Source organism: Limimaricola sp., assembly GCF_016125575.1.
In the GTDB taxonomy this organism is placed as follows: domain Bacteria; phylum Pseudomonadota; class Alphaproteobacteria; order Rhodobacterales; family Rhodobacteraceae; genus WGLM01.
On record NZ_WGLM01000001.1, the window covers coordinates 108408 to 220161 of the forward strand.

105 protein-coding genes and 1 tRNA gene (1 of these 106 running past the window's edge) are annotated in these 111754 nt (G+C 66.2%); 62 read left to right on the top strand and 44 right to left on the bottom strand.

Annotation, left to right across the window (positions count from 1 at the left end; all coding sequences use genetic code 11):
- The 4 genes from GC146_RS00685 to GC146_RS00700 all read left to right on the top strand — a co-directional run.
- Nucleotides 1–1052: the 3' portion of a TRAP transporter large permease gene (locus GC146_RS00685; protein ID WP_291832934.1), read on the top strand. 253 nt of this gene lie to the left of the window's left edge; the window shows 1052 of its 1305 coding nt (coding positions 254–1305); its start codon lies beyond the left edge, outside the window; the stop codon is at nt 1050–1052.
- 100 nt (nt 1053–1152) lie between these two features.
- A tRNA-Gln gene (locus GC146_RS00690) sits at nt 1153–1227 on the top strand.
- Between the two features lie 191 nt (nt 1228–1418).
- Nucleotides 1419–2285: an NAD(P)-dependent oxidoreductase gene (locus GC146_RS00695; protein WP_291832936.1), complete on the top strand. Its 867-nt coding sequence runs from the start codon at nt 1419–1421 to the stop codon at nt 2283–2285.
- Nucleotides 2282–2998, top strand: a complete 717-nt coding sequence (locus GC146_RS00700; RefSeq protein ID WP_291832938.1) for a ThuA domain-containing protein — start codon at nt 2282–2284, stop codon at nt 2996–2998. The genes GC146_RS00695 and GC146_RS00700 overlap by 4 nt, the downstream gene beginning before the upstream one ends.
- A gap of 7 nt (nt 2999–3005) precedes the next feature.
- Here GC146_RS00700 and GC146_RS00705 read toward each other — a convergent pair whose 3' ends face one another.
- Nucleotides 3006–3770, bottom strand: coding sequence for an alpha/beta fold hydrolase (locus GC146_RS00705; protein WP_291832940.1), 765 nt, complete (start codon nt 3768–3770; stop codon nt 3006–3008).
- Nucleotides 3771–3848: 78 nt separating this feature from the next.
- On the opposite strand from GC146_RS00705, the gene GC146_RS00710 reads away from it, so the two are divergent.
- Nucleotides 3849–4220: a hypothetical protein gene (locus GC146_RS00710; RefSeq protein ID WP_291832943.1), complete on the top strand. Its 372-nt coding sequence runs from the start codon at nt 3849–3851 to the stop codon at nt 4218–4220.
- Between the two features lie 4 nt (nt 4221–4224).
- Here GC146_RS00710 and glyA read toward each other — a convergent pair whose 3' ends face one another.
- Complete coding sequence (gene glyA / locus GC146_RS00715; protein WP_291832946.1) at nt 4225–5520, bottom strand: serine hydroxymethyltransferase; 1296 nt, start codon at nt 5518–5520, stop codon at nt 4225–4227.
- 202 nt (nt 5521–5722) lie between these two features.
- On the opposite strand from glyA, the gene GC146_RS00720 reads away from it, so the two are divergent.
- Nucleotides 5723–6484, top strand: a complete 762-nt coding sequence (locus GC146_RS00720) for an NAD kinase (RefSeq protein ID WP_291832948.1) — start codon at nt 5723–5725, stop codon at nt 6482–6484.
- Nucleotides 6485–6556: 72 nt separating this feature from the next.
- On the opposite strand, the gene GC146_RS00725 is transcribed toward GC146_RS00720, so the two are convergent.
- Together GC146_RS00725 and GC146_RS00730 are read right to left on the bottom strand one after the other, a co-directional pair.
- A complete protein-coding gene (locus tag GC146_RS00725; protein WP_291832951.1) occupies nt 6557–8449 on the bottom strand; it encodes a propionyl-CoA synthetase in 1893 nt (630 codons plus the stop codon).
- Between the two features lie 72 nt (nt 8450–8521).
- Nucleotides 8522–10813 carry an NADP-dependent malic enzyme gene (locus tag GC146_RS00730; RefSeq protein WP_291832954.1) on the bottom strand — a complete coding sequence of 764 codons (2292 nt, stop codon included), beginning with the start codon at nt 10811–10813 and terminating at the stop codon, nt 8522–8524.
- A gap of 127 nt (nt 10814–10940) precedes the next feature.
- On the opposite strand from GC146_RS00730, the gene GC146_RS00735 reads away from it, so the two are divergent.
- From GC146_RS00735 to GC146_RS00765, 7 genes are all read left to right on the top strand, one after another.
- The gene (locus tag GC146_RS00735; RefSeq protein ID WP_291832957.1) at nt 10941–12038 is read left to right on the top strand and encodes a cupin domain-containing protein; all 1098 of its coding nucleotides are present in this window, start codon (nt 10941–10943) and stop codon (nt 12036–12038) included.
- Between the two features lie 186 nt (nt 12039–12224).
- Nucleotides 12225–12617 carry a cytidine deaminase gene (locus GC146_RS00740; protein ID WP_291832960.1) on the top strand — a complete coding sequence of 131 codons (393 nt, stop codon included), beginning with the start codon at nt 12225–12227 and terminating at the stop codon, nt 12615–12617.
- 3 nt (nt 12618–12620) lie between these two features.
- Complete coding sequence (locus GC146_RS00745; protein WP_291832963.1) at nt 12621–13922, top strand: thymidine phosphorylase; 1302 nt, start codon at nt 12621–12623, stop codon at nt 13920–13922.
- Nucleotides 13922–15133, top strand: a complete 1212-nt coding sequence (locus GC146_RS00750) for a phosphopentomutase (protein ID WP_291832966.1) — start codon at nt 13922–13924, stop codon at nt 15131–15133. Before GC146_RS00745 ends, GC146_RS00750 begins: the two co-directional genes overlap by 1 nt.
- Complete coding sequence (locus GC146_RS00755; RefSeq protein WP_291832969.1) at nt 15130–16119, top strand: adenosine deaminase; 990 nt, start codon at nt 15130–15132, stop codon at nt 16117–16119. The genes GC146_RS00750 and GC146_RS00755 overlap by 4 nt, the downstream gene beginning before the upstream one ends.
- A complete protein-coding gene (gene upp / locus GC146_RS00760; protein WP_291832971.1) occupies nt 16116–16748 on the top strand; it encodes a uracil phosphoribosyltransferase in 633 nt (210 codons plus the stop codon). The genes GC146_RS00755 and upp overlap by 4 nt, the downstream gene beginning before the upstream one ends.
- 63 nt (nt 16749–16811) lie before the next feature.
- Entirely contained in the window at nt 16812–18071 is a 1260-nt protein-coding gene (locus GC146_RS00765) for an SPOR domain-containing protein (RefSeq protein WP_291832973.1), read from the top strand.
- Nucleotides 18072–18080: 9 nt separating this feature from the next.
- Here the strand turns inward: GC146_RS00765 and GC146_RS00770 are convergent, their stop codons facing one another.
- The gene (locus GC146_RS00770) at nt 18081–19094 is read right to left on the bottom strand and encodes a hypothetical protein (RefSeq protein ID WP_291832976.1); all 1014 of its coding nucleotides are present in this window, start codon (nt 19092–19094) and stop codon (nt 18081–18083) included.
- A 79-nt stretch (nt 19095–19173) separates the two neighbouring features.
- Nucleotides 19174–20811: an AMP-binding protein gene (locus GC146_RS00775; RefSeq protein ID WP_291832979.1), complete on the bottom strand. Its 1638-nt coding sequence runs from the start codon at nt 20809–20811 to the stop codon at nt 19174–19176.
- Nucleotides 20812–20901: 90 nt separating this feature from the next.
- On the opposite strand from GC146_RS00775, the gene GC146_RS00780 reads away from it, so the two are divergent.
- From GC146_RS00780 to GC146_RS00790, 3 genes are all read left to right on the top strand, one after another.
- Nucleotides 20902–21843, top strand: a complete 942-nt coding sequence (locus GC146_RS00780; RefSeq protein ID WP_291832981.1) for a DMT family transporter — start codon at nt 20902–20904, stop codon at nt 21841–21843.
- Nucleotides 21840–22496, top strand: a complete 657-nt coding sequence (locus tag GC146_RS00785; protein WP_291832984.1) for a sulfotransferase family 2 domain-containing protein — start codon at nt 21840–21842, stop codon at nt 22494–22496. Before GC146_RS00780 ends, GC146_RS00785 begins: the two co-directional genes overlap by 4 nt.
- 168 nt (nt 22497–22664) lie before the next feature.
- On the top strand, nt 22665–23300 hold the full coding sequence (locus tag GC146_RS00790) for a Hint domain-containing protein (protein WP_291832987.1): 636 nt from the start codon (nt 22665–22667) through the stop codon (nt 23298–23300).
- Nucleotides 23301–23328: 28 nt separating this feature from the next.
- On the opposite strand, the gene GC146_RS00795 is transcribed toward GC146_RS00790, so the two are convergent.
- The 7 genes from GC146_RS00795 to GC146_RS00825 form a co-directional block, all read right to left on the bottom strand.
- Nucleotides 23329–25524, bottom strand: a complete 2196-nt coding sequence (locus GC146_RS00795; protein WP_291832990.1) for a 3-hydroxyacyl-CoA dehydrogenase NAD-binding domain-containing protein — start codon at nt 25522–25524, stop codon at nt 23329–23331.
- A gap of 12 nt (nt 25525–25536) precedes the next feature.
- A complete protein-coding gene (locus tag GC146_RS00800) occupies nt 25537–26748 on the bottom strand; it encodes an acetyl-CoA C-acetyltransferase (RefSeq protein WP_291832994.1) in 1212 nt (403 codons plus the stop codon).
- 12 nt (nt 26749–26760) lie between these two features.
- Nucleotides 26761–27402, bottom strand: a complete 642-nt coding sequence (locus GC146_RS00805) for a glutathione S-transferase family protein (protein WP_291832997.1) — start codon at nt 27400–27402, stop codon at nt 26761–26763.
- 283 nt (nt 27403–27685) lie between these two features.
- Nucleotides 27686–27898 carry a hypothetical protein gene (locus GC146_RS00810; protein ID WP_291833000.1) on the bottom strand — a complete coding sequence of 71 codons (213 nt, stop codon included), beginning with the start codon at nt 27896–27898 and terminating at the stop codon, nt 27686–27688.
- A 47-nt stretch (nt 27899–27945) separates the two neighbouring features.
- Nucleotides 27946–29724, bottom strand: a complete 1779-nt coding sequence (locus GC146_RS00815; protein ID WP_291833003.1) for an acyl-CoA dehydrogenase C-terminal domain-containing protein — start codon at nt 29722–29724, stop codon at nt 27946–27948.
- Between the two features lie 25 nt (nt 29725–29749).
- Nucleotides 29750–30151, bottom strand: a complete 402-nt coding sequence (locus GC146_RS00820; protein WP_291833006.1) for a MerR family DNA-binding transcriptional regulator — start codon at nt 30149–30151, stop codon at nt 29750–29752.
- A 110-nt stretch (nt 30152–30261) separates the two neighbouring features.
- A complete protein-coding gene (locus tag GC146_RS00825) occupies nt 30262–30630 on the bottom strand; it encodes a MerR family DNA-binding transcriptional regulator (RefSeq protein ID WP_291833008.1) in 369 nt (122 codons plus the stop codon).
- Between the two features lie 135 nt (nt 30631–30765).
- Between GC146_RS00825 and GC146_RS00830 the strand changes: the two genes are divergently transcribed.
- The 3 genes from GC146_RS00830 to GC146_RS00840 all read left to right on the top strand — a co-directional run bounded on the left by GC146_RS00830 (nt 30766) and on the right by GC146_RS00840 (nt 33255).
- Complete coding sequence (locus GC146_RS00830; RefSeq protein WP_291833011.1) at nt 30766–31215, top strand: PaaI family thioesterase; 450 nt, start codon at nt 30766–30768, stop codon at nt 31213–31215.
- Entirely contained in the window at nt 31212–31706 is a 495-nt protein-coding gene (locus GC146_RS00835; RefSeq protein WP_291833014.1) for a PaaI family thioesterase, read from the top strand. Before GC146_RS00830 ends, GC146_RS00835 begins: the two co-directional genes overlap by 4 nt.
- A gap of 217 nt (nt 31707–31923) precedes the next feature.
- Nucleotides 31924–33255 carry an MATE family efflux transporter gene (locus GC146_RS00840; protein ID WP_291833405.1) on the top strand — a complete coding sequence of 444 codons (1332 nt, stop codon included), beginning with the start codon at nt 31924–31926 and terminating at the stop codon, nt 33253–33255.
- 4 nt (nt 33256–33259) lie between these two features.
- Here GC146_RS00840 and GC146_RS00845 read toward each other — a convergent pair whose 3' ends face one another.
- Both GC146_RS00845 and GC146_RS00850 read right to left on the bottom strand, forming a co-directional pair.
- Nucleotides 33260–34309: a quinone-dependent dihydroorotate dehydrogenase gene (locus GC146_RS00845; protein WP_291833016.1), complete on the bottom strand. Its 1050-nt coding sequence runs from the start codon at nt 34307–34309 to the stop codon at nt 33260–33262.
- Nucleotides 34306–34638 (bottom strand): DUF952 domain-containing protein, encoded by a 333-nt coding sequence (locus GC146_RS00850; protein ID WP_291833408.1) that lies wholly within the window; start codon nt 34636–34638, stop codon nt 34306–34308. The genes GC146_RS00845 and GC146_RS00850 overlap by 4 nt, the downstream gene beginning before the upstream one ends.
- 166 nt (nt 34639–34804) lie before the next feature.
- On the opposite strand from GC146_RS00850, the gene GC146_RS00855 reads away from it, so the two are divergent.
- From GC146_RS00855 to GC146_RS00865, 3 genes are all read left to right on the top strand, one after another.
- Nucleotides 34805–36325 (top strand): 5'-nucleotidase C-terminal domain-containing protein, encoded by a 1521-nt coding sequence (locus tag GC146_RS00855; RefSeq protein ID WP_291833018.1) that lies wholly within the window; start codon nt 34805–34807, stop codon nt 36323–36325.
- 110 nt (nt 36326–36435) lie between these two features.
- On the top strand, nt 36436–37617 hold the full coding sequence (locus tag GC146_RS00860) for a class I SAM-dependent methyltransferase (RefSeq protein ID WP_291833022.1): 1182 nt from the start codon (nt 36436–36438) through the stop codon (nt 37615–37617).
- 4 nt (nt 37618–37621) lie between these two features.
- Complete coding sequence (locus GC146_RS00865; protein WP_291833025.1) at nt 37622–38299, top strand: SOS response-associated peptidase; 678 nt, start codon at nt 37622–37624, stop codon at nt 38297–38299.
- Between the two features lie 112 nt (nt 38300–38411).
- On the opposite strand, the gene GC146_RS00870 is transcribed toward GC146_RS00865, so the two are convergent.
- Nucleotides 38412–39389, bottom strand: a complete 978-nt coding sequence (locus GC146_RS00870) for a CoA ester lyase (RefSeq protein WP_291833030.1) — start codon at nt 39387–39389, stop codon at nt 38412–38414.
- Nucleotides 39390–39464: 75 nt separating this feature from the next.
- Nucleotides 39465–40097 carry a response regulator transcription factor gene (locus GC146_RS00875; protein ID WP_291833032.1) on the bottom strand — a complete coding sequence of 211 codons (633 nt, stop codon included), beginning with the start codon at nt 40095–40097 and terminating at the stop codon, nt 39465–39467.
- Between the two features lie 203 nt (nt 40098–40300).
- Between GC146_RS00875 and GC146_RS00880 the strand changes: the two genes are divergently transcribed.
- From GC146_RS00880 to GC146_RS00910, 7 genes are all read left to right on the top strand, one after another.
- Nucleotides 40301–41491, top strand: coding sequence for an aminotransferase class V-fold PLP-dependent enzyme (locus GC146_RS00880; protein WP_291833035.1), 1191 nt, complete (start codon nt 40301–40303; stop codon nt 41489–41491).
- Between the two features lie 11 nt (nt 41492–41502).
- Nucleotides 41503–42702: a malate--CoA ligase subunit beta gene (locus tag GC146_RS00885; protein ID WP_291833037.1), complete on the top strand. Its 1200-nt coding sequence runs from the start codon at nt 41503–41505 to the stop codon at nt 42700–42702.
- Nucleotides 42699–43586: a succinate--CoA ligase subunit alpha gene (gene sucD / locus GC146_RS00890; RefSeq protein ID WP_291833040.1), complete on the top strand. Its 888-nt coding sequence runs from the start codon at nt 42699–42701 to the stop codon at nt 43584–43586. The genes GC146_RS00885 and sucD overlap by 4 nt, the downstream gene beginning before the upstream one ends.
- A 78-nt stretch (nt 43587–43664) precedes the next feature.
- A complete protein-coding gene (locus GC146_RS00895) occupies nt 43665–44246 on the top strand; it encodes an MOSC domain-containing protein (RefSeq protein WP_291833042.1) in 582 nt (193 codons plus the stop codon).
- Nucleotides 44247–44387: 141 nt separating this feature from the next.
- A complete protein-coding gene (locus GC146_RS00900; protein WP_291833410.1) occupies nt 44388–46061 on the top strand; it encodes a formate--tetrahydrofolate ligase in 1674 nt (557 codons plus the stop codon).
- A 103-nt stretch (nt 46062–46164) separates the two neighbouring features.
- On the top strand, nt 46165–47055 hold the full coding sequence (folD, locus tag GC146_RS00905) for a bifunctional methylenetetrahydrofolate dehydrogenase/methenyltetrahydrofolate cyclohydrolase FolD (protein WP_291833045.1): 891 nt from the start codon (nt 46165–46167) through the stop codon (nt 47053–47055).
- Nucleotides 47056–47169: 114 nt separating this feature from the next.
- The gene (locus GC146_RS00910) at nt 47170–47940 is read left to right on the top strand and encodes a LytTR family DNA-binding domain-containing protein (protein ID WP_291833048.1); all 771 of its coding nucleotides are present in this window, start codon (nt 47170–47172) and stop codon (nt 47938–47940) included.
- On the opposite strand, the gene pdeM is transcribed toward GC146_RS00910, so the two are convergent.
- Entirely contained in the window at nt 47935–48582 is a 648-nt protein-coding gene (pdeM, locus tag GC146_RS00915; protein WP_291833050.1) for a ligase-associated DNA damage response endonuclease PdeM, read from the bottom strand. The two genes, GC146_RS00910 and pdeM, sit on opposite strands and share 6 nt — an antisense overlap.
- Before the next feature lie 41 nt (nt 48583–48623).
- Nucleotides 48624–51026: a ligase-associated DNA damage response DEXH box helicase gene (locus GC146_RS00920; RefSeq protein ID WP_291833052.1), complete on the bottom strand. Its 2403-nt coding sequence runs from the start codon at nt 51024–51026 to the stop codon at nt 48624–48626.
- 234 nt (nt 51027–51260) lie between these two features.
- On the opposite strand from GC146_RS00920, the gene GC146_RS00925 reads away from it, so the two are divergent.
- The 4 genes from GC146_RS00925 to GC146_RS00940 all read left to right on the top strand — a co-directional run bounded on the left by GC146_RS00925 (nt 51261) and on the right by GC146_RS00940 (nt 54911).
- Complete coding sequence (locus GC146_RS00925) at nt 51261–52526, top strand: site-specific integrase (protein ID WP_291833054.1); 1266 nt, start codon at nt 51261–51263, stop codon at nt 52524–52526.
- The gene (locus tag GC146_RS00930) at nt 52523–53131 is read left to right on the top strand and encodes a hypothetical protein (protein WP_291833057.1); all 609 of its coding nucleotides are present in this window, start codon (nt 52523–52525) and stop codon (nt 53129–53131) included. Before GC146_RS00925 ends, GC146_RS00930 begins: the two co-directional genes overlap by 4 nt.
- Before the next feature lie 58 nt (nt 53132–53189).
- A complete protein-coding gene (locus tag GC146_RS00935; protein ID WP_291833060.1) occupies nt 53190–53447 on the top strand; it encodes a helix-turn-helix domain-containing protein in 258 nt (85 codons plus the stop codon).
- 156 nt (nt 53448–53603) lie between these two features.
- Nucleotides 53604–54911, top strand: coding sequence for a hypothetical protein (locus GC146_RS00940; RefSeq protein WP_291833063.1), 1308 nt, complete (start codon nt 53604–53606; stop codon nt 54909–54911).
- Between the two features lie 268 nt (nt 54912–55179).
- On the opposite strand, the gene GC146_RS00945 is transcribed toward GC146_RS00940, so the two are convergent.
- Together GC146_RS00945 and GC146_RS00950 are read right to left on the bottom strand one after the other, a co-directional pair.
- Complete coding sequence (locus tag GC146_RS00945; RefSeq protein ID WP_291833066.1) at nt 55180–55995, bottom strand: HAD-IIB family hydrolase; 816 nt, start codon at nt 55993–55995, stop codon at nt 55180–55182.
- Nucleotides 55988–57340 carry a TIR domain-containing protein gene (locus tag GC146_RS00950; RefSeq protein WP_291833069.1) on the bottom strand — a complete coding sequence of 451 codons (1353 nt, stop codon included), beginning with the start codon at nt 57338–57340 and terminating at the stop codon, nt 55988–55990. Before GC146_RS00950 ends, GC146_RS00945 begins: the two co-directional genes overlap by 8 nt.
- 846 nt (nt 57341–58186) lie before the next feature.
- Between GC146_RS00950 and meaB the strand changes: the two genes are divergently transcribed.
- The 4 genes from meaB to GC146_RS00970 all read left to right on the top strand — a co-directional run bounded on the left by meaB (nt 58187) and on the right by GC146_RS00970 (nt 60574).
- The gene (meaB, locus tag GC146_RS00955) at nt 58187–59206 is read left to right on the top strand and encodes a methylmalonyl Co-A mutase-associated GTPase MeaB (RefSeq protein WP_291833073.1); all 1020 of its coding nucleotides are present in this window, start codon (nt 58187–58189) and stop codon (nt 59204–59206) included.
- Nucleotides 59207–59333: 127 nt separating this feature from the next.
- Nucleotides 59334–59621, top strand: coding sequence for a 50S ribosomal protein L28 (gene rpmB, locus GC146_RS00960; protein ID WP_291833076.1), 288 nt, complete (start codon nt 59334–59336; stop codon nt 59619–59621).
- A gap of 103 nt (nt 59622–59724) precedes the next feature.
- Nucleotides 59725–60072, top strand: a complete 348-nt coding sequence (locus GC146_RS00965; protein WP_291833078.1) for a hypothetical protein — start codon at nt 59725–59727, stop codon at nt 60070–60072.
- A gap of 43 nt (nt 60073–60115) precedes the next feature.
- A complete protein-coding gene (locus GC146_RS00970) occupies nt 60116–60574 on the top strand; it encodes a copper chaperone PCu(A)C (RefSeq protein WP_291833082.1) in 459 nt (152 codons plus the stop codon).
- A 43-nt stretch (nt 60575–60617) separates the two neighbouring features.
- Here GC146_RS00970 and GC146_RS00975 read toward each other — a convergent pair whose 3' ends face one another.
- Complete coding sequence (locus GC146_RS00975; RefSeq protein WP_291833085.1) at nt 60618–60929, bottom strand: arginine transporter; 312 nt, start codon at nt 60927–60929, stop codon at nt 60618–60620.
- A 212-nt stretch (nt 60930–61141) separates the two neighbouring features.
- On the opposite strand from GC146_RS00975, the gene GC146_RS00980 reads away from it, so the two are divergent.
- From GC146_RS00980 to GC146_RS00990, 3 genes are all read left to right on the top strand, one after another.
- Entirely contained in the window at nt 61142–61804 is a 663-nt protein-coding gene (locus GC146_RS00980) for a TerC family protein (protein ID WP_291833087.1), read from the top strand.
- Between the two features lie 22 nt (nt 61805–61826).
- Nucleotides 61827–63626 (top strand): translation elongation factor 4, encoded by a 1800-nt coding sequence (lepA, locus tag GC146_RS00985; protein ID WP_291833090.1) that lies wholly within the window; start codon nt 61827–61829, stop codon nt 63624–63626.
- A gap of 295 nt (nt 63627–63921) precedes the next feature.
- Entirely contained in the window at nt 63922–64104 is a 183-nt protein-coding gene (locus GC146_RS00990) for a CTP synthetase (RefSeq protein WP_291833094.1), read from the top strand.
- Between the two features lie 180 nt (nt 64105–64284).
- On the opposite strand, the gene kdsA is transcribed toward GC146_RS00990, so the two are convergent.
- Genes kdsA through GC146_RS01005 form a run of 3 tightly spaced genes read right to left on the bottom strand, consistent with a single transcriptional unit; the run spans nt 64285 to nt 67440 of the window.
- Nucleotides 64285–65118: a 3-deoxy-8-phosphooctulonate synthase gene (gene kdsA, locus GC146_RS00995; RefSeq protein WP_291833412.1), complete on the bottom strand. Its 834-nt coding sequence runs from the start codon at nt 65116–65118 to the stop codon at nt 64285–64287.
- On the bottom strand, nt 65118–66803 hold the full coding sequence (locus GC146_RS01000) for a capsule biosynthesis protein (protein WP_291833097.1): 1686 nt from the start codon (nt 66801–66803) through the stop codon (nt 65118–65120). Before GC146_RS01000 ends, kdsA begins: the two co-directional genes overlap by 1 nt.
- On the bottom strand, nt 66787–67440 hold the full coding sequence (locus GC146_RS01005; protein ID WP_291833414.1) for an ATP-binding cassette domain-containing protein: 654 nt from the start codon (nt 67438–67440) through the stop codon (nt 66787–66789). Before GC146_RS01005 ends, GC146_RS01000 begins: the two co-directional genes overlap by 17 nt.
- 344 nt (nt 67441–67784) lie before the next feature.
- Between GC146_RS01005 and nhaD the strand changes: the two genes are divergently transcribed.
- The 3 genes from nhaD to GC146_RS01020 are packed head-to-tail and all read left to right on the top strand — an operon-like array spanning nt 67785 to nt 70642.
- Nucleotides 67785–69260: a sodium:proton antiporter NhaD gene (gene nhaD, locus GC146_RS01010; protein WP_291833100.1), complete on the top strand. Its 1476-nt coding sequence runs from the start codon at nt 67785–67787 to the stop codon at nt 69258–69260.
- Nucleotide 69261: 1 nt separating this feature from the next.
- On the top strand, nt 69262–69864 hold the full coding sequence (locus tag GC146_RS01015; protein ID WP_291833102.1) for a uracil-DNA glycosylase family protein: 603 nt from the start codon (nt 69262–69264) through the stop codon (nt 69862–69864).
- On the top strand, nt 69857–70642 hold the full coding sequence (locus tag GC146_RS01020) for an SseB family protein (protein ID WP_291833105.1): 786 nt from the start codon (nt 69857–69859) through the stop codon (nt 70640–70642). The genes GC146_RS01015 and GC146_RS01020 overlap by 8 nt, the downstream gene beginning before the upstream one ends.
- A 132-nt stretch (nt 70643–70774) precedes the next feature.
- Here the strand turns inward: GC146_RS01020 and GC146_RS01025 are convergent, their stop codons facing one another.
- The 7 genes from GC146_RS01025 to GC146_RS01055 form a co-directional block, all read right to left on the bottom strand.
- Nucleotides 70775–71704 (bottom strand): glyoxylate/hydroxypyruvate reductase A, encoded by a 930-nt coding sequence (locus GC146_RS01025; RefSeq protein WP_291833108.1) that lies wholly within the window; start codon nt 71702–71704, stop codon nt 70775–70777.
- Nucleotides 71701–72840 (bottom strand): rod shape-determining protein RodA, encoded by a 1140-nt coding sequence (rodA, locus tag GC146_RS01030; protein WP_291833110.1) that lies wholly within the window; start codon nt 72838–72840, stop codon nt 71701–71703. Before rodA ends, GC146_RS01025 begins: the two co-directional genes overlap by 4 nt.
- An 11-nt stretch (nt 72841–72851) precedes the next feature.
- On the bottom strand, nt 72852–74798 hold the full coding sequence (gene mrdA, locus GC146_RS01035; protein ID WP_291833113.1) for a penicillin-binding protein 2: 1947 nt from the start codon (nt 74796–74798) through the stop codon (nt 72852–72854).
- Nucleotides 74795–75334, bottom strand: coding sequence for a rod shape-determining protein MreD (locus GC146_RS01040; RefSeq protein ID WP_291833116.1), 540 nt, complete (start codon nt 75332–75334; stop codon nt 74795–74797). Before GC146_RS01040 ends, mrdA begins: the two co-directional genes overlap by 4 nt.
- Nucleotides 75327–76271 (bottom strand): rod shape-determining protein MreC, encoded by a 945-nt coding sequence (gene mreC, locus GC146_RS01045; RefSeq protein WP_291833118.1) that lies wholly within the window; start codon nt 76269–76271, stop codon nt 75327–75329. Before mreC ends, GC146_RS01040 begins: the two co-directional genes overlap by 8 nt.
- Nucleotides 76272–76328: 57 nt before the next feature.
- Complete coding sequence (locus GC146_RS01050) at nt 76329–77366, bottom strand: rod shape-determining protein (protein WP_291833121.1); 1038 nt, start codon at nt 77364–77366, stop codon at nt 76329–76331.
- A gap of 245 nt (nt 77367–77611) precedes the next feature.
- The gene (locus GC146_RS01055; RefSeq protein ID WP_291833124.1) at nt 77612–79174 is read right to left on the bottom strand and encodes a 2-isopropylmalate synthase; all 1563 of its coding nucleotides are present in this window, start codon (nt 79172–79174) and stop codon (nt 77612–77614) included.
- Between the two features lie 270 nt (nt 79175–79444).
- On the opposite strand from GC146_RS01055, the gene GC146_RS01060 reads away from it, so the two are divergent.
- Complete coding sequence (locus GC146_RS01060) at nt 79445–80110, top strand: SDR family NAD(P)-dependent oxidoreductase (RefSeq protein WP_291833127.1); 666 nt, start codon at nt 79445–79447, stop codon at nt 80108–80110.
- On the top strand, nt 80104–81630 hold the full coding sequence (locus GC146_RS01065) for a cryptochrome/photolyase family protein (RefSeq protein ID WP_291833130.1): 1527 nt from the start codon (nt 80104–80106) through the stop codon (nt 81628–81630). The genes GC146_RS01060 and GC146_RS01065 overlap by 7 nt, the downstream gene beginning before the upstream one ends.
- On the opposite strand, the gene GC146_RS01070 is transcribed toward GC146_RS01065, so the two are convergent.
- Nucleotides 81627–83093, bottom strand: coding sequence for a 2-isopropylmalate synthase (locus GC146_RS01070; protein ID WP_291833416.1), 1467 nt, complete (start codon nt 83091–83093; stop codon nt 81627–81629). The genes GC146_RS01065 and GC146_RS01070 overlap by 4 nt on opposite strands.
- 153 nt (nt 83094–83246) lie before the next feature.
- Here GC146_RS01070 and GC146_RS01075 point away from each other — a divergent pair, with 153 nt between their 5' ends.
- The 3 genes from GC146_RS01075 to GC146_RS01085 all read left to right on the top strand — a co-directional run bounded on the left by GC146_RS01075 (nt 83247) and on the right by GC146_RS01085 (nt 87145).
- The gene (locus GC146_RS01075) at nt 83247–84908 is read left to right on the top strand and encodes an NAD+ synthase (protein ID WP_291833133.1); all 1662 of its coding nucleotides are present in this window, start codon (nt 83247–83249) and stop codon (nt 84906–84908) included.
- Nucleotides 84909–85014: 106 nt separating this feature from the next.
- Entirely contained in the window at nt 85015–85566 is a 552-nt protein-coding gene (locus GC146_RS01080; RefSeq protein ID WP_291833135.1) for a 2OG-Fe(II) oxygenase, read from the top strand.
- 109 nt (nt 85567–85675) lie between these two features.
- Nucleotides 85676–87145 (top strand): MFS transporter, encoded by a 1470-nt coding sequence (locus tag GC146_RS01085; RefSeq protein ID WP_291833137.1) that lies wholly within the window; start codon nt 85676–85678, stop codon nt 87143–87145.
- Between the two features lie 6 nt (nt 87146–87151).
- Here the strand turns inward: GC146_RS01085 and GC146_RS01090 are convergent, their stop codons facing one another.
- The 3 genes from GC146_RS01090 to GC146_RS01100 form a co-directional block, all read right to left on the bottom strand.
- The gene (locus tag GC146_RS01090) at nt 87152–88099 is read right to left on the bottom strand and encodes a 1-phosphofructokinase family hexose kinase (protein ID WP_291833140.1); all 948 of its coding nucleotides are present in this window, start codon (nt 88097–88099) and stop codon (nt 87152–87154) included.
- Nucleotides 88100–88165: 66 nt separating this feature from the next.
- A complete protein-coding gene (locus GC146_RS01095) occupies nt 88166–89086 on the bottom strand; it encodes an MBL fold metallo-hydrolase (RefSeq protein WP_291833143.1) in 921 nt (306 codons plus the stop codon).
- A 100-nt stretch (nt 89087–89186) separates the two neighbouring features.
- Nucleotides 89187–89576, bottom strand: a complete 390-nt coding sequence (locus GC146_RS01100; RefSeq protein ID WP_291833146.1) for a metallopeptidase family protein — start codon at nt 89574–89576, stop codon at nt 89187–89189.
- Between the two features lie 61 nt (nt 89577–89637).
- Between GC146_RS01100 and gltX the strand changes: the two genes are divergently transcribed.
- Entirely contained in the window at nt 89638–90957 is a 1320-nt protein-coding gene (gltX, locus tag GC146_RS01105; protein WP_291833149.1) for a glutamate--tRNA ligase, read from the top strand.
- Nucleotides 90958–90965: 8 nt separating this feature from the next.
- Here gltX and GC146_RS01110 read toward each other — a convergent pair whose 3' ends face one another.
- The 3 genes from GC146_RS01110 to GC146_RS01120 are packed head-to-tail and all read right to left on the bottom strand — an operon-like array spanning nt 90966 to nt 94749.
- On the bottom strand, nt 90966–91529 hold the full coding sequence (locus tag GC146_RS01110; protein ID WP_291833152.1) for a gamma-glutamylcyclotransferase family protein: 564 nt from the start codon (nt 91527–91529) through the stop codon (nt 90966–90968).
- The gene (locus tag GC146_RS01115; RefSeq protein WP_291833155.1) at nt 91526–94054 is read right to left on the bottom strand and encodes an FtsX-like permease family protein; all 2529 of its coding nucleotides are present in this window, start codon (nt 94052–94054) and stop codon (nt 91526–91528) included. Before GC146_RS01115 ends, GC146_RS01110 begins: the two co-directional genes overlap by 4 nt.
- Complete coding sequence (locus tag GC146_RS01120; RefSeq protein WP_291833158.1) at nt 94051–94749, bottom strand: ATP-binding cassette domain-containing protein; 699 nt, start codon at nt 94747–94749, stop codon at nt 94051–94053. The genes GC146_RS01115 and GC146_RS01120 overlap by 4 nt, the downstream gene beginning before the upstream one ends.
- Here GC146_RS01120 and GC146_RS01125 point away from each other — a divergent pair.
- Nucleotides 94748–95446, top strand: coding sequence for an arylesterase (locus GC146_RS01125; RefSeq protein ID WP_291833161.1), 699 nt, complete (start codon nt 94748–94750; stop codon nt 95444–95446). The genes GC146_RS01120 and GC146_RS01125 overlap by 2 nt on opposite strands.
- Nucleotides 95447–95488: 42 nt before the next feature.
- On the opposite strand, the gene GC146_RS01130 is transcribed toward GC146_RS01125, so the two are convergent.
- The 3 genes from GC146_RS01130 to GC146_RS01140 form a co-directional block, all read right to left on the bottom strand.
- Nucleotides 95489–95695: a cold-shock protein gene (locus tag GC146_RS01130; RefSeq protein ID WP_291833165.1), complete on the bottom strand. Its 207-nt coding sequence runs from the start codon at nt 95693–95695 to the stop codon at nt 95489–95491.
- 213 nt (nt 95696–95908) lie between these two features.
- Nucleotides 95909–96115, bottom strand: coding sequence for a cold-shock protein (locus GC146_RS01135; protein ID WP_291833167.1), 207 nt, complete (start codon nt 96113–96115; stop codon nt 95909–95911).
- A gap of 176 nt (nt 96116–96291) precedes the next feature.
- Nucleotides 96292–96597 carry a TIGR03792 family protein gene (locus GC146_RS01140; protein ID WP_291833170.1) on the bottom strand — a complete coding sequence of 102 codons (306 nt, stop codon included), beginning with the start codon at nt 96595–96597 and terminating at the stop codon, nt 96292–96294.
- 98 nt (nt 96598–96695) lie between these two features.
- Here GC146_RS01140 and trxC point away from each other — a divergent pair, with 98 nt between their 5' ends.
- Nucleotides 96696–97121, top strand: coding sequence for a thioredoxin TrxC (gene trxC, locus GC146_RS01145; protein ID WP_291833172.1), 426 nt, complete (start codon nt 96696–96698; stop codon nt 97119–97121).
- Nucleotides 97122–97232: 111 nt separating this feature from the next.
- Here trxC and ettA read toward each other — a convergent pair whose 3' ends face one another.
- Nucleotides 97233–98888 carry an energy-dependent translational throttle protein EttA gene (gene ettA, locus GC146_RS01150; RefSeq protein ID WP_291833174.1) on the bottom strand — a complete coding sequence of 552 codons (1656 nt, stop codon included), beginning with the start codon at nt 98886–98888 and terminating at the stop codon, nt 97233–97235.
- Between the two features lie 144 nt (nt 98889–99032).
- On the opposite strand from ettA, the gene mgrA reads away from it, so the two are divergent.
- From mgrA to dacB, 6 genes are all read left to right on the top strand, one after another.
- Nucleotides 99033–100061: an L-glyceraldehyde 3-phosphate reductase gene (mgrA, locus tag GC146_RS01155; protein WP_291833176.1), complete on the top strand. Its 1029-nt coding sequence runs from the start codon at nt 99033–99035 to the stop codon at nt 100059–100061.
- 111 nt (nt 100062–100172) lie between these two features.
- Nucleotides 100173–100730 (top strand): GNAT family N-acetyltransferase, encoded by a 558-nt coding sequence (locus tag GC146_RS01160; RefSeq protein WP_291833177.1) that lies wholly within the window; start codon nt 100173–100175, stop codon nt 100728–100730.
- Nucleotides 100727–102328 (top strand): glycoside hydrolase family 43 protein, encoded by a 1602-nt coding sequence (locus GC146_RS01165; protein ID WP_291833180.1) that lies wholly within the window; start codon nt 100727–100729, stop codon nt 102326–102328. Before GC146_RS01160 ends, GC146_RS01165 begins: the two co-directional genes overlap by 4 nt.
- Entirely contained in the window at nt 102325–103143 is an 819-nt protein-coding gene (locus GC146_RS01170) for a hypothetical protein (protein WP_291833183.1), read from the top strand. Before GC146_RS01165 ends, GC146_RS01170 begins: the two co-directional genes overlap by 4 nt.
- Before the next feature lie 15 nt (nt 103144–103158).
- Nucleotides 103159–103776, top strand: coding sequence for a nicotinate-nucleotide adenylyltransferase (locus GC146_RS01175; protein WP_291833186.1), 618 nt, complete (start codon nt 103159–103161; stop codon nt 103774–103776).
- A gap of 87 nt (nt 103777–103863) precedes the next feature.
- The gene (dacB, locus tag GC146_RS01180) at nt 103864–105354 is read left to right on the top strand and encodes a D-alanyl-D-alanine carboxypeptidase/D-alanyl-D-alanine-endopeptidase (protein WP_291833189.1); all 1491 of its coding nucleotides are present in this window, start codon (nt 103864–103866) and stop codon (nt 105352–105354) included.
- On the opposite strand, the gene GC146_RS01185 is transcribed toward dacB, so the two are convergent.
- Entirely contained in the window at nt 105351–105770 is a 420-nt protein-coding gene (locus tag GC146_RS01185; protein WP_291833193.1) for a tellurite resistance TerB family protein, read from the bottom strand. The genes dacB and GC146_RS01185 overlap by 4 nt on opposite strands.
- 112 nt (nt 105771–105882) lie before the next feature.
- On the opposite strand from GC146_RS01185, the gene GC146_RS01190 reads away from it, so the two are divergent.
- From GC146_RS01190 to GC146_RS01210, 5 genes are all read left to right on the top strand, one after another.
- Nucleotides 105883–107463, top strand: coding sequence for a lysine--tRNA ligase (locus GC146_RS01190; RefSeq protein WP_291833196.1), 1581 nt, complete (start codon nt 105883–105885; stop codon nt 107461–107463).
- A gap of 66 nt (nt 107464–107529) precedes the next feature.
- The gene (locus GC146_RS01195) at nt 107530–107934 is read left to right on the top strand and encodes a DUF4864 domain-containing protein (protein WP_291833199.1); all 405 of its coding nucleotides are present in this window, start codon (nt 107530–107532) and stop codon (nt 107932–107934) included.
- 179 nt (nt 107935–108113) lie between these two features.
- Nucleotides 108114–110402: a glycosyl hydrolase family 28-related protein gene (locus GC146_RS01200; RefSeq protein WP_291833201.1), complete on the top strand. Its 2289-nt coding sequence runs from the start codon at nt 108114–108116 to the stop codon at nt 110400–110402.
- A gap of 193 nt (nt 110403–110595) precedes the next feature.
- Complete coding sequence (locus GC146_RS01205; protein ID WP_291833204.1) at nt 110596–111423, top strand: urease accessory protein UreD; 828 nt, start codon at nt 110596–110598, stop codon at nt 111421–111423.
- Between the two features lie 3 nt (nt 111424–111426).
- On the top strand, nt 111427–111729 hold the full coding sequence (locus GC146_RS01210; RefSeq protein ID WP_291833207.1) for an urease subunit gamma: 303 nt from the start codon (nt 111427–111429) through the stop codon (nt 111727–111729).
- Nucleotides 111730–111754 lie beyond the last annotated feature (25 nt).

Consider the following 111754-nt stretch of genomic DNA (forward strand, 5'->3'; position numbering starts at 1 on the left):
ACGATGCAGCCTACGCGGTGATCGGTCAGTTCCGCGGCGGGCTGGCCTCGGCCACGGTGATCGGCTGCGGCGGGTTCGCGGCGCTCTCCGGCTCGTCCGTGGCCTCGGCGTTGACGATGGGCAAGGTCGCCCTGGCCGAGATGGACCGCTTCGATTACGACCACCGCCTCTCGACGGGGGTCGTCGCCGCAGGTGGCACGCTGGGCATCCTGATCCCGCCCTCGACCGGATTTGTGATCTACGCAATCCTGACCCAGCAATCCATCGGGCGGCTGTTTCTTGCGGGCGTTCTGCCGGGCCTGCTGATGCTGATGTTATTTGTCGGCGCCGTGATCGTGATCTGTACGCTGCGCCCCGGCTTCGGCCCGGCGGGGCCGGCGACGACGCTGCGCCAGAAGCTGGGCGCGATCACCGGCGCACTGCCGATCATCGGGGTGATCCTGGTTACGATCGGCGGCATCTACGGCGGCATCTTCTCGCCCGTCGAGGCCTCGGCCGTCGGCGCGGGGCTGATCGTGCTGATCGGGGCGCTGACACGTGCGCTAAGCCTGCGCCAGTTCTGGGCGGCGACGAAGGATTCGATCACCACCACCGCCACCGTGATGCTGATCCTGATGGCGGCCTACCTGCTGAACCCCTTCCTGGCGCTCAGCCATATCCCCGACGCGGTGGGCAATATCCTGATCGGCCTGAACTTGGGCGTGACCGGCACGCTGATACTGATCCTTGCGATCTATCTGGTGCTGGGCTGCTTTCTGGAAGGTTTCGCTATGCTGGTGCTGACGCTGCCGATCTTCTTCCCGATCATCACCAACCTTGGCGTCGACCCGATCTGGTTCGGCGTGCTGGTGGTGATCGCGCTGGAGATGGGGCTGATCTCGCCGCCGGTGGGCATCAACGTCTTCATCGTAAAGTCTGTGGCGCCGAAAGTGCCGCTTGCCGACATCTTCGTCGGCGTCATCCCGTTCTGGCTGATGATGATCCTGACCGTCGGGATCCTGATCGCCTTTCCGCAGATCTCGCTTTTCCTGCCGAACTCCATGTTCAACTAGGGCGTTGAGGGGCCTTTGCGAAAGCCGCGCACGGCCCTCACTTTTCGGTCTGTCAGGGCTTGAACCGCCCAGACCTTCCAAGTATCAACCGCGTCGCTGCTGGGGCGTGGCCAAGTGGTAAGGCATCGGTTTTTGGTACCGTGTACCGTAGGTTCGAATCCTACCGCCCCAGCCAGCAAGATCGTGTGAGACGTCATCGCCGATCTGCCCACTCCTGCCATACACCGGTGTCGGCCTGATCATAATGGATCGTCAGGCGTCCAGAATGGACAAATGAGGATTTGCCGTCTTCTTGCGGCGGCCCTATCGCCAGTTGAAAGTCGGCCCGGGGAGGCGCTCGACAGCAGGCATGACAGGGGGGGTCTGATGCGGATCGGTTTCGCTGGTCTGGGACGGATGGGTGCGCCCATGGCGGGCAACCTTGCCCGTGCGGGCCACGATCTGACCTTGTGGAATCGCTCGGCCAGCAAGGCCGTTGCTTTGGCCGATGCGCTTGGATGCGCGGTTGCTGACAGTCCTCGTGCGCTTTCTGACGCGGCTGACGTCGTCATCACCATGCTGGCCGATGACCCGTCCTCCAAGGCCGTCCATGGCGGTCCGGATGGCCTGTTTGCCGGCACGGCGCGGATCTATATCGAGATGGGCACGATGAGCCCCGATCATATCGGCTGGCTGGCCGACGAGGCCCCGGCGGATGCAACAGTCATAGACGCACCGGTTTCCGGCGCGACGCAGGCCGCGGCCGATGCGCAACTGCTAATCATGGCGGGCTGCACGGCGGACGAGGCGGCGCCGCTTGCGCCGGTCTTCGATGCGCTGGGCAAGCGGACGATTTGCCTTGGCGCGCGCGGTTCCGGGGCGGTGATGAAGCTGGCTGTCAATTCCCTGATCCACGGCCTGAACCAGACCCTGGCCGAGGCGATGGCCCTTGTCGGGGCGGCGGGGATCGACAGCGCCGATGCCTTCGACGTGATCGAGGCCAGCGCCGCCGCCGCGCCGATGCTGCACTACCGCCGCCCGCTCTACCTTGACGAAGCGCGGCATGACGTGACCTTTACAGTGGCGCTGGCCCGCAAGGACATGGAGATCACCGCCGCGCTCGCCCGCAGCCTTGGCACCGCCATGCCGCAGGGCCTTGTGACGCTGGAAAAACTGAAACAGGCCGAGGCGGCGGGATATGCCGCGCGCGACATGGCCTCGATCGTGCAGTTCATGCGAAAGGACAGATCATGAAAGCAGCCCTGTTCGTCGGCGGCTGGGAAGGCCACGCCCCCACCGCCTTTGCCGACTGGTATCGCGACCTGCTGGAGGCGAACGGCTTTACGGTCGACGTGCATCACACACTGGAACCGCTGGAGCGGCCCGAGGACCTTGCCGATCTGGACCTGATCACGCCGATCTGGTCCTCGGCCCGTTCGGGCCACCGTGAGGAATTCGGTAACATGACGAAGCGGCAGGAAGACGGGCTGCTGAAACTGGTGGGTGAGGGGTGCGGCATTGCCGGCTGGCACGGCCACATGGGCGACGCGTTCCGCGACCGGCCGACCTATCACTTCCTGATCGGTGGCCAGTTCGTGGCGCACCCGCCCGGCTGGCCCGACAACCTGCAGCCGCGCGAAGACTACATCGACTACGATGTCACGATCTGCCGCCCCGACGACCCGATCGTGCAGGGCATCCGCAGCTTTCGCCTGACGTCCGAGCAATATTACATGCTAGTCGATCCCTCCAACGAGGTGCTGGCGACCACGACGTTCTCGGGCGATCACCTGTGGTGGATCGAGGGCAGCGTGATCCCCGTGGTCTGGAAGCGGCGCTGGGACAAGGGCCGGGTGTTCTATTGCTCGATCGGGCACGAGTTGGACGATCTGAAGGTGCCGCAGGTGACCGAGATCATCCGCCGCGGCGCGCTCTGGGCCGCGCAAGGCAAACGGGCGGCAGGCTAAGAGGCCCTCAGCCGGCCTCGGCCATGTCGAGAAAGGCGCGCACCGCGGCCTCGAACTCGCGCGGCTTCTCGGCATGCAGCCAGTGGCCCGCGCCGGGGATCTTGGCGAAGCGCGCCCTGGGGAACAATGCGCGGATCCTGTCGCGGGATTCGGCGCGCACATAGTCCGAGGCGGCCCCGGTCAGGAACAGCGTGGGCCCTGTGAATTGTCCCGCGACATCGGGAAAATCAAGAATCGGCCCCATGTTCGCTTCGAGCGCGTCGAGGTTCAGCCGCCACCGCCGTTCCTTCATGTCGAGGCTTTGCAGAAAGAAGGCGGCCAACCCCGGCTCCAGCGGGCCAAGCTGCGCCTCCGCTGTCGCACGGTCGGGCACATGGGCAAGGTCCACCTGCCGCATCGCGGCGATCTTGTCAGCCTGGGTATGGCTATAGGCCACCGGCGCGATGTCGGCGACGATCAGGCGCGAGACCGCCTCGGGCTGGGTGAGGGCCAGCACCATCGCCGCCTTGCCGCCCATCGAATGGCCCAGCACGTCGGCCCGGCCGCCATGCGCGGCAATCACCTCGGCCAGATCGGCGGCCATGTCGGGATAGGTATGGCTGTCTGACCAGGGGCTGGCGCCGTGGTTGCGCATGTCCACCGCGATGACCTGCCGGCTGTCGGACAGGCGCTTGGCGATGACGCCCCAGTTGCGGCCCGAGCCGAAAAGGCCGTGCGCGATCAAGAGGGGCGGGCGGTCGGTCGGGGTGCCGTGAAGGATGGTCTGCAACATGGCCGCCAACTTAACGTTCCTAGCGCCGGGTTCCAGCACCATTGATCGGGCAGGGGCGGCCCGGTTAGGTTCATCGCCATGGACGCACCGGAACTGCAAAGCCTGATCGACGAGATCCGCCGCCTGATCGCCAAGAAGCTGGGCGTTCGCGGCCGCAGCTTGGCTCAGCAGTTGCGGCGGGCCGGACGGCGGTTGCCGCGCAACCTGCGGCGCGGCGGCGAATACCTGGTGCAGGCCAAGGTGCTGGTGAACAATCCGCGGTTGGCACGGCAGCTTGACCATGCCCGTGCCCAGCGGGCCGCACGCGACCTGATTGCGCACCTGCGGCAGATCGACCCGAAGGCGCGCCGCGCCGCGCGCCTTTACGGCATCGCGACGGGCGTTGTGTTCAACCTGATGCTACTGGGCGCGGGTGTGCTGGCGCTGCTTTACTGGCGCCAGCTGATCTGACGCCTCAAAGCCCCGGATAGATCGGAAAGCGGGCGCAAAGCGCCTCGACCTTGGCTTTCACCGCGGCCTCGACCTCGGCATTGCCATCCTCGCCATTGGCGGCAAGGCCATCGACCACCTCGACGATCCAGTCGCCGATCTGGCGGAACTCGGCCTCGCCGAAGCCGCGCGTCGTCCCGGCGGGGGTGCCAAGGCGCACGCCTGAGGTAATCGTTGGTTTTTCGGTGTCGAAGGGGATGCCGTTCTTGTTGCAGGTGATATGCGCACGGCCGAGTGCCTTTTCGGTCGCGTTGCCCTTCACGCCCTTGGGCCGCAGGTCCACCAGCATCAGGTGGCAGTCGGTGCCACCGGTGACAATGTCGAGCCCGCCCTTCATCAACTGGTCGGCCAGCGCCTGGGCATTCCTGATCACCTGCGCCTGGTAGGTCTTGAATTCGGGCCGCAGCGCCTCGCCGAAAGCCACGGCCTTGGCGGCGATGACATGCATCAGCGGGCCGCCCTGGATGCCGGGGAAGATGGCCGAGTTCACCTTCTTGGCGATCTCTTCGTCATTGGTCAGGATCATGCCGCCGCGGGGGCCGCGCAGCGTCTTGTGCGTGGTGGTGGTGGCGACATGGGCGTGCGGGAAGGGCGAGGGGTAGAGGCCCGCCGCAACCAGCCCGGCAAAGTGAGCGATATCGGCGACCAGGTAGGCGCCGACGCTGTCGGCAATCTCGCGCATCGTCGCAAAGTCGATCACCCGCGGAATGGCCGAGCCGCCTGCAATGATCATTTTCGGCTGATGCTCGGCTGTCAGAGCGGCGATCTGGTCATAGTCGATCTGGCTGTCCTGCTGGCGCACGCCATACTGGATGGCGTTGAACCATTTGCCCGACTGGTTGGGCTTGGCGCCGTGGGTCAGGTGGCCGCCGGCATCAAGGCTCATCCCCAGGATCGTGTCGCCGGGCTGCAAGAGCGCAGTATAGACGCCCTGGTTGGCCTGGCTCCCCGAGTTCGGCTGCACGTTGGCGAAGCCACAGCCGAACAGCGCCTTGGCACGCTCGATGGCGAGGTTTTCGGCCACGTCGACAAATTGGCAGCCGCCGTAATAGCGCCGTCCCGGGTAACCCTCGGCGTACTTGTTGGTCATCACGCTGCCCTGCGCCTGCATGACCGCGGCCGAGACGATGTTCTCGGAGGCGATCAACTCGATCTCGTGGCGCTGACGGCCCAGCTCAGAGCCGATGGCGGCGGCAATCTCTGGGTCGCGGGTGGCGAGGGCTTCGGTGAAAAATCCGGAGTCGCGGGCAGCGTCGGTCATGAAATGTCCTCTTGCGCGGAGAAAGTGGAGGGACGTGATCGCCAAGCTACATAGAGCGACGCAGGCCGACGGGAAACCCCTCAATGCGACCGGCCCGCGTCGTTTGGCGGCAAGTCCGGCAGGGGTGCAGTTGGCTTGCGTTTCCGGTCCGGGCAGGCCAACACTCGGCCGCGGGAGACCGGGCCCAAGGGAGGCGGATGACGTGACGCGCAAGATCGCCTTCGTGGCCAGCGACGCACCGATCGCGCAGGAGGCGCTTGGCCGTCTGGCGCAGCTTTACGGGCAAGCACCGCTGTCCGAGGCCGAGATCATCGTGGCGCTGGGCGGTGACGGTTTCATGCTGCAGACGTTGCATGCCACCCAAGGTCTGCCCGCGCCGGTTTATGGAATGAACCGCGGAACCGTGGGCTTCCTGATGAACGACTACCACGAGGATGATCTGCCCCAGCGGCTGGCCGCGGCGGAAGAAGCGGTGATCAACCCGCTGACCGCGACAACGGTCTGCGTCGACGGATCTGTGCACCATGCGCTGGCCATCAACGAGGTCAGCCTGCTGCGCGCGGGTCCGCAAGCGGCCAAGTTGCGGATTTCGGTCGATGGCAAGCTGCGGCTGGAAGAGCTGGTCTGCGACGGGGTGATGGTGTCCACCCCGGCAGGTTCCACCGCCTACAACTATTCCGCCCACGGGCCGATCCTGCCAATCGGTGCCGAGGTGCTGGCACTGACGGCGGTGGCCGCCTTCCGGCCGCGGCGCTGGCGTGGTGCGCTGCTGCCGAAAACCGCGGTGGTACGTTTCGATGTGATCGAGGCCGAGCGCCGCCCGGTGATGTCGGATGCCGACGGCAAGTCGGTGCGCAACGTGGCCAGCGTCGAGATCCGGTCGGAACCGGCGGTGACCCATGCCATCCTTTTCGATCCCGGCCATGGGCTGGAAGAGAGGCTGATTCAGGAGCAGTTCTCCTGATCGGCCGCGCGGACGCGCGACCAATGCCTCCGGCGGGAGTATTTGGGGCAAGTTGAAGGGGGAGAGGCCCCTTCAGTCCTTGGCGTAGCCCATCGGCTTGAGCGCCGTGCGAATCTCGTCAAGGATCGCCGGGTCGTCGATTGTCGCGGGCATCTTGAACGGCTCGCCATTGGCGATCTTGACCATGGTGCCACGCAAGATCTTGCCTGAGCGGGTTTTCGGCAGCCGGTCGACCACGCAGGCCAGCTTGAACGCCGCAACGGGGCCGATCTGGTTGCGCACGCGGGCAACTTCCTCGCGCACGATTTCCTCGTGCGGGCGATTGCATCCCTTGTTCAGACAAAGGAAACCCAGCGGCAACTGGCCCTTCAACTCGTCCGCGACGCCGATCACCGCGCATTCGGCCACGTCTTCGTGGCCGGCCAGCACCTCTTCCATCGCGCCGGTCGACAGGCGGTGGCCGGCCACGTTGATGACGTCGTCGGTGCGGGCCATGATGTAGAGGTAACCGTCCTCGTCGATCATGCCGGCATCGCCCGTCTCGTAATAGCCGGGGAAGGTGGTGAGGTAGCTTTTCTTGAACCGCTCTTCCGCGTTCCACAGCGTCGAAAGCGTTCCGGGCGCAAGCGGCAGACGGATCGCCACGGCGCCCAGCGTGTCGGGCGGCAGTTTGTGACCGGCCTCGTCGAGGATGTCGATCTCGAAGCCCGGCAGCGCCACGGAAGGTGAGCCGATCTTGACCGGCAGTTCCTCGATCCCGAGCGGGTTGGCAACCATCGGAAAGCCGCTTTCGGTCTGCCACCAGTGGTCGATCACGGGCACCTTCAGCGCGTTCTGGGCCCATATGATGGTGTCGGGGTCGGCCCGTTCTCCGGCGAGGTAAAGCGCGCGCAGGCAGGAGATGTCATAGTTCTTGATCAGCTCCGCCTTGGGATCGTCGCGCTTGATCGCGCGGAAGGCGGTGGGCGCGGTGAAGAAGCTGCGCACCTTGTGCTCTGATATGACGCGCCAGAAGGTACCCGCGTCGGGCGTGCCCACCGGCTTGCCCTCGAAGACGATGGTGGTGTTGCCGTGGATCAGCGGGCCATAGGCGATATAGCTGTGGCCAACGACCCAGCCCACGTCGGAGGCGGCCCAGAACACCTCGCCGGGGTTGACGTTGTAGACGTTTTTCATCGTCCAGTGCAGCGCCACGAGGTGCCCGCCCGTGGGCCGCACCACGCCCTTGGGCGCGCCGGTGGTGCCGGACGTATAAAGCACGTAGGCGGGGTGATTGCCTTCGACCGGTACGCAGTCCGCCGGTTCAACGCCATACTGGAATTCGTGCCAGTCAAGGTCGCGGCCCGGGGTCAGCTTGGCCACTTCCTGTTCACGCTGAAGGATCACGCAGAAGTCGGGCTTGTGTTTTGCCTGCGCCATCGCGCCGTCGAGCAGCGGTTTGTAATGTACGACCCGGCCGGGCTCTAACCCGCAGGAGGCCGCAAGGATTGCCTTTGGCTGGGCATCGTCGATGCGCACGGCCAGTTCATGCGCGGCAAATCCGCCGAAGACGACCGAATGGATCGCCCCCAGCCGCGCACAGGCCAGCATCGCCTCGATCGCCTCCGGCACCATCGGCATATAGATGATGACGCGGTCGCCCTTGCCCACGCCGCGCGCCTTCAGCGCGCCCGCCAGTTGCGCCACGCGCACCAGCATTTCGGCATAGGTGATCTTGTGCACCGTGCCGGTCAGCGGGCTGTCATGGATAATCGCCACCTGGTTGCCGCGCCCGGCGCCGACATGCCGGTCAAGCGCGTTCCAGCAGGTGTTGACCATGCCGTCGGTGAACCATTCGTAGAAGGGCGCGCGGCTGTCGTTCAGCGCACGCGAGGGAAACACGTCCCAGTCGATGGCCTTGGCGGCCTCCATCCAGAAGCCTTCCGGATCGGCCTTCCAGCCCTCGTAAACCTCGCGGTAGCCCATCGCATTTCCTCCCTTTGCGACATGGTGTTACGCGCGGGCGTGGCGATGGGCAAGAATGTTAGCGCCTGACTGTCAGCCGTAATGTGCAACCGGCGTGCCGGCCAGTGCTGACATGTTCAGAAGGCCACGCGCCGTGATTGAGGGGGTGACGATATGGGCACGGTTGCCCATGCCCATCAGGATTGGCCCCACCTCAAGGCCGCCGCCCTTCATCTTGAGGATGTTGCGCACGCCAGAGGCGGCATCGGAATTGGCGAAGATCAGCGCGTTGGCGGTCCCTTCCAGCCGCGAGTCGGGGAAGATGCGGCTGCGCAGTTCGGCATCAAGCGCGCTGTCGGCATGCATCTCGCCCTCGTAGATGAAATCACGCGGGGCCGCGTCGAGGATGGCAAGCGCGGCGCGCATCCTGCGCCCGGTATCGCAATCAAGATTTCCAAACTGGCTGTGCGAGCACAGCGCGATCTTGGGCTGCAGGCCAAAACGGCGGACATGGCGCGCCGTCGCGATGACGGTTTCGGCAATCTGTTCCGGCGTGGGTTCGGGATGAACCTGCGTATCGGCGATGAAGAGCGGCCCGTCTTCAAGGATCATCAGGCTGAGTGCACCGACGGGGTGCAACCCGCTGCGTCCAAGGATCTGGCCTACGTAATTGAGGTGCCATAGGTATTGCCCGAAGGTGCCGCAGATCAGGCTGTCGGCCTCGTCACGATGCACCATGACAGCGCCGATGGCGGTTGTGTTGGTGCGCATGATCGCCTTGGCGATGTCCGGGGTCACACCGTGGCGCGCCATCAACTCATGATAAGTGCCCCAGTAATCGCGGTACCTCGGGTCGTCCTCTGGGTCGACGATCTGGAAATCGGTCAGCGGCCGGATCTTCAGGCCCGCGCGTTCGCAACGCGCCGCGATGACGCCGGGGCGGCCAATCAGGATTGGCGTTTCGGTGGTCTCTTCCATGATCGCCTGTGCGGCGCGCAGCACCCGTTCATCCTCGCCCTCGGCAAAGACGATGCGGCGGGTAGCGCTGCGGGCGGCTTCGAAGACGGGCCGCATGATCAGGGCGGATTTGAAGACCGACCCGTCGAGTTTCGCCTTGTAGGCCACCATGTCAGGGATCGGGCGGGTGGCGACGCCGCTGTCCATCGCGGCCTTGGCCACGGCGCAGGCGACGACGCCCATCAGCCGCGGATCGAAGGGTTTGGGGATCAGGTAATCGGCCCCGAAGGTCAGCTGTTCGCCGCGATAGGCCGCGGCCGCCTCGGCGCTGGTCGTGGCGCGGGCGAGGGCCGCGATCCCCTCGATGCAGGCGATCTTCATCTCGTCGTTGATCGTGGTCGCGCCGACGTCGAGTGCGCCGCGAAAGATGAAGGGAAAGCAGAGAACGTTGTTGACCTGGTTGGGATAGTCGCTGCGCCCGGTGGCAATGATCGCGTCGGAGGCGGCCGCGCGCGCATCCTCGGGCGTGATCTCGGGCGTGGGATTGGCCAGCGCGAAGATGATCGGGCGTTTGGCCATCTTCGCGACCATCGCGCCGGTCAGCACGCCGGGGCCCGAAAGGCCAAGGAAGAGGTCGGCGCCCTCGATCACCTCTTCGAGGGTGGCCGGCGTGGTGCCTTGCGCGTAGTCCGCCTTTTGCGGGGTCATGTCGGCCTCGCGCCCGGCGTGGACAAGCCCCTGCAGGTCGCAGAGAAAGACGTTTTCGCGCTTCACGCCAAGCTTCAGCAGCATGTTGAGGCAGGCGATGCCCGCCGCGCCGCCGCCTGTGCTGACGACCTTGATGTCCTCGAACTGCTTGCCTGCCACGCGCAGCGCGTTGGTGGCCGCGGCGCCGACCACGATGGCGGTGCCGTGCTGGTCGTCGTGGAAAACAGGGATCTTCATCCGCTGGCGGCACAATTCCTCGACGATGAAGCAGTCGGGCGCCTTGATATCCTCGAGGTTGATCGCGCCGAAGGTGGGTTCCAGCGCACAGACGATCTCGGCCAGTTTCACCGGGTCAGGTTCGTTCAGCTCGATGTCGAAACAGTCGATATTGGCGAATTTCTTGAAGAGAACCGCCTTGCCCTCCATCACCGGCTTGGAGGCGAGCGCGCCGATGTTACCAAGGCCCAGTACAGCAGTGCCGTTGGTGACGACGCCCACCATGTTGCCGCGCGCGGTATAGTCGCGGGCCGTGTCGGGCTCGCGCTTGATCTCAAGGCAGGCTTCGGCCACGCCGGGCGAATAGGCGCGGCTGAGATCGCGGCCGTTGGCCAGTGGCTTGGTGGCGCGGATCTCCAGTTTGCCGGGCTTGGGAAAGCGGTGATAGTCCAGCGCCGCCTGCCGCAGGCTTTCGCGGTTGCTGTCCTTGGTCGGTTCGGTCACACACAGCCCTCCCGGCAGATGGTTTAACGTTAAACCAATTCATGCTTCGCGCGGAAGCAGTCGTTGCGATTAAGCACTTTCGCAGCAGGCTTGCAAATCCTGCAGGCGCGTGGCCAACATCGCCGCCATGAACAAGACTGCCGATATCCGCGCCGAAGTGCGCCTGCCCACCACCGACCTGCGCGCCGATCTGCCGTTCTTCGGCAAGGTGCTGGGGATGCGGATGGACATGATCTATCCGGCCGACAACCCCTCGGTTGCGGTCTGGTCGGGCCACGGGCTGCGTGTGCGGTTGGAACAGAATGAGGACGCGCCGGGGCATCTCAACATTCTGACGGATGATGCCGATTTCGCCGGGGGTCAGTCGGAACTGACCGCGCCGGGTGGCACGAAGGTCAGCGTGCTGCCGCTGAACCCGCCACTGGTGCTGCCGCCGACCGAACATGCCTTTGTCGTACGGCGGCTGGCCGATCAGGCGCCATGGGTGATCGGGCGGGCCGGAATGCATTACCGCGACCTGGTGCCAAGCCGGCTGGGCGGCGCGATCATTGCCAGTCACATCCGCATTCCCGACGGCGGGCCGGTGCCCGACATGGTGCATTTCCACAAGGTGGGCTTCCAGCTGATCTTCTGCGTCGCGGGCTGGGTCGACGTTGTTTACGAAGACCAGGGCCTGCCGATCCGTCTGACGGCGGGCGACTGTTTTATCCAGCCGCCCGAGATCCGCCACCGCGTGCTGGAGGCCAGCGACGGTATCGAGGTGATCGAGATCGGCGTGCCGGCCGAGCATGTGACCGAGATCGACCACGTGATGACGCTGCCCACGCCGCACCTGCGGCCCGACCGGGAATGGCAGGGCCAGCGTTTCGTGCATAACGTGGCCAAGGGGGCGGCCTTTGCGCCGGCGCGCCTGCCGGGCTTTGTCGTGCGCGATACCACGATCGCCGCCAATACCCGTGACGTGGCCGGGGTGATGGTGATGAAGCGCGGGCCGGGCGCGCCGGTCTGGACGCGGCACGAGGCGGACATCCTGTTCACCTTTGTGATGGCGGGTACGATGCGGCTGGAGGGCGAGGGGAAGGACCCGTTCGACCTGACCGCGGGCGATGCCTTCGTCATCCCGCCGGGGATGCGGACACGCTATGCCGCCCCCTCCGACGATATCGAACTGCTGGAAGTCAGCTTGCCGGGGCGCTTCGCGACAGAGGTCGCAGACGCACCCTGAACCGGTGTCCCCATCGGGAAGCTCTATAAGTAACTGGCTTTGTTATTAAAGTTTCTTAAGGGTGATTGACCGGGCTCGGAGTGTTGCGGCAACTTCAGGCCGGACAGCGGCATCCCGCTGCACCACGCTTGCCTTCCCCGCACACTGCCCTTTAGATTTCACCAAATGGTCAAAACCGGAGATGTCATGACCCTTCTCGATACCGCGCGCGGCGTGCGCGAGAGGGCCTATGTGCCCTATTCCCGCTTCAAGGTTGGCGCCGCGATCCGGACCGCATCTGGCACCATCTATGCCGGCTGCAATGTCGAGAACGTGGCTTATCCCGAAGGCACCTGCGCCGAAGCGGGGGCCATCGCCGCGATGGTGGCGGGGGGCGATCTGGAGATCGTCGAGGTGGCCGTGATCGCCGACAGCCCCAGCCCGGTCAGCCCCTGCGGCGGTTGTCGCCAGAAACTGGCCGAGTTCGGCAAAGCCGACGTGAAAGTGACGCTGGCCACCACGGACGGCGCGACGCTGGAAACCACCATCGGGGCGCTGCTGCCCGGGGTCTTTTCAAACGACCACATGTCGCGGACCTGAGCGATGGATGCCCGCGCCATCATCGCAAAGTTGCGTGACAAGCGGGCGCCCGAGGCGGCCGAGTTGCGCTGGTTCGCTGCCGGTCTTGCTGATGGCACGGTCAGCGACGCACAGGCGGGCGCCTTTGCGATGGCGGTTCTGCTCAACGGGCTGGAAACCGGGGCGCGTGTGGACCTGACTTTGGCGATGCGCGATTCGGGCGATGTGCTGCGCTGGGACCTGCCGGGCCCGGTGATGGACAAGCATTCGACCGGCGGCGTGGGCGATTGCGTGTCGCTGCTCTTGGCCCCGGCGCTGGCGGCCTGCGGGGTCTTCGTGCCGATGATCTCGGGCCGCGGGCTGGGTCATACCGGCGGCACGCTGGACAAGATGGAGGCGATCCCCGGCGTCGTGGCGCAGATCCCCGAGGATCAGTTGCGCCGCGTGGTGGCCGAGGTCGGCTGCGCCGTGGTGGGCGCGACTGCACGCATCGCCCCCGCCGACCGCCGGCTTTACGCCGTGCGCGATGTCACGGCGACGGTGGAAAGCATCGATCTGATCACCGCCTCCATCCTGTCGAAGAAGCTGGCGGCGGGGTTGCAGGGGCTGGTGCTGGACGTGAAGGCGGGCAGCGGCGCGTTCATGAAGACGGACGAAGATGCGACGGCGCTGGCCCGCTCGCTGGTCGAGGCGGCCAATGGCGCTGGCTGCCCCACCGCCGCGCTGATCACCGACATGGACGAACCGCTGGCGCCCGCGCTGGGCAACGCGGTGGAGGTCGCGCTGTGCATGGAGGTGCTGGCGGGCGACCGCGCCGCCGCCCCGCGCCTTTACGACCTGACAGTGGCGCTGGGCGGGCGCCTTCTGGCGCTGGCGGGCGAGGAGGAGGCCGCGGGCGCGGCGCGGATCGCCGCGACCCTTGACGATGGCCGCGCGATGGAGCGTTTCGCGCGCATGGTCGCGGCCCTTGGCGGCCCGCCCGACATGGAGGCCGACTGGCGCACGCACCTGCCCAAGGCCCCGGTCGTGGTGCCGGTGCCGGCGCCCGGCGCTGGCCATGTCGCCGCGATTGACGGCGAGGCGCTGGGGCTGGCCGTCGTCGCCCTTGGCGGTGGCCGGCGGATCGAGACCGACCGGATCGACCCGGCGGTCGGGGTGACCGAGGTCCTGCCGATCGGTACTTCAGTGGTGACCGGCGATGCGCTGGCGTTGGTCCATGCCCGCGACGCAGGACAGGCCGCCGCGGCGGTGAAGGCAGTGCAGGCGGCAGTGCGGTTGGGTGAGGCACCCGCCAATCAGCCGCTGGTCCGCGAAAGGATCGGCTGATGGCGCGTGCTTTTCTCGTTGTGATCGATTCAGTCGGCATCGGTGGTGCGCCCGATGCCGCACAGTATTTCAATGGCACCCGGCCCGATACCGGGGCCAACACGGTCGGCCATATCGCGGCGGAATGTGCCGCGGGCCGGGCCGGGACGGGGCGCAGCGGCCCGTTGCACCTGCCCACGCTGGATGCGCTGGGCCTGGGCGCGGCGCTGCGGCTGGCCTCGGGGATGGATGCCCCCGGCCTTGGGGCCGCGCCCACCGGCGCTTGGGGTGCGGCGACGGAGGTGTCGCGCGGCAAGGACACGCCCTCGGGCCACTGGGAACTGGCCGGCGTCCCGGTGCCCTGGGACTGGGCAACTTTCCCAGACACGCAGCCCTGCTTTCCGCCCGATCTGGTGGCCGAGGTCTGCCGTCTGGCCGGGACGGACGGGATCCTGGGCAACCGCCACGCGTCGGGCACCGTCATCCTGGCCGAGGAGGGCGCGCGGCACGTCGAAACCGGCTGGCCCATCTGCTACACCTCTGCCGACAGCGTGTTCCAGATCGCCGCGCATGAAGAAGCGTTCGGGTTGGAGCGGCTGCTGACGCTCTGCACGGCCATCGCGCCACGGCTGCACGCGATGAAGATCGGCCGGGTGATCGCGCGGCCCTTCCTGGGTTCGGCCGAAGCGGGGTTCACCCGCACCGCCAACCGCCACGACTATGCCATCGCGCCGCCTGCGCCGACGCTGTGCGACTGGGTGCAGGGCGCGGGGCGCAAGGTGCAGGCGATCGGCAAGATCGGCGACATCTTCTCGATGCGGGGCATCGACGAGGTGCGCAAGGGGCGCGATGCGGCGCTGATGGGGCATCTGGGCGACCTGGTGGCGGAGGCGCCCGACGGCTCGCTGACCTTCGCCAATTTCGTCGAGTTCGACAGCGAATACGGCCACCGGCGCGATGTCGCGGGCTATGCGCGTCATCTGGAATGGTTCGACGCGGAACTGGCCGCACTGCTGCGGCGCCTGCGCGCCGATGACCTGCTGGTCGTCACCGCCGATCACGGCAACGATCCCACGTGGACCGGCACCGACCACACGCGCGAGCGGGTGCCGGTGCTGGTTCACGGGATCGGCCCCCGCACGCTGGGCCAGCTGGCCTTCACCGATGTCGCGGCCTCCGTCGCCGCCCACCTTGGGGTGCCGTCCGAGGGCCCCGGAAAGAGCTTCCTTTGACCTACCGTTCCCTGCCGAAAATCGAACTGCACCTGCACCTTGAAGGCGGCGCGCCGCCGGCCTTCATCCGCGGGCTGGCGCGCGAGAAAAAGATCGACATCGCCGGCATCTTCACGCCCGAGGGCGGCTATGCCTACCGCGATTTCGACCATTTCCTGCAGGTCTACGAGGCCGCCTGCACCACCCTGCAGGGCCCCGAGGATTTCCGCCGCCTGACGCTGGCGGTGCTGGAGGAAAGTGCCGCCAATGGCGTGGTCTATTCCGAAACCTTCCTGTCGCCCGATTTCTGCGGCGGGGGCGACGTGTTTGCCTGGCGCGACTACCTGGCCGCGATCGAGGATGCCGCCGACGAGGCCGAGCGCAAGTTGGGTATCACCCTGCGCGGGATCGTCACCTGCATCCGTCACAACGGCCCCGAACAGGCGAAATCCGCCGCGCGTTGTGCGGCCGAGACCAAGGGGCGGTTCCTGACCGGGTTCGGCATGGCGGGGGCCGAGCTGATGGGCCGTCCGGGCGACTTCGCCTACAGCTTTGACATGGCGCGCGAGGCGGGTCTGCGGATCACCTGCCACGCGGGCGAATGGGGTGGGCCGGACATGGTGGCCGACACCCTGCGCGACCTGCGGCCCGAGCGGATCGGCCACGGCATCAACGCCGCGAAGGACCCCGCGCTGGTCGCGCGTCTCGCCGAAGAGGGCGTGGTGCTGGAGGTATGCCCGGGGTCGAACGTGTTTCTGGGCGCTGTGGCCGCGTGGAAGGCGCACCCCATTGCGCGGCTGCGCGACGCGGGCGTGAAGGTGACCGTCTCGACCGATGATCCGCCATTTTTCGGCACCACCATGACGAGCGAGTTCGACATGCTGGCCGAAACCTTCGGCTGGGAAGAGGAGGAATTGCGCGCGCTGAACCGCACGGCCCTTGACGCGGCCTTCTGCGACGCCGAAACGAAAGAGCGTATCGCCAAGAAACTGGAGCCCGCCGCATGACCGAGATGGTAACCGTCGTCGACCACCCGCTGGTGCAGCACAAGCTGACGCTGATGCGCGAGAAGGATACCTCGACCGCCTCGTTCCGCCGGCTTCTGCGCGAGATCAGCCTGCTTCTGGCCTACGAGGTGACGCGCAACCTGCCGATGACGTCGACCCGGATCGAAACACCCCTGTGCGAAATGGACGCGCCGATGATCGAGGGCAAGAAGCTGGCGCTGATCTCGATCCTGCGGGCGGGCAACGGTCTGCTGGACGGGATCCTTGAATTGGTGCCGGCCGCCCGGGTGGGCTTTGTCGGCCTTTATCGCGACCCCGAGACGCTGCGGCCGGTGCAATATTACTTCAAGGTGCCCTCCCAGCTGGAGGACCGCATGACCATCGTGGTGGACCCGATGCTGGCCACTGGCAATTCCTCGGTCGCCGCGATCGACCTGCTGAAGGAGGCAGGCGCCACCAACCTGCGATTCCTGTGCCTGCTCGCCGCGCCCGAGGGCGTTGCCCGGATGCAGGAGGCCCATCCCGACGTGCCAATCGTGACGGCTGCGATCGACAGCCATCTCAATGATCATGGCTATATTGTACCGGGCCTAGGGGATGCGGGCGACCGGATGTACGGCACCAGATAGGCTAAGTATTCCTTTACATTGAGAAGTGTGTCCTCCATCCTTTCCACAATATCTGTGGGGGATATGATGACACGCTTCGGGCTGGCCGTGACGGCCACTTTTCTTGTCGCCGCCTCGGGTCAGGTGGCCTTGGCGCAATCTTCGGGGCCGGCCGAGGTGCCGCCGAACAGTTACGCCGCAAACCAGTATGTCGACAGCACCGGCTGTGCCTATATCCGTGCCGGCATCGGTGGGAACACCAACTGGGTTCCGCGACTGAAGGCGGATCGCAGCCAGATGTGCGGGCTGATGCCCTCTTTGGCGCCGCGCCCGGCCGCGCCCACCGCCGTGGCCAGTGCGGCACCGCAACAACAAACGCAGACCGGCGTCGCCGCTTCGCCGACGACCGTCATCACCCAGTCGGGCGCGACAGTTGGCGGCAGCACCGCGATGTCCGGCGCAACGCTGCCGGGAACCGAACCGGCCCGCACGATGACGGGCGGTACGATGACGGCGGTAGCCCCTTCGGCGCCGATGGCGCCGGGCGCTGCCGCGATGTCCCCCGCAGCGCCGGCCCCGGCCGGTGTCGCCTCGGCGCCCGCACAGGCGCCGGTGCCGTTGGGCCCGGCCAAGCCGACCTATGGCGCGCCCATGGGCCTTGAGGCGCCGGGCGTCGTTCTGGCTCCGACGGGGCGGGTGGTGACCTATGGCGCCTCTGGCCAGACAGTTCAGGTAAGGTCCGCTGGCGGCACGCGCCGCGTGGCCGCCGAAGTCTGTGCCGCGATCGCTGCAGGCCATGTCTTTGTCTATGCCGACACGCATGAGTGGGTGGTCTGCCCGGGACAGCGGCAGGCCAGCGCCGCGCCGGCAGGCCCGCGCTCTGCTCCGCCGACCGAGCGCTACGGGCTGTTCAACCAGTCCGTCGTACCCGCCTCGAACCCCGCGGTAACGGCAGCCGAGGCCGCGACGATCCCCACGCCTCCGCAGGGTTACCGCACGGCGTGGACAGATGACCGGCTGAACCCGCATCGCGGCCCGCAGCCCGCGGCCCTGGTTCCGGTTGCGACCGGAACATCTGGCGGCGCAGTCAGCTTGGCCGCAGCGACTGGCGCGGCGTCGGGAGGCTATGTTCAGGTGGGCACCTTCGGTCAGCCGTCCAACGCGCAAGGCACGGCAGCGCGCCTGATGGCGATGGGCTTGCCCGCCGCGACCGGCCGCGTGACGCAGGGCGGGCGCAGCCTGACCGTCGTGATGGCCGGCCCCTTCGCCAATGCCCAGACGCTGGCCACGGCGTTGCAGCTGGTGCGCGGTAGCGGTTTCAGCGACGCCTACGTGCGTCGCTGAGGCAGACGATCAGGGCTGGCAGATGCCCTGAAGCGCCACCCAGTCTGCATCCGACAGGACAGGCGGAAAATCAGCGCCCGTCGCAGGATCGCCTGCAATCAAGGCTTCGGCATTGCCGGGCTTTGCGGCGCGGGCATAAGGCGACGCGGGCACCTTGGCGGTGGCCATCGCCTGCAGCAGAGCGGAGGTGCCCGGCGCGGGCCGCGGCGCGGTCAGGACGGCGCCTGCATAATGCGTCAGTGCCCCTGACGGCAGGTCGCCGGTGCCCAGAAGTTGCAACGTCGCCGGCAGCCCTGCATCGCGGAGCACCGCACCCAAAGGATCGGCCGCACCGCGGGCGGTGACGGCGGCCAGCAGGTAACCGGCAAGGACAGCGGGGTCATCCTGCCGCTCGACAAGGTCGCGCGGCACCATCACCACCGCGCCGGGCAGGACCAGTGCGCCGGACAGCGCGGCAGGCGTCACCACGACGCGGACCGGGCTGTCGCTCCCCAGCACCCGCACGCGCAGACGCGACAGCGCGGCGGTGCCCAGCGGGTTGCGACAGGTGGGGCCGGCCTTCTGCTGGATCAGGCCCAGAAGGCTCATGCCGATCTCGGCCCGTTTGACCTGTGGCACCAGTTTCAGCGTCTGACCCACCAGCGCATCGGGCAGCCAGAAGACGGCAAGAGCAAGGCACCCGGCAATGCTGAGACCAAGCATGACCCGTCGCAGCCTTGGCGGTCGAGGCCTGCGACGCAGCACGGCGCGACGCACCGTCTCGACGGCGTCAATCATCAAGTCATCGGCGACTTCAAGCTCTTCGCCTTCATCGGGGCCGGGGGCGAAAAGGGCGGGCCGTGTCCCGGGGTTGAGGCGCCGGATCGCGGGCAGCGACCAATGCGCCAGCGGCAGACCGCTGCCATCGGCGATGACAAGGGTGGCGTCACCGAATGAAAGCACCACCTCCTGCCGGTCGTCACCGGGCGCAGCACGCCAGATGCCGACGCATTCCAGCCGCTGATATTGCGCAAGTGCGGTCATGTCCCGGTTCGGCCTGCCCTGCCATTTTGCGACATGATAACGGCAGGGCCCGCAGAAGGGTAGCGCGCAATCGCGGCGCCTAGCCGGACTGGACCATCGCCCGCGCCAGCACGCGCAATTCGAACTTCTGGATCTTGCCAGTCGAGGTTTTCGGCAATTCGCGGAACACAACGCGCTTGGGCGCCTTGTAATGCGCGATGCGGTCGCGGGCGAAGGCGATCAGGATCCCCTCGTCGGCCGCGTGCCCCTCCTTTAGTTCGACGAAGGCGCAGGGCACCTCGCCCCATTTCTCGTCGGGCATCGCCACCACGGCGCAAAGGCTGACGGCGGGATGGTGCATCAGCGCGCCCTCGACCTCGACCGAGCTGATGTTCTCGCCGCCCGAGATGATGATGTCCTTGGCCCGGTCGGAAATCTGGATGTAGCCGTCGGGGTGGATATGGGCGAGGTCCTCGGAATGGAAGGCGCCGCCCTTGAACGCCTTGGCGGTGGCCTCCGGGTTCTTGAGATAGCCCTTCATCACGCAGTTGCCGCGCATCACGATCTCGCCCTGCGTGGCGCCGTCCATGGCGACGGGCATCATCTGGGCATCGACCACGGCGACCTCTTCCATCATCGGGAAGGCCACGCCCTGGCGCGCCTTGATCGCGGCCTGTTCGGGTTCGGGCAGCGCGTCCCATTCGGCGTTCCAGACGCATTCGGTGACGTGGCCGTAGGTTTCAGTCAGGCCATAAACCTGCGTGACATTGAAGCCGAGCTTGCCGATGGCGGCCAGTGTTGCCGCGGCGGGCGGCGCGCCGGCGGTAAAGACCTCGACAACGTGGTGGAAGTGGCGCCGCGCCTCGGGCTTGGCATTGACGATCATGTTCAGCACGATCGGCGCCCCGCCGAAATGCGTGACCCCCTCGTCGGCGATCGCATCATAGATCGCCTTGGCGGTAATCTCGCGGCAGCAGACGACGGTGCCGCCCAGCAGCGGGATCATCCAGGTGTGGTTCCAGCCGTTGCAGTGGAAAAGCGGCACGATAGTCAGGTAACGCGGGTGCAGCACCATGCGCCATGACACAGGCGTGCCCATCGTCATCAGGTAGGCACCGCGATGGTGATAGACCACGCCCTTGGGCCGGCCGGTCGTGCCAGAGGTATAGTTCAGCGCAAGGCTTTCCCATTCGTCCTGAGGCATGATCCACGGAAAACCCGGATCGCCAGTGGCAAGGAATTCCTCGTAGGTCTCATGCTCGCCGCTGGCGGTCACGCCGGCCTCGGCGTCGGGTACCTCGATGATCCGGGGGGCCGGCCCCTCCATCTGGGTCACGGCGGCAAGGGTCAGGGGCAGGAACTGACTGTCGGTCAGCACCACCTTGGCGCCGCCATGATCGAAGATGTAGGCCACCGTATCGACATCGAGCCGGGTGTTGATGGTGTTCAGGACCGCGCCGCAGGCTGGCACGCCGAAGGTCGCCTCGGCCTGCGCGGGCACGTTGGGCAGCAGGGTTGCCACCACGTCGCCCGGCTGGACCCCGGCAAGGTTCAGCGCGCTGGCCAGTCGGCTGACGCGGGCGTGGTATTCGGCGTAGGTCAGGCGCGTGCTGCCATAGACCAGCGCCTCGCGATCGCGGAACACCTGCGCGGCGCGGGCCAGGTGGCTGAGCGGCGTCAGCGGCACGTGGTTGGCCACGCACTTGTCAAGGCCCGTTTCGTCTGCCAACCATCCCATCGCCTGCCCTCCCCGCAGTATCGTTGCCGGGCGAGAGTAGCGCCCAAAACCCGCGCGATACAACGTCCCAAAGACCGGAGTGGCCCGCCGATGCACAGCACCGTCAACCGTCCGGGCCTTGCCGCGGTGCTGGTCCTTGCCGCGATGGCGCTGTTCGGCCTGATCGACAACTTCATCCGGCTGGCGGCCGCCGAAGGCGGGTTGTGGCAGTTCCACATGCTGCGCTCGGCGCTGGCGCTGCTGCTGCTTGTGCCGGCCGCCTTGGCCACCGGCGCGCGGCTGCGGCCGTTGCATACGGGACGGGTCGCGCTGCGCAGCCTGCTGAACTCGATCGCGATGGTGATCTATTTCGGCTGTCTCGGCTTCATGCCGATCGCGCAGGTCGTGGCGGGGCTGTTCACCGCGCCGATCTTCGTGGTGATCTTCTCGGTCGTCCTCTTTCGCGAACGGGTGGGGCCGCGGCGCATCTTGGCGGTGCTGCTGGGGTTTGCCGGTATCGTGCTGGTGCTGCGTCCGGATGCCGGCGCGCTGACGCTTTGGTCGGGCGTTCCGGCGCTGGCCGGGGCGGCCTACGCGCTGGGCAACATCGCGACGCGCCGCTGGTGCCACGGCGAGGGCACGTTCAGCCTGCTGGCGGGTTTCTTCGGCGCGATGATGATCTGGGGCGCGCTGGGGGTGGCCGTGCTGGCGCTGCATCCGCTGCCGGTGGCGCCGGGGGGCGACGGATTTCTGACGCGGGGCTGGGTCTGGCCCGCGGGCATCTACCTTGCGATGATCGTGGTGCAGGGCGTGGGGTCAGTCGTAGGCGTGGGTCTGTCGATCCGCGCCTACCAGATGGCGGATGCGACCTTCGTCGCGGTGTTCGAGAACACGCTTCTCGTTTTCGCGACGCTTTGGGCGATCGTGCTGTGGGGCGAGGTGCCCGATGCGCTGGCAAGCCTTGGGATCGCCATGATCATGCTGGCGGGCATCATCATCGCGTTGCGCAGCGCCGACCCGGTGCCCGTGCGCGCGGCGGCCGTTGTCGAATGATCGTCTCGCGCGCACGGCGCTACATCTTCGTGCATATCCCCAAGACCGGGGGCACCGCGCTGACGCAGGCGCTGGAGGCGCGGGTGGGCCCCGACGACATCCTGATTGGCGACACGCCCAAGGCCCGGCGGCGGCGGCACCGGCTGAAGGGGCTGCAGGCGGCGGGGCGGCTGTGGAAGCATTCGACGCTGTCCGATATTGCCGGGCTGGTGACGCCCGAGGAGATGGCCGACTTCTGTATCTTCACGCTGGTGCGCAATCCTTGGGACCGGGTGGTCAGCTACTATCACTGGCTGCGGGCGCAGGACTTTGCCCATCCGGCGGTGGCGCGTGCCAAGGCGCTGGATTTCAGCGCCTTCCTGAACCATCCCGCGACGGTGGCCAGCCTGACGGCCACGCCCTATTCCAGCTACCTGACCGATGCCGCCGGAGTGGAGCGGGCCACGCTTTATCTGCGGTTGGAACGGCTGGAGGAAGACCTGCCGCGCCTCGCGGCCAAGATCGGTTTCTTGCCCGAGATGGAGCGGATCAATGTCTCCGACCGGGTGCGAGACTGGCGCGGATTCTATTCGGACGAGGACGCCGCACTGCTGGCACGAATCGCGGCCACCGACATTGCGCGATTCGGATACGCGTTCGATCCTAGGGATTGATTGTCTCCGCTGTGGGGCGCAATCGCCCCGGTTGTGCGGTTCTGGGTCCGATGCCGCGCCAATGCCGCAATCTTGCCCTGTTGCGCCCCAATTTCGGGCCCCCGCCCAGTGGTGTGGTTAACGCAGGGGAAGGGCAGCCGATACCGGCCCATCCGGGAGGACCATTCGATGATTGCCTGGGATGACACGCAATGGCGTTTCGCGCGACCAGCGGCGTTCGCCGATGCCACCACACTGGCGCTGAGTGACGAGACGGCAGGGCTTGTCGCCGGGACGCAGGTGGCCACCGCGCATGGCTGGTGCCGGGTGGTGGATATTGCGCCGGGTGACGATGTGCTGACGCTGGATAACGGGATGGTCCCGGTCAGCGGCGTCGCGCGCCGGTCGATCATGACGGCAGGGCCAAGGCCGCCCGCCCGCCTCTGGCCGCTGCTGGCCCCGCCGGGTGCGCTGAACAATCGCGAGGCGCTGCTGCTAACGTCCGACCAGCCGGTGATGCTGGAAAGCGACACCGCCGAGGCGGCGCTGGGCGAGCCCTTCTGCACCGTGCCCGCAGCCGCGCTGGACGGGTTTCGAGGCATCGCACGGGTGATGCCCCCCGCGCGGATCGACATCGTGATGCTGCGCTTTGCGCGGCCACAAGTAATCTTCGGCAATCACGGCGCGCTGTTGGCGTGCCGGGAAGGTGCCGCCGGGCTGACGCTAGCACAGGGCCGGCGACTGGTTCGCTATCTCGAACTGGAAGACGCAGGCGAAAGGTTTACCGTTCGGGCTGCCGACGTGCTGGGCGCGTCGGCCGCCTGAGGCGGCCGCCACGTCCGGACGGCCCGCCTCAGGCCGCTTTGGGCGTGGCGGCAAATCGCCCGTAGAAGCCATCTCCGTTCTCGGCCATCTCGCGCAGCAGGGCAGGTGCGGTGAACCGCGCGCCGAATGCCTCTGTCAGCGCGTCGCAACGTTCAACGGCGTAGGGCGCGCCCAGCATGTCGAGCCAGCTGAACGGCCCGCCCGACCAAGGTGCAAAGCCCCAGCCAAGGATCGCGCCCACGTCGCCCTCGCGGATGTCGGTCAGCACGCCATCTTCCAGCGCGCGCACCGCCTCCAGCACCTGCGCGAAAAGCAGGCGATGCTGCACGGTGGTCAGGTCGGGCTGATCCTTGGCCTGCGGATACTTCGCCGCGAGGCCCTCCCACAGGCCCAGCCGCGTGCCCTTCTCGTCATAGGCGTAAAAGCCCGATTTCGACTTGCGGCCCATCCGGCCCTGGTCAGCCATCCAGAACAGCACCTCGTCCACCGCGCCGTCGGGATAGGCATCGCCCATCGCGGCCTTGGTCGCCTTGGCGATCTTCACGCCAAGGTCGATCGAGGTTTCGTCCACCAGCTGCAGCGGGCCCAGCGGCATGCCCACCAGTTTCGCGGCGTTTTCGATCAGCGCGGGGGCAACCCCCTCGGCCACCATGCGGATGCCCTCGTTGATGTAGGGGATGATGCAGCGGTTGGCGTAGAAGAAGCGCGCATCGTTCACCACGATCGGCGTCTTGCGGATCTGGCGCACGAAATCGAGCGCCTTGGCCACCGCAACCTCGCCGGTCTTTTCGCCCTTGATAATCTCGACAAGGTTCATCTTGTCGACCGGACTGAAGAAGTGGATGCCGATAAAGTTGGTCGGATTAGTGCTGGCTTTCGCCAGTTCAGTGATGGGAAGAGTGGAGGTGTTGGTTGCGAAAATGCAATCTGGCCCCGTGACCGCCTGCACATTCTTCGTCACCTCGGCCTTTACGCCGACATCTTCGAACACCGCCTCGACGATCAGGTCGCAGCCTTGCAGCGCGGCGTAATCGGTGGTGGCGGTGATGCGGCCCAGCACCTGTGCCTTCTTCTCCGGCGTCACCTTCTTGCGGGCGATGCCCTTGTCGAGGATCGCCTCGGAATGGGCGCGGCCCCGCTCGGCGGCCTCTTGCGTGGCGTCGATCAACACCACCTCGATGCCCGCGTTGGCCGCGACATAGGCAATGCCCGCGCCCATCATGCCGGCCCCCAGCACGCCCAGCTTCGTGACCTTCTGATCGGGCACGGCGGGCCGGTTGGCGCCCTTCTCCAGCGCCTCCTTGTTGATGAACAGGCTGCGGATCATCGCGGAAGACGAGGGGTTCATCAGCACATGGGTGAACCAGCGCGCCTCGATCTTCAGCGCCGTGTCGAAGGGCACCAGCGCGCCTTCATAGACCGCCGAAAGCAGCGCCTTGGCCGCGGGGTAAACCCCCTGCGTCTGGCCGTTGACCATGGCCGAGGCACCGACGAAGGTCATGAACCCCGCCGGGTGATAGGGTGCGCCACCGGGCATCTTGTAGCCCTTCTCGTCCCACGGCTTGACGATGGCGGGCGACGACAGGACCCAGGCCTTGGCGGCAGACAACAGCTCGTCGGCCGGCACGACCTCGTCGATCACACCCAGCGCCTTGGCCTTCTTCGGGTCGTTCAGCTTGCCTTCCAGCAGCAGCGGCGAGGCCGCCATCGCGCCCATCTTGCGCACCAGCCGGGTGGTGCCGCCCGCGCCGGGGAAGATGCCGACAAGGATCTCGGGCAGGCCGATCCGGGCCTTGGGATTGTCGGCGGCAAAGATGCGGTGGCAGGCCAGCGGCAGTTCCAGCCCGATGCCCAGCGCCGTGCCGGGCAGGGCGGCGGCAATCGGCTTGCCGCCCTTGTTGGTCTTGGGCTCCATCCCCGCGCGCTCGATCTTGCGCAGCATCTTGTGGCCGGCCATCGTGAAATCGAAGAGGCTTTGCGCGGGATCGTCGCCGCCCTCGTCGCGGATCTTCGCCAGCGTGTTGAGGTCCATGCCGCCGGCAAAGCTGTCCTTGCCGGAGGTGATGACGATGCCCTTGACGGCGGGGTCGGCCAGGGCGGCGTCGATCAGGTCGTTCAGATGCGCCATCGACTCGCGCGACATCACGTTCATCGATTTGGTTTTCACGTCCCAGGTGATGACGGCCACGCCGTCGGCGTCGGTGACAGAGGTGAAATCGGTCATGATGTCAGGTCCTTACACGCGTTCGATGATGGTGGCCGCGCCCATGCCGGACGCGATGCAGAGGGTGGCAAGGCCGACTTCGCGGTCGCTGCGCTCCAATTCGTCCAGCAGCGTGCCGATGATGATTGCCCCGGTCGCGCCCAGCGGGTGACCCATGGCGATGGCCCCGCCGTTGACGTTGACGAGGTCAGGATCGACGTCAAAGGCCTGCATGAACCGCAGCACGACGGAGGCGAACGCCTCGTTCACTTCGAAGAGGTCGATGTCCGATATCGCCATGCCGCTGTCGCGCAGGATCTTCTCGGTCACCGGCACGGGGCCGGTCAGCATGATGGTGGGATCGGTGCCGATCTTGGCGGTGGCGCGGATGCGCGCGCGGGGTTTCAACCCATGCGCCTCGCCCCATTCCTTCGAGCCGATCAGCACCCCGGCCGATCCGTCGACGATGCCCGAGGAATTGCCGGCGTGGTGGATGTGATTGATCCGCTCCAGATGCGGGTATTTCATCAGCGCGACCTTGTCGAAGCCCGGCATCACCTCGCCCATCGCCTTGAAGCTGGGCTCCAGCGCGCCCAGCGCCTGCATATCGGTCTGGGGCCGCATGAACTCGTCATGCGACAGGATCGGCAGTCCGTTGATGTCGCGCACGGTGATGATCGACTTCGCGAAACGCTTGTCGTCCCAGGCGGCCTTGGCGCGGCGCTGCGATTCCACCGCCAGCGCATCGGCCTGGTCGCGGCTAAAACCGTATTCGGTGGCGATGATGTCGGCGCTGATGCCTTGCGGGACGAAATAGGTCTCCATCGCCACCGAGGGGTCGACGGCGATCGCGGCGCCATCGCTGCCCATCGCGACGCGGCCCATCATCTCGACCCCGCCGGCGATATAGGCCGCGCCCGCCCCGCCGCGCACCTGGTTCGCAGCAAGGTTCACCGCCTCCATACCGGACGCGCAGAAGCGGTTGATGGCCAGGCCCGGGATCGACTGGTCCAGCCCCGAGGCCAGCACCGCGGTGCGCGCAAGGCAACCGCCCTGTTCGCCCACCTGAGTGACGTTGCCCCAGATCACGTCCTCGACGGCATGGCCCTCCAGCCCGTTGCGCTCCTTCAGCGCATCGAGCACCTGCGCCGAAAGGCGCACGCTGGTCACCTCGTGCAGGCTGCCGTCGGGCCGCCCCTTGCCGCGGGGTGTGCGGACGGCGTCATAGATATAGGCTTCGGTCATCGATGATCTCCTTCAGGCGCGGGGCGCAGGCGGAAAGGCCCGCTGCATCATGTCATAGGGGTGTTTCCAGCCCGGCTGGGCGGCGATGCGGTCCAGCCAGGCGTCGATCGCGGGCCATGCGGCGCGGTCGAACGTGAAGTCCTCGGGGTAGTAGAGATAGGAACAGCAGGCGATGTCGGCGATGGTGATGTCGGCCCCGGCCAGCCAGTCGCGCCCGGTCAGCTGTGTTTCAAGGATCTTCAGTGCGGCGCCAAGGCGGCCGGCGAGAAATGCGTTCACCTCGGTGCTGCGCTTGGCCTCGGGCAGGAAGTTCATGTTGAAGCGGAGCGATCCGGCCACGCCCGAGACCTTGTGATTGTCGAAGAACATCCAGCGCAGCACCTCGCGCCGTTCGGCGGCCGAACGACCGCCCAGCTTGCCGGTCTTGGAGCTGATGTAGTCCTGGATCACGCCCGACTGGGTCAGCACGTTATCGCCGTCGATCATCACCGGCACTTCACCCATGACGTTGAGCGCCCGGAATTCCGGTGTGCGGGTTTCGCCGTTGAAGAAATCGACGAAGCGCGGCGTCCACTCCTCGCCGGCCAGCGTCAGGGTCAGCGCCGCCTTGTAGGCATTGCCGCTTTCGCCGAAGCAGTAGAGTTCCATGGCCATCGCGTCGTTCCTTCCCTCTGGTCCCGGCATCGGCGCCGGGGGTTTTCCACCCCCGGACCCCCGGAGAGTATTTCTGGCAAGATGAAGGGGCGCGTTCACGTCCCCTTAACCTTGATCGGTCATCCTTGCGGCAGGGTACAGGCTGGAGAGCCGATGGCCCTGCAAGGTGAAGCCCTGTCCCGCGTCCCGCTCCGGCCGGACCGGGACAGGCAGCCCTTGCCCTTCATCTTGCCCCAAATACTCCCCCGCCGGAGGCGTCCCGCAGCCCGCCACGGGAGCGTCGTCATTTCTTGCGCGCCTCCAGTTCCGCGTTGAAAAGCCGCAGGCGGTGGCCAAAGGTCTCGCCGTCGATCACGCTGTCGAAATTCTCGAAGAGAAAGGACAGCGCCTCGCCCTCGTCCAGACCTGCCTCGGCCGCAAATCGGCGCAGGCGACGGTAACCGTCCTCGGACATCGCCACTGGAAAGCGGCGTGTCAGGCGCAGACGTCGGGGCATCCTCTCCTCCATTCCGGTCTGGTGGGCGGGCCCGCCCTCCAGACCTTTCAGAAATTCGCAGCCTCCAGCGCCATCACGGTGTTGGCGCCGGTCATGATCCGGGCAAGGTGCATGGCCGTCGCCGGCAACTGGCGCGCCATGTAGTAGCGCCCGGTGGCGATCTTGGTTTCGTAGAAGGCGGTATCGGTCGCGCCGTTCTCGAGCGCCTCCATTGCCGCCCGGGCCATCCGCGCCCACATCAGGCCAAGGCAGACATGGCCCATCATGTGCATGAAATCATAGGACCCTGCCAGCGCGTCGTTGGGCGCCTTCATGCCCGATTGCATGAAGAACATGCCGGCGGCCTGCAGATCCTTGCTCGCCGCCTTCAGCGGGTCGAGGAAATCGGCCTTGAGCGCGGCGTTGTCCTCGTTTTCCTTGATGAAGGTCTTGACCATGTCGAAGAAGGCCATGACGTGCTTGCCGCCGTCCAGCGCCAGCTTGCGGCCCACGAGGTCGAGCGCCTGAATGCCGTTGGCGCCTTCGTAGATCATCGCGATCCGGGCGTCGCGGGCGAATTGCGACATGCCCCATTCCTCGATGTAGCCATGCCCGCCGTAGACCTGCTGGGCGGCGACCGTCATCTCGAAGCCCTTGTCAGTCAGGAAGCCCTTGATGACCGGGGTTAGCAGCGAGATCAGCCCATCTGCGGCGGCATCGTCGCATTTGTGCGCGCGGTCGATCAATGAGGCGCCCCAGAGCGTGAAGGCGCGCGCGCCTTCGACGAAGGACTTCTGGTCCATCAGGTTGCGGCGGATGTCGGGGTGCACGATGATCGGGTCAGCGGCCTTTTCGGGGTATTTGGCGCCGGTCACGTCGCGGCCCTGCAGGCGGTCCTTGGCGTAGGTCAGCGCGTTCTGGTATGCGGCCTCGGCCTGGGCATAGCCCTGCAGGCCGACGCCCAGCCGCGCCTCGTTCATCATGGTGAACATGGCGCGCATGCCCTTGTGTTCCTCGCCGACAAGATAGCCCGTCGCCTCGTCGTAGTTCATCACGCAGGTGGCGTTGCCGTGGATGCCCATCTTTTCTTCGACCTTGCCGCAGCTGACGCCGTTGCGCGCGCCAAGGCTGCCATCGGCGTTCACGAGGAATTTCGGCACGATGAAGAGCGAGACGCCCTTGATGCCCTCGGGTCCGCCGGGGATCTTGGCCAGCACGAGGTGGATGATGTTCTCGGCCATGTCGTGTTCGCCCGCCGAGATAAAGATCTTCTGGCCGGACACCTTGTAGGTGCCGTCGTCCTGCGGCACGGCCTTGGTCCGCATCAGGCCCAGGTCGGTGCCACAATGCGGCTCGGTCAGGTTCATCGTGCCGGTCCATTCGCAGCTGACAAGCTTGGGCAGGTAGGTGCGTTTCTGGTCGTCCGAGCCGTGGAAGTAGATCGCCGAATAGGCGCCGTGGGTCAGGCCCTGGTACATGTTGAAGGCCATGTTGGCGCTAACCATCGGCTCCTGCGCGGCGGTGTGCATGACGTAAGGTAGGCCCTGCCCGCCATAATCGGGGTCGCAGTCGATGGCGGTCCAGCCGCCCTCGCGCATCTGGGCGAAGGCCTCCTTGAAGCCGGTGGGGGTGCGCACGATCCCGTTTTCCAGCCGGCAGCCCTCCACATCGCCCACGGTGTTGAGCGGGGCGAGCACGTCGGCGGCCATCTTGCCGGCCTCTTCCAGCACGGCGGAGGTGAAATCGCGGTCAAGCTCGGCAAAGCCGGGGATGTCCTGCGTCTCGACCTTCAGAAGATCGTGCAGGACGAAGAGAAGGTCCTTTGTAGGCGCGGTGAAGCTGGGCATCGTGGGTCTCTCTCTTGGCGTGATCTCAGGCGGCGGCGTGGCCGGATTTGGACAGGCTGGCGAGCTTCTTCTCGCCCCAGTCCATCTGCTCTTTCAATTCAGCGATGGCCTCGTCGAGTTCGGCGCGTTGCGCCTCCATGTCGGCAAGGTGTAGTCGGGCGAGATCAAGCGTGCGTGACAACTGGGTCAACTGGCTGTCGCCCATATGATAAAGGTCGAGAAGCTGGCGAATTTCCTCGAGGCTGAAGCCAAAGCGCTTGCCGCGAAGGATCAGCTTGAGCCGGGCGCGGTCGCGTTTGGTGAAGAGGCGCTTCTGGCCCTGCCGGATCGGGAACAACAGTTCCTTGGATTCGTAGAAGCGCAGGGCGCGCGGCGTCACGCCGAAGGCGGCGCACATCTCGGAGATGGTCAAGGTATCGTCAGGCATCGGATTGGCACCGGTTTGGACTGGTCTTGTCCATCCATGTGTCGCGCCGGAGCCGGCATGGCAAGCCAAGATGACGTTAACGTCAACGTAACGCTGCGTCGCGTGTGCGTTCAGCCCAACGAGCGCGCAGTTTCGTCGCGCAAGGCCTTCAATTCGGCAATGGTTTCGTCAAGGTTGCGTTTCTGCTCGGCCAGATCCACCAGTTGCCTGTCGGCCAGCGCGACCCATTTGCGCATTTGCGCCTGGGTGCCTTCCTTTTCGTAGATCAGCAGCCACTGGCGGATATCCTCAAGGCTGAAGCCGAACTTGCGTCCGCGCAGGATCAGCGTCATCCGGGCCAGTTCGCGCGGGCCGTAATACCGCGCGCGGCCCTCGCGTTCGGGCGCCAGCAGTTCGATGTATTCATAGTAGCGCAGCGTGCGCGGGGTCACGTCGAAGCGCGCGCACATCTCCTTGAAGCTCAGGCGAGTCTCGGGCATTCAGACCTCCCTCGCGCGGCATGGTAGCGGGGCGGTCGGGGGTCGGCAACCGCGTGGCGCGGGGTGGGGCCGCCACAAACCGCTTGCCCCTGCCGCCCGAGGTGACAAGCTGGACCCAGACCGCCGGAGAGCCCGATGACCGACAGCCCCCAGGACCGCCGCGACCGCATCGCGCGCCAGTTCATCGCCGCGATTCCGCATGCTCGCGCGCTGGGGATGGAACTTCAGGAGGTGGGCGAGGGGCGTGCGGTGATCGCGATGGCCCACGCGCCGCATCTTGTGGGCGACCCCGAGACGGGGGTGATCCACGGCGGCGCGGTGTCGGCGCTGATGGATACCTGCGGCGGGGCGGCGGTGATGGCGCATCCGGCGGGCCCGATCGGCACCGCGACGCTGGATTTGCGGATTGACTACATGCGCCCCGCCACCGCCGGGCACCGGATTACCGCGACGGCGGAGGTGTACCAGATGACGCGCTCTGTCGCCTTTGTGCGGGCGGTGGCCGTCGATCAAGATGACACCCGGCCGGTGGCCACGGCGACGGGCGCCTTCACCGTGGAATGGGCGAAGGAGGCCCGCGCATGATCCGCCGGCCCGAACCCGTTCAGGTGGTCAAGCAGCGGCGCGACGGGGCGTTGCAGGCGCTGGTCAATCAGGTGCCCTATATCGGCTTTCTCGGTGTTCACTTCGACCGGCGCGGCGACGAGTTGACGGCGGTGCTGCCCTATGACGACAAGCTGATCGGCAACCCGGTGCTGCCCGCGCTGCATGGCGGGGCGACGGCCGCATTCCTTGAGGTCACCGCGATCATCGAACTGGCCTGGGCGATTCTCTGGGACGAGATGGAGAGCGGCGCGCCGCCCGAGGCCCTGCCGCCCGTCCGCCTGCCCAAGACCATCGACTTCACGGTAGATTACCTGCGCTCGGGCCTGCCGCGCGATGCCTATGCGCGGGCGCGGATCAACCGGTCGGGTCGGCGCTATGCCAGTGTTCATGTCGAGGGCTGGCAGGACAACCGCGACCGTCTGTTCGTGCAGGCGACGGGGCATTTCCTGATGCCGTCGCGCGAGGGGTAAGTACCCGGCTTGACCGACCGCGGGCCCGGGTCTACGCCTGAGCGCATGACACGGGTTTTCGATATTGCCGACCGCGCGCGCCTGCCGTGGCGTTTTTTCAGGGAGACCCGCGCGGCCCTGTCGCGGCGCTAGGGGGCTTTCGCGCGATGCGCGGCCGAATCCCCTGTCGAATTCCATGCGGAGTGGACCGATGTCCCCCAGACAAGACGATGACGTGATGCCCGCCGCGCGCGAGGCGGCCTCACATGACGTGCGCCTGACCCACGGTCGGGTGCTGAAGATCGCGCTGCCGATCGTGCTGTCCAATGCCACCGTGCCGCTGCTGGGCGTGGTCGATACCGGCGTCGTGGGCCAATTGGGGCAGGCCGCGCCGATTGGCGCGGTGGGCCTTGGCGCGGTGATCCTGACGACGCTTTACTGGGTCTTCGGTTTCCTGCGGATGGGCACCTCGGGCATGGTGGCGCAGGCGCATGGCGCGGGCGACCTGGCCGAAACCGGGGCGCTGCTGACCCGCGCGCTGATGATCGGCGGCGCGGCAGGGGCGGCCTTCATCGTGCTGCAAGTGCCGTTAATGGCGGGCGCCTTTGCGGTGGCGCCTGCGACGGCGCAGGTCGAGGGGCTGGCGCGGGAATACCTTGCCATCCGCATCTGGGGCGCGCCCGCGGCCATCGCGCTTTATGCCGTGAACGGCTGGCTGATCGCGGTGGAACGCAGCCGCGCGGTGCTGGCGTTGCAGCTGTGGATGAACGGGCTGAACGTGGTGCTGGACCTGTGGTTCGTGCTGGGGCTGGCCTGGGGCGTGCAGGGCGTGGCCGGCGCGACTCTGATTTCGGAATGGAGCGGCCTGGCCTTCGGCCTGTGGCTGGCGCGGCCGGCCTTTGCCGGGGCGCAGTGGCGCAACTGGGCGCGGGTGTTCGACCGGGGGCGGCTGAAGCGGATGCTGGCGGTCAATACCGACATCATGATCCGCTCGGTCGTGCTGCAGCTGAGCTTTACCGCCTTCACCTTCCTCGGCGCCCGGCAGGGTGACGTGACGCTGGCCGCCAACCAGGTGCTGCTGCAGTTCTTCCAGGTGACTGCCTATGGCCTTGACGGGTTTGCCTTTTCCGCCGAATCGCTGGTGGGGCAGGCGGTTGGCGCGCGCAGCGTCGGGCGGCTGCGGCGGGCGGCATGGCTGACCAGCCAGTGGGGCGCGGCGGGGGCGCTGTTGTTGGCGCTGGGCTTTTTCACCCTCGGTCCCGCGATCATCGACGCGATGACGACTGCGCCCGAGGTGCGGGCGGCGGCGAAGGGTTACCTGTTGTGGGTGGTGCTGTCGCCGGTGCTGGGCATCGCCGCGTGGATGTTCGACGGCATCTTCATCGGCGCCACCCGCACCCGCGAGATGCGCAACGCGATGGCGCTGTCGGTGGCGATCTACGCGGCCAGCCTTGCGGTGCTGATCCCCGCCTTCGGCAATCATGGCCTGTGGGCCGGGCTGATGGTGCTGTTCGTCGCGCGCGGCCTGACGCTGTGGCAGCGGTTCCCGGCGCTGCTGGCGGCGGTCTAGCGCGTCAGGTCCAGGCCGCCCGCCCGGTACCCACCGCCTGCGCGACATTGGCGTAGCCGTCGCGCTCCAGCAGGGCGTCCAGCCCCCGTGCGATCTCGGCCGCCAGCCCCGCGCCGCGATAGACCAGCGCGGTGTAAAGCTGCACCGCGCTCGCCCCGGCGCGGATCTTGGCATAGGCGTCTTCGGCGCTGCCGATCCCGCCCACGCCGATCAGCGGCAGGCGCGTCATGCCGGCCAACTGCGCCAGGACGCGCGTGGACTTTTCGAACAGCGGAGCGCCGGAAAGGCCGCCTTTCTCGTCGCGGAATGCACTTTTCAGACCATCGCGCGACAGTGTGGTGTTCGTCGCCACGATGCCGGCCAGCCCCGCCCCCTCGGCCACGGCGACGATATCGGCCAGTTCGTCCAGCCCGAGGTCCGGCGCGATCTTGAGGAAGATCGGCAGCGGGCGGGGCAGGGCGGCATTGGCCTCGGTCACGCGGGCCAGCAGCCCGGCCAGCGCGGCTTTGCCCTGCAACTCGCGCAGCCGTTCGGTGTTGGGCGAGGAGACGTTGACGGTGGCGAAATCGAGGTTTGCGCCGCAGCGCGCCAGCACTTTGGCGAAATCGCCCGCGCGGTCTTCGCTGTCCTTGTTGGCGCCAAGGTTCAGGCCGATTACGCCGGGTCGGCGTGCAGCCAGCCGCGCGGCCACGGTCTCCATCCCCTCGTTATTGAAGCCGAAACGGTTGATCGCGGCGGCATCCTCGGTCAGGCGGAATAGGCGCGGGCGGGGGTTGCCGGGCTGTGGGCGGGGCGTGACCGCGCCCACCTCAACAAAGCCGAAGCCCAGCCGCGAAATCCCGCGCAACGCCACCGCGTTCTTATCAAAGCCTGCGGCCAGCCCCACCGGGTTGGGCAGCGCCAGCCCGGCCACGCGACAGGCCAGCCGCCCGGAGGTGACAGGCCCCGGATGCGGTCCAAGGCCCATCCGAAGGGCGGCCAAGGCCAGCCCATGCGCGCGCTCGGGGTCGATCCGGCGCAGCGCGGCCAATGCAAGATCGTCGGCCAGGCTCATGCCGGGGGGAAGACGTGGCGGCCGTTTTCCAGCGGCAGCGGCCGGTGCCAGGCGACGTCGCGCATCCGCAACTCTCGGTAAAGATGCGGGAAAAGCGCGCCGCCTCGCGACTTTTCCCAGCGCAGCGCGGGGCCCAGCGTGGTGGCCTCGCAAGCGACGAGTTCCAGCCCCTCGATCCCGGCGAAATACTTGGCCGCGGTCTCGGGTGCCTGTTCGGGCGTGGAGAAATGGATATAGCCGTCGGCAAGATCGACCGGGGCGCCGCGGGTGCGCCCCTCGGCCTGAAGTGTTGCCCATTCGGGGGCGCGGAAGATCTTGTAGATCAGCATGGCGAAGGTGATGCCCGCGCCCCGCCGCAACGTCAATGCCCGCCGCGCAGGCAGTGTCACCGGGACGTCATGCGGGCATGCGACCAGCCCGCTATCGGGCTTTGACTCTCGTCCGCTTTGTCGCGACGATGCCCGCAGACATTATCCACATTGGGGAGACTGCCACATGAAACGCACAGCCACCCGCCTGATGGCGCTGGCCCTTGGCGCGACCGCGATCAGCGGCGCGTTTGCGCTGCCTGCTCTGGCCGACACGGTGAAGATCACCATCTTCGGCGTCGGCGACATCTATCAATTCCAGGAAGACCACGGTCGTGGCGGTTTTGCCCGCATGAACGCAGTGGCGCGGGCCGAGCGCGAGGCCAATCCCAACACGATCTACGTCATGGACGGCGACATGCTGTCGCCCTCGCTGCTGTCCGGCTTTGATAAAGGGCAGAACACGATCGACCTGACCAACATCGTGCCGTTCGACTACGCGGTTCCGGGTAACCACGAGTTCGACTTTGGCCCGGCCAACTTCATGGACAAGATGGCCGCCTCGAAATACCCGTGGGGTGCGGTCAACATCACCAATGCCGACGGCTCGCCCATTGCGGGCCTTGGCGGGACGATGATGAAAGAGGTCGGTGGCCTGAAGATCGCGCTGGTGCCGATCGCGCAGGATACCTCACCCGAAGTCTCGACCACGGGTGACCTGAAGTTCCTCGATTCGGTCGCTACCGGCATCGCGGCCGCCAAGGCCGCGCGCGATGCAGGCGCCGATCTGGTCGTCGGCGTGGCCCAGACGCCCGTGACGCAGGACCGCGAACTGATCGCCAGCCATGCCTTCGACGTGTTGATGTCGGGCGACGATCACCAGTACGGCACCTCTTATGACGGCATCACCGCCTACGTCGAAACCTCGATTGACGGGCGTTTCCTGTCGCCGCTCGACCTGATGGTCGACGTGACCGAGAAAGACGGCAAGCGCAGCGTGAAATGGACGCCGAACTTCCGGTTCATCGACACGGCCAACGTCACACCCGATCCCGAGACCCAGAAGATGGTCGATGCCTTCGCGCAGAAGCTGGATGACAGCCTGAACGTGGTGATCGGCAAGACGTCGACGCCGCTTGATTCGCGTCGCAACGTGGTCAGGGGCCAGGAATCGGCGATGGGTGACCTGATTGCCGACGCGATGCGTGCGGCAACCAACGCCGATATCGCCATCACCAATGGCGGCGGTATCCGTGCCGACCGGACCTATGACGCAGGCACCGAACTGACCCGCCGCGACATCCTGTCGGAACTGCCGTTCGGCAACGTGACGGTGTTGACACAGATCCCCGGGAGCCAGGTGCTGGCCGCGCTTGAAAATGGCTTCAGCCAGGTCGAACAAGGCGCCGGCCGTTTCCCGCAGGTCTCGGGTCTGCAGGTGGTATATGACCCGACCGCCCCGGCGGGCAGCCGCGTCGCTTCGGTCATGATCAATGGCGCTGCGCTGGATCCTGACAAGCTCTACAAGGTCGCAACCAACGATTACATGCTTGCCGGCGGCGATGGCTATACGGCGTTCGGCGGTGGCAAGGTCCTGATCAATAAGGGCAACGGCAACCTGATGGCCAATGACGTGATGGATTACGTCGAGGCGAAAGGCACCATCGATCCCAAGGTCGAGGGCCGGATCAAGACCGTCGGCCAATAGGCCACAGTCCATACGGAAATGACACAGGCGCGCCCCGCGGCATGATCCGCGGGGCGCGTTTTTCGTCGGGCGGCATTGGCGCGGCTTGCGGTGGCGGCTAGGGTCGCCGCATGGTCGATGTCCGCAGCCAGTATGAGGCCTACCCCTATCCCGAACGCGACCCCGCGGACGAGCGGCGGCGGCTGATCACCGGTTCGCCCTCGCCGCTGCGGGAGGTCGATCATTACCTCTTCGCCGGGCGGCGCGACTGGTCGCAGCCGTTTCGCGTGCTGGTGGCGGGCGGTGGCACAGGTGACGGTCTGATCCAGATCGCGCAGGGGGCGAAGGATGCGGGTGTGAAGGCCGAAATCACCTATGTCGACCTGTCCACCGCCGCGCGGCAGATGGCCGAGGCGCGGGCAAAGGTGAGGGGGCTGACGGGCATCACCTTTCACACCGGCAGCCTGCTGGAGGCCGCCGAGCTGGGCCGGTTCGATTACATCGACTGCTGCGGCGTGCTGCACCACCTGCCTGACCCGGCGGCAGGCTTTGCCGCGCTGCGGGCCGCGCTGGCGCCGGGCGGCGGCATGGGCTTCATGGTCTATGCGCCGCTGGGGCGGTCGGGCGTTTACCCGCTGCAGGAGGCGTTCGGAACGCTCTTTGCCGGGCTTGCACCGCAGGCCCGGCTGGAGGCCGCGCGCAAGGTGATGGCACAGGTGCCCGAGGGGCATCCGTTCCGCACCAACCCGCACCTTGGCGACCACCAGCAAAGCGATGCGGGGTTCTACGACCTGCTGCTGCACGGGCAGGACCGTGCCTTCGCGGTGGAGGAATTGCTGGAGGTGATGGGTGCGACCGGCTGGCACCTCGCCTCGTTCTGCTGGCCCGCGCTTTACGAGCTTTCGCGGCTGGTGCCGGATGCGCCGCCGCTCGACCCCGCGGTGGCCATGGCCGTGGCCGAGAAGCTACGCGGCACGTTCAAGGTGCATGTGGGCTATGCCGCGCCCGAGGCGCGCGCGCCCGCGACGATGGCCGATATCGGGCTGGTGCCGCACTTGCCCGGCACGCCGCCCGCGCGTCTGGCGCAGGCGGTGGCGCAGGGGCGGCCCCTGCCGCTGACGCTGGGCACGACGAAGGTCACGCTGCGCCTGCCGGTCGAGGCGGCGCCGCTGATCGCCGCGGTCGATGGCCGCCGGACGCTGGCCGAGATTGCCACGCTGACCGGCGCCGACCGCTTCGCCGCGCGCTGGGCTCCGGTCGAGCGGGAACTGACCGGCTGGGGCATGCTTCTTTATTCGGGGCTCGGGGGCTGAGGCGATGTGCGGGCGCATGGCCATCACCCTGCCGCATGACGCGATGGCGCAACTGTTCGAGGCTGCGCCCGCCAACGACCTGCCGCCGGTGCCGAACTACAACCTCTGCCCCACGATGCCGATCGCCGTCTGCACCTCGGATGCCGGGCTGCGGCACCTGCGGCCGATGCGCTGGGGGTTCGTGCCGACATGGTACAAGACGCCGACCGACGGCCCGCTGCTGATCAACGCGCGGGCCGAGACGGTGGCCGAAAAGCCCGCCTTTCGCGCCGCGGTGCGCGCGCGCCGCTGCCTTGTCGCCTGCGACGGGTTCTTCGAATGGAAGCGGGAAAAGGGGCAGACCCCCTTGCCGTGGTTCGTGACCCGCGCCGACGGCGCGCCGCTGGTAATGGCGGGCATCTGGCAGGACTGGGAGCGGGATGGCGAGCGGGTGACGGGCTGCGCCATCGTCACCTGTGCGGCCAATGCCGCGATGGCCCGCATCCATGACCGGATCCCGGTGATCCTTGACCCCGCCGATTGGCCGCTCTGGTTGGGCGAGGCCGGGCACGGCGCGGCTACGCTGATGCATGCGCCGGCCGAGGAGGCGCTGACCTTCGTCCGGGTCGGCACCGCGGTCAATTCCAACCGGGCCAGCGGGCCGGAGCTGATCGAACCGGTGGAGCAGGGCCGGCTCGTTTGAAGAGGAAAGGGCATCCCCCGACCGCGGGAGGGGGAGAAGCCCCGGCCCGGGGGGCGGTCGGGGGCTGCCCGGCGTGCCGCCGGGCGAAACGCCGTTTGTCGCCGCCGCCTGCTTACGCCCCGGCGATGGCCTTGGCCTTGCTCACCAGCACCTCGGCCTGCCGGATCGAGGCATAGTCGATCAGCCGCCCGTCGAGCGAAACCGCGCCCTTGCCCTCGGCGGCGGCTTGTTCCATCGCCGCGATGATGCGCTGGGCGCGGGTCACCTCGGCCTCGGACGGGCTCATCACCTCGTTGGCCAGCGCCACCTGGCTGGGGTGAATCGCCCATTTCCCCTCGCAGCCCAGCACCGCGGCGCGGCGGGCGGCGGCGCGGTAGCCGTCAGGATCGGAGAAGTCGCCGAAGGGGCCATCGACCGGGCGCAGCCCGTTGGCGCGGGCGGCCACCACCATGCGCGCCAGCGCGTAATGCCACATGTCGCCCCAGTGCACCTGCCGGCTGCCATCCTCCAGCGGGTCAGTCAGCACGGCGTAATCGGGGTTTGCGCCGCCGATGATCGTGGTGCGCGCGCGGGTCGAGGCGGCATAATCGGCCACGCCGAAATGCAGGCTTTCGTTGCGCTTCGAGGCGGCGGCAATCTCGTGGATGTTCTGCATCCCAAGTGCCGTTTCGATGATATGCTCGAAACCGATCCGGCCCTTGCGGCCGATCGCGGCCTCGATCTGCGTCACCATCATGTCGACGGCATAGACATCGGCCGCCGTGCCCACCTTGGGGATCATGATCAGGTCCAGCCGTTCGCCCGCCTGTTCCACCACGTCGACTACGTCGCGGTACATGTAATGCGTGTCCAGCCCGTTGATCCGGACCGACATCGTCTTTTTGCCCCAGTCCAACTCGTTCAGCGCCTTGATGATGTTCTTGCGCGCCTGCGGCTTGTCATCGGGCGCGACCGCATCCTCGAGATCAAGGAAGATCACGTCGGCGTCCGAGGCCGCGGCCTTGGGGAAAAGCTGGGGCTGGCTGCCGGGGACGGCCAGTTCGCTGCGGTTCAGGCGTGCGGGGGCCTGCTCGGTCACGTGAAAACTCATGGGGTCGGGTTCCTTCGGGTGTTTCGGGGCAAAACTGGGTGGAGGGGGAGGGGCCCGTCAAGCCCCGCCCGTGCGTCAGCCCGCATCCATGCGGGCGGCGTAGTATTGAGCGATGGCCTGGGCGCGGTTCTTGACGCCCAGCTTCTCGAACAGGTTGGAGAGGTGAAACTTGACCGTGTTGGCGGAAATCTGGAAATCGCGCGCCAGTTCGCGGTTGGTCAAGCCCTTTGACAGCGCCTCGAGCAGGGTACGCTCGCGCGGGGTCAGCTGGTGGATCGGATCGGCCTGCAGGGCGCGCACGTCGAGGAAGGGAAACATCATCTGTCCCGCCGCCACCGCCGCGCAGGTGTCGAGCAGTTGCGCCACCGGCGCGCCGCGCCCGACGAAACCCGCAGCACCCGCCGCCATGGCCAGCCGCGGCAACTCGCCCCGCGTGTCGTCGCCATAAACCACCAGCCGCGGCGCGCCGGCCTGATCGCGCAGGATCTCGATCAGCCGCCGCCCGCCCAGCACGGGCAGGGTCCAGTCGATCACGCCCAGCGCGACCTTGACCCGCATCACGGTGCCAAGGAACCCCTCGGCCGTGGCGGTGGTGGTGACGAGCGAGAATCGGGGATCACGCTCGAATACTTCCGACAGCGCCGACAGGACCAGCGGGTTGGCATCGCCAAGGGCGACGGGGATCGGGGTCTCTGGCAGGATTGTCATGCGCTAACACTACCCGAAACCTACCCGTTCTTCCGCTGCAATGCGGCGAAACTGGCGATTTCAACCGTTATGGGCGGGTAATTACCTACCCGGTTGGATATACCTTTGCACGACTATCTGACGTTGCGGAAATCCGGTCAAGCCCTATCCCTCATCCTTGGAGGCGTGGGTGCTGAGGCCCGCGCATGAGGAGGAGTTATCCCATGATCGGCACCCGCGGCCTGTTCGTTCCCGGCCCCACCAACGTCCCCGAATCCGTGCGCAAGGCTATCGACGTGCCGATGGAGGACCACCGCGCGCCCGATATCCCCGATTTCATCCTGCCGCTCTTTGCCGACCTCAAGAAGGTCTTCAAGACCGAGACCGGGCAGGTCTTCCTCTTTCCCGCCTCTGGCACCGGCGGCTGGGAGGCGGCGATCACCAACACGCTCTCGCCCGGCGACAGGGTGCTGGCGGCCCGCTTCGGCCAGTTCAGCCATCTCTGGATCGACCTCTGCCAGCGGCTGGGCCTGGAGGTCGAGGTGGTGGAGTGTGACTGGGGCACTGGCGTGCCGGTAGAGATCTTTGCCGAGCGTCTGGCAGCCGACAAGGAACACCAGATCAAGGCGGTGCTGACCACCCACAACGAAACCGCGACCGGCGTGCAGAGCGATATCGCGGGCGTCCGCCGCGCGCTGGATGGGGCGCGCCACCCCGCGCTTTTGTTCGTTGATGGGGTCAGCTCGATCGGGTCGGTCGATTTCCGGATGGACGAATGGGGCGTGGACCTGGCCGTCTCGGGCTCGCAGAAGGGGTTCATGCTGCCGGCGGGGCTGGCAATCATGGCGGCCAGCCGCAAGGCGGTGGATCTGTCGGCCAAGGCCGGGTTCCGCCGCTGCTACTTCGATTTCAAGGACATGATCGCGACCAACGCGACCGGTTACTTTCCCTATACCCCGCCGATGAACATGCTGCGCGGCCTGCGCGCCTCGCTCGACCGGATCGAGGCCGAGGGGCTGGAGACCATCTTTGCGCGCCACCATTTCCTTGCCGAAGGCGTGCGCCGCGCGGTCAAGGCGTGGGGCCTGACGCTCTGCGCGAAGGAACCCAAGTGGTATTCCGACACCGTCAGCGCCATCGTCGTGCCCGAGGGGCACGACGCGAAGAAGGTGATCGCGCGGGCCTATGCGCGCTACGGCCTGTCGCTGGGCGCAGGCCTGTCGGTGGTGGCGGGCAAGGTGTTCCGCATCGGCCACCTGGGCGACCTGAACGAGCTGATGCTGATGTCGGCGCTGGGCGGGGCCGAGATGGCGATGCGCGACGTGGGCATCCCCGTTGTCGCAGGCAGTGGCGTGGCGGCGGCGGGCGAATACTGGCGCAGTGCCAGCCCCGCCGTGGCAATGGCCGCGGAATAGGGGCCGGAGACATGGACATCCACGAATATCAGGCCAAGGAAATCCTGGCCCGCTTCGGCGTGACCGTGCCACCCGGTGCGCTGGCCTACAGCCCCGAACAGGCAGCTTACCGCGCGCGTGAACTGGGCGGCGACCGCTGGGTCGTGAAGGCGCAGGTCCACGCGGGCGGGCGCGGCAAGGCAGGAGGCGTGAAGCTTTGCGCGTCGGAGCACGAGATCAACGAGGCCTCGGCCGTGATGTTCGGGTCGCGGATCGTCACACACCAGACCGGGCCCGAGGGCAAGGGCATCTACCGCGTCTATGTCGAGGCGGCGGTGCCGTTTACGCGCGAGATCTACCTGGGCCTCGTCCTTGACCGCGTGTCGCAACGGGTGATGATCGTGGCCTCGTCCGAAGGCGGCATGGAGATCGAGGACATCTCGGCCAGCCGTCCCGACAGCATCGTGCGCTCGACGGTGGAGCCGGCGGTGGGCCTGCAGGAATTCCAGGCGCGCGAGATCGCCTTTTCGCTGGGCATTCCGGCGGCGATGACGCAGCAGATGGTGCGCACCTTGCAGGGCTGCTACCGCGCCTTTCGCGAGCTGGACGCGACGATGGTCGAGATCAACCCGTTGGTCATCACCGCCGACAACCGCATTCTTGCGCTGGATGCCAAGATGACATTCGACAACAACGCGCTGTTCCGCCATCCCGCCATCGCCGAGCTGCGCGACAAGAGCCAGGAAGACCCCCGGGAATCAAGCGCGGCGGATCGCGGGCTGAACTACATCGGCCTGTCGGGGAATATCGGCTGCATCGTCAACGGCGCGGGCCTTGCCATGGCGACGATGGACACGATCAAGCTGGCGGGCGGCGAGCCGGCCAACTTTCTCGACATCGGCGGCGGCGCCACGCCCGAGCGGGTGGCCAAGGCGTTTCGCCTCGTGATGTCGGACAGCAACGTGCAGGCGATCCTCGTCAACATCTTCGCGGGCATCAACCGCTGCGACTGGGTGGCCGAGGGCGTGGTGCAGGCGCTGCAGGCCAACCCGGTGGACGTGCCGGTCATCGTGCGGCTGGCAGGCACCAACGTGGAGGAGGGGCTGAAGATCCTTGCCAAGAGCGGGCTGCCAATCATCCGCGCGACCTCGCTGATGGAGGCGGCCGAGCGGGCCGTGCAGGCATGGCGCAGCGACAGGGCGCTTCTGGGAAAGGTGAGGGTGCCGGCATGAGCATCTATCTCGACAAGACCAGCCGGGTGCTGGTCCACGGCATCACCGGGCGGATGGCGCAGTTCCACACCAAGGAAATGGTTGAGTATGGCACCAACGTCGTGGCCGGCGTGGTGCCGGGCAAGGGCGGTGAGACCATCTTTGGGATCCCCGTTTTCAACACGGTGAAAGAGGCCGTGGCGCAGACCGGGGCGGATGCCAGCCTTGTCTTCGTGCCGCCGCCCTTCGCCGCCGACAGCATCATGGAGGCGGCCGATGGCGGCATCCGCTATTGCGTCTGCATCACCGATGGCATCCCGGCGCAGGACATGATCCGGGTGAAACGCTACATGATGCGCTATCCCAAGGAGCGGCGGATGGTGCTGACCGGGCCCAACTGCGCGGGCACGATCTCGCCCGGCAAGGCGCTGCTGGGGATCATGCCGGGGCATATCTACCTGCCCGGTCACGTTGGAATCGTCGGCCGGTCGGGCACGCTCGGCTACGAGGCCGCGCAGCAGTTGAAGGACCTTGGCATCGGCATTTCCACCAGCGTGGGCATCGGCGGCGACCCGATCAACGGCTCGTCCTTCCGCGACGTGCTGGCGCAGTTCGAGGCCGACCCCGACACCCATGTCGTGGCCATGATCGGCGAGATCGGCGGCCCGCAAGAGGCCGAGGCGGCGGCCTTTGTCCGCGATCACATGACCAAGCCGGTGGTGGCCTACGTTGCGGGCCTGACCGCGCCCAAGGGCCGCACCATGGGGCACGCGGGCGCGATCATCTCGGCCTTTGGCGAAAGCGCCTCGGAAAAGGTGGAAATCCTGTCGGCGGCGGGCGTGACGGTGGCCGAGAACCCCTCGGTCATGGGGGCGACGATCGCACGGGTCATGCAGGCGGCCTGAGGCGGCAGGCGGCGCGCGGGGCCGTTGCGCGCCGCCGCAAAAGGCGGCAGCTTGCGGCGCGCAGCGCACGGAGGTTTCATGCCCGCCCTTGTCCCGACCGACTACATCGGCACCATCACATGGCTGGGCCGCGTGCCGCACCGCGACGCGCCCGAGATCGCGGGCGAGCCGCTGGAGGAAATGGTGCTGGGCTTTGCCGGGATGGCGGGCGAGGTGCATGCCGGGCTGACACGGCCCTCCTGCAGCCGGGTGGTGGCGCAATACCCCAAGGGCACCGAGATCAGGAACGTGCGGCAGCTGAGCCTTGTCAGCGCGGAAGAGCTGGCCGCGATTGCCGCGGACCTCGGCCTCGACATGATCGACCCGGCCTGGCTGGGCGCCTCGGTCGTGGTGTCCGGGCTGCCCGATTTCAGCCACCTGCCGCCCTCGTCGCGGTTGCAGGGGGCGGGCGGCTGCACGCTGGTCATCGACATGCAGAACCTGCCCTGCCAGTTCCCGGCCCGCACGATCGAGGCGGCGCGACCCGGCCACGGCAAGGCCTTCAAGACGGCCGCAAAGGGCCGGCGCGGCGTCACAGCATGGGTCGAGCGGGAGGGGACGCTGCGGCTTGGCGAAGCGGTGCGCCTGCACATTCCCGATCAGCGCGGCTGGCGGCCATAGTTTCGGATCAGAAACGACAATTCCGGTCGCAGACGATTCCAGCGCCGGAAATGTCGCAATCGCGTCGCGCGCCGGGGCTGGAGCGGTTAGGACATGGCGCATCAGACGGGCGCCCGGCCCGCCGACAGGGAAGAGATGACCATGACCTTCAAGACCGACATCGAGATTGCCAGAGAAGCCAAGAAGCGCCCGATTCAGGAGATCGGCGCCAAGATTGGCATCGGCGCGGAAGATCTGCTGCCCTATGGCCATGACAAGGCGAAGGTCAGTCAGTCCTTCATCGATTCGGTGCAATCGCGCCCGAACGGCAAACTGGTGCTGGTCACCGCGATCAACCCCACCCCGGCGGGTGAAGGCAAGACGACCACCACCGTCGGTCTGGGCGACGGTCTGAACCGCATCGGTAAGAAGGCCGTCATCTGCATCCGCGAGGCCTCGCTTGGTCCGAACTTCGGTATGAAGGGCGGCGCCGCGGGTGGCGGCAAGGCGCAGGTCGTGCCGATGGAGGACATGAACCTTCACTTCACCGGTGATTTTCACGCCATCACCAGCGCCCACAACCTGCTGGCCGCGATGATCGACAACCACATTTACTGGGGCAACGAGCTGGAGATCGACATCCGCCGCGTCGTCTGGCGCCGGGTGCTGGACATGAACGACCGGGCGCTGCGCCAGATCACGGCAAGCCTGGGCGGCGTCGCCAACGGTTTCCCGCGGGAAACCGGGTTTGACATCACCGTCGCCTCGGAGGTGATGGCGATCCTCTGCCTCGCCAAGGACCTCAAGGACTTGCAGAAGCGGCTGGGCGACATGATCGTGGCCTATCGCCGTGACAAGACGCCGGTCTATTGCCGCGACATCAAGGCCGACGGCGCGATGACGGTGCTGTTGAAGGACGCGATGCAGCCCAACCTGGTGCAGACGCTGGAGAACAACCCCGCCTTCGTGCATGGCGGACCGTTTGCGAACATCGCCCACGGCTGCAATTCGGTTACCGCGACGACGACCGCGCTGAAGCTGGCCGATTACGTCGTGACCGAAGCAGGCTTTGGCGCCGACCTGGGTGCGGAAAAGTTCATGGACATCAAGTGCCGCAAGGCGGGCCTGGCCCCCGATGCGGTGGTGCTGGTTGCCACGGTCCGCGCGATGAAGATGAACGGCGGTGTCGCGAAGGCCGATCTGGGGGCCGAAAACGTCGCCGCGGTCGAGAAGGGCTGCGCCAACCTTGGCCGCCACATCGCCAACGTGAAGGGGTTCGGCGTGCCGGTCGTGGTGGGGATCAACCACTTCGTCTCGGACACCGATGCCGAGGTGCAGGCGGTGAAGGACTACGTCGCCGCGCAGGGCGCCGAGGCGATCCTGTGCAAGCATTGGGCCAAGGGTTCGGAAGGGATCGAGGACCTGGCGCGCAAGGTGGTGGAACTGGCCGAGACGCCCAGCACCTTCACCACGCTTTACCCCGACGACATGAGCCTCTTCGAGAAGGTCGAGACGATTGCCAAGCGCATCTACCACGCGGGCGAGGTGACGGCGGACAAGTCCGTGCGCGACCAGCTGAAGGCGTGGGAGGCCGCGGGTTATGGCAATCTGCCGATCTGCATGGCCAAGACGCAGTATTCCTTCACCACGGACCCCAACATGCGCGGCGCGCCTTCGGGCCACACGATCCCGGTGCGCGAAGTGCGCCTTTCGGCCGGTGCGGGCTTCGTCGTGGTGATCTGCGGCGAGATCATGACGATGCCCGGCCTGCCCAAGGTGCCCTCGGCCGAGACGATCCGGCTGAACGCGGACGGCCAGATCGAAGGGCTGTTCTGATCATCGCCACCGGGGTGCGGGCGGGGCGGGGAGGCATCGAGCCTCCCCGCCCCGCGGTCGCCTCCGGCGGGAGTATTTCTGGCAAGATGAAGGAGGCGGGCGGATGACCGCGACGGTAATCGACGGACAGGCCTTCGCGGCCACGGTGCGCGAGAAGGTGGCGGCGCATGTTGCCCGTCTGAAGGAAGAAAACGGCATCACCCCCGGGCTGGCGGTGGTGCTGGTGGGCGAGGACCCGGCGAGCCAGGTCTATGTCCGCTCCAAGCACAAGCAGACGGTCGAGGCGGGGATGGCCTCGTTCGAGTTCAAGCGCGATGCGGACCTGACGGAGGCCGAGCTGCTGGCGCTGATCGCCAAGCTGAACGCCGATCCGAAGGTGCACGGCATTCTCGTGCAGTTGCCGCTGCCGCCGCACCTCGATTCGGACCTTGTGATCAACAGTATCGATCCGGCCAAGGACGTGGACGGATTTCACATCTCGAACGTCGGCCTGCTTGGCACCGGGCAAAAGGCGATGGTGCCGTGCACGCCGCTGGGGTGCCTGATGCTGTTGCGCGCGCAGCATGGCTCGTTGTCGGGCATGAACGCGGTGGTGATCGGCCGGTCCAACATCGTGGGCAAGCCGATGGCGAACCTGCTGCTGGGTGAAAGCTGCACCGTGACCATCGCGCATAGCCGCACGCGCGACTTGCCGGGCGTCGTGCGTCAGGCCGATATCGTGGTGGCTGCGGTCGGCCGTCCCGAGATGGTGAAGGGCGACTGGATCAAGCCGGGCGCGACGGTGATCGACGTGGGCATCAACCGGGTGCCGCGCGGCGAAAAGACAGCCTTGGTGGGCGATGTCGATTTCGCCAGCGCGGCCGAGGTGGCGGGCGCGATCACCCCGGTGCCGCGCGGCGTGGGGCCGATGACCATCGCCTGCCTGCTGGCCAACACCGTGACGGCCTGTTGCCGGGCGCATGGCCTGCCCGAACCCGAGGGGCTGACAGCCTGATCCCGGTGGACCCGGCGGGGCCTGCTAGCCCCGCCATTGCACCTGAGGGTTGCAGCGGCCGACTTGCGCGCTATGGTTGCTGCGTGTCGGAAATTTGAAGATCAATATTAAAAGATGAATCGCCTTGAGGCCTTGTTCCGGGGCATAGCGCCCAGCGGCAGGGAAGGCCTGCGTTTGCTGGTGATTTGGCTGGCGATGTCGTTGGTGATGACTGCGCTCGGCCCCTTTGGCAGCTATCACGAGGTGCCGACCGTGCCGCGAGCGGCCTTCTGGTTCGGCATCGACGCGGTGGCCATCATCCTTGGCCTTGTCGTGCGGCGCGCCACACAGGGGCTGATGGCAGGGCGTTCGGAATGGGTGCGCGAAGGCGTGTCCATCGTGATCTTCACGCTGCTTTTCAGCCTTGGCCTCGATACGTTGATCGCGGTCATCGGCCACCACGCGACCCCGATCCCGCCTCTCGCAGAGATTGTCGCGCTGGTGTTCGTCATCACGCTTGCGGTGACGGCGGCCTACCGGATTGTCGGAGAGCATCTTCGCAGCGGGCGGAAGGCGCCCGAGCGGCCGCGTTTTTACGGGCGGTTGGCGGTCGGGCCGCAATCGGCCCTTCTGCGGCTTGCCGTCGACGATCATTACGTCGAGGCGCATTTCGCCGATGGCACGTCGCAGCGCGTTCTGATGCGCTTTTCCGACGCGATCGCCGAGATGGAGGGAGTTGAGGGGTTCAGCACCCATCGCTCGCACTGGGTCGCGCGCGAAGCGGTACGCGGGGCAGCCCGCCACAAGGGGCGCGACGTGCTGGTGCTGATCGATGGCAGCGAGGTGCCGGTCAGCCGCACCTTCCGGCCCGAACTGGTCGAGGCGGGGCTGATCGAGGAGTCATAGCGGCCGTGCCAGTGCCCGGCGCCCGGTCAGGATGGCCTGCCCCGGGGGCTGCATCAATGCGCGCAGCACTGCCGCATCGGACCGCAGGCCGCCAGTATAGGTGCCGTAGGCGGGCAGGATGACGCGCTGCGCATCGGCAAGAAAGGCGGGCCGCCACCCCGCGCCGGGCAGATGGGCCTTGGGGTGATAGTGGCCCGAAACCTCGGCTGCGGCGTTGGGGATGGCGATGTGACGAAAGGTCAGGCCGGCAAGCGCGAGTTCGGCCAGATGGCTGCCGCCAATATCCACCGGCCCGGGGTCATGGTTACCCTCGATCCAGATCCAGCGTCGCCCGGCCTGAAGCCCCATGAGCCTCAACCGCGCTTCTTCGGCCAGTTCAACGCCGGCAATCAGGTCATCAAAACTGTCGCCAAGGCAGATGACCTGTTCGGGCGCGGTAGCGGCGATATCCTCGGCCAGCCGGTCAAGCGTGGCGAAAGTCTCGTAGGGGGGTAACAGGGCGCCGCCACGCCGCGCCATGCGGTCCGACTTGCCTAGGTGCAGATCGGCCACGCAGAGCGCGCGCGCCTGGTCGATCCAAAGTGCGCCCGAGGGCAGGGCCGTCAGCCGCACCCCGGCCAGCGTGAAGTCATGTCCGTTCATGTTACGTTCTTGCCGCGAAGGCGCCCTCAGCGCAAGGGCCCTCAGCCCGCGTCAAGACCCGCCGCCTGCATCAGCGCCGCGGCAGCCTCGGCGGCCAATCGCTCGCGGCCCTCGCCGGCGATGGGCACGCGGCCCATCTCCAGCAGCAGCGGCGCGGCCAGCGGCGAGGGCCTGTCGAGCACGACATGGTCGATCCGGCCCTCGGTGCGCGCCAGCATGTCCTCGATCCGGCCAAAATCGACCAGCCCGCGCCGGGCCTCTTCGCGGGTGATGCGCAGCATCAGGTGGTCGGGGTCGTATTTCGTCAGCGTGTCATAGAGGATGTCGCTGGAAAACGTCGCCTGCCGTCCCGATTTGCGCTGTCCCGCGGTGTTGCGCGTGATCAGACCCGCGATGGTGGCCGCGGCGCGAAAGGTGCGCTTCATCACCGCGTTGCCGGCCAGCCATGTCTCCAGCCCCTCCCGAAGCTCCTGCGGGGTCAATAGCGGCGCGGGGTCGTCCACCTGCCGCAGCCCCCAGAGCAGCGTCGCGTAATCGGTGGCGACAAAGCCCAGCGGTTGCAGCCCTGCCGCCTCCATCCGCTTGCTGACCAGCAGGCCCAGCGTTTGCTGCGCGTTGCGCCCGGCAAAGCCGTAGATGCAGGTATGCTGCCGCCCGTCATGGGGAAAGCTTTCCACAAGGATCCCGCCAGCCTCGGGCAGGCGCGAGACGCGGGCCTGCAGGTCCAGCCATTCGGCCGTGTGCGCGGGCAGGCCCGACCAGTCGCCCTCGCGGAACATGGCGAGGATGCGCGCCGACAACTGGGTGGAGGTGGCAAATTTCGTGCCCATGAAGGTGGCGATCTTCGGGGTCTTGCTGGCCGACCGCGTGACCTCGATGGTCATTTCGCGCAGGGCGTCGAAACGCACGATCTGGCCGCCGATCAGGAAGGTGTCGCCGGGGCTGAGGGTGGCGGCGAAATCCTCTTCGATCTCGCCAAGGGCCGCCCCGCCGCGCAGCCGCACCTTGACGAGGTCGGTGTCCTGGATCGTGCCAATGTTCATGCGGATGGTGCGCGCCGCGCGCGGATCGCGCAATTCCCACATCCCGTCGGGGCGCTGGCGCAGGCGCTGCCAGCGGTCATAGGCGCGCAGCGCGTAGCCGCCCGTCGCCACGAAATCGAGGCAATCGTCGAAGGCCGCCCGCGACAGGCCGGCATAGGCGCCGACGCTGCGCACCTCGGCCAGCAGCGCGTCGGCGTCGAACGGCCCGGCGCAGGCGCGGATCAGGATATGCTGGCACAACACGTCGCGCGGCCCCGGCCCCTTGGGGTCGCCGTCGAGTTCATGCGCGCGCGCGGCCTCCAGCGCGGCCACGCATTCGACCACCTCGAAGCGGTTGGCCGGCACCAGCAGCGCCTTGGACGGCGCGTTGTAGCGGTGGTTGGCGCGCCCGATCCGCTGGATCAGCCGCTTGACGTTCTTGGGCGCGCCAACCTGGATGACAAGGTCGACATCGCCCCAGTCGATGCCCAGGTCCAGCGACCCGGTGCAGACGATCGCCCTGAGATCCCCCGCGACCATCGCCTGTTCCACCGCCGCGCGCTGCTCTCGGCTGAGGCTGCCATGGTGGATGCCGATCGGCAGGTTATCGGAATTCTGCAACCAGAGGGCATGAAAGAACAGTTCCGCCTGCGCCCTTGTGTTGTGAAAGATCAAGGTGGTCCTGTGCCGGCGCACCGCCTCCAGCACCGCCGGGATTGCGTAACGGCCACCGCCCCCCGCCCAGGGCGGGCGCTCGGGCGTCACCAGCATGGAGATGTCGGGATCCGGCCCCGGCTCGGCCAGCAGCACCGCGCAAGGGTCGGGCGCGCGGGCCAGGCTGCGGGCGATCGCGCCCGGATCCTCGACCGTGGCCGACAGGCCCACCCGGCGCAGCCCCGGCGCCAGCGCCTGCAACCGCGACAGCGCCAGCATCAGCTGGTCACCCCGCTTGCTTTCGGCCAGCGCGTGGATCTCGTCCACGATCACGCGGCTCAGCCCGGCAAAGATCCGCGGCGCATCCTCGTAGGAGGTCAGCAGCGCCAGGCTTTCCGGCGTGGTCAGCAGGATATGCGGCGGGTCGGCGCGCTGGCGGCGTTTCTGCGTGTAGGAGGTGTCCCCCGTCCGGTCCTCCACCCGAATCGGCAGCCCCATCTCGGCGATCGGCGTGCCGAGGTTGCGCCAGATGTCGGCCGCCAACGCTTTGAGCGGCGAGACGTAAAGCGTGTGCAACCCCGCGTGCCCGCCCTCGGCCAGTTCCACCAGCGTCGGCAGGAACCCCGCCAGCGTCTTGCCGCCCCCGGTCGGAGCGATCAGCAGCAGCGCGGCCTCGTCCGTCCGCGCCAGCATCTCGGCCTGGTGTGGGTGCAGGTCCCAGCCGCGCGCGGCGAACCAGCTGGCAAAACGGGGGGGCAGGGCGCTCATGCCCGCCAACCTGCCGTGCGCCGGCGGCCGGTCAAGCCCCTTCTTCTGGCTGGAAATACTCTCGGGGGGCGAGTTTCTGGGGGTTGCTGGGGAAGGCAGTGATTTCCTTCTTCATTCCATACCGTTGTTTTTGTTGACTTCCTGTCTTTCCGGTCGTTGCTTTCTGTCGCATGGGGAGGCGTCGGATTGCGTCCGGTTGCCGAACCATGGGTGTATCAGGAGGTGGAGTTCGGCATGGCGAGGATCACAAAACGGCTGCTGGATGCGGCACAGACGCCCGAAGCGCGGCAGGTCCTCTGGGACGACACGCTGAAGGGATACGGCGTGATCCTGCGGCCCTCTGGGGTGCATTCCTTCGTATTCTCGTACCGTAACGCCAGGAACCGCAAGCGCAACATCACGGTTGCCAAGGTCGGCACCATCGCCCCGGAGCTGGCGCGCAGGCGGGCCGAGGAGTTCCGGGCGATGCTGCTGCAAGGGCGCGATCCCCTGGAGGAGAAGCAGGACGCGCGCGACCGCATGTCGGTCGGCGGATTGATTGACGCCTATTGCGCCAGCCCGACCTTCAGGGCCAAGCGTGCCTCGACCCAATACGTCGATCACAAGAGGATCGATGGTCACCTGCGGCCCCTTCTGGGCGGGCTGCGGGTTGATGAAGTGACAATGCCCGCCGTCGAGAAAGCGTTCCGGTCGATCTGCGAGGGTCGCCACGCGGGCAAGGACGGCACAAACAGCCGGGTGAGGGGCGGTGAGGGAATCGCGCGGTCGTCCATCAGGCTCTTCCGGGCAATTCTGAACTGGGGCTACAAGGCCGGATCGGTCGAGTGGGACGCGGTGCGGGCGGCGCGCAATGTCGAGATCGGGCGCGACGGGCGGCGGGAGATTATCCTCGAAGACCCGGCGGCCTATGCGCGGCTTTGGCCCACGCTTGACCGGATGGTGACCCCGGATATCGACAACCCCGCGCCGCTGCTGCGCCCGTTGGTGGCCGATGCGATTCGGTTGATTGCCCTGACCGGCGCGCGGCGGGGCGAGATTGCCGGGCTCCAGTGGCGGCATGTGGACCTGGCCAAGGGACTGATCGTCCTTCCACCCGATCGGCACAAGACCGGCGGCAAGACCGGCGAGGCGCGGGTGATCGGGTTACCTGCGTTGGAGGTGGAGATTTTGCGGCGACAGCCGGGCGGCGGGCCAGATGAGCCCGTGTTCCCGCCGCTGCCGGGCCATGCGAAGCTGTACCTCGATGCGCCTTGGCGCAAGGTGCGCCTGGCCGCGGGCCTGCCCGCGGGGATCGGCCTGCATGGGTTGCGGCACACCTTCGCGTCCTACATGGCGATGCAGGGCGCACAAGCCGCGGAAATCATGGCGGCGCTGGGTCATAAGGATATGTCCACGTCGCAGCGCTATATCCATTGGGCCAATGACCGGCGGCAGGCTTTGGCCGAACGGGCAGCGGCGACGATCACGGGGGCTCTTACAGCGACGGAGAAAGCGGCATGAAGGAATTCGCGGGCGTTCTTTGCGACCCCATCCCGGAACTGACACAGCACGACGTGTTCAATGAGGAGCGCCGCGCGGAACTGCTCCGCGAGAAGGCCGCGCGGGAAGAGGCCCTGATCCGGCATTTCGGGTATCGGCCCGGTGAGCCTGATGTCTGGTACAAGGTTGCTCTGTCCTTGGCAGAGCTTGTGGTTCCGGCCTACCGGCCTCCGCGTGGTCGACCCAAGACCTCGGACCTGCGCGTCCAGGGCTGGGCCTGCCTGTGGACCACATTGCGCCAGACCGGCACCAAGACGGATACTGCCGCGTTCGAGACCATCAGCGCGGTTGTTGGCGCCGACACGAAGACTGTCCGCGCGAGACTGACCGCGTTTCGGCGGACGCGCCCTGAAGCATTTGCCGAGATCGAGCGCCACTACATGGACGAGATCGGCGTCGTGGGGGCGGAGACAGCGCTCAGGTATGCGAAGGGTCAAGTCTTGAGCGACCCCTTTGATTTCTGGTTTGAGCAAGACCTAATTCGGAAGGTTCAGGGCCGCGCTCCGTCGCCGTATTTCGCCACCATCAACGAAAGAATAGAATTTGCCGAAAGGCAAAAATATTGATTTTCGCCCTTAGAACCACCTGTGCCTAGGCTGTCCACCATCACCTGATGGAGGACCCATGACCAACTCGTTCCTGACCCGGCCTGAGGCTGCTGCGTATCTCACGGCGCGCGGGTTTCCGGTGGCCAAGGCCACTTTGCAGAAATACGCGACCGTGGGCGGCGGCCCGGTTTATCGCCGCTTCGGCAATCGCGTGCTCTACCTCGCAAGCGATCTCGACACCTGGGCGCAATCCAAATTGACGCCCGCACTCACCGCCAGTTTCGAGGCGCCACTTGGCAAGGCCAAGCTGCTGCCCCTTCGGAGGGGCACATGAACACTCGCCTGGTCTCTCCAAGACCCGAAACATGGCCCGTACTGGCCCCGTGCCCGACCGCCGCGCTCGCCAGCAAGCTGGCGGCGGGCGGGCACGGCGCGCGCCCGCCGACAGCCGTTCGAGGGGGGTCCTTGTAACACCCCCCTCTAGAAATACATGGCATGGAAATCCCCAAAAATGCACTTGATCCGCAAAGGCTTTGACGGCCTAGACATCTCCTATCCCCTGACCATCAGCGAGGAGCTTGCCGACAAGATGCGGCTGGGCCGCGCCGTTTCGGAAGCGAACAATGGGGAGGTCGGCATGGTCGAGCACAATGGCGTCCGAATGCAGGTTGCCGCCACCGGCGCGCGCGGCGGCTATGCCTTCCGGTGCGACAGCGGAGTCGCGCCATTCGGGGAAAACTGGTTCTTCAAGCAGCCCAATGGCAAGGCCGATAAATGGGGTGTGCGGGTCTCGTGTCGCGCGCTGCCACTGGCCTTTGACGGGCTCGCCAAGACACGCGCCCGGCTCGAAGACACGCTGGCCCGGCTGGAGCTCGACTATGTGCCGGGAACGGAAAGCATCGGGCGGGTGGACGTGGCTTTTGACATTCTCGCCCCTGACCTGGCCCCGGACCGGTTGCATTTCGTCGCCCATGCGCGCAGCCGTGTGCAGGAAATCTCGGACACTCTGGTACAAGTGGTGGGGCGCTCAGGACGGGTGGAGAGCATCACCATCGGCAAGAACCCGAACCGGCAGGTCGTGCTCTATGACAAACGCGCCGAAGTGATCGCGACGCGCAAACCCTATTGGTGGAGGGTCTGGAATGACGCGCTGGCCGCTCAAGGCCTGCCCCCACTTGATCCGCGCAACCGTGACACCAGTACCGTCTGGCGCGTGGAAATCCGCGCCTTCAAGCGGCACCTGAAAGACGACTGGGCCGTGACGACCTGGGGCAATCTCCGTGATAATCTCTCTCCGATCCTCCAGCTTGCGCTGGGCGAGGTGCGCTACACGGTGCCGACCGCCGACACGAACCGCGCACGCTGGCCGGTCCATCCGCTTTGGGCGCTGATCGCGGCTGCGGCGGTAGGGGACATGGAAGACTTGGCAAGCATGGTGGACCGCTCCAGCATCGATGCCCTACTCACGGCCGAGCGCGACGAGATGTTGCAAAAACAGATCGCCGGGTGCTCCTTGTCACGCGCGGCTCTGAATGGTGTCCCCATCGAGCTCCTTGATGTCTACGCCCTCGGCAACATGCACCAGATCATCCGAGAATGGCAGCGCAACCCAGACTGGACACAGGATCGGTTGGCGCAGGCACGGGCCAAATATGGCGTGGGCGAGGAGCGACGGGGGGAGCCAGAAGAGGTTGGCGGCCCTGAGCGGACCTTGGTGCGTGGCGCGGCTAACGGCAAGTTTGAGCCCAGACTGAAGGATGCTGCAAATTGTTCGAGCGGCAGCTTCGCGCCCTCATGACGGCAGTTGACGGTTTCGACTTCCCTGTCCAAAACCTGTCGTTCATTGCGCTCCTCTCGATACTGCAGCATTCAGACCACCTGCTGCAGCGGGGTATGAATGCGAAATCATGAAGGTACACGCATCTGCCGTCAGCTGAGGAGATGATGTTCAACGTAGGATAATAGGCACCCCTCGTAGAGCTCTCGCCTCTCTGCGATTATTTACGAAAACAACATCCTTCGACTTTGCAATTAACGCGAGAAATACCATTTCAATGAGGCTCAATCTAAATTTGGCCCTGCCAGTCAAACGTTTCTAGAAACCTCGCGACGCCGTCCGCATCTCCGCGCCCCGTGCAGTAGGTCGCAATTCTCTTGACATCATCAATGGCGTTCTCTACCGCCACAAAGTTTACATAAGTCTGCGCAAGGGAAAGATCGTTGTAGCCATCGCCGAATGCGACGACCCGAGATAAAGGAATTCCCAATCTAGAACGGAGCCTCTCCGCCGCTCTCCCTTTCTCTGCTGTCATCGGCAGAAATTCTAGGATCGTTGATCCGTTTCCATACCAGCGCAGTGTTTCGAAGCGCTGGCCCTCCAGTCGCCCGCGAATCCTTCTAATGACTTCCTCGTCGTCCCTGAGCATCAGTTTGTGGGCCGGATCACTCCACTCAACATTGAAATCCCGAAGATGCACCTTTAGCCCAGTGTTGGACTCTTCCCGATCAGACCAGCGACTAAATTTCTCGCACCACCAATTATCGTAATAATAGAACCCGAAGTATGCTACCTGCCCAGCAATGTCGTGCACTGCTCGTGCTTCGTCAGCCGATATAACTGGTCCACGCTCTCCTCCTACTTCGTCATAGCCCGCAACGAGTGTAACCGCGCCATCGTAGGCAACAAGATGACACGACACACCGATTTCATCGGCGAGGCGAACCAGAGACAAGGGCATTCTTGATGAAGCCAACACAATTTCGACTCTGTTAGAACGCTGAAGTTCGCCGAGAACTTGGGAGGTTTTGGGCGAGATCAGTTTCTGGGAGTCCAAAAGTGTTCCGTCTACGTCGGAGACGACTAACCACTTTGCCTCAGTCACAGTAAACTACTTTCATATGCCCAAAACTTTCGCTGGATGCGCGCAGGCGATCGACACTTGGCTCCGATGCTCTCTCAGTAATAACGGTTATCCTCTCAGAGAACTCTGCGAACATCCGTGGCTGGTTGGTTTCAAACTTACTCTTGTCACACAGTACAATTACCTGCCTCGCAGCACGACAAAAGCCTGTCTTCGCGGGCAATTCGAACCTGTGAGTTATGCCAAACCCCTTGTTTTCGGTGATCCCACTGGTACCCATGAAAGATATGTCGACACCGCCGCCCAAACCTGGAAACGCTTCCGTGAAACCGATAGCACTATTTTCCTCAAGAAGCGTACACATAGAGTTGTGGCGACATTTTCCACCCATCATCGTAACCGTGCACGTGGAGTCTCGATCGCCGAGATTGAGATCGTTAAGCGCATTTAATATTACTCCGGCTACAGGAATAGAGTTGGTGAATATTTCGAGACCTGATATCGCTCCAGCTGTAATCAATTTCGCCACCTCCTCAGCTGCAGCGTAGGTCGTTGAACCACCATCGATCGCGACTTTCATGTCGTCCTCAAGCAAAGATACAGCAATTCGCGCTATCTTTGCTTTTACGGAATCTTCTACTTCCCGCTTTTGAAAGAATTTCTCGTATGCCAGGAAGATTATCTCTCCGTCATAGTAATAACCTGACATGTATCCTTTTCCGAAGAGCTCAGAAATGGCGTGATTTAACTCTTCGACACCCGAGAAGAGCCCGGGTCTCGAAGCGTTCAGTTTTTCCAGAAGCTCCTCGACGGTTATTGGATTCTGGCGTCGGAAGGCGTGAATTTCGGATTTTAGCACAGCGGCAAGTTTCTTGAAGACGGCTTCCGCGTCTTTAAGCTTCCCAGTCGCCGGGGCGTCTTTATCCCTTTTCTCGCCGTTGGTCTTGGAAATAAGCCAGTCAAATATCGACTCGGTGAATCTTGCTGCTGCCATTCGAATGCTGTCATCGAGCTGGTCGAAGCATTTAATGTACTTTCTATTCGGGCCTAAGACATCCCTCAGGGAGTTCCAGCCGACTTCGGAAAGAACAATTGGGATCAGAATCGGTCGACCGAGCTCCTTCTCTCGCTCGAGTGCGCGTGAGACCTCATACGCAACCCAGCTTGACCTAGCCGAGTGCTCCTCAACAAAGAGTGCGACGAAATCAAGGTCCCCGGACAACGCTTCGTCGATCTTGGTGAGAATATCGTCTCCGGCATTTATGGACTTTTCATCCACCCAAAAGTCAATCGAGGAGGGGCAAAGCGACAAAAACTCCCGCACAAATAGTTTTTGGGTAGAACTGTGGCTAGCAAATATCTTCATTTAGGGACTCCCGCTCCTCTTGTTTCTTGTAGGCTACTAGGCGGCGGACGTCTCATCAATGGTGTGGGTCAGAGCAGCAAGTGGCGCCCGTACGTCGATGCCGGCACCGGCGTTCTTAGCAAGTCCTCGCAGAGTATGTTGACCACGCGTTTGGTCCCACGGGAGCGTTAAGCGGACGGACAGGACGCTACGCCGTGGTTCTAAACGTGGGGCCGCTACGCACGACAGCCGCCCCGCCCTCATGTACCGAAACCTGCCAGTCCTCAGACGGCTCACAGCAGACGTTGCCTATGGAAGGTCCAACTGCAGGAAAGTCCGCAGTGCGGACATTGTGGCATGGCGCGGCGAATGTCCGGTTTCCGCCCAAACGCGTCGTTGCGCGCTTCTTCTGTCCCCTATCGGGCAGTGCCTAGGGGGTTTGAGAAGGGGGCCATGGCGAATGGCCCCCTCGGGGTCTGGGCGGGGCGGCACAGCTGGATGCGGCCCGACATCCCGCGCGATAGACGCGCCGAGCGTAAGCGAGGGTAGGTGCGGGCTGCATGAGTGCTGAAATCGGTTCCCGGCGCCCTATTCGAGGGTTCTGAGACGTTTGTACGTTGGTCTTTCGCATGTTGGGACTTCCTGTTGCCAACATGCACCGCATTTTCAGGTGACCTTGTGGTGAACTGATATCACCTGGGTTTCTGCAAAGTCCTCTATGCCATTGATAAAGGACACTATAAGTACAAACATGAACTGGAGCTCTTGCCCTCGGGGGGGGTGAATGCCGAAGGCAGAGGGGGGCAGGCAGCCCCCCTGCCACCGCCGGGGCTGGACAGGCCCGGCCACCCCGATATGAAGACCTTGATGAGCACCGCGCCCGATATCGCCGCCCTCGCCACCCGCATCGCCGCCGGCGACCGCCGGGCGCTGGCCCGCGCGATCACGCTGGTGGAAAGCGCCCGGGCCGACCACCGCGCACACGCGCTCGACCTGCTCGACGCGTTGGGCGGGCAGCGGCAGGCGCTGCGCATCGGCCTGTCGGGCACGCCGGGGGTGGGCAAGTCCACTTTCATCGAGGCGTTCGGCCTGCGGCTGACCGAGCAGGGCCTGCGCGTGGCCGTGCTGGCGGTCGATCCCTCCTCGGCGCGCTCGGGCGGCTCGATCCTGGGCGACAAGACGCGGATGGAACGGCTCAGCCGCGATCCGCGCGCCTTCATCCGTCCCTCGCCCAGCCAGACGCAGCTGGGCGGCGTGGCGCGGCGCACGCGCGAGGCGGTCAGCCTGTGCGAGGCGGCCGGGTTCGACGTGGTGCTGATCGAGACGGTGGGCGTCGGCCAGTCCGAGACGATCGTCGCCGAGATGGCCGACCTTTTCGTGCTGCTGATCGCGCCCGCGGGCGGGGATGAGTTGCAGGGGGTCAAGCGCGGGATCATGGAGATCGCCGACCTGATCCTCGTCAACAAGGCCGACGGCGCGCTGGCCACGCAGGCCGCAGCGACGCGGGCCGATTATGCCGGTGCGCTGCGGCTGATGCGCCGCCGCCCGCAGGACCCGCCCGATTTTCCCAAGGCGCTGACCGTTTCGGCGGTCACCGGGCAGGGTCTGGACGCGGCCTGGGACGAGATGCGCGCGCTGGCCGACTGGCGTCGCACCCATGGCCATTGGCAGGCGCGGCGCGCCGCGCAAGCGCGGCACTGGTTCCACGAGGAGGTGCGTGCGCAGCTTCTGGCGCGGCTGACGGCAGACCCGGCCCTGCGTGCAAGGCTGCTTGAAAGCGAGGCCGCGGTGGCCACGGGAGGCACATCGCCCGCCCGGGCGGCCGCCGCGCTGGTCGCGGCGATGGCGGCCGAAAATGCGGGCCCGGACGACGTGGAATCGGGTTGACGCCCGCGGCGTTTGGGCCTATCCGACGCGGACGGAATTCATGGCCCTGTCCCCGCAGGGCCGTTCTTGTTTGAACGGGCGGCGCCGCCGATAGGCCGGACCCCCACCGCACGAAGGAAGACGAGCCATGTCGCGCCGCTGCGAATTGACCGGTAAGGGCCCGATGTCGGGCAACAACGTCAGCCACGCCAAGAACCGCACCCGTCGGCGGTTCCTGCCCAACCTGCAGGAGGTCACCATGACCTCCGAGGCGCTGGGCCGCAGCTTCAAGTTCCGCATCTCCAATGCGGCGCTGCGTTCGGTCGACCACCGTGGCGGCCTCGATGCCTACCTTGCGAAGGCCAAGGACGACGAGCTGTCGCCCGCCGCGCTGAAGGTCAAGAAGGAACTGGCCAAGGCTGCTGCCTCGGCCTGATCGCCGTCTGGCACACCTGGATGCAAGGCCCGGTCGCCAAATGGCGATCGGGCCTTTTTCTTGGCGCTTCCGCAGTCAATGAGGCCATGATAGTGCGCCTGTCATGGTCCTGCCGCAGCGCTTCTTCGGACTGATCCTTGCCGCCCTGCTGGCCCTGACCGCGCAGCAGATGGCGGTGGCGCGCGGGCAGACGATGGTGGCGGGACAGGTCGTGGTCTGCACCGGGCAGGGCCCGGTCACCGTGACGCTGGATGCCAACGGCAAGCCCACCGGACGCGTGCATCTTTGCCCCGATTGCGCGCTGCGCCTCATCGTGGCGCTGGACGCGGAGCCGCTGGTGCTGATGCGGCAGGTGCGCCTGGTCCGGGCGTGGTTTGCGGTCACGGTAACCCGCGGCGTCACCCCGCCGGCGCTGTCGCCCTTGGCCCGCGGGCCGCCCGTTCTGGTCTGAAACGACGTACCGATACCCCTTTTCAGACCAAGGACAAAAGAACATGATCCGCATGATCCTGGCGGCACTGGCCGCCACATTCCTCGCAACTGCCGCCCGTGCGGGCGCAGATGTTGAAATCCACCACCCCTATGCCATTACCACCGGCATGGGTGGTGCCATCTACTTTGCCATCCACAACCACGGCGATGCGCCAGACCGGCTGATCGGGGCCTCGTCGCCCGCGGCGGCGATGCTGCAGATCCACCAGAGCAAAGAAGACGCCAACGGCGTGATGACGATGACCGAGGTCGCGGGCGGCCTTGCCCTTCCGCAGGGGGCCGACATCACGCTGGCGCCCGGCGGCTACCACATCATGTTGATGGGGTTGGTCAAACCGCTCAAGCCCGGTGACACGATCAGCGTCACGCTGACTTTCGAGACGACACCGCCGATGACCTTCGACGTGCCGGTTCAAGCGCCCGGCGCGATGTTCCAGCCGAAGGCAACCGACGACAACTGAGGCAGGCCAACCGGCCCGGCGGGGATTGCCTTGCCGGGCCTGATCAGCGGGAACACTGGGCGCGGGCGGCCTCGGTGAAGGCGCGGTAGCGGGTCCAGAACGCGGCGGTGCCATCGGCGACGCGCGATTCCTGCGCCTTTTCGGGGTTCTCGAAGAAGCTGACCGCGCGGCGCTGGTCGCTGGCCGACAGCGTCTGGTTGGCGACCTGCTGGACACAACTGCACAGCGCAGGGCTGGCCGCGTCACGGCCCGAAGCGACGCAGGCGCGGCTGATATCGCCAGTCACGCGACGTCCCCCGCAAGAGCCCAGGGCCACCAGGGCAACCATGGCGATAACCGCCGGAATGTAACGCATCACACCGCCTCGATCCTCTGCGGGCCGCCCGGCTTTGCGGTGTCGCCCCGCGATATCCTCGCCCCATGCATAGCAAGAATCGGGGCCGACAGGCAATTGCCGATGCCCGCCTGCCCTCGACGCCCGGTCAATTCCCTCGGCGCAGGGCCGCGCCCCTTGCAGCGGGGGGGTGCGGCCTCTACCTCTGGCCCAAAGAACAAGGCCCCGTTTCCATGCATGACCTGATCGCGTCCGAAGTCATCGCCGCCTTTTTCGGCGTCGTGATGATCGACCTGACGCTGGCGGGGGACAATGCGGTGGTGATCGGTCTGGCCGCGGCCGGGCTGCCGCCGCAGCAGCGCACGCGGGCCATTCTCATCGGTATCCTTGTCGCCACCGTGCTGCGCGTGGCTTTCGCCTCGGTCGCTGTGCAGCTTCTCAACATTGTCGGGCTCTTGCTGGCCGGCGGCGTGCTGCTGCTGTGGGTGGCTTGGAAGATGTATCAGGAGTTGCGGGCGGCGATGCCCGAGGATCTGGACGGTGCGCGCGCCGATTGCGCACCCAAGACGCTGGCGCAGGCTGTGACCCAGATCGTGGTGGCCGATGTCTCGATGTCGCTCGACAACGTGCTGGCTGTGGCGGGCGCGGCGCATGAGCATCCCATCGTGCTGGTCTTCGGGCTGACGCTGTCGGTGCTGCTGATGGGGCTGGCCGCGGGGCTGATCGCGCGGCTTTTAAACCGGCATCGCTGGATCAGCTGGATCGGGCTGCTGATCATCCTCGGGGTGGCGCTGAACATGATGTGGGACGGTGGCATGGACGTTGTGGGCGCGCTGACGCCCGAGGCGGCATCCCCCTTGCAAAACAGCCCCGTTCCCTCCATTGACGGCCTCTGACACAGGCAACAGGCCGCGCCCCATGACCGACCTTTCGCACATTCGCAACTTCTCGATCGTGGCGCATATCGACCACGGCAAATCCACGCTGGCCGACCGGCTGATCCAGCTGACCGGCACCGTGGCCGAGCGCGACATGAAGGCGCAGCTGCTCGACAGCATGGATATCGAGCGGGAACGCGGGATCACCATCAAGGCGAACTCGGTCCGGATCGAGTATCCGGCCAAGGACGGGCAGACCTATATCCTGAACCTCATCGACACGCCCGGCCATGTCGATTTCGGCTACGAGGTCAGCCGGTCGATGCGCGCGGTCGAGGGATCGCTGTTGGTGGTGGACGCGACGCAGGGCGTCGAGGCGCAGACGCTGGCCAACGTCTACCAGGCGATCGACGCCGACCACGAGATCGTGCCGGTGCTGAACAAGATCGACCTGCCCGCGGCCGAGCCCGAGCGGGTGAAGGCGCAGATCGAGGACGTGATCGGTATCGACGCCAGCCACGCCATCCCGATCTCTGCCAAGACGGGCCTGGGCATTCCCGACGTGCTGGAGGCCATCGTCACGCAACTGCCGCCGCCCAAAGGCGACCGCGATGCGCCGCTGAAAGCGATGCTGGTCGATTCGTGGTACGACAGCTACCTCGGCGTCGTGGTGCTGATCCGTGTGATGGACGGGGTTATCCGCAAAGGCGAGCGGATCAAGATGATGAAGACGGGTGCCGTCTATGGCATCGACAAGCTGGCGGTGCTCAAGCCGCAGATGGTGGACATTGCCGAGCTGGGGCCGGGCGAGATCGGCATTTTCACAGGCTCGATCAAGCAGGTGCGCGACACCCGTGTCGGCGACACCATTACCCATGAAAAGCGCGGTTGCGCGGTGGCTTTGCCGGGCTTCAAGCCGTCGATCCCGGTGGTGTTCTGCGGCCTTTTCCCGGTCGATGCCAACGAGTTCGAGGACCTGCGCGACGCGATCGAGAAGCTGGCGCTCAACGACGCCTCCTTCACCTACGAGATGGAAACCTCGGCCGCCCTCGGTTTCGGGTTTCGCTGCGGGTTCCTCGGCCTGTTGCACTTGGAGGTCGTGCGCGACCGGCTGGAGCGGGAATATGATATCGACCTGATCACGACTGCGCCCTCGGTCGTCTACCAGATCTACATGCGCGACGGCACGCTGCGCGAGCTGCACAACCCCGCCGACATGCCCGACCTGACGTTGGTCGACCATATCGAAGAGCCGCGGATCAAGGCGACCATCCTTGTGCCCGACGAATACCTTGGCGACGTGCTGAAGCTGTGTCAGGACCGGCGCGGCATTCAGGAAGACCTGACCTATGCCGGCAGTCGGGCGATGGTGGTCTATGACCTGCCGCTGAACGAGGTGGTGTTCGATTTCTACGACCGGCTGAAATCGGTGACCAAGGGATATGCGTCGTTCGACTATCACCTGACCGGCTACCGGCAGGACAACCTTGTCAAGATGCAGGTACTGGTCAATGACGAGCCGGTGGACGCGCTGTCGATGATGGTCCACCGCGACCGGGCGGAATCACGCGGGCGGCAGATGGTGGAAAAGCTGAAAGAGCTGATCCCCCGCCACATGTTCAAGATCCCGATCCAGGCCGCGATCGGCGGCAAGGTGATTGCCCGCGAAACGCTGAGCGCGCTGCGCAAGGACGTGACCGCCAAGTGCTATGGCGGCGACGCGACCCGCAAACGCAAGCTGCTGGACAAGCAGAAGGCGGGCAAGAAGAAGATGCGCCAGTTCGGCAAGGTCGAGATCCCGCAGGAAGCGTTTATTAATGCGCTGAAGATGGATAGCTAGGGCTGGGGCCTGCCTGACCCTCACCCTGCCGTCTTGATGGTCGGGGGCTGTGCGCTGGCGTAGAGCACCAGCATCTACCCCGAAAGCAACTATGTGCGTAGGGCAGGGGCGGACCGCCGGGGGGACGCGAAGCGGCCGCCCGGGGGGGGCGGTCGGCCGCTGCCCGGCGTGTCCGCCGGGCGGGTCTGCTTAACCGGGGGACGACATTCCCCTTTTGCCGTCAGGTTGATCCACCTCAAACTCGCCCCGCCCATAACATGCTAATCTCCGCATGTATTCATGCAGGAGATTTCCCATGTTCCGCCTTGCCTCTGTCCTCTACTCCCTGATCGCCACCACGCTGGCCGGCAGTGCCGTGGTCGTCGCGCTGGTGGCTGGCTATGTCACTTTGCAGCCGATCCTGATCGCCGCAGCCTTGGGCGCGGTGCTGGCGGTGCCGGTCGCGCTTTACGTGGCGCGGCGGATGATGGCGGCCTGAGCGGATTTCTTGGGCGGGCTTCGCCGGAATGACACACGCCGCGCGTATCACCCCTGACAACAGCCGATGGAGTGACCGATGCGTACCGTGCCCCTTGCCTTTCTCCTGACCGTTTCGGCGCTGAGCCTTGCGGTGATCGCCACCTCGCAGACGCTGGCGCTGGCGCTCGCCGCGCTTTGATCAGACGCGCAGCGGGTCGGCCTTGGCCAGCCGGTCAAAGGCCATCAGGCTGCCGACCAGCGCCTCCATCCGGTCGAGCGGGATCATGTTCGGCCCGTCCGACGGCGCGGTATCGGGCGCCTCGTGCGTTTCGATGAAGACCGCACCGATGCCGAGGCTGACCGCGGCGCGCGCCATCACGGGCGCAAATTCGCGCTGGCCGCCAGAGCTGCCGCCCTGGCCGCCGGGCTGCTGCACCGAATGGGTCGCGTCCATCACCACCGGGTAGCCGGTGCGCATCATGATCGGTAGGCTACGCATGTCCGCGACCAGCGTGTTGTAGCCGAAGGAGGCCCCCCGCTCGGTCAGCAGGATGCGGGTGTTGCCGGTGCTTTCGATCTTGGCCACGACATTGGGCATGTCCCAGGGCGCAAGAAACTGGCCCTTCTTGACGTTGATGACCGCCCCCGTCTCGCCCGCGGCCAACAACAGGTCGGTCTGACGGCAGAGGAAGGCGGGGATCTGCAGCACGTCGCAGACGGCGGCCACCGGCGCGCATTGGTCGATCCCGTGGATATCGGTCAGGACCGGCACGCCGAAGGCGCGTTTGACCTCGTCCAGCACCCGCAGCCCCTCGTCCATGCCCAGCCCGCGCTTGCCCGAAAGCGACGTGCGGTTGGCCTTGTCATAGCTGGCCTTGAAGATGAACTGCGCGCCCGCCTTGGCGCAGATTTCGGCCATCCGGCCCGCGATCATCTGCGCATGGTCAAGGCTTTCCAGCTGGCAGGGGCCGGCGATGACCGTCAGCGGCCGGTCGTTGGAGACCGTCAGCGGTCCGATAGAGACATCCTTCATCATGCCGCCATCTGCTCTCGCAGGATGGAGGCCGTCAAGGACAGCATCAGGTAAATGCCCGCGAAGATCAGGAATGTGAGGATCGTGTTCTCGAAGGCGCGTGGGTAGGTGGGCTTGTCCGGCGCGATGGGTTGCACGCCCATCGACAGGTAGCGCACCTGCCGGTTGGCCTCGGTCCGGGCGACCTCGAGCATGCTTTGCGCCTGTTGGACGCGCAGCACTTGCGCCTGGTAGTTCTCTTCGGCCATGCGCACCTCGGAGGATTTCGAGGCGAGCGAGGCGTTGTTGCCATCGGTCTGCGTCAGTTTCGAACGGTTGTCGGCGATCAGCTGGTTGAGGTTGCTGATCTCCTGTTGCAGCGCATCCACCCGGCCCTGATTGGGCCTTGTAGCGCTTTGCATCGTTGCCAGTTCCAGTTGCTTGCGCGACAGTTGCGTCTGCAAGGCTGTGATCTGGCTCATCACCGAGGCCGTCTCGCTGACCGGGTCGATCACAGCAACCTGGTTCTGCACGTCGAGCAATTTTTGCAGGTAATCCACCCGCCGCGCCTCTTCGAGGTCGAAGTTCTTTTGCGCGCCGGCCAACTGGTCTTCACGAAGTCGCCGGGTCAGCTGGTCGACCTGTTCCTCGGCATATCCCACCAGTGCCTCGGCGAATTCCTGACTGGTCTTGGGATCGGCTGCGATGACTTCCATCTTCAGGATGCCCTCGGTCGGGTCGTAGCTGAGCTTCACATGGCTTTGGTAAAGCTTGTAGGCATCCTCGTTGCTGGCATTGGCCGGCAGGCGCTGGATCGGGTCGATCCATGTCTGGCTGAAATGCGCCTTGAATCCGTGATCCTGGTCCAGCCGCATCATCGCTGCGCGCGAGGTCAGGTAGGCCTGTACGGTGATGCTGTCCTGCTGGGTTGCCATCGAGGTGCCCGCAAACAGGCTGCCAAGGCCCGCGGCCGCCGATGTGGATTGCGCGTTCTGGATCACGAACTCGGTGTTGGTGGCGTACATCGGGGTGGCGATGACGTAGAAGTAATAGCCCGCGAGGATCGTGGGCAGCATCACGAAGGTGAACAGCCGCGCGGCCAGCATTGCGGTGGCGCGGCGACGACGGCGGGCGATGTCACGCTGAATCGCGCGGATTTCCGAGGCGCGCTGGGCCGCCGCGGCGACACGATCCGTCGAGGGCAAGTTGCGCTGCGGGTCGGGCACGGTTTGGGGGAGCTGCACCCGGCCATTGCCAGTGGTGACCTGCGGCAACCGCTCCTGACCACCGGGGCCGCCATCAAGCTCGTCGGTGTTGGGGATGACCAGTTCAAGGATGTTGGTGCGCTGGAACGGGTCGATGCCACGTTCGCGCAACTGGCGCACTGCGTCGAAATCCGAAGTTACGGCAAGCCCGTTCTTCTGCGCCACGCGGCGGGCCATGCGCAGCTGGCGGCCTGTCAGCCCTTCGCGGCGGATCGCGTCGATGTCGTTCTCGCTGGCCACGGTGCGGGGGCTGTCGATATTGCCCGAGATGCCATCCTGCCCGGACTGCGTGGCCGAGGACGCCACCACCCGGATCCCCTGTTCGGGGGCGCGGGGCTGGGTCGCGCCCCTATCGGTCGCACCGTCACCGGTCGCTGCGCCACCCGAAAGGGGTTCGCTGCGCCGGATGCGGAATTTGCGGGCCTTAGGTTTGGTAGTCATAAAGCTGTTTCGCTTCTTCCAGGGTGTCGAACATGTGCAGCTGGCCGTCGCGCAAGACCGCCGCGGAATGGGCGAAACGCTCCAGCGTCTTGGGCTGGTGCGAGACGATGACGACGGTCGTCGTTTCCAACCTTTCGCGCAGCACTTCGCCGGCCTTGCGGTTGAACTCGACATCGGTGGTCTGCGGCATGCCCTCGTCGATGAGATACATGTCGAACTCCAGCGCCAACATCAACGAGAACATCAGCCGCGATTTCATACCCGTGGAGTAAGTGCCCACGGGCATGTCGAAATATTCGTCGATCCCGCACATCCAGCGGCTGAACGCCTCGACATAGTCGGGATCGAGCCCGTAGATGCGGGCGATGTAGCGGGTATTTTCGCGGCCCGAATGCTTGGGGATCAGCCCGCCCATGAAGCCCAGCGGAAAAGATACCCGGCAACTGCGTCGGATCTGCCCTTCGTCGGGTTTTTCCAGCCCGGCCATCATGTTGATGATCGTGGTCTTGCCGGTGCCGTTGGGCGCCAGAATACCCAGCGAACGGCCAAGTTCGACGCGAAACGAGGCACGGTCGAGGATGACCTTGCGCTGTTTGCCTGTCCAGAAGGACTTGCTGACGTTCACAAATTCGAGCATCGCCCAACCGCTCTCGCCCTGCTCGGACAGTCCGCCATTGTTGCGACGGATCATCGTTTGCGCCCGGTGGCCGGGCGCGATTTGGAACATTATGCCGGTAAAGGGCGCCGCAACACAACTGTCTTGCCGCCCGTCTCCTGCGCAGATCACCTTGTGCAACGCAATCGTGAGGAAAATAAGGCAGGTTTCCGGGCCCGGCACCCGCGGGGCCCGAGAGGAGTTGCACAAGGCTTGCCGGACCATTACGCAATGCGGACCCCTGCCGGATGCAGAGATTGCGCCGGGCAGGGACCACAGCAGTCAGGACCGCGTGCGGTCCGCCCCTTGGAGACATGGAGCCCCGCATGCGCATCCTGCTTGCCATCCTCGCCCTGCTTGCCAGTGCCACTCCCGGCCTTGCCGCGACAGATTACGCCGTGCCGAACCTGACCACCGGCGCGCTGCCATGGGGCGTCGTCGTGACGCTGGTTCTGGCTTACCTCGTGGTGATCTGGGGTGAACGCCACGAATTGAAAAAGTCGATCCCGGTTTTGATCGGGGCGGGCGTGATCTGGGCGATCGTTGCGGTCGTCTACGGGATGCAGAATGATGAACACCTGCTTGCGGTGATGGAGGCGGGCTTTGACCATTCCACGATCGAGATCGGCCAGCTGACCTTCTTCCTCGTCACCGCGATGACCTTTGTCGTCACTTTGCAGGAGCGCAACGTTTTCGAGATGGTGCGCTACAAGATGCTGGATGCAGGCCTCTCGCAGCGGGCGATCTTCTGGGCGACGGGTGCCTCGGCCTTTCTGCTTTCGCCCTTCCTCGACAACCTGACGACGGCGCTGGCGCTGGTCAGCGTGGTTCTGGCCGTCGGCACGGCCACGCGGGACGTCAAGTTCGTCTCGCTGTCGTCGATCAATCTTGTCGTGGCCGCCAACGCGGGCGGCGCCTTCAGCCCCTTTGGCGACATCACCACGCTGATGGTCTGGCAATCGGGCAAGGTCGAGTTCTTCGAGTTCTACTCGATCTTTCTGCCGTCGCTGGTCAACTGGCTGGTCCCGGCGCTGATCATGTCCTTCGCGGTCAAGTCGTCGGAGGCGCAGGTCTATAATGCCCCTGTGACGATGAAGCGCGGTGCATGGACCATGATCGCCCTCTTCGTCTTCACGCTGTTTCTTGCCGTATCGGCGCATGTCATGCTGAACCTGCCACCGGTTATCGGGATGACGACGGGCCTCGGCCTACTGATGCTTTACGGTTATTTCCTGCAGCATCGGGAACACGGCGAATACGAGGCGCCGGTACTGCCCGATGGGGTCGACAGCGAGTTGCGCGCGGTGCTTGAGCGGGATTTCAAGCCCAAGTTCAAGCCGTTCGACCCGATGATCAGCATCAAGAACCTGGAATGGGACACGCTGCTGTTCTTCTATGGCATACTGATGGCGGTGGCGGGCGTGGCGCAGTTGGGCTTTCTCGTCGAGGTGTCGCGCGTGATGTACGGCGATTTCGGCCCGACGCTGACCAATACCTTTGTCGGCGTCTTGTCGGCAATCGTCGACAACATCCCCGTCATGTCGGCGGTGCTGTCGATGGACCCGAGCATGGTGCATGGCCAGTGGATGCTGGTGACACTGACCGCAGGCGTGGGCGGATCGCTGCTGTCGGTCGGTTCGGCGGCGGGCGTGGCGCTGATGGGGGCGGCGAAGATGCCCAATGCCAGCGGGCGCATGGTGTCGGTCTATACCTTCATGAGCCACCTGAAATGGACCTGGGCCGTGGCGCTGGGCTATGCCGGCAGCATCTGGGTGCATACGCTGATCCACGTCATGCAGTAGCATGACGGGGGCGGCCGATCTGCAGGCGGGCATCGCGGCCTGCCGGCTGTGCGCCGATCGGTTTGCCGCCACCGCCACGGCCCACGCGCCGCGCCCGGTGGTCTGGTTCGCCCCCGGCGCGCGGTTGCTGATCGCGGGGCAGGCGCCCGGCGCGCGGGTTCATGCCAGCGGGCGGCCCTTCACCGATCCCTCGGGCGATCGTCTGCGCGACTGGCTGGGGCTGGACGAGGCGGCGTTCTATGACCGGACCCGCGTGGCGATCGTGCCGATGGCCTTCTGCTTTCCAGGCTATGACGCGTCAGGCGCCGACCTGCCGCCGCCGCCCCTTTGTGCGCAGACATGGCGGGCGCCGGTGATGGCTGCGCTGGGGGCAGTGCCCTTGACGGTGCTGGTGGGCGGCCATGCGCTGCGCTGGCATCTGGGCGCGCGGAACGTGACAAGGACGGTCGCAGGCTGGCGCGATCATGCGCCGCGCGTCTTTGCCTTGCCGCACCCGTCATGGCGCAATACGGCATGGCTGAAACGCAACCCGTGGTTCGAGGCCGAGCTGGTCCCGGCGCTGCGGGCGCGGGTGCGCGACGTGATGGAGCAGGCCGATGGATGAGACGACCGAACTGGACGAGGCCCATGCCGCGATGGAGGCCGCGCCCGAGGATGACGGCGCGCGCCTGCGGTTCTACGAGCGGCTGGCCGATTCCGAGCTGTTCCTTGTCCTCGATGCCGAGGCGAGGGGCGAGGCGATTACGCCCGCGAGTTTCGAGGTGGAGGATCAGGAATTCGTGCTGGTCTTCGACCGGGTCGAGCGGCTGGCGGGATTCGTGGGCGAGGGGGCCGACTACGCCGCGATGGCAGGTCGGGCGCTGGCGGTGATGCTGGCGGGACAGCGGCTGGGGCTTGGGCTGAACCTTGCCGTGGCGCCCTCGGCGATGCTGATCCCGGCCGAGGCGGTGGACTGGCTGGCCGCAACGCTGGCCCGCGGCCCCGAGGCGCGCGACGCGCAGCCGGTGGAGGTCTTCGCGCCGACGGGCCTGCCCGAGGCGGTGGTGCGCGGGCTGGACCGCAAGCTGGCGTTGGCGGCGGGCATGGCGCGCTGGGCATGGTTGGCAGGCGTGGCGTATGACGATGGCACGCGGTCGCACTTGCTGGCCTTCGTCGACGCATTGCCGGTAGCCCAGGCCGCGCTTGCCGCGGCGGTGAGCGAGGCGCTGACCTTTTCCGGGATCGAGGCAGGCATGATCGACGTTGCCTTCATCGCGTCATCGGACCCGATGGCGGCGCGGCTTGCAAAGGTAGGCCTGCGCTTCGACCTGCCGGAGCCCGCGCGCGCCGAGGCACCGGGCGCACCGGGGATGGACCCGGACCGCCCGCCAAAGCTGCGCTGAACCCGGCGGAGCGGGCCTGACGGCCCGCGCGCCTTTCGTCTCGCGGCGTGCCGCCGCTCGGGTGTTTGGGGGCGCTGCCCCCGGTCTGCCTGCGGCAGCCCTCCCCCGGAGTATTTTCGGCCAGAAGAAGGGTCAGTAGCCGCGGGCGCGGTCCACCATGTGCAGAAGCGGCTGGCCCGCTTCGCTGCGGCGGATGTTCGCGGCGATGACGCGGGAGGCAGTCTCTGGCCGGGTATCGGCGGCGATATGGGGCGTGACGGTGACGCGCGGATGGCTCCAGTAGGGATGATCCGGCGGCAGTGGTTCGATGCGGAAGACGTCCAGCGTGGCGTGGCCGACCTGGCCCGTGTCGAGCGCGGCGAGAAGCGCGGTGTCGTCGATCAGGCCGCCGCGGCCGGGGTTGATGAGGGTGGCCCCCCGCGGCAGCAGGGCCAGGCGGCGCGCGTCGAGCAGGTTTTCGGTGTCGGGGGTGAGGGGCAGCAGCGTGACGAGGATCTGCGCGGTGGAGAGCGCCCGGGCGAGGCCCGCATCGCCGTGCAGGCAGGTGAGGCCGGGGACGTCATGGGCGGTGCGGCTCCAGCCGGTGACGGGGAAGCCGAGGGCGGTCAGCGCCCGTGCGCAGGCTTGGCCCAAGGCGCCAAGGCCGAGGAGGGTGACAGAGCGTTCACTGGCCAGCGGTGGCGCGACCTGCCTCCAGCCCGCTTGCCGCAGGATATGCGCATCCATCCCGAGGTGATGGCGCAGGACGTGGCCGGTGACGTATTCGACCATGCCCTGCGTCAGGCCGGGATCGACCATGCGGGCCAGCGGCTGGGTCAGCGTGGGGTTGGTGACAATGCTTTCCACCCCGGCCCAGAGGCAGAGAACCGCCTTGGCGCGGGTGCAGGGGGTGAAATCGGTCAGCGGGCCGCCCGGGGCATAGACGATGTAATCGGCTGTCTCAGGCGGATGATCGGGCGAAAGGTCGGCGGCGAGCCCCTCGGCCGTCAGCGCGGCCTGAAGCGGCGCGCGCCAGAGCGGCCAGCGGTCGGCCCGGGCGGCGAAGAGGATGTTGAGGCTCATCGCGGGCGGTGGACATGGGCGGATTGCACCAGCCCGAAGGCCACCAGCAGCACCAGCATCGCCGAGCCGCCGTAGCTGACCAGCGGTAGCGGCACCCCCACGACCGGGGCCAGGCCCATGACCATCGACATGTTGACCGCGAAGAAGAGGAAGAAGGTCATCGCGATGCCGAGGATCAGCAGCGAGGAGAAGCGGTCTTTGTTCTGCATCGCCGAGCTGATGCAGAAGGCGATGATGAGGGCGTAAAGCACCAGCAGCGACATCGCCCCGATGAAGCCAAACTCTTCGGCCAGCGTGGTGAAGATGAAGTCGGTGTGCTTTTCGGGCAGGAAATTCAGCCGGCTTTGCGTTCCCTGCATGAAGCCGCGCCCGGCCCAGCCGCCAGAGCCCAGCGCGATCTTGGCCTGTGTGATGTGATAGCCCGCGCCGAGCGGGTCGTTGCCGGGGTCGAGGAAGGTATCGATCCGGGCGAACTGGTAATCTTTCAGGAGTTGCCAAGAGGTGCCGCGGCTTTTCAGGACCGTCGCGACAAGGCCGACGCCCGCGCCGATCACGGTGACGAAATAGGCCCAGTGAACACCGGCGAGAAACATCACCGTGCCGCCGCCCAAGAGCAGCAGGATGGCGGTGCCGAGGTCGGGCTGTTTCATCACCAGCGCGGTCGGCACAAGGATGATGGTGACGGCGACAAGCACCCAGCCGGGATGCGATGCCTTTTTCACCGGCAACCAATCATAGAAGGCGGCCAGCAGCATCACCAAGGTGATCTTCATCAGCTCCGAGGGTTGCAGGCGGATCGCGCCAAGGTCGATCCAGCGTTGCGCGCCCATGCCGATCGACCCCGCGACATCGACGACCACGAGCAGCGCGAGCGAACTGAGATAAGCCAGTGCCGCCATGTTGCGCCAGAACCAGATTGGCACCATGCCGACCGCGATCATCAACACCATGCCGATGCCGAACCGCTTCATCTGCGGGTCCATCCACGGCTGCGCCGACCCGCCGGCGACCGAGTAAAGCATCAGGAACCCGACACAGCTGACGGCCGTCAGCAACAGCACGATCGGCCAGTTGATGTAGAGCAGCTTGCGCAGTCCGGTGGGGACGTATTTGACGTTATACTCAAGATAGCTCATCGCGCGCCCCCTCAGGCCTGGTCGGCGCTGGTTGCGGTCGCGCCGGGCACGGTGCGGTTGCGGATGTGTTCCTGCTGCGCGGCGATGCCCCGGCGCAGGTGCGAGGGATAGGCAGTGAGCGGGGGTGGACCGTCGTAGAGCGCCTGCAGCATGATATCGCGCGCCAAGGGGCCCGCGGCAGTTGACCCGCCACCGCCATGTTCCACCACGACGGCGACGGCAAACTTCGGCGCTTCGACCGGCGCAAAGCAGACGAAAAGCGCGTGGTCGCGTTGCTCCCATGGCAGCTGGTCGTTGCTGGTGATCCCGTTGGCGCGTTCCGCGGCGGTGATCTGGCGAACCTGGCTTGTGCCGGTCTTGGCGCCCATCCGCATGCTGGCCTCGGCAATGCGCGAGCCATAGGCGGTGCCGCGCGGATCGTTGCAAGTGATATCGAGCGCGGCACGGACCCGTCGTAGGGTGTTCTCGTTGATCCCCAGCGTTTCGCCCGCGCCGCTGGGCTGTTCGACGCCGTCGATGGCGCGCACCAGCCGCGGTTCAATGCTGCGGCCCGAGGCGATGCGCGAGATCATCACGGCCAGCTGCAGCGGCGATGCAAGCACGTAACCCTGACCAATGGCTGCGTTGACTGTATCGCCGATGCGCCAACTTTCGGCGCGCACGCGCGACTTCCAGTACTTGTCGGGCGCAAGGCCCTCGGCCACGGCCGAAAGCGGCAGATCGTGCTTGACGCCTATGCCGAGGCGGCGCGCCATCGCGGCGATATTGTCGATGCCAACACGCTGTCCGACCTCGTAGTAATAGCTGTCACAACTGAAGCGCAGGCTGTCCTGAAAGTTGACATTGCCGTGCCCGGACGCCTTCCAGCAGTGAAAGCGGGTTCCGGAGATATCAGTGAAGCCCTTGCAATAGATGGTTTCTTCGGGGTCAAGGACGCCAGCCTCGAATGCGGCGAGTGCGGTGACCATCTTGAAGGTGGAGCCCGGCGGGTAAGTGCCTTGCACCGCCTTGGCAGCGAGCGGACGAAACTTGTTTTGATTGAGTGCGGTCCAGTCGCTGACCGAAATGCCGCGCACGAACAGGTTGGGATCAAAGCCCGGTGTTGACGCCACGGCGCGCAGGTCGCCCGATTGCAGGTCAATCACGATTGCGCCGGCTGATTGCCCGTCAAGCCGCGCCTCGGCATAGCCCTGCAACGCCGAATCGATGGTCAATTGCACGTCGGAACCCGGAACGCCCTCTTGCCGGTCGATCTCGCGCATGACGCGGCCCAGCGCATTGACCTCGATCCGCTTGGTGCCGGCGGATCCACGCAATGTGCGCTCCAGCTTGTTCTCAACCCCGGTCTTGCCGATCTGAAAGCGCGGGATCTGCAGCAGCGGATCCTGATCGTCCAGACGGCTGAGGTCGTAATCGCTGACCGGGCCGACATAGCCCACGACATGGGCCATGTCCGCGCCCATCGGATAATGCCGCGACAGACCCACCTCGGCAGTGATGCCGGGCAGGGCAGGGGCGTTGATCGAGATGCGCGAGACATCTTCCCAGCTGAGCCGTTCCGAGATCGTGACCGGCACGAAGGCCGAGCGGCGTTTCATCTCTTCGATGGCGGTGGCGATGTCGCTGTCACTGATCGCCACAAGATCTTGCAGGCGGCGCAGCACGGCTTCGACATCGCCGGCATCCTCGCGCACGATGACAGCGCGGTAGTTAGGCTCGTTGGTGGCGAGTTTCACGCCGTTGCGATCAAAGATCAGGCCCCGCGCGGGCGGGATCAGGCGGATGTTGATGCGGTTCTCGTCGGCCAGAAGGCGATATTTGTCGGCCTGTTCGATCTGCATCGAGCGCATTCGCAGGCCCAGCACGCCCAGCATGCCAACCTGCAGCCCACCAACGACAAGCGTGCGGCGGTTGATGGTGCGGGCGCTGTCGAGCGTATCGCGTGTCGGTCGTCTCATAGCGGGTGCCCCAGTCCGTCCACCTCACCCGGCGCCGGGCGGCGCACGCCGAAGAGGACCTGCGAGGCCATAAGGATGACGGGATAGATCAGGATGGTCAACGCAAGCTGGCTGAGCGTCAGGCCAAGCGGCGCAAGCGGCGCAAGAAGGATGGCGAGGATTGTGCGGTTGAGAACGGCAATCAAGATGAGGCCAACAGCGACAGTTGCCCATTCAAGCATGAACGGGACATCGCGCAGGCCTTCGGAGCGGCTGCGTAGCCCTTCGGTGAGGAGGAGGACCATCAATGTCCAAAGGCCCGGCGGGCGCTGAAACAGGATGTCGCAGAGCAGAAAGATCGTGACGATCAGCCATGACGGCACGAAATCGGGGCGGCGCACGACCCATGCCACGGTGATGGCCAGCACGATGTCGGGCGGCGCCCAGTGCCGCGGCATGGTATCAAGCGGCAAGAGCTTGGCGAATATCAGCACCAACGCGATCAGCGTGAAACTCAGCCGGCCAAGCCAGCGGCGGGTTGAGGGAAGCTCAGCCATTGGTGCCCCCGTTGGTCGGTCCGGCGCCGGTATCAGTCCCCGTTCCCGCATCCGGCGTGGAGGCCGATGGTGCCGAAGTCGGGCCTACCACCAGCCCGCCGGGATCTGCGAGCGTTTCGGTGGGTTGGCTGCGCAGCACGCGCAGGAATTCCAGACGTTCGTAATCGGCGGCCAGCCGCACCCGCAGGCGCCGGTCGCTGCCCAGCACCACCTGCCCGACCAGCAGGTCGGCGGGAAAGACATCGCCATCGCCCGACGACACCACGCGGTCGCCGGGGCGTACAAGGTCGGCGTTTTCGAGAAAGTCGAGCGGCGGGGCGATGGTGTTGTCGCCTGACAGGATCGCGCGTTGTCCCGATGGCTGGACGACCACGGGGATCTTGCTGGAGGTGTCGGTCAGCAGGATCACGCGGCTGGTCTGGTGGCCCACGCCCGAAATACGCCCGACAAGGCCGATGCCGTCCATCGCGGGCCAGCCATCGACCACGCCGTCGCGTGCGCCGACGTTCAGCAACACCGATTGCCGGAAAGGCGAGCCGCTATCGGCCATCACGACGCCGGTGATGTAGGTAAGTTTCGGGTCCAGCCGGACCTTGTTGAGGTCCCGCAGCTTGGCGTTTTCCTGTTCCAGCTGAAGGGCGGCCTCTTTCCACGCCTTCATCTGCTGCAATTCGCGCCGGAGATCGGCGTTCTGGGCGGCAAGGCCGGTATAGCTCTGAAAATCGGCGACGAGGTTGGCCATCAGCGTTGCTGGCGCCATTGCCCAGTCCATCGAGGGCACGACGCGGTCGATGACGGCAGCGCGGAAGCGTTCCATGCGCGGGCTGTCGATGCGCCAGACCAGCACCATCGCGATCAGCACCAGTGCCGTCAGCCCGACAAGAAGCCGGCGCAGCGGTCCGATGAAATCGTCGGCTGTCTGTCTGTCGCGCGCCAAGGGTGCAGGTCCCCGTCTGTCTGCCTGGGTCGATCCCGCCCCGGTCCGAAGCCGGGATCAGCTATCGTAGTCTATCACATGCCGGAGCTGTTTTTCATATTCCAGCGCCTTGCCGGTGCCCAGGGCGACACAATTGAGTGACTCGTCCGCGACCGAAATCGCCAGCCCAGTCTGCTCGCGCAGGGCCAGGTCAAGCTGGCCCAGAAGGGCGCCGCCGCCGGTCAGCATCACGCCGCGATCGACGATGTCGGCGGCAAGATCGGGCGGGGTGGCCTCGAGCGCGGTCATCACCGCCTCGCAGATCTGCTGGACGGGTTCGGCCAGCGCCTCGGCCACCTGGGCCTGGCTGATCTCGGTTTCCTTGGGCACGCCGTTCAGAAGGTCACGGCCGCGAATCATCATCGACTGACCGCGCCCGTCATCGGGCATCCGTGCAGTGCCAATGGTGGTCTTGATGCGTTCGGCGGTGGATTCGCCGACCAGCAGGTTATGCTGGCGGCGCAGGTAGTTCACGATCGCCTCGTCCATCCTGTCGCCGCCGACGCGGACCGAGCGGGCATAGACGATGTCGCCAAGGCTGAGGACCGCAACCTCGGTCGTGCCGCCGCCAATATCGACCACCATGTTGCCGGTGGGGTCGGTGATCGGCATGCCGGCACCGATAGCGGCCGCGATGGGTTCGGCGATCAGCCCCGCGCGGCGGGCGCCGGCGGAGAGAACCGATTGCCGGATCGCGCGCTTTTCAACGGGCGTCGCGCCATGGGGGACGCAGACGATGATCTTGGGCTTGGAGAAGGTCGTGCGTTTGTGAACCTTGCGGATGAAGTACTTGATCATCTCTTCGGCCACGTCGAAGTCGGCGATGACGCCGTCGCGCATCGGGCGGATCGCCTCGATACTGCCGGGCGTGCGGCCCAGCATCAGCTTGGCGTCCTCGCCGACGGCCAGAACCTTTTTCACGCCGTCCTTGACGTGGTAGGCCACCACCGATGGTTCCGACAGGACGATGCCGCGCCCCTTGACGTAGACCAGTGTATTCGCCGTGCCGAGGTCGATCGCCATATCCGACGAAAACCAGCCGCCCATGCTCGCCATTCCGAGGCCTTCCGTTCCCAATGTCCCTACGGGCCCGCGACTCTGACGAGCGGGGCCGGGCCTCGTTATAGGCGGGTCGGCCAATGGGCGAAAGGCCTTGTTTCATTGGGGTTCGGCAGGAAGACGCCGCTTGTGAAAACCCGACATTTCCGGCGCGGAATCGGATGGTGACTGGCCCGGAAATTGCAGTTTTCATGCATGATGCGGGGCGGGGCCCTGTCCGGCCCCGCCCCGTTCGGGTCGGCTTAGCCCGCGTCCTTGTAGTTGACCGACTTCACGTCGTCGCCCGGCGCCGATTTCTCGCGCCGCACCAGCAGCCGGTTGAGCGCGTTGACGTAGGCCTTGACGCTGGCGACGACCGTGTCGGTATCGGCCGACTGGCCTGTCGCGATGCGCCCGTCCTCTTCCAGCCGGACGCTGACCGTGGCCTGCGCATCGGTGCCCTCGGTCACCGCGTGGACCTGGTAGAGTTGCAGCCGCGCCTTGTGGGGGAAGGCCTGCTTGACCGCGTTGAAGCTGGCATCGACCGGGCCGTCGCCGGTGGCGTGGATGGTGCGATCCTGCCCGTCGATCTCGATCACCATGTCGGCGGTCTGGGGGCCGTCGGTGCCGCAGACAACCTTCAGGTGCTTCAGCTTCAGCCGGTCCTCGGCGGCGTCGTTCTGGCGGACCAGCGCGATCAGGTCGTCGTCATAGACCTCCTTCTTGCGGTCGGCGAGGTCCTTGAACCGCACGAAGGCATCGTTGAGCTGGTTCTCGGCCAGTTCGAACCCCAGCTCCTTGAGCTTTGCCCGCAGCGCGGCACGGCCCGAATGCTTACCCATGACAAGGCTGGTTTCCGACAGGCCGATATCGGTGGGGCGCATGATCTCGAACGTCTCAGCGTTCTTGAGCATCCCGTCCTGGTGAATGCCGCTTTCATGGGCAAAGGCGTTCTTGCCGACGATGGCCTTGTTGAACTGCACCGGAAAGCCCGAGACGGTCGCGACCCGGCGCGAGATGTTCATGATCTTGGTCGTGTCGACGCTGGTGTGGAACGGCATGATGTCACCGCGCACCTTGATCGCCATCACCACCTCTTCCAGCGCGGTGTTGCCCGCGCGCTCGCCCAGGCCGTTGATGGTGCATTCGATCTGCCGCGCCCCGCCCTCGACCGCGGCCAGCGCGTTGGCCGTCGCCATGCCAAGGTCGTTGTGGCAATGGGTGGCAAAGATGATCTCGTCGGCGCCGGGCACCTTCTCGATCAGCATCCGGATCAGGTCGGCGCTCTCGCGCGGCGCGGTGTAGCCCACGGTATCGGGGATGTTGATGGTGGTGGCGCCCGCCTTGATGGCGATCTCGACCACGCGGCAGAGATAGTCATGCTCGGTCCGGGTGGCGTCCATCGGCGACCATTGCACGTTGTCGCAGAGGTTGCGGGCGTGGGTCACGGTATCGTGGATGCGCTCGGCCATCTGGTCCATGTCGAGGTTGGGGATGGCGCGGTGCAGCGGCGAGGTGCCGATGAAGGTATGGATGCGCGGAGAACGCGCGTGCTTCACCGCCTCCCAGCAGCGGTCGATGTCCTTGTAGTTGGCGCGCGCAAGGCCGCAGATCGTGGCGTTCTGCGCCTGTTTCGCAATCTCGCTGACGGCGCGGAAATCGCCCTCGGAGGCGATGGGAAAGCCGGCCTCGATGATATCGACGCCCATCTCGTCCAGCATCTGGGCGATTTCCAGCTTTTCCTCGTGGGTCATGGTGGCGCCGGGGCTTTGCTCGCCGTCGCGCAGCGTGGTGTCGAAGATCAACACGCGGGTCTTGTCGGTCATGTCATGTGTCCTTTGGTCCTGTAGCGTGATCCGGCGCTGATCCCCTCCGAGCGGTCGCGCCGATGGCACGCTCAGAGGCGGCTAAGGAGAAGCAGGGCGCGCAGCGTCAGACCCGAGGGGGCCGAGGCGATGATATGGGCGCGCGTGTTCATGAGGCATTTTCTATACCGGGCGAGGCGCCTTTGAAAAGCCGTTTCCGCCTCCGGCGGGAGTATTTGGGGCAAGATGAAGGGGCTGGCGAAGGCGGCGGGGCGTTCTAGGTGGCCCGGCATGAAGGATGCTCTCATCATCGGGGCCTCGGGCGGGATCGGCGCGGCGCTGGCCGCAGCGCTGGCGGCCGACGGCTGGGCGGTGACCGGGCTGTCGCGGAAGGCCGACGGGCTGGACGTGACCGATCCGGCCGCGGTCGAGCGGGTGCTGGGCGCGCTCGAGGGGCCGTTCGACGCGGTCTGGATCGCGCTGGGCATCCTGGCCCCGCCGGGCGGCGCGCCGGAAAAGGCGCTGGCCGCGATCGAGGCCGAGGCGATGGCGCATGTCATGGCCGTCAACGCCATCGGGCCGGCGCTGATCCTGCGGCATGTGCCGCGTCTGCTGCGCCGGGACGCGCCGGGGCTGGTCGCGGTGCTGTCGGCGCGGGTGGGCAGCATCGGCGACAACCGGATCGGCGGCTGGCACAGCTACCGCGCGTCGAAGGCCGCGCTGAACCAGATCGTGCGGGGCGCGGCGGTGGAGCTGGGCCGCACCCATCGGCAGGCCGTCTGCGTCGCGCTGCATCCCGGCACGGTCGCCACGCCCTTTACCGCTGCCTATGCCGGGCGGCACCCCACCGTCGCGCCGGAGGTGGCGGCGGAAAATCTGATCCGCGTGACCTCGGGCCTGGCCCCCGCGCAATCGGGCCGCTTTTTCGACTATTCCGGCGCCGAGGTGCCGTGGTGAGACTGATCCTTGTGCTGGGCGACCAGCTTTTGCCGGGGCTGAGGGCGCTGCGCGAGGGTGACCCCGCGCGCGATGTCGTGGTGATGGCCGAGGTGATGGGCGAGGCGGGATCGGTGCCGCATCACCCCAAGAAAATCGCCTTTCTCTTCGCCGCGATGCGCAAGTTCGCCGCGCGGTTGCAAGAGGCGGGCTGGCAAGTAGCCTATAGTCGGCTGGACGACCCGGAGAACAGCCAGAGCATTGTCGGAGAACTGCTGCGCCGCGCGGCCGAGAGCGGGGCTGTCGAGGTGCTGGCGACCGAACCGGGCGACTGGCGGCTGATCGCGGCGCTGGAGGAGAGCCCGGTTCCCGTCCACCTCTTCGAGGATGACCGGTTCCTGTGTTCCCATGCCGAGTTCGACGCCTGGGCCGAGGGGCGCAAGGAATTGCGGATGGAGTATTTCTACCGCGAGATGCGCCGCCGCACGGGCCTGCTGATGGAAGGGGGCAAGCCTGCGGGCGGGCAGTGGAACTTTGATGCCGAGAACCGCAAGCCGCCGCCGGGCGCGGTGGAGTTCGACGGGCCGTTGCGGTTCGAGCCGGACGAAACGGTGCGGGCGGTGCTGGACATCGTCGCCGAGCGCTTCGCCGGCCATTTCGGCACGCTGGAGCCGTTCTGGTTCCCGACCGAAGAAAATGCCGTGCAGGCGCATTTCGAGCATTGGCTGGCGGCGGGCCTGCCGCGGTTCGGCGATTACCAGGACGCGATGATGGCCGGCCAGCCCTTCATGTATCACGCGGTGATCGGCCAATACCTTAACGCGGGGCTTTTGGAGCCGCTGGCGATCTGCCGGCAGGTTGAGGCGGCGTGGCAGGCGGGCAGGGTGCCGCTTAATGCCGCCGAAGGGTTCATCCGGCAGGTGATCGGCTGGCGCGAATACGTGCGCGGGGTGTGGTTCCGCGCGGGGCCGGATTACGAGGCGCGCAACGCGCTGGACGCCCACCGCCCACTGCCCGCGCTATACTGGGGCGCGCCCACGGCGATGGCCTGCATGGGCGCTGTCGTGGCGCAGACGCGCGACGAGGCCTATGCCCATCACATCCAGCGGCTGATGGTGACGGGCAATTTCGCGCTGCTGGCCGGGCTCGACCCGGCCGAGGTGCAGGAATGGTATCTTGCCGTTTATGCCGATGCTTATCCGTGGGTCGAGGCGCCCAACGTGGTGGGCATGACGCTGTTCGCCGATGGCGGGCTGCTGGCGTCGAAACCTTATGCCGCCAGTGGCGCCTATATCGACCGGATGTCGGATTATTGCGGCGGTTGCGCCTATGCCGTGAAGGACAAGACCGGGCCCAACGCCTGCCCGTTCAACCTGCTCTACTGGCATTTCATGGACCGCCAGCGCGCCCGGTTGGGCCGAAACGCGCGGCTGCGGCAGGTCTATGCCACCTGGGACCGGATGGACCCCGCCCGGCGCGAAACCGTGCTGGCCGAGGCGGAGGCCTGGCTCGCCCGGCTGGATGCGGGCGAGGTGGTTTAGTTGCCGTTGATGTCCGTCGTCGCCGCGTCCGGCGCCGTGGCATCAGGTGCGGGTTGGGCGGGCAGGAGGTTGTCCTGCCAGACGCCGGTCTGCGTGTCGCCGTTGGAAAAGCGCAGCGTGCCCTGGCCCTGACGTTGCCCGGCGGCAAACTGCCCCGCGTAGACGTCGCCATTGCCGTAAGTGGCCGTGCCCATCCCGCTCATCTCGCCGTTGGACCAGTCGCCGTCATAGGTGAAGCTGTCATCTTCGGGCGTGGCCGGGTCGTCGGGGACGGTCAGCTTGCCGGTGCCGCTGCGCAGCCCCTCGGAGAAGCCGCCGATATAGACCGCACCATTGGGATATGTGGCGGTGCCGGTTCCGTCGCGCTGTCCGTTCTTCCAGTCGCCGTCATAGCTGTAGCCATCAGGGCGGGTCAGCTTACCCTTGCCATCGAATCGTGCGGCGACAAAGCCGCCGGTATAGGTCGTGCCGTCGGCATAGGTGGCGGTGCCCTGCCCGTCGATCAGGCCGTGGGCCCAGCCGCCTTCGTAGGTGGCGCCATCGGGATAAGTGATCTTGCCTTGCCCCTCGGGCAGGCCGGCGACGAAATCGCCGTTATAGACAGAGCCGTCGGGGTAGGTGAGTGTCCCGGTCCCCTCCATCTTGCCCGCTTTCCAAGTGCCGATGTAGGACATGCCGTCCTTGCCCTGAAAGCTGCCTTGCCCCTCGCGCAGGTCGTTGTGGAAGCTGCCCTGGTAGACATCGCCATTGGCGTAGGAGACCTTGCCGCTGCCCTCGCGCTGGCCATCGACAAAATCGCCCTCGTAGCTGTCGCCATTGGGCCAGGTCAGCGAGCCTTGCCCGTTGATCTGGCCCATTGTCCATGTGCCCTTGTAGATCAGCCCTGCCGCGGTGGTCAGTGTGCCGTCGCCGTCGCGATTGCCGTCGGCCAGCTGGCCGGTATAGCTGCTGCCGTCGGGATAGGTCAGCGTGCCTTGGCCCTGGCGCACGCCGTTGGCCCATGTGCCTTCGTAGATGAAGCCGTCAGGCGCGGTCATCTTGCCTTGACCGTTGGGCAGGCCGCCGCGCAGCTCGCCCTGATAGGTGACGCCGTTGGCGTAGGTCACAAGGCCGATGCCGGTCATCTTGCCGTCGGTCCAGTCGCCCTCGTAGCTGCCACCATCGGCAAAGGTGATCTTGCCCTTGCCCGAGGGTTTGCCGGCCGCGAACTGGCCCACGTAGACCGCGCCGTCGGGGAACCGCGCGGTGCCCTGGCCGCTGATCTCGCCATTCACCCAGTCGCCGGAATATTGGTAGCCGTTGGGCAAGGTATAGGTGCCGGTGCCGTCGGGCCTGCCATTGGCAAACGTCCCTTCGTAGACGCCGCCATCGGCATATTGCTTTGTCTCGACGGTCTGGGCTGTCGCTGTCGTGGCGGCGGCGAGGCCAAGCCCCAGCCCGATGGCGGTGGCGCCAAAGGTCATCTTGTGCATTCTTCGCGGTTCCTTTTGCCAGCAGCCAAAGCCTAATGGAGCACGCCCGGCGAGACAACGGGATTGGCCGTGGTCAAGGGCGCATTCATCTTTCCCTTGCGCGGGGTTCTGCTAAACCCGTCAGGGTTTGCCGAGGAGTTGCCGATGACCGAACGCTTCCGCCTGACGCTGGGCCAGCTCGACCCCACGGTGGGTGATCTTGACGGCAATGCCGCCAAGGCCCGCGCCGTATGGAAGCAGGGCCGGGAGGCGGGTGCCGACATGGTGGCGCTGCCCGAGATGTTCATCACCGGCTACTCGACGCAGGACATGGTGATGAAGCCCGCCTTTCACCGCGCGGCGATGGCTGCGATCGAGGATCTGGCGGTGACCTGTGCCGATGGTCCGGCGCTTGGCATCGGCGGGCCCTTCGCGGAAAATGGGCGTCTTTACAACGCCTTTCACATCTGCGCGGGCGGGCGCGTGCTGACGCGCCGCTATAAGCATTACTTGCCAAACATGGATGTCTTCGACGAGGTGCGCCAGTTCAACCGCGGGCCAAGGTCGCAGCCATCGGCTGCGATCGGCGCGCTGAACCTCGCCGCGCCGATCTGCGAAGATGCGTGGTACCCGGAGGTTTGCGCGGCGGCGGCCGATGCCGGCGCGGACCTGCTGCTGGTGCCCAATGGCTCGCCCTATTTCCGGGGCAAGTTCCCGATCCGGCGCGACACGATGCAAGCCCGCGTGGCCGAAACCGGACTGCCACTGGTCTATCTCAACATGGTGGGCGGGCAGGACGACCAAGCCTTTGACGGCGGCAGTTTCGTGCTGAACCCGGGTGGCGAGATCGTGGTGCAATTGCCGCTCTTCGAAGAGGCGGTGGTGCATGTCGATTTCACCCGTGGCCCCGAGGGATGGCGGGCCGAACCGGGGCCGCGCGCGGACTTTCCCGACGATCTGGAGCAGGATTATCACGCGATGGTGCTGACCTTGCGCGACTACCTGCGCAAGACGGGATTTTCGAAGGTTCTGCTGGGCCTGTCGGGCGGGATCGACAGCGCGCTGGTTGCTGCGATTGCTGCAGATGCGCTGGGCCCGGCCAACGTGCGCTGCGTGATGCTGCCCTCGCGCTATACCTCGCCAGCCTCGCTGGAGGATGCCGCGGCGGTGGCAAGAAGCCTAGGCTGCAAGCTGGACGAGGTGGCCATTTCCGGGCCGCAGGACGCGGTGACAGAGGCGCTTGCGCCGCTGTTCGCGGGCCGCGCGCCGGACCTGACGGAAGAGAACATCCAGTCGCGCCTGCGGGGCCTGCTGCTGATGGCGCAGTCCAACAAGTTTGGAGAGATGCTGCTGACCACCGGCAACAAGTCCGAGGTGGCGGTGGGCTATGCCACGATTTATGGCGACATGGCGGGGGGCTACAACCCGATCAAGGACCTCTACAAGACTCGGGTCTTTGCCACCTGCCGCTGGCGCAACGCCAATCACCGCGACTGGATGCTGGCGCCCGCCGGCGTGGTGATTCCCCCCCGCGTGATCGACAAGCCCCCCAGCGCCGAATTGCGCCCCGACCAGAAGGACGAGGACAGCCTGCCACCCTACGAGGTGCTCGACGGCATTCTCGAGATGCTGGTCGACGGCGAGGCGTCGGTCGCCGATTGCGTGGCGGCAGGGTACGATCGCGCGACGGTCAAACGGGTGGAACACCTGATTTACATCAGTGAATACAAGCGATTCCAGTCGGCGCCGGGCACGCGGCTGACGCGGCGGGCGTTCTGGCTGGACCGGCGCTATCCCATTGCCAACCGCTGGCGTGATCCCGGCTGAGGCGTCGGTCGTTCATGTCGGTTTCCGCCTTCGCTGTCGCGCATGGGCCAGCGGGGAGGTGGCGCCCGCTCTAGATCGCGGCACCCTGCCTGAATTGCGTGCCCCGATGATTGCCGTTCACAGCCTGCCTGATGCCCTGAGCGATGCCGAATGCGACCGCATCGTGGGCTATGCCCGCGCCGCCGTTCCGCGCGATGCCCGGCTTGTCGGTGCCAATCGCGACCACAACCTGCGCCGGGCCGAGCTGACATGGCTCGACGACGTACCCGAGGCGGGCTGGGTGATGGACAGGGTGATTGACATGGTGCGCGGCGCCAACCGCGATGTCTTCGGTTTTGACCTGACCGAATTCGGCGAAAGCCCGCAGGTGGCCCGATATGGCGCCGAGCGCGAGGGGCATTTCGACTGGCACGCCGATATCGGCGACGGGCGGCTGGCGGCCAAGCGCAAACTGACAATCGTGGTGCAGCTGAGCGCGGCAGACGATTACACCGGCGGTTTGCTGGAAGTCATGCCGTCGGGCCACGCGGTGACGGCCAACGCGGCGCGCGGCACGGCGACGCTGTTTCCGGCCTTCCTGCTGCACCGGGTGACGCCCGTCACGGCGGGCGAGCGGTTTTCACTGACGGTCTGGGCACACGGGCCGGCTTTTCGCTGATCTCGGGCGGCTAATTCTCGCCGTGGACGTGACATTTTCGCGCAACCCGCTATCTGTCGCGACAACGTCGGCCCGTTTCGCCGCCTCCCATACCCCAAGGAACCCCCCGATGACCGATTCGCATCACGACGACCTGTTGCCCGGACGCTGGATCGCCATGGCAGCATTGCTGGTGGCGGGTTTCATGAACCTGATCGACGTGACGATCGTCAACGTCGCGCTGCCGTCGATGCAAAATGCGTTCGGCGCAACCGACAGCCAGATCGAATGGGTCGTGGCGATCTACATCCTGACGTTCGCGCTGTTTCTGCTGCCGTCGGGGCGGCTGGGCGACGTGATCGGACGGCGGGTGATGTTCGTTGCGGGCGTCATCGTCTTCACGGTGGGCTCGGCCGCCTGCGGCATGGCCCCGACAATCGAGGCGCTGGTGGCTTCGCGCGTGCTGCAAGGTATTGGCGGTGCGATGATGACGCCGCAGACGCTGGCCATCGTGCCGGTGATTTTTCCGCCGAAAGAACGCGGCATGGCGTTCGCGCTTTTCGGTCTGTCGGCCGGGTTGGCCTCGGTCACGGGGCCGGTGCTGGGTGGGTTCCTGATCGGCGCCAATCTCTGGGGTCTGGACTGGCGGCCAATCTTTCTGGTCAACCTGCCGGTCGGCGTGATCGCAGTGCTGGCTGCCATGCGCTACGTGCCCAAGATTCCGGGTCATGCAGGGCTGAAGCTTGACTTTGTCGGTATTGCGCTGGCCGGTGCGGCGCTGCTGATGGTTCTTTTCCCGCTGATCGAGGGGCGCCAACTGGGATGGCCGGTGTGGTGCTTCGTGATGATGGCGGGTGCGCTGGTGATGGCGGGTCTGTTCCTGTGGTGGGAACGGCGGCAGGCGTCGCGCGACGGGGCCCAACTTTTGCCGGTCAGCCTGCTGGCCAACCGCGACTACCTGATGGGCAGTGGTTTGGTGATGCTGATTTTCGGCGGCGTGCCGGGTTTCTTTCTGGTGCTTGCGATCTTCCTGCAAGTGGGCAACGGGCTGACCCCGCTGCAATCGGGCCTGACGACGATGCCCTTCTCGGTCGGCGTGCTGTTGGCCTCGCTCGCGTCGGGGCGGCTGGGCATCCGCTGGCCGCGCGAACGGATCATGGTGGGCGCATTGTGCCTGACGGCCGGCATGATCGCGCTGCGCTTTGTGTTGCCGGGCGCGGGCGAGCCGTTCTCGCGGGTTGCGCTGATGCTGCCGCTGGTGCTTGCGGGGATCGGCCTTGGCACCTCGATCTCGCCGCTGTTCCAGACGGTTCTGGCCAATGTTCATGGCCGCGATACGGGCTCGGCTTCGGGTGCGCTGCAGGCGTTCCAGCAGGTGGGCGGCGCGCTGGGCGTGGCCATCATGGGCGAATTGTTCTTCTCGACATTGCGTGGCGGCATGGCGGGCGGTGGCGATCCGCATCCCGTTTTCACGCTGGCGCTCGATACCGCGTTGATCTTCAACACGGCGGTATTCCTGCTGGTGTCGTTGCTGGTCTGGCGGCTTCCTGCCCCGCAGTTGGACGGGCAGACGGGCCGCCCGCCGGTCAGCGCCGAGTAGGCGCCGTCAGATCGGCGCCACGATGCACTGCGGCAGGAGGGCTTCGAAATCCTCGGCCCGGCACAGTTCGGTCCCTTCGGTCATCACTGCGGCGCTGGCAGCGGCAGACCCGTGGGCAAGCGCCTCTTCCAGCGGCAGATCCATCGCGAGCGCGCGGGTGAAGGCACCGACAAAGGTGTCACCCGCGCCGACCTTGCTGACAACCTGCACCTTGGCGGCGACGACGTGGACCTGCATGTCACGCGTGACGAGGACCGACCCTTCGGCCCCGCGTGCCACGATCACGATCTCTGCCGCGCCACGTGCGACGAGGTCGGCCGCAAAGGCGGCGCTGTCGGCACGACGGGGAAGGGCGCGCAGGGCCAGCCCCTCGGCCTCTTCCTGGTCCATGCGCAGGACCAGTGGATGCGCATCCTGTCCACGGGCGAGATAGGCAAGCGCCGGGCCGGAGGTATCGACGATGACCTTGGTTCCGGTGGCGCGCAGATCGGCGCAGAGGCGGGCGTAAAGATCGGGCTGGGCGCCGGAGGGGCCGCTGCCACTGAGCACGACAAAGCCGTCAGAGGGTGCAACGGCCACGATTGCGGCAGCAGCCGCATCAATATCTGCCGGCGCCCAGACAGGGCCGGGCAGCATGAAACGGAACTGGTCGTTCAGGCCCAGATCGGTCACGGCGAGGCTTTGCCGCGTTTCACCTGGCGCGGGATGCACGACCGGATCAAGGCCGCCATCGCGCAGCATACGCTCTAACCGTTCGCCGGTATCACCGCCAAGCGCCACGAAGGCCCGCACCCCTCCGCCAAGCTGGTGGATGGCGCGGGCCACGTTGATACCGCCGCCGCCCGGATCGATCTGCGGTGCGCTGCAGCGTAGTTTCACCCCCGGCTCGACATGGCCGACAGAGGTCGCGATATCGAGCGCGGGATTGAGCGTAATGGTCAGGATCGGGTGCATCGGCGGAATCGTCACGGTATTGCTGTTAGCGCTACCTTACAGGACGGCCCGCCGATGCCAACAGGGCTAGAGCATCAACTGATAGCTTTGCGGTACGAAGCGGAAACCCTCACCCGCGGCCTCGACAAAGCCGGCGCCGGGGAAGGGCATGTGGTAACCGATCATCGGCACGCGGTCGGCGGCGAGCATGCCCAGCATCTTCTGGCGCGATTGCGCCGCCATTGCCTTGTCCGCGTCAAAGCTGACCTCCCAGGTCGGGTGGGCCAGCGAATAGACGTAGTGATTGGCAAGGTCGGCGGTCAGCAGCAACTGTTTGCCGCCGCTTTCCAGCATGAACACCATGTGGCCCGGCGTGTGGCCGAAGGCGTTCATGCCCGTGATGCCGGGGCGCACATCGGTCATGTCGCCGATGAAGGTCATCTTGTCGGCCAGGGGGCGCACCTTGGCCTCGAAGCCGTCGTCGTTCATCGCGGCCCAGGCGTCATACTCGGTCTGGCCGGTGATGTAGGCGGCATTGGCGAAGGTCTCGGCGCCGTTGGCATCGGTCAGGCCGCCGATGTGGTCGCCGTGCATATGGGTCAGCACGACATGGGTGATCTGGTCGGGCGTGTAGCCCGCGGCGGCCAGCGCGGCGATGGTGCCTTCGGCGGCCGGGCCGGTATCGAAGAGGATTTTCTCGGCTCCGGTATCTACGACAGTCGGGGTGAAGAAGAACTGCGCCACGTCGGCGGGCAGGAAGGCCTGCTGGCTGACCTCGGCGAAGGTCGCGTCATCGACGTTCAGGCCAAAGATCTTGTGTGGTTCGGGCACCGCGCGCGAGCCAGACAGCAGGGTGGTTACGCGGAATTCGCCCAGCGTGAAATCGCGAAATTGCGGCAGCGAGGCCGAGGTAGACGCGGCTGCGGCCGGGGTTGCAACAGTGGACAGGGTGGCGGCCAAAGGCAGGGCGGCACCGGACAGAAGGGCCTGTCGGCGGGTCAGTGTCATGGTCGTCTCCTCATTAGGAACGGGTTACAGTTCTTAAGAGGTAGGTGACGGCGGCGCGACTGCGGCCTTCACGGATGCACGGGGACTTGTGCGCTTTCGCTCAGGTCCACCACTGGTCGATGGCGGCGATCTGGTCGTCCGACCAACCGAAGTGGTGGGCGAATTCATGCACGGTGACATGGGCCACCAGTTCGTCCAGCGTGACGCCGGGCCTGTCCTGCAGTTCCTCTAGGATCGGCGCACGGAACAGCCAGACGGTATCGGGGCCGTCGGGGATGTCGTCGTAACGCTTATGGGTCAGCGGCACGCCGGTATAGAGGCCGGTGATGTCCCAAGGGTCTTCGCCCTCTTCCAGCATCTCGTCGGGGATCAGGTCCTCGACCACGATCTCGACCATCACGGCATGGCCGCGAAATTGCGGCGGAAAGGCCGCGACGGTCGCCTCGGCGATGCGCAGGATGTCTTCGGGGCTGGGATCGGTGCTGCTCATGGCCCTGATATGGACAAAACCGGGCCGGTGTGAAAGAGCCAAGCGCGAACAGGAGAGCGCCATGACAACGACCCGTTTCGCCCCGTCCCCTACCGGCTGGATCCATATCGGCAACCTGCGCGCGGCGCTTTTCAACTATGCCATCGCGCGCCAGAACGGCGGCCAGTTCATCCTGCGCATCGACGACACTGACCCCGAGCGGTCGAAGGAAGAATACGTCGAGGGGCTGAAGGCCGACCTGCAATGGCTGGGCCTGACCTGGGACCGGATTGAGCGGCAGTCGCTGCGGCTGGACCGCTACGCCGAGGCAAAGGCGCGGCTGGTGGCCGAGGGGCGCGTTTACGAATGCTTCGAGACGCCGGTGGAGCTGGACCTCAAGCGCAAGAAGCAACTGAACATGGGCAAGCCGCCGGTCTATGACCGCGCCGCGCTGGCCCTGTCGGAGGCCGAGAAGGACAAGCTGCGCGCCGAGCGGCCCAGCCACTGGCGTTTCAAGCTCGACCTTGAGCGGATCGAGTGGGAGGACGGCATCCTTGGCCCGATTTCCATCGACGCCGCCAGCGTCAGCGATCCGGTGCTGTTCAAGGAGGACGGGCAGGTCCTTTATACCTTCGCTTCGGTCGTCGATGACGTGGAGATGGGGATTACCGACATCGTGCGCGGCGGCGACCATGTGACCAACACCGCGACGCAGATCCAGATCATCAAGGCGCTGGGCGGTACCGTGCCGCGCTTTGCCCACCATTCGCTGCTGACCGGCCCCGATGGCGAGAAGCTGTCCAAGCGGATCGGCGCGCTGGCGCTGCGCGACATGCGGGCCAAGGGCATCGCGCCGATGGCGGTTCTCAGCCTGATGGCGCGGCTGGGGTCGAGCGACCCGGTCGAGATGCGCCAGACGGTGCAGGAGGTGGTCGATGGCTTCGTGCTGGGCCATTTCGGGTCGGCACCGACCAAGTTCGACCCGGCCGACCTGGAACCCCTGACCGCCCGCTACAATGCGGCGCTGCCGTTTGCCGCGGTGGCGGACCGGATCGCGGCGCTGGGCGTGCCGGATGCGCTGGCCGAACGGTTCTGGGACACGGTGAAGGGCAACATCACCTTCCTCGACGACATGGCGCCGTGGTGGGAGCTGTTTTCCAAGGGCGTGAAGGCCGAGGTGGCCCCCGAAGATGCCGATTTCGTGGCCCAGGCGCTGGGCCTGCTGGGCGAGCCGCCCTATGGCGCCGAGACCTGGGGCACCTGGACGCAGGCGGTGAAAGAGGCGACGGGCCGCAAGGGCCGGGGCCTCTTCATGCCGCTGCGCAAGGCGGTGACCGGCCGCGACAGCGGGCCGGAGATGGCCGATGTCATGCCGCTCCTGCAGGTCAAGCCGCACCTCTGAGCGGCGGATCAGGCCCGGACGACCGCGCAGCCAAGCATCGAGAGGTGATGGTCGACAAGGTCGCGCTCGGCGCTGCCGAGGCGGCGGTGACGCGGATAGCGCGGCGCGGCGCGGTCGTCGATCACCGGCGCGTCCCATCCGGCGGTGGTGGCAAAGAAACGCACCGCGCCCGCTTCGCCGTGGACCTGAAGGAAGCCCTGCACGACGGTGTCGATATAGCTGAGGATCAGCGGACCGCTGGCCGAAGGTGGCGCGATATTACCCTCTGCCACTTCGTAAACGGCGACGGGCGCGGGCGGGGCATCGTGGCTGACGGCGTGGCTGACATCGCGGCGGACATAGGCGTGTTCGCGCGCGTCGAGTGCGGCCCAGTCCGCGCCAGGGACGCGGGCGACGATGCCGTCGATCACCGTTTCGGCGTGGGGTTCGACCGACAGGAACGCGACATCGCGCAGGCTGGTATGCCGCCATACCCGCCGCCAGCCGCGCAAGGTGGCCGGGCGCGGATCGTGGTAGTCATGCGTGGCAAGGTTCACCAAGCTGCCATAGCCGAAAAATAGCGGACCCGTCATTCGCGCCCCCGCAGTGCCTGCGCCGGGCGCACGGCCATGGCGCGCAGGGCAAAGCCAAGGCCCGCCAGCATCGAGGCCGCGATGCCGCCGAGGATGACGGTCAGCGCATTGCCCCAGATGACTGTGAAATCGGTCTCCATCACGAAATGCAGCACGGCCCAGCCGCCCAGCACGCCCGCCCCCAGCGCGACCAGCCCCGCCGCCAGCCCCAGCAGCCCCGACCGCAACGCGAATGAGGCGAGGATGCGCGGCCGCGTGGCCCCCAGCGTCTTGAGCACGGCCGCCTCGTAGGTGCGGGCCTGTTCGCCCGCCGCCGCGGCCCCGATGAGCACCAGAAATCCGGTCAGCAGCGTGGCAAGTGCCCCGTAGCGGACGGCCGAGCTGATGCCGCCGACCAAGACCATCGCCTGCGCGATGGCATCGCGGATGCGGATCGCGGTGATGTTGGGATAGGCGCTGGCCAGTTCGCGCAGGATCGGCCCCTCGGCCTCGGGCGTGCAATAGACGGTGGCGATCCAGCTATGGGGCGCGCCGCGCAGCGCCGCCGGGTCCATCGACATCACGAACCCGATGCCCGCGCTTTCGAAATGCACCTCGCGGAAGCTGGAGATGGTCGCGGTAATGTCGCGGCCAAGGATGTTGACGGTGACGGTATCGCCCAGTTTCAGCCCGATCTCTTTCGCCTCGGCTGCCGAAAAGCTCATCAGCGGGGGGCCGTTGTAGTCGGCGGGCCACCACTTGCCCTCGGTCAGCGTGGTGTTGGGCGGCAGATCGGTGGAATAGGTGACGCCGCGGTCGCCCTGCACCACCCAGTGCCCGTGGGCAAAGGTCTGGGCGTCGATCCCGTTGATCTTGGTGATGATGCCGCGCAGCATCGGGGCGGCGTCGACCTTGGACACTGCCGGGTTGTCGGCCAGTTTCTGGCGGAAGCCGTCGATCTGGTCGGGCTGGATGTCGACGAAGAAGTAAGACGGCGCGACCTTCGGCAGATCGGCCGAAAAGGCGCGGCGCAGGTTGCCGTCGATCTGACCGATGCTGGCCAGCACCGCAAGGCCAAGACCCAGCGACAGAACGACCGGCACCGCCTCGCCCCCGCGGGCGCCGATGGCGCCGAGCGCGAGGCGCAGGGCGGGCCGGCCGCGCGCGGCGCGACCGCCGCGCCGGGCCAGCGTGCGGATCACGATCGCGGCCAGCGCAAGAACGACCAGCGCACCCGCCACGCCTGCGGCGGTCCAGAGCGTCAGCATTACCGCGCCCGACAATGCCGCCGCTGCCCCCAGCAGAGCCGCGAGGAGAAGCGCGGTGGCGACCAGGTAGCGCGGCGCGGGCAGGGCGCGGCCGCTGGCGGAGGCGTCGCGAAAGAGCGTTGCCGCGCGGATCTCGTCGGTGCGGGCCAGCGGCCAGAGCGTGAAGATCAGCGCCGACAGCAGGCCATAAAGCGCCGCCTCGGCCAGCGGCGCGGGGTAAAGGCTGAAATCGGCCGGAATTGGTAGGGCCGCAGCGATGGCAGGGGCGAAGACAAGCGGCAGCGCGCCGCCGATCACAACACCCAGCGCGATACCAAGAAGCGTCAGCGCGCCGATCTGCAGGAAATAGGTCTGAAAGATCGTCGCGCGCGTGGCGCCCAGCGTCTTGAGCGTGGCGATAACGCCGGTCTTGCCCGCAAGATAGGTACGTACCGCCGCCGAGACGCCCACGCCGCCCACCGCCAGCCCGCAAAGGCCCACGAGGATAAGAAATGACCCCATCCTGTCGACGAAACGCGCAGTTCCAGGCGCGCCGTGGCGCGCGTCCGACCAGCGCATCCCGGCGTCACGGTAGAGCTTTTCGGCACGGACCTTGAGCTTGGCGAGGTCTGTGCCGGGCGGCACCAGCAGGCGGTAATCTGTCGAATACAGGGTTCCGGGCTGGATCAGGCCGGAATTGGCAAGATCGCGCGTCAGCACGATCATACGCGGGCCAAGGCCGAAACCGCCCGCCGCGTTGTCCGGGTAATGCGTAAGGATCGCGCTGAGAACAAAGGTTTGCGTGCCAAGTTTGAACGTATCGCCGGGGGCAAGGCCCAGACGGTCGGTCAGTGCCTTTTCCACGACCGCGCCGGGCAGGCCATCCTTCCCGGCCAGGGCGGTCGCCAGCGGCATGGCAGGGTCGAGCGTGACCTTGCCGATCAGCGGATAGGCGTCATCCACGGCGCGGACCTGCGTTAGGCCGCGCTGGGCGGTGTCACCGCTGCCGACCACGGCCATCGAACGGAAATCGACCGTTTCCGAGACCTTGGTGGCGACCGAATGCAGGAATGCCTTCTCGGCATCGGTGGCAAAGCGATAAGTGAATTCGGCCTGCGCATCGCCGCCCAGAAGTGTAGCGCCCTGCTGGGTCAGGCCCGCCTCGATGGCGCTGCGGACCGAACCGACGCCGGCGATGGCCGCGACACCCAGCGCAAGGCAGGCGAGGAAAATGCGGAAGCCCTTCAGGCCCCCGCGCAATTCGCGCCGGGCCAAGCGGGCGGCCAGGCCAAGGCTCATTCCGCAGCCTCGGCGCGGGCGTCTTCGCCGTCGATGCGGCCGTCGCGCAGCCGGATCACCCGGTCGCAGCGGCGGGCAAGGTCGGGCGCGTGGGTGACCATGATCAGCGTGGCGCCGTGCCGGTCGCGCAGGCCGAAAAGCAGGTCGATGATCGCCGCACCATTGGCCTCGTCGAGGTTGCCGGTCGGCTCGTCGGCCAGCAGGATGCGGGGCCGGGGCGCCGCGGCGCGGGCCAGCGCCACGCGTTGCTGTTCGCCGCCCGAAAGCTGGCCGGGGTAATGGTCGGCCCGGTGGCCGAGGCCAACGGCGGCCAGTTCCTCGCGTGCGCGGTCGAAGGCGTCGGGCTTGCCGGCCAGTTCCAGCGGGGTTGCCACGTTTTCCAGTGCGGTCATCGTCGGGATGAGGTGGAAGGATTGGAACACCACCCCCATATTGTCACGGCGGAAGCGCGCCAGCGCGTCCTCGTTCATTCGCGTCAGGTCCTGGCCCAGCGCAGTGACGGTTCCGCCGGTGGCCTGTTCGAGACCGCCCATCAGCATGAGGAGAGACGACTTGCCCGACCCGCTTGGCCCGATCAGCCCAAGGCTTTCGCCCGCCTTCACCGACAGCGTGATGCCGTGCAGGATGTCCACCGTGCCGGCATTGCCCTTCAGCGACAGGCGTGCGTCGGTCAGGGTGAGGATTGCGTCGGTCATGCGGGCTGCCTCCGTTCTGGTCCGGGCCGGGGCCCGGTCAACTGGATATGGGGCGGTCCGGGGATTGCGCAACCTGAGTTTGGCGCTGCTGCTGGCAGCGGGCGCGGCACATGCCGAAACCGTGACCGTGGCGGCGCTGGGCGACAGCCTGACGCAGGGCTTCGGCCTGCCGCAACAGGACGGGTTCGTGCCGCAATTGCAGGCATGGCTCGATGCCCACGGCGCCGATGTGAAGCTAATCAACGCGGGCGTTTCGGGCGATACCACGGCCGGCGGCCTCAGCCGCGTGGATTGGACCCTGACGCCGGACGTGCAGGCGATGATCGTGGCGCTGGGCGGCAACGACCTGCTGCGCGGGATCGAGCCCTCGGTCAGCAAGGCCAACCTAGACGGCATCCTGGCCAAGGCGCAGGCGGCGGGCGTCAAGGTTCTGCTGGTGGGCCTGCCCGGGGTCGGCAATTACGGGCCCGACTACAAAGCGGCCTTCGACGGGATGTTCACCGAGCTTGCCGCGAAATACCACGTCCCGCTCTACCCCGATTTCTTCAAGGGCATCGAAGAGGCGGCCGGCAGCATGGCCAAGGCCGGACCGCTGATGCAAGCCGACGGCATCCACCCTAACAAGCAGGGCGTGGCCGACAACGTCGCAGCCATTGGCCCGGCGGTGCTGGCGCTGGTTCAAAGCGTGGGAAAATGACGGGCCCGAGGGCCGGGCCCGTCGGGATCAGTCGAAACGGCCTCAGGCCAGTTTCAGGTTGACCGCCGATTCACGGCCGTCGCGTCCGGCCTCGATGTCAAACGTGACCTTCTGGTTGTCCTTCAGGCCGGTCAGGCCCGACCGCTCGACAGCCGAGATATGCACGAAAACGTCCTTCTTGCCGCCATCAGGCGCAATGAAGCCGTAACCCTTGGTGGTGTTGAACCATTTGACGGTACCCGTCGCCATGTCCAGTTTCCTTCTTAACTCCGCTCGCGGGATGCAGCGGACCGGCTCGTCAGTGCTGATCGATTGACTGGGCCGATAAGGAGACAGGTGGTCGATAGAGGTAACGTCGCGCCCATAAGTATGAGCACGAATCGGCGCAAAATCAAGATTCATTGATTGCGCGTGATCCGCGCGGAGACATGCCCCGCGCGGGTCGTATTTTCCTGACGGGCCTTAGGCCAGCGACAGATTGACAGCCGATTCGCGGCCGTCACGGCCGGCTTCGACGTCGAAGGTGACCTTCTGGTCGTCCTTCAGGCCGGTGAGGCCCGACCGCTCGACGGCGGAGATGTGGACGAACACGTCCTTCTTGCCACCATCGGGGGCGATGAAGCCGAAGCCCTTGGTAGCGTTGAACCATTTCACGGTGCCGGTAGCCATCGTGATCTTCCTTCTCATGTTGCTGCCCGCGGAAGTGCGGCAGCCTGGCGTCGTCAGTGCAAAATCGAATGACTGGTGCCTTGGAAGGTGATCAGTGGTCGATGGAGATAACGTCTGCGCGGGTCGTATGGGGGCAGAGGCTGCGAAAAGCAAGATAAATCGTGGTCTGGTCGCAATCAGGCGACGGGTGTCAGCACGTCGAGATCAGTGCAAGACTGGATCGGGATCGACTGGCCGAGCGCCGCGGCGAAGGCTGATTCGGTCGCCTCAAGCGTGGCCCGCGGAACGGCCTTCCACTGGTCTCGGCTGGCCCAGCGGATAATCAGGTGCAGCATCTCTGGCGTCGCCGCATCGCGCCAGGTTTCCTTGCTGATGAAACCCGGCTGGGCGGCCAGCGTTGCCGTCCAGATCGCGGCATCATTGGCAAGATAGGCGGCCTGCAAGGACAGCGGGACGCGGACAGTGAGATGTTCGATGACCATGATGCGGTCTTAGCGCCGTGTCTCACGCTGTCCAGCGCCCTCTTGAGCGACAGGGCCCGAAAACATATCTGAATGGAAATGTTTTATGGAGGCTGATGATGGCGGGACTGAAACTGACATGCCTCGACTGCGGGCAGGTGAACCGGGTGCCGGGCGAAAAGCTGTCATCCGGGCCGAAATGCGCGGTCTGCGGGGCCAAGCTGGTGACCGACAAGGCGGTGGAGGTGGACCTGTCCACGCTGGAGAAGGCCGCGCGCAACGACGACTTGCCGCTGGTGGTGGATTTCTGGGCGCCGTGGTGCGGCCCATGCCGGATGATGGCGCCCGAGTTTGCCAAGGCGGCCGGCACGCTGGCCGGCAAGGCGCGGCTTGTGAAACTTAACACCGAGGCCGACCAGGGGGCGGGAATGAAATACAACATCCGCGCAATCCCGACGATGGTGAAGTTCCAGGGCGGACGCGAGGTGAAGCGGCAATCGGGCGCGGGCAACGCGGCGCAGATTGCCGGGTGGGTGGGGGTTTAGGCGTATTCGGTTGACGTTGACTGAATGGCCATCCGTCCCCGACTTTCAGTTGAGATGGCAGCCCTGCCCGGCGTGTTCGCCGGGCAGGGGTCGACGATCGCCTTTGGCGTCTTACCGCACGAACTTCTTGAACTTCACGCGCTTGGGCTCCAGCGCGTCGGCGCCCAGCCGGCGTTTCTTGTCTTCCTCGTAATCCTCGAAGTTGCCTTGGAACCATTCGACATGAGCGTCGCCCTCGAAGGCGAGGATGTGGGTGCAGATGCGGTCGAGGAAGAAGCGGTCGTGGCTGATCACCACCGCGCAGCCCGCGAAATCGACCAGCGCATCTTCCAGCGCGCGCAAGGTTTCGACATCGAGGTCGTTGGTCGGTTCGTCGAGGAGCAGCACGTTGCCGCCCGATTTCAGCAGCTTGGCCATGTGGACGCGGTTGCGCTCGCCGCCCGACAGAAGGCCCACCTTTTTCTGCTGGTCGCCGCCCTTGAAGTTGAAGGCCGAGCAATAGGCACGGCTGTTCATCGTGGCATCGCCCAGTTCGATCAGTTCGGCGCCGCCGCTGATCTCTTCCCACACGGTCGCCTTGGGATCGAGCGCGTCGCGGCTTTGGTCGACATAGGCCAGCTTGGCCGTCTCGCCGTAGCTGATCGTGCCGGCGTCGGGTTCGATCTGGCCTGTCAGCATGCCGAAGAGGGTGGATTTGCCCGCCCCGTTGGGGCCGATCACGCCGACGATGCCGCCCGGCGGCAGGTCGAAGCTGAGGTCTTCGATCAACAGCTTGTCGCCCATGTGTTTTTTCAGGCCCTCGACGGAAATGACCTTGCCGCCAAGGCGTGGCCCGTGCGGGATGATGATCTGGGCGCGACCCATCTTCTCGCGCTCCGACTGGCCGGCCATCTCGTTATAGGCGGCGATCCGCGCCTTGGACTTGGCCTGCCGCGCCTTGGCGCCCTGCCGCATCCACTCCAGTTCGCGCTCAAGTGTCTTCTGGCGCGACTTGTCGTCCTTCGCCTCGCGCTCCAACCGCTTGGCTTTGGCCTCGAGCCAGCTGGAATAGTTGCCCTCGTGCGGGATGCCCGCGCCCCGGTCCAACTCGAGGATCCAGCCGGTGATCGCGTCGAGGAAGTAGCGGTCGTGGGTGACGATCAGGATCGTCCCCTTGTAGTCGACAAGGTGCTGCTGCAGCCACGCGATGGTCTCGGCATCAAGGTGGTTGGTGGGTTCGTCCAGAAGCAGCATGTCGGGCGCCTCCAGCAGCAGCTTGCACAGGGCCACACGCCGTTTTTCACCGCCCGACAGGGTGGTGACATCGGCATCGTCGGGCGGGCAGCGCAGCGCCTCGAGGCTGACATCGATCTGCGCGTCGAGATCCCACAGGTTCTGCGCGTCGATCTCGTCCTGCAACTTTGCCATTTCGTCGGCGGTCTCGTCGGAATAGTTCATGGCAAGTTCGTTGTAGCGGTCAAGAATCGCCTTCTTGGCGGCCACGCCCAGCATGACGTTCTCGCGTACGTTCAGCTTGGGGTCGAGTTCGGGTTCCTGCGGCAGGTAGCCCACGCGTGCGCCCTCGGCGGCCCAGGCCTCGCCCTGGAAATCCTTGTCCTGACCGGCCATGATCCGCATCAGCGAGGATTTCCCCGAGCCGTTGACCCCCACGACGCCGATCTTCACGCCGGGCAGGAAATTCAGCCGGATGTTCTCGAACACCTTCTTGCCGCCGGGGTAGGTCTTGGACACGCCGTCCATGAAATAGACGTATTGGTAAGCAGCCATCGGAAACTCCTGTCGTCGCGGGTTGCGGCCTCAATACCGGGGCCGGGCGGCAGGGGCAATCGGCTGCGGGACCGGCATTTGACAGCCGCCCGCTTTCGCGGTTTGACTGCGGCGACCGAAGCGTAAACGATTTAGGAGTCCGCCATGACCTACCGCCCCGCCGCCGACCGCTACGAGAAGATGGTCTATCGCCGCTGCGGGGCCTCGGGGGTGAAGCTGCCGGCGATCAGCCTGGGCCTGTGGCACAATTTCGGCCACGACATGCCGCACGCCACCAAGCGTGAGATCTGCCGCACGGCCTTTGACCTCGGCATCACCCACTTCGACCTGGCCAACAACTACGGCCCGCCGCCCGGCAGCGCCGAGGAGGCGTTCGGCGAGATCCTGCGGACCGATTTCCGCGGCTACCGCGACGAGCTGATCATCAGCTCCAAGGCCGGCTACCTGATGTGGGATGGGCCATACGGCGAATGGGGCAGCCGGAAATACCTGGTGGCCTCCTGCGACCAGAGCCTGAAACGGATGGGCCTTGATTACGTCGACATCTTCTATTCCCACCGCTTCGACCCCGACACGCCGCTGGAAGAGACGATGGGGGCGCTGGATTACATCGTGCGGTCGGGCCGCGCGCTTTATGCCGGGATTTCCAGCTACAATTCCGAACGCACGCGGCAGGCGGTGGCGATCCTGAAGGATCTGGGCACGCCCTGCCTGATCCACCAGCCGAGCTACAACATGCTCAACCGCTGGGTCGAGCGGGACGGGCTGAAGGAGACGCTGGCCGAGCTGGGCGTCGGCTCGATCGCGTTCACGCCGCTGGCGCAGGGGATGCTGACGACGAAATACCTTGGCGGCATCCCGAAGGACAGCCGCGCGGCGCAGGACAAGTCGCTGGACAAGGCGATGCTGTCGGACCGCGCGCTGGCCCATATCGCGAAACTGAACGAGATCGCCCAAGCAAGGGGCCAGACGCTGGCGCAGATGGCGATTGCTTGGGTACTGCGCGAGGGCGGCATCACCAGCGCGTTGATCGGCGCCTCGAAACCGTCACAGGTTGAGGATTGTGCGGGTGCGGTGCGCAATCTGGATTTCACCGCCGAAGAATTGGCGGAAATCGACAAGTATGCCGACGAGGAGCAGATCAACCTCTGGGCCCGGTCGTCGGATGCGTGACGGCGTGAGCGGCCCTTGCCTCGGGGCTCCGCCCCGGACCCCGGGAGTATTTAGGGCCAGAAGAAGGGGGATCGGGGGGGATTGAGCGCATCGAGACTCTCCACGGACGCGTTGAGCCCGGCGACTTGGCCGGGATATGCCGCCCTGATCGAGCGCCACGGCGGCGTGTTCGGCGGGTGCTGGTGCCTGGCCTTTCACGCGGGCACCAAGGGTGGCAGTTTTGCCGAGCGGCGCGCGCTGAAGGAGAGGCTGGTTGCCGAGGGGCGCAGCCATGCGGGGCTGGTGTTTGACGGCGCGGACTGCATCGGCTGGGCGCAGTTCGGCCGGGTAGCGGAATTGCCCGCGATCAAGGCCAGACGGGCCTACGAGGCGGGGCGCGGGGACGATCCGCTGCCGGACTGGCGCATCACGTGCTTTTTCGTCGACAAGGCGCATCGCCGGCAGGGCGTGGCGGCGCGGGCGTTGGAGGCGGCGCTGGCGGAGATCGCGCGGGAGGGCGGCGGCGTGGTCGAAGCCTATCCCGAGGCGCTGGAGGGGCAGAAGACCGCGGCCGGGTTCCTGTGGGGCGGCATGCTGGGGCTATTCGAACGGGCGGGTTTCGCGCCCATCCGCAAGATCGGGCTGCACCGCTGGGTGGTGCGCAAGACAATCGAAGGGAGACGTTCATGATCCGCAATCCGGTCCTGCCGGGGTTCAACCCCGACCCGTCCTTCTGCCGCGTAGGCGAGGATTACTACCTCGCGACCTCGACCTTCGAGTGGTATCCGGGCGTGCAGATCTTTCATTCGCGCGACCTGGTGAACTGGCGGCTGGTGGCGCGGCCGCTGAACCGGGCGGCCCTTCTGGACATGCGCGGTAATCCTGACAGTTGCGGCATCTGGGCACCCTGCCTGAGCCATGACGGCACCGCGTTCTGGCTGGTCTATACCGACGTCAAGCGGCTGGATGGCGCGTTCAAGGACGCGCATAACTACATCACCCGTTGCGAGACGGTGGACGGGGTCTGGTCGGACCCGTGGTATGTCAATTCCAGCGGCTTCGACCCCTCGCTGTTCCACGACGATGACGGGCGCAAGTGGTTCGTCAACATGCGCTGGAACCATCGCGGCAAGGGGTCGGGGGCGAACCCCGCGCATGATGCCTTCGACGGCATCCTGTTGCAGGAATGGTCGCCCGAACGGGGGCTGATCGGGCCGGTGACCAACATCTTCAACGGCAGTCCGCGCGGGCTGACCGAGGCGCCGCACCTCTTCAAGCGGGAGGGCTATTACTACCTGACCACCGCCGAGGGCGGCACCGGTTATGACCACGCGGTTACGCTGGCGCGCTCGCGCGACATTCGCGGGCCTTACGAGGTGCACCCCGAGGCGCATGTCATCTGTGCTGCGGGCAGTGACGGGCCGATCCAGCGCACCGGGCATGGCCAATATGTCGAGACGCATTGGGGCCGGCATTACCATTCCTTCCTGATGGGGCGGCCGCTGCCGGGGCCGGATGGCAAGCCGTTCTGCGCCACGGGGCGCGAAAGCGGGCTGGAAGAGGTGGTCTGGCGCGATGGCTGGCTTTACCTTGCCGCGGGCGGTCAGGTGCCGCGGGCCGCGGTGCCCGCGCCGGTGGATATCGTACCCGCCCCGCGCGGGCCGGTGCGGCGGCAGTTTTCGGGCGCGCTGCCGGACGAGTTTCAGTGGCTGCGCACCCCCGAGCCTGACCGCATCTTTCGCATGGAGCCGGACGCGCTGGTGCTGATCGGGCGCGAAAGCATCGGCTCGTGGTTCGAACAGGCGCTGGTCGCCCGGCGGCAGGAGGACCAAGTCTATACGGCGGAAACCACGGTGGATTTCACGCCCGAGACTTACCAGCAGGCGGCAGGGCTGACGACCTATTACAACCGGCACAAGTTTCACGCGACGCTGGTGACGCACGAGGCCGGGACGGGACGGGTGCTGGTGGTCATGTCCTGCGCGGGCGACTGGCCGGGCGAGCGGCTGACATGGCCCGCGGCACCCGTGCCGCTGGAGGACGGGCCGGTCGAGGTGCGGGTGACGGTTAATGGCGCGCGGCAGCAGTTCTGGTGGCGGCAGGGCGGCGACTGGCAGGCTCTGGGGCCGGAGCTGGACGCAAGCGTGGTCTCGGACGAGGGCGGAAAGGGCGAACACGCCTCGTTCACCGGGGCCTTCGTGGGCATGGTCGCGTTCGACGTGACGGGGCAGGCGGCCGAGGCGCGGTTTGCGCGTTTCGACTATCTTCCAGCGGACGGTGGCGCATGATCAGCGAACTTTGCACCGCGAATCGTGAGGGCGACGTGCGCGTTGTCCTGCGCCACGAGGGACGGATCGAGGCGCCGAACTGGCACCCGGAGGGCTACCTGATCGTCAATGGCGACGGGCTGCTTTACCGCGTCCCGCTGGACGCGCCGCGGCTGGATCGGATCGACACCGGCTTTGCCACGGGGTGCAACAACGATCACGGCCTTTCGCCGGACGGTGCGTGGCTGGCGATCTCGGACAAGACCGAGACGGGCGCGTCCTGCATCTACATCCTGCCCGTCGGCGGCGGGGTGCCGCGGCGGGTGACGCCGAAGGTGCCCAGCTGGTTTCATGGCTGGTCGCCCGACGGGGCGCGGCTGGCCTATGTCGGCGCGCGCGACGGCGGGCCGATCCTGCTTTACAACTGCGCGCTGGACGGGTCGGACGAGCGGCTTCTGACGCCGGGCTTCGACCATGTCGACGGGCCGGATTACACGCCGGACGGCCAGTGGATCTGGTTTAACGGCGAAAAGGACGGCGCGGTAGACCTTTGGCGCGTGCGGCCCGATGGCCGCGACATGGAACGGATGACCGAGGGCGCGGAGGTGGACTGGTTCCCGCACCCTGCGCCGCTGGGCGATGACGTGCTGTGGCTGGCCTTTCCGCCGGGCACGAAAGGGCATCCGGCGGACCTGCAGGTGCGGCTGCGGCTGATGCCGGCGGCAGGTGGGACCGCGCGCGATATCCTGACGCTCTTTGGTGGGCAGGGCAGCCTCAACGTGCCATGCTGGGCGCCGGACGGGTCGCGTTTCGCCTTCATGCGTTACGTGCCTTGAAACGAAGGGACGGACGTGGTGCAGGGATTTCCGCAGGCGGGCCGCGGGCAGGTCGTGGGCCTACTGGGGGGATCGTTCGATCCGCCACATGACGGGCATGTCCACATCACCCGCGAGGCGCTGAAACGGTTCGGCCTTGACCGGGTCTGGTGGATGGTCAGTCCGGGCAATCCGCTGAAACCGCGAGGGCCGGCGCCACTTGCCGCGCGGCTTGCCGCGGCGCGCGCGATGATGCGTCATCCGCGTGTCACGGTCACCGATATCGAGGCGCGGCTGGGCACGCGATTTACCGCCGAGACCATTGCCGCACTGCAGGCGCATTATCCGGGCGTTCGTTTTGTCTGGCTGATGGGGGCCGATAACCTGGTGCAGTTTCACCGCTGGCAGCACTGGCGCGAGATCATGCAGCGGGTGCCGGTGGGCGTGTTGGCGCGGCCGGGCGAGCGGATCTCGGCGCGGCTGTCCAAGGCTGCGCGGGTTTACAGGCGTGACCGGCTGAGCGGGGCGGACCTGCGCAAGCTTGGCCGAGCCTCGGCGCCGGCATGGGCCTATGTCGATCTGCCGCTTTCGGACATGTCCTCCAGCGCGATCCGTGCTGCGGGCCGCTGGGTGCCACCGCAGGGCGCACCGTGATTTGCTTACCGGCCGGCGGGCAAGCCGTTGCCGCGTTTGTGGAAACCACGCTAGGATGCGGATGGATCGGATGATTTGCGAGTGGGAATGGCGGGGATGCTGACACGGCGCGCAGCCCTTGCGGGGCTGCTGGCCACGGCTGCAGGTGCGGCCGCGCCGGTCTGGGCCGATGCACCGCTGCGCTCGATCCGGCCGCGGGCGCGCGATCCGGTCTATGGTGCCCCAGCGCTTGGTCCCGATATTGCGCAGGCGGTTGCGGCGGCCGGCCTAGCCGGCAAGGTCGGGGTGATGCTGGAGGGGCTTGGCACCGGCGGGACACTGGGCAGCCTTGATCCTGATACCGCCCGCCCGCCGGCCAGCGTGGCCAAGACGGTGACAACACTTTACGCGCTTGATGCGCTGGGCGCGGCGGCCCGCTTTGCCACGACGCTGATCGCGACCGGGCCGGTCGAGGGCGGCGTCCTACAGGGCGACCTGATCCTTGCGGGTGGGGGTGATCCGACGCTTAACACCGATGATCTTGCCGCGATGGCCGCCGATCTGAAGGCCGCGGGCGTGCGGCAGGTCAGGGGGCGCTTCGGCTATTGGGAGGGGGCGCTGCCCGCCCGCGCGGCGATCGACGACGGCCAGTTGCCGCAACTCAGCTACAATCCGGCCCTGTCGGGACTTAACCTCAACTTCAACCGCGTTTATTTCTCGTGGAACCGTAGCGGTTCGCGCTTTGCGCTGACGCTGGATGCGCGCAGCGACAGGCTGCGCCCGCAGGTCAACATGGCAAGAATCGACGTGGTCGATGCCGGCTGGCCCCCCTACACCTATCGTCAGGAGGGCGGGGTGGAGCGATGGACGATCGCGCGCGCATCGCTCAGCAACAGCGGGGGGCGTTGGCTTCCGGTGCGCGAGCCGGGCGCGTATGCGGCGGACGTGTTTAGAACATTGGCCCATGCGCAGGGGATCACGCTGGGCGCGCCAGTGTCGATGCGCAATCGGCCACAGGGCACGGCCCTTGTTACCCATCAAAGTGCGCCTTTGACGCAGATCCTTCACGACATGCTGAAATATTCGACCAACGTCACCGCCGAACTGGTTGGGCTGTCGGCGAGCGTGGCGCGCAACGGGCGCATCGGCTCGACCGAGGAGTCGGCGGCGGCGATGACGGCATGGCTCGCCTCGGCCCTTGGCGTGAGCGCGCATTTTGTTGACCATTCGGGGCTGGGCGCGGCCTCGCGCATTTCGCCCAGTGGGATGGTCGCGGTGCTGAGCGGGCAGGGCGTGGCCGACAAGCTGACGCCGCTGCTCAAGCCGATCACGCTGCTTGACGAGCGCGGGCGCGCCTTGAGCCAGCAGCCGGCACGCGTTCTGGCCAAGACCGGCACGTTGAATTACGTCAGCAACCTTGCCGGCTACATGCAGACCTCGCGCGGCAAATCGATGGCCTTTGCGATTTTCTCGGCCGATATGCAGGCGCGCGCGGCGCTGGGCGAAAGCGACAACGAGGTGCCGCCGGGCGTGCGCAGCTGGACCGGGCGGGCCCGACGACTGGAGCAGACGCTTCTGCGGGGCTGGAGCGCGCTTTAAAGCGTCATGTGCCGGGCGCGGGCGCCGCGTTCGATCGCCGCCGCGCTGAGCCGGTCGATGGCCAGTTCATCGCGGATTTCCTCGAGCATCCGGTTCTCGGCCGCGGTGACGTTGCCATCGGCGGCGGCGACATCGCAGGCAAAGGCATAGGCCGTCTCGTTCAGCTTGGCAGGAAGCGCGTCGCGCACGAGGCCGAACAGGGCATCCAGCCCGTCTTCCTGTTCCAGCAGGTCGAAGACCATCTTGGAGACACGGGTCACGCGCGCCATGTCGTAGCTGGCAAAGATCGGCAGGTTGTTCATCTGGTTGGTGATTTCCAGAAGCTCGGCGGTGCGGATGTCCTCGTCCGAGGCGGAGACCGCGATCATCAGCGCGACGAGCGCGTCCTGCGGGGTCATGGGAGAGTCTTCGATCATGTGGCGGTTCCTTTCGGCCTGACCCATTTATTGACGCCATGCCCCCCTCGCAATAGGGAGTGCGCGGGGTTGCGCCGCGGGGGTGCGGCCCGGCAAGGATGCGAGACGAACAATGTCCGAACTGCGCAAGCTGGCGATGGAGAGCAAGGCCTGGCCCTTTGAAGAGGCGCGGGCGCTGCTGAAACGCTATGAAAAAGCGCCCCCCGCCAAGGGCTACGTGCTGTTCGAGACGGGTTACGGCCCCTCGGGCCTGCCCCATATCGGCACGTTCGGCGAGGTCAGCCGTACCACGATGATCCGCCGCGCCTTCGAGGTGATCTCGGACATCCCGACGCGGCTGATCTGTTTCTCGGACGACCTCGACGGGATGCGCAAGGTGCCCGACAACGTGCCGCAGCGCGACATGCTGATCGAGAACCTGCAGCGCCCGCTGACCTCGGTGCCCGATCCGTTCGGGCAATATCCCAGCTTCGGCGACCACAACAACGCGATGCTGCGGCGGTTCCTCGATACCTTCGGGTTCGAGTATGAATTCTACTCGGCGACCGAGTTCTACCGCTCGGGCCGGTTCGACGACACGCTGCGCCTTGCCGCCGAACGCTATGACGCGATCATGAAGATCATGCTGGCCAGCCTGCGCGAGGAACGCCAGCAGACCTATTCCTGCTTTCTGCCGATCCACCCCGAGACGGGGCGCGTCCTTTACGTGCCGATGAAGCATGTCGATGCGAAGGAACACACCATCACCTTCGACGACGAGGAAGGGCGCGAATGGACGCTGCCCGTCACCGGCGGCAACGTGAAGCTGCAATGGAAGCCTGATTTCGGCGCGCGCTGGGCCGCGCTGGGCGTCGATTTCGAGATGTATGGCAAGGACCATTCGACCAACACGCCGATCTACGATGGCATCTGCGAGGTTCTTGGCGGCAACAAGCCCAACCATTTCACCTACGAGCTGTTCCTTGACGACAAGGGCCAGAAGATTTCGAAGTCGAAGGGCAACGGCCTGACCATCGACGAATGGCTGACCTATGCCGCGACCGAAAGCCTGTCGTATTTCATGTATCAAAAGCCCAAGACCGCCAAGCGGATGCATTTTGACGTGATCCCCAAGGCGGTGGACGAGTATCACCAGCAGCTGCGCGCCTATCCGGGGCAGGACACCGCCGCGCAACTGGCCAACCCGGTGTTTCACATCCACGGCGGGCAGGTGCCGGCCTCGCACATGGTGGTGCCCTTCGCGATGCTGCTGAACCTCGCCTCGGTGGCCCATGCCGCCGACAAGGAGGTGCTTTGGGGCTTCATCCGCCGTTACGCGCCCGAGGCCAGCCCTGAAACCCATGCCGACCTCGACCAGGCGGCGGGGTTCGCGGTGCGCTACTACAACGACTTCGTGAAGCCCACCAAGACCTTCCGCGCGCCTACCGAGGCCGAGCGCGCGGCGCTGGAGGACCTGCTGGCGCGGCTGAAGGCCTGGGACGCCCCCGCCGAGGGCGAGGCGCTGCAGACGATGGTCTTTGCGGTGGGCACCGAACACGGGTTCCAGCCGCTGCGCGACTGGTTCACCGCGCTTTACCAGGTGCTGCTTGGCGCCGACCAGGGGCCGCGTTTCGGCTCGTTCATCGCGCTTTATGGCGTGGCCGAGACGGTACAGCTGATCGAGGACGGGTTGGCCGGGCGGCTGGCCGCCTGAGGTTTTTGAAACTTTCGGGCCTCCCGCTACGTATCTTCGTCAGGTCAACCCCGACGGAGTTGCAAGATGTTCAGGATCGTCGCGATCTGTTTCGCCCTGACGACGGCAGCCCTGCCGGCCCGCGCGCAGGATGCGGGCGCCATCGAGGCCGTCATCACCAGCCAATTGCAGGCATTCAACGCCCATGACGTGGGCAAGGCCTGGGGCTATGCCAGCCCCGGCATCCAGCGGTTCTTCCACACGCCCGACAATTTCGGGTCGATGGTGGAAAACGGCTATCCGATGGTCTGGACCAACCGTGACGCGAAGTTCCTTGAACTGCGCGAGATCGAAGGCGCGCCCTGGCAGAAGGTGATGGTGCGCGGTCCGGATGGCGGGTTATGGATCCTCGACTACAAGATGATCGAGACCGATGGCGGCTGGAAGATCGACGCCGTTTCGATCCTGCCCGCGCCCGACGTCGGCGCCTGAGGCCCGGCCCTCCACCGTGACGGTGGCCTCAGGCCGCCTTTACGCCCCGTTGTTACCCCTTGCCCCCGTGACCGGCGCACCTTGCCGGAGGATGCGGGACAGGCCGGGCGGGTCCGGCGCGGACGGGAGAGCAGACCCGCATCCGCGCCCATGGACCCGCCCCGCGGAAAGGGGATGTCATGAACGTGGTGATTACCGATGGGCTGGTGCTGATGCCGGCGCCCTTCGCGGACGGGCTGACGGTGTGGTCGAGCGGCGATGGCACGCCGGGATCCGATACCTACGCCGTCTCTGGCACCGGGGCTTATGTTCCGGCCGATCAGGATTTCGCGGGCTGCCTTGAGATCACCAAGACCCAAAGCGTGACCAAGTTGCGCTACATGGGCCAGACGCCGGTGATGCCGGGGGTTTGCCTGCGCATCCGCGCGCGGGTGAAGGCCGTGGCGGGGCCCTTTCCCGCGGTGCGCATCGCGGGCTGGGCCGGCAGCGCGGGCGGCGCCCATCTGGCCGGCGTGACCGAGACCGGGCCGAGCGTGCAACTGACCAGCTATGGCGAGGTCGTCGAGGTCAGCGCGATCGTCGGCAGCGGCCGGCGCGGCGGGGTGGACATGGTCTGGCCCGGTGCCACCTTCGGCCATTTCGGGCTGGACCTGACGGGGCCGAACGGCGCGGTCGTGCGCATCGACGACATCGTCATCGAGGACATCACCGACGCCTTCCTGCGCGACATGCTGGCCGAGGTCGACGTGCGCGACTACGGCGCGGTGGGCGATGGGGTGACCGACGATGCCGCCGCCTTTGCCGCGGCTGATGCGGCCGCCGCTGGCGCGGTCGTGCTGGTGCCGCGGGGCGGCTACTTCCTTGGCAGCAACGTGACCTTCGACAATCGTGTGCGGTTCGAGGGCACGCTCACCATGCCCGCCGACAAGGTGCTCGTGCTGCAGAAGAACTTTGACTTCGTCAGTTACCTCGATGCTTTCGGCAACGAGGAGCTGGCGTTCCGCAAGGCGTTTCAGGCGCTGATCACCTATGCCGATTACGAATCGCTCGACCTGTGCGGGCGGCGGATCGCGCTGAGCGGGCCGGTGGACATGCAGGCGGCCGTCGCGATCAAGACGACCTTTGCCACCCGCAAGGTCATTCGCAACGGCCAGTTCCAGCCGCTTGACGGCACCGCATGGAACACCACCGTGGCCACCTCGCAGGCGACATATTCCACCTCCAGCCCGCTGAAGCTGACCGGCGTCGTGAACGCGGCCAACATCGCGCGGGGATCGCTGGTGACGGGCAACGGCGTGGGGCGCGAGATCTACGTGACCGACGTGGATGTCGCCACCTCGACGATCACGCTGTCGAACCCGCTGTTCGATGCCGCGGGCACGCAGGTGTTCACCTTCACGCGGTTCAAGTACCTGCTGGATTTCTCGGGCTTCGACAGCCTCAGCCAGTTCAATTTCACCGATGTCGAGTTCTACGGCGACGGGCTGGCCTCGGGCCTAATGCTGGCGCGCGACGGGATGATCTTTGCGCTGCAGAACTGCTTTATCACCAAGCCGAAGGACCGCGGCATCACCTCGATCGGCAACGGCTGCCAGGGGATGCTGCTGGACCGCTGCCAGTTCATCTCGAACGAGCAGGGGCTGAAAGTGCAGGACCGCACCTCGATCGGGTTCAACGCCAATGCCAACGACATCAAGATCCGCGATTGCCGCGTCGTGCGGTTCAAGCATTTCTGCGTCCTGGGCGGCACCGGCAACCTGATTGCGGGCAACCACTGGTTCGCCGACGATTCCGAGCCCGACGGCGTGCGCAAGGGCGGCATCGTCATCACCACGCCCAACTGCAAGACGGTGATCACCGGGAACTACATCGACAACAACTTCGTCGAATGGACGAACGAGTATGAATCGGCCCCCGATTTCGCCAACCAGTATTCCTTCGGCGGCCTGACCCTGACCGGCAACATCTTCACCACCAACGATGTCGCGCCCTGGTTCAACTGGATCGTGGTCAAGCCCTATGGCGCGGGCCATTACATCCAGGGGTTGGCGGTGCAGGGCAACGTGTTCCGGTCGATCAACGGCAACATCACCCGGGTCGAGGCTGTGGATACGACGTTCTCGGACCTCGATTACGGGCGGATGCGCAACATCACCTTCACCGGCAACACGTTCAATTCGGTGGTCGAACCGGTGCAGAACCCGGTGCTGCTGAGCCACGTCCAGTCCACCGCCGACCGCTACTGGGTGGTCGACAGCGGCACCTTCCTGCCCTTCAAGGGCAAGCTGCGCACGGTCGAGGCGGTGGTCCCTGACAGCAAGGTCGCCGATGCCGGCAACGTGGCGACTTATGAGCAGCCCTGGGTGCAGACAGAGTACGGCACCGCCGGGCGGCAGGCGCGGCTGGTCTGGAAGACGGCCTGCACCGGGTCGGTTCGGGTGCAGGCACGGATGGACGAGCCGACCTGACAGGGCACGGCCGCGGCAGAAAGAGGGGGGCGCCGGGGGAGACCCGCGGCGCCCCTTGCGCATGTGGCGCCCAAGAATTGGGCATTGTCCCCGGCAAAGGCGCATCGGCAGGCGCGATGAGGGGGCCGGGGGTGGCACCTGCCGCGGCTTTCGTCAGTATGGGCTGGAAGATGCCTTGCCGGGCCGCGCCACGATGACCGTCATGACCCATGTCCAGCCTGCCCAGACGGTGCCGCAGCCGCGCGCGCGCGGCCTGCTGCGATTGGCCCTGCGGCAGGCCCGCGGCGCGGCCCGGATCGACAGGCTGCATCAGGCTGGATCGCTCAAGGTGCTGTTCCCGCGCGAGGCAGGGCCGGCGCTGGAGGCGGTGCTGCTCAATACCGCGGGCGGACTGACGGGCGGCGACCGGATGGAAGTGGAGATCGCGGCGGGGGCGGGCGCGCGCGCCGTGATCTCGACCCAAGCGGCCGAGCGGGCCTATCGCGCGCCGCCGGGCCCCGCCGCCGAGGTCGAGGTGCGCCTGCGCGCCGAACCCGGTGCGCGGCTGGACTGGCTGCCGCAGGAGACGATCCTCTTCGAGGGCGCAAAGCTGGACCGGCGCCTCAAAGCCGAGCTCGATTCTGGCGCGACTGCATTGATCGTCGAGCCGGTGATTTTTGGCCGCATGGCGATGGGCGAAGTTCTGCGTGACGCGCATCTGCATGACCGCTGGCAGATCCGCGTGGGCGGGCGGCTGGTGCTGGCCGATGCGCTGCGGCTGGCCGGCGATGTGCAGGCGCAACTGGCGCGGGCCGCGGTGGCAGGCGGCGCCGGCGCAATGGCCACGCTGTGCCTTGTGGGCCCGGGGGCCGCAGCGAAACTGGGCCCGGTCCGCGCTTTGGGTGCCGCCGCCAGCCTGATCCGTGACGAGGTCCTGTTTCTGCGGATGCTGGCCGTCGACGGGCAGGCCTTGCGCCGGGCCCTCATTCCGGTGATCGAATGCCTGACGGAGGCATCGCTGCCAAAAGTCTGGAGATTGTGAACGATGCAACTGACCCCGCGCGAAAAGGACAAGCTGCTGGTCGCCATGGCCGCCGAGGTGGCCCGCCGTCGCCTCGCCCGCGGCGTGAAGCTGAACTACCCCGAGGCGATCGCGCTGATCACCGACGCGGTGGTCGAGGGCGCGCGCGACGGACGGTCGGTGGCCGAGATGATGGAGGCGGGGGCCGAGGTGATTACCCGCGATCAATGCATGGACGGTGTGCCCGAGATGATCGACGAGGTGCAGGTGGAGGCGACCTTCCCCGACGGCACCAAGCTGGTCACCGTGCACCAGCCGATCCGGTAAGGATCGGTTTTTCTGGCGAAAACCC

What these genes read in the sequence shown, in the direction of transcription:
- GC146_RS00695 (WP_291832936.1), top strand. Translation starts at nt 1,419, where the DNA reads ATGCGGATCGGTTTCGCTGGTCTGGGACGGATGGGTGCGCCCATGGCG.
- GC146_RS00700 (WP_291832938.1), top strand. Translation starts at nt 2,282, where the DNA reads ATGAAAGCAGCCCTGTTCGTCGGCGGCTGGGAAGGCCACGCCCCCACC.
- GC146_RS00705 (WP_291832940.1), bottom strand. Translation starts at nt 3,770, where the DNA reads ATGTTGCAGACCATCCTTCACGGCACCCCGACCGACCGCCCGCCCCTC.
- GC146_RS00710 (WP_291832943.1), top strand. Translation starts at nt 3,849, where the DNA reads ATGGACGCACCGGAACTGCAAAGCCTGATCGACGAGATCCGCCGCCTG.
- glyA (WP_291832946.1), bottom strand. Translation starts at nt 5,520, where the DNA reads ATGACCGACGCTGCCCGCGACTCCGGATTTTTCACCGAAGCCCTCGCC.
- GC146_RS00725 (WP_291832951.1), bottom strand. Translation starts at nt 8,449, where the DNA reads ATGGGCTACCGCGAGGTTTACGAGGGCTGGAAGGCCGATCCGGAAGGC.
- GC146_RS00735 (WP_291832957.1), top strand. Translation starts at nt 10,941, where the DNA reads ATGAACAAGACTGCCGATATCCGCGCCGAAGTGCGCCTGCCCACCACC.
- GC146_RS00740 (WP_291832960.1), top strand. Translation starts at nt 12,225, where the DNA reads ATGACCCTTCTCGATACCGCGCGCGGCGTGCGCGAGAGGGCCTATGTG.
- GC146_RS00745 (WP_291832963.1), top strand. Translation starts at nt 12,621, where the DNA reads ATGGATGCCCGCGCCATCATCGCAAAGTTGCGTGACAAGCGGGCGCCC.
- GC146_RS00750 (WP_291832966.1), top strand. Translation starts at nt 13,922, where the DNA reads ATGGCGCGTGCTTTTCTCGTTGTGATCGATTCAGTCGGCATCGGTGGT.
- upp (WP_291832971.1), top strand. Translation starts at nt 16,116, where the DNA reads ATGACCGAGATGGTAACCGTCGTCGACCACCCGCTGGTGCAGCACAAG.
- GC146_RS00765 (WP_291832973.1), top strand. Translation starts at nt 16,812, where the DNA reads ATGATGACACGCTTCGGGCTGGCCGTGACGGCCACTTTTCTTGTCGCC.
- GC146_RS00770 (WP_291832976.1), bottom strand. Translation starts at nt 19,094, where the DNA reads ATGACCGCACTTGCGCAATATCAGCGGCTGGAATGCGTCGGCATCTGG.
- GC146_RS00775 (WP_291832979.1), bottom strand. Translation starts at nt 20,811, where the DNA reads ATGGGATGGTTGGCAGACGAAACGGGCCTTGACAAGTGCGTGGCCAAC.
- GC146_RS00780 (WP_291832981.1), top strand. Translation starts at nt 20,902, where the DNA reads ATGCACAGCACCGTCAACCGTCCGGGCCTTGCCGCGGTGCTGGTCCTT.
- GC146_RS00785 (WP_291832984.1), top strand. Translation starts at nt 21,840, where the DNA reads ATGATCGTCTCGCGCGCACGGCGCTACATCTTCGTGCATATCCCCAAG.
- GC146_RS00790 (WP_291832987.1), top strand. Translation starts at nt 22,665, where the DNA reads ATGATTGCCTGGGATGACACGCAATGGCGTTTCGCGCGACCAGCGGCG.
- GC146_RS00795 (WP_291832990.1), bottom strand. Translation starts at nt 25,524, where the DNA reads ATGACCGATTTCACCTCTGTCACCGACGCCGACGGCGTGGCCGTCATC.
- GC146_RS00800 (WP_291832994.1), bottom strand. Translation starts at nt 26,748, where the DNA reads ATGACCGAAGCCTATATCTATGACGCCGTCCGCACACCCCGCGGCAAG.
- GC146_RS00805 (WP_291832997.1), bottom strand. Translation starts at nt 27,402, where the DNA reads ATGGCCATGGAACTCTACTGCTTCGGCGAAAGCGGCAATGCCTACAAG.
- GC146_RS00810 (WP_291833000.1), bottom strand. Translation starts at nt 27,898, where the DNA reads ATGCCCCGACGTCTGCGCCTGACACGCCGCTTTCCAGTGGCGATGTCC.
- GC146_RS00815 (WP_291833003.1), bottom strand. Translation starts at nt 29,724, where the DNA reads ATGCCCAGCTTCACCGCGCCTACAAAGGACCTTCTCTTCGTCCTGCAC.
- GC146_RS00820 (WP_291833006.1), bottom strand. Translation starts at nt 30,151, where the DNA reads ATGCCTGACGATACCTTGACCATCTCCGAGATGTGCGCCGCCTTCGGC.
- GC146_RS00825 (WP_291833008.1), bottom strand. Translation starts at nt 30,630, where the DNA reads ATGCCCGAGACTCGCCTGAGCTTCAAGGAGATGTGCGCGCGCTTCGAC.
- GC146_RS00830 (WP_291833011.1), top strand. Translation starts at nt 30,766, where the DNA reads ATGACCGACAGCCCCCAGGACCGCCGCGACCGCATCGCGCGCCAGTTC.
- GC146_RS00835 (WP_291833014.1), top strand. Translation starts at nt 31,212, where the DNA reads ATGATCCGCCGGCCCGAACCCGTTCAGGTGGTCAAGCAGCGGCGCGAC.
- GC146_RS00840 (WP_291833405.1), top strand. Translation starts at nt 31,924, where the DNA reads ATGCCCGCCGCGCGCGAGGCGGCCTCACATGACGTGCGCCTGACCCAC.
- GC146_RS00845 (WP_291833016.1), bottom strand. Translation starts at nt 34,309, where the DNA reads ATGAGCCTGGCCGACGATCTTGCATTGGCCGCGCTGCGCCGGATCGAC.
- GC146_RS00850 (WP_291833408.1), bottom strand. Translation starts at nt 34,638, where the DNA reads ATGCTGATCTACAAGATCTTCCGCGCCCCCGAATGGGCAACACTTCAG.
- GC146_RS00855 (WP_291833018.1), top strand. Translation starts at nt 34,805, where the DNA reads ATGAAACGCACAGCCACCCGCCTGATGGCGCTGGCCCTTGGCGCGACC.
- GC146_RS00860 (WP_291833022.1), top strand. Translation starts at nt 36,436, where the DNA reads ATGGTCGATGTCCGCAGCCAGTATGAGGCCTACCCCTATCCCGAACGC.
- GC146_RS00865 (WP_291833025.1), top strand. Translation starts at nt 37,622, where the DNA reads ATGTGCGGGCGCATGGCCATCACCCTGCCGCATGACGCGATGGCGCAA.
- GC146_RS00870 (WP_291833030.1), bottom strand. Translation starts at nt 39,389, where the DNA reads ATGAGTTTTCACGTGACCGAGCAGGCCCCCGCACGCCTGAACCGCAGC.
- GC146_RS00875 (WP_291833032.1), bottom strand. Translation starts at nt 40,097, where the DNA reads ATGACAATCCTGCCAGAGACCCCGATCCCCGTCGCCCTTGGCGATGCC.
- GC146_RS00880 (WP_291833035.1), top strand. Translation starts at nt 40,301, where the DNA reads ATGATCGGCACCCGCGGCCTGTTCGTTCCCGGCCCCACCAACGTCCCC.
- GC146_RS00885 (WP_291833037.1), top strand. Translation starts at nt 41,503, where the DNA reads ATGGACATCCACGAATATCAGGCCAAGGAAATCCTGGCCCGCTTCGGC.
- sucD (WP_291833040.1), top strand. Translation starts at nt 42,699, where the DNA reads ATGAGCATCTATCTCGACAAGACCAGCCGGGTGCTGGTCCACGGCATC.
- GC146_RS00895 (WP_291833042.1), top strand. Translation starts at nt 43,665, where the DNA reads ATGCCCGCCCTTGTCCCGACCGACTACATCGGCACCATCACATGGCTG.
- GC146_RS00900 (WP_291833410.1), top strand. Translation starts at nt 44,388, where the DNA reads ATGACCTTCAAGACCGACATCGAGATTGCCAGAGAAGCCAAGAAGCGC.
- folD (WP_291833045.1), top strand. Translation starts at nt 46,165, where the DNA reads ATGACCGCGACGGTAATCGACGGACAGGCCTTCGCGGCCACGGTGCGC.
- GC146_RS00910 (WP_291833048.1), top strand. Translation starts at nt 47,170, where the DNA reads ATGAATCGCCTTGAGGCCTTGTTCCGGGGCATAGCGCCCAGCGGCAGG.
- pdeM (WP_291833050.1), bottom strand. Translation starts at nt 48,582, where the DNA reads ATGAACGGACATGACTTCACGCTGGCCGGGGTGCGGCTGACGGCCCTG.
- GC146_RS00920 (WP_291833052.1), bottom strand. Translation starts at nt 51,026, where the DNA reads ATGAGCGCCCTGCCCCCCCGTTTTGCCAGCTGGTTCGCCGCGCGCGGC.
- GC146_RS00925 (WP_291833054.1), top strand. Translation starts at nt 51,261, where the DNA reads ATGGCGAGGATCACAAAACGGCTGCTGGATGCGGCACAGACGCCCGAA.
- GC146_RS00930 (WP_291833057.1), top strand. Translation starts at nt 52,523, where the DNA reads ATGAAGGAATTCGCGGGCGTTCTTTGCGACCCCATCCCGGAACTGACA.
- GC146_RS00935 (WP_291833060.1), top strand. Translation starts at nt 53,190, where the DNA reads ATGACCAACTCGTTCCTGACCCGGCCTGAGGCTGCTGCGTATCTCACG.
- GC146_RS00940 (WP_291833063.1), top strand. Translation starts at nt 53,604, where the DNA reads ATGGCATGGAAATCCCCAAAAATGCACTTGATCCGCAAAGGCTTTGAC.
- GC146_RS00950 (WP_291833069.1), bottom strand. Translation starts at nt 57,340, where the DNA reads ATGAAGATATTTGCTAGCCACAGTTCTACCCAAAAACTATTTGTGCGG.
- meaB (WP_291833073.1), top strand. Translation starts at nt 58,187, where the DNA reads ATGAGCACCGCGCCCGATATCGCCGCCCTCGCCACCCGCATCGCCGCC.
- rpmB (WP_291833076.1), top strand. Translation starts at nt 59,334, where the DNA reads ATGTCGCGCCGCTGCGAATTGACCGGTAAGGGCCCGATGTCGGGCAAC.
- GC146_RS00965 (WP_291833078.1), top strand. Translation starts at nt 59,725, where the DNA reads ATGGTCCTGCCGCAGCGCTTCTTCGGACTGATCCTTGCCGCCCTGCTG.
- GC146_RS00970 (WP_291833082.1), top strand. Translation starts at nt 60,116, where the DNA reads ATGATCCGCATGATCCTGGCGGCACTGGCCGCCACATTCCTCGCAACT.
- GC146_RS00975 (WP_291833085.1), bottom strand. Translation starts at nt 60,929, where the DNA reads ATGCGTTACATTCCGGCGGTTATCGCCATGGTTGCCCTGGTGGCCCTG.
- GC146_RS00980 (WP_291833087.1), top strand. Translation starts at nt 61,142, where the DNA reads ATGCATGACCTGATCGCGTCCGAAGTCATCGCCGCCTTTTTCGGCGTC.
- lepA (WP_291833090.1), top strand. Translation starts at nt 61,827, where the DNA reads ATGACCGACCTTTCGCACATTCGCAACTTCTCGATCGTGGCGCATATC.
- GC146_RS00990 (WP_291833094.1), top strand. Translation starts at nt 63,922, where the DNA reads ATGTTCCGCCTTGCCTCTGTCCTCTACTCCCTGATCGCCACCACGCTG.
- kdsA (WP_291833412.1), bottom strand. Translation starts at nt 65,118, where the DNA reads ATGAAGGATGTCTCTATCGGACCGCTGACGGTCTCCAACGACCGGCCG.
- GC146_RS01000 (WP_291833097.1), bottom strand. Translation starts at nt 66,803, where the DNA reads ATGACTACCAAACCTAAGGCCCGCAAATTCCGCATCCGGCGCAGCGAA.
- GC146_RS01005 (WP_291833414.1), bottom strand. Translation starts at nt 67,440, where the DNA reads ATGCTCGAATTTGTGAACGTCAGCAAGTCCTTCTGGACAGGCAAACAG.
- nhaD (WP_291833100.1), top strand. Translation starts at nt 67,785, where the DNA reads ATGCGCATCCTGCTTGCCATCCTCGCCCTGCTTGCCAGTGCCACTCCC.
- GC146_RS01015 (WP_291833102.1), top strand. Translation starts at nt 69,262, where the DNA reads ATGACGGGGGCGGCCGATCTGCAGGCGGGCATCGCGGCCTGCCGGCTG.
- GC146_RS01020 (WP_291833105.1), top strand. Translation starts at nt 69,857, where the DNA reads ATGGATGAGACGACCGAACTGGACGAGGCCCATGCCGCGATGGAGGCC.
- GC146_RS01025 (WP_291833108.1), bottom strand. Translation starts at nt 71,704, where the DNA reads ATGAGCCTCAACATCCTCTTCGCCGCCCGGGCCGACCGCTGGCCGCTC.
- rodA (WP_291833110.1), bottom strand. Translation starts at nt 72,840, where the DNA reads ATGAGCTATCTTGAGTATAACGTCAAATACGTCCCCACCGGACTGCGC.
- mrdA (WP_291833113.1), bottom strand. Translation starts at nt 74,798, where the DNA reads ATGAGACGACCGACACGCGATACGCTCGACAGCGCCCGCACCATCAAC.
- GC146_RS01040 (WP_291833116.1), bottom strand. Translation starts at nt 75,334, where the DNA reads ATGGCTGAGCTTCCCTCAACCCGCCGCTGGCTTGGCCGGCTGAGTTTC.
- GC146_RS01050 (WP_291833121.1), bottom strand. Translation starts at nt 77,366, where the DNA reads ATGGCGAGCATGGGCGGCTGGTTTTCGTCGGATATGGCGATCGACCTC.
- GC146_RS01055 (WP_291833124.1), bottom strand. Translation starts at nt 79,174, where the DNA reads ATGACCGACAAGACCCGCGTGTTGATCTTCGACACCACGCTGCGCGAC.
- GC146_RS01060 (WP_291833127.1), top strand. Translation starts at nt 79,445, where the DNA reads ATGAAGGATGCTCTCATCATCGGGGCCTCGGGCGGGATCGGCGCGGCG.
- GC146_RS01070 (WP_291833416.1), bottom strand. Translation starts at nt 83,093, where the DNA reads ATGACCTTTGGCGCCACCGCCATCGGGCTGGGGCTTGGCCTCGCCGCC.
- GC146_RS01075 (WP_291833133.1), top strand. Translation starts at nt 83,247, where the DNA reads ATGACCGAACGCTTCCGCCTGACGCTGGGCCAGCTCGACCCCACGGTG.
- GC146_RS01080 (WP_291833135.1), top strand. Translation starts at nt 85,015, where the DNA reads ATGATTGCCGTTCACAGCCTGCCTGATGCCCTGAGCGATGCCGAATGC.
- GC146_RS01085 (WP_291833137.1), top strand. Translation starts at nt 85,676, where the DNA reads ATGACCGATTCGCATCACGACGACCTGTTGCCCGGACGCTGGATCGCC.
- GC146_RS01090 (WP_291833140.1), bottom strand. Translation starts at nt 88,099, where the DNA reads ATGCACCCGATCCTGACCATTACGCTCAATCCCGCGCTCGATATCGCG.
- GC146_RS01095 (WP_291833143.1), bottom strand. Translation starts at nt 89,086, where the DNA reads ATGACACTGACCCGCCGACAGGCCCTTCTGTCCGGTGCCGCCCTGCCT.
- GC146_RS01100 (WP_291833146.1), bottom strand. Translation starts at nt 89,576, where the DNA reads ATGAGCAGCACCGATCCCAGCCCCGAAGACATCCTGCGCATCGCCGAG.
- gltX (WP_291833149.1), top strand. Translation starts at nt 89,638, where the DNA reads ATGACAACGACCCGTTTCGCCCCGTCCCCTACCGGCTGGATCCATATC.
- GC146_RS01110 (WP_291833152.1), bottom strand. Translation starts at nt 91,529, where the DNA reads ATGACGGGTCCGCTATTTTTCGGCTATGGCAGCTTGGTGAACCTTGCC.
- GC146_RS01115 (WP_291833155.1), bottom strand. Translation starts at nt 94,054, where the DNA reads ATGAGCCTTGGCCTGGCCGCCCGCTTGGCCCGGCGCGAATTGCGCGGG.
- GC146_RS01125 (WP_291833161.1), top strand. Translation starts at nt 94,748, where the DNA reads ATGCGGGCTGCCTCCGTTCTGGTCCGGGCCGGGGCCCGGTCAACTGGA.
- GC146_RS01120 (WP_291833158.1), bottom strand. Translation starts at nt 94,749, where the DNA reads ATGACCGACGCAATCCTCACCCTGACCGACGCACGCCTGTCGCTGAAG.
- GC146_RS01130 (WP_291833165.1), bottom strand. Translation starts at nt 95,695, where the DNA reads ATGGCGACGGGTACCGTCAAATGGTTCAACACCACCAAGGGTTACGGC.
- GC146_RS01135 (WP_291833167.1), bottom strand. Translation starts at nt 96,115, where the DNA reads ATGGCTACCGGCACCGTGAAATGGTTCAACGCTACCAAGGGCTTCGGC.
- GC146_RS01140 (WP_291833170.1), bottom strand. Translation starts at nt 96,597, where the DNA reads ATGGTCATCGAACATCTCACTGTCCGCGTCCCGCTGTCCTTGCAGGCC.
- trxC (WP_291833172.1), top strand. Translation starts at nt 96,696, where the DNA reads ATGGCGGGACTGAAACTGACATGCCTCGACTGCGGGCAGGTGAACCGG.
- ettA (WP_291833174.1), bottom strand. Translation starts at nt 98,888, where the DNA reads ATGGCTGCTTACCAATACGTCTATTTCATGGACGGCGTGTCCAAGACC.
- mgrA (WP_291833176.1), top strand. Translation starts at nt 99,033, where the DNA reads ATGACCTACCGCCCCGCCGCCGACCGCTACGAGAAGATGGTCTATCGC.
- GC146_RS01165 (WP_291833180.1), top strand. Translation starts at nt 100,727, where the DNA reads ATGATCCGCAATCCGGTCCTGCCGGGGTTCAACCCCGACCCGTCCTTC.
- GC146_RS01170 (WP_291833183.1), top strand. Translation starts at nt 102,325, where the DNA reads ATGATCAGCGAACTTTGCACCGCGAATCGTGAGGGCGACGTGCGCGTT.
- dacB (WP_291833189.1), top strand. Translation starts at nt 103,864, where the DNA reads ATGGCGGGGATGCTGACACGGCGCGCAGCCCTTGCGGGGCTGCTGGCC.
- GC146_RS01185 (WP_291833193.1), bottom strand. Translation starts at nt 105,770, where the DNA reads ATGATCGAAGACTCTCCCATGACCCCGCAGGACGCGCTCGTCGCGCTG.
- GC146_RS01190 (WP_291833196.1), top strand. Translation starts at nt 105,883, where the DNA reads ATGTCCGAACTGCGCAAGCTGGCGATGGAGAGCAAGGCCTGGCCCTTT.
- GC146_RS01195 (WP_291833199.1), top strand. Translation starts at nt 107,530, where the DNA reads ATGTTCAGGATCGTCGCGATCTGTTTCGCCCTGACGACGGCAGCCCTG.
- GC146_RS01200 (WP_291833201.1), top strand. Translation starts at nt 108,114, where the DNA reads ATGAACGTGGTGATTACCGATGGGCTGGTGCTGATGCCGGCGCCCTTC.
- GC146_RS01205 (WP_291833204.1), top strand. Translation starts at nt 110,596, where the DNA reads ATGACCGTCATGACCCATGTCCAGCCTGCCCAGACGGTGCCGCAGCCG.
- GC146_RS01210 (WP_291833207.1), top strand. Translation starts at nt 111,427, where the DNA reads ATGCAACTGACCCCGCGCGAAAAGGACAAGCTGCTGGTCGCCATGGCC.